General features: G+C 51.4%; 112 protein-coding genes and 1 pseudogene (2 of these 113 running past the window's edge). 48 read left to right on the top strand and 65 right to left on the bottom strand.

Going from position 1 to position 115,343, the window contains the following annotated elements; translation table 11 throughout:
• The 9 genes in view from cobT to C4885_RS01080 are tightly spaced (at most 21 nt apart) and all read left to right on the top strand, a layout consistent with a single transcriptional unit that may run on beyond the window.
• Nucleotides 1–547 carry the 3' portion of a nicotinate-nucleotide--dimethylbenzimidazole phosphoribosyltransferase gene (gene cobT, locus C4885_RS01120; RefSeq protein ID WP_113998643.1) on the top strand. Its footprint begins 518 nt before the window's first position, so only the last 547 of its 1,065 coding nucleotides appear in the window; the start codon falls outside the window, past its left edge; it ends in the stop codon at nucleotides 545–547.
• On the top strand, nucleotides 541–1,074 hold the full coding sequence (locus C4885_RS01115) for a bifunctional adenosylcobinamide kinase/adenosylcobinamide-phosphate guanylyltransferase (RefSeq protein ID WP_113998642.1): 534 nt from the start codon (nucleotides 541–543) through the stop codon (nucleotides 1,072–1,074). The genes cobT and C4885_RS01115 overlap by 7 nt, the downstream gene beginning before the upstream one ends.
• Nucleotides 1,071–1,823, top strand: coding sequence for an adenosylcobinamide-GDP ribazoletransferase (locus C4885_RS01110; RefSeq protein WP_113998641.1), 753 nt, complete (start codon nucleotides 1,071–1,073; stop codon nucleotides 1,821–1,823). The genes C4885_RS01115 and C4885_RS01110 overlap by 4 nt, the downstream gene beginning before the upstream one ends.
• 1 nt (nucleotide 1,824) lies before the next feature.
• Nucleotides 1,825–2,142 carry a bifunctional adenosylcobinamide kinase/adenosylcobinamide-phosphate guanylyltransferase gene (locus C4885_RS01105; protein ID WP_113998640.1) on the top strand — a complete coding sequence of 106 codons (318 nt, stop codon included), beginning with the start codon at nucleotides 1,825–1,827 and terminating at the stop codon, nucleotides 2,140–2,142.
• Nucleotides 2,136–2,735 carry a histidine phosphatase family protein gene (locus C4885_RS01100; protein WP_113998639.1) on the top strand — a complete coding sequence of 200 codons (600 nt, stop codon included), beginning with the start codon at nucleotides 2,136–2,138 and terminating at the stop codon, nucleotides 2,733–2,735. The genes C4885_RS01105 and C4885_RS01100 overlap by 7 nt, the downstream gene beginning before the upstream one ends.
• On the top strand, nucleotides 2,732–3,691 hold the full coding sequence (gene cbiB, locus C4885_RS01095) for an adenosylcobinamide-phosphate synthase CbiB (protein WP_113998668.1): 960 nt from the start codon (nucleotides 2,732–2,734) through the stop codon (nucleotides 3,689–3,691). Before C4885_RS01100 ends, cbiB begins: the two co-directional genes overlap by 4 nt.
• Nucleotides 3,692–3,712: 21 nt before the next feature.
• A complete protein-coding gene (cobD, locus tag C4885_RS01090; protein ID WP_113998638.1) occupies nucleotides 3,713–4,765 on the top strand; it encodes a threonine-phosphate decarboxylase CobD in 1,053 nt (350 codons plus the stop codon).
• Nucleotides 4,762–6,270: a cobyric acid synthase gene (locus C4885_RS01085; protein WP_113998637.1), complete on the top strand. Its 1,509-nt coding sequence runs from the start codon at nucleotides 4,762–4,764 to the stop codon at nucleotides 6,268–6,270. The genes cobD and C4885_RS01085 overlap by 4 nt, the downstream gene beginning before the upstream one ends.
• Nucleotides 6,267–6,938 (top strand): precorrin-8X methylmutase, encoded by a 672-nt coding sequence (locus C4885_RS01080; protein WP_113998636.1) that lies wholly within the window; start codon nucleotides 6,267–6,269, stop codon nucleotides 6,936–6,938. Before C4885_RS01085 ends, C4885_RS01080 begins: the two co-directional genes overlap by 4 nt.
• Nucleotides 6,939–7,231: 293 nt before the next feature.
• On the opposite strand, the gene C4885_RS01075 is transcribed toward C4885_RS01080, so the two are convergent.
• From C4885_RS01075 to C4885_RS01065, 3 genes are read right to left on the bottom strand one after another with little or no spacing between them, the layout of a single operon-like run.
• Nucleotides 7,232–9,514: a xanthine dehydrogenase family protein molybdopterin-binding subunit gene (locus C4885_RS01075; RefSeq protein ID WP_113998635.1), complete on the bottom strand. Its 2,283-nt coding sequence runs from the start codon at nucleotides 9,512–9,514 to the stop codon at nucleotides 7,232–7,234.
• On the bottom strand, nucleotides 9,511–9,981 hold the full coding sequence (locus tag C4885_RS01070) for a (2Fe-2S)-binding protein (protein WP_113998634.1): 471 nt from the start codon (nucleotides 9,979–9,981) through the stop codon (nucleotides 9,511–9,513). Before C4885_RS01070 ends, C4885_RS01075 begins: the two co-directional genes overlap by 4 nt.
• Entirely contained in the window at nucleotides 9,981–10,754 is a 774-nt protein-coding gene (locus C4885_RS01065; RefSeq protein WP_113998633.1) for a xanthine dehydrogenase family protein subunit M, read from the bottom strand. Before C4885_RS01065 ends, C4885_RS01070 begins: the two co-directional genes overlap by 1 nt.
• A 133-nt stretch (nucleotides 10,755–10,887) precedes the next feature.
• Between C4885_RS01065 and C4885_RS01060 the strand changes: the two genes are divergently transcribed.
• From C4885_RS01060 to C4885_RS01040, 5 genes are read left to right on the top strand one after another with little or no spacing between them, the layout of a single operon-like run.
• Entirely contained in the window at nucleotides 10,888–11,979 is a 1,092-nt protein-coding gene (locus C4885_RS01060; protein ID WP_113998632.1) for an ABC transporter substrate-binding protein, read from the top strand.
• A complete protein-coding gene (locus C4885_RS01055; protein WP_242979431.1) occupies nucleotides 11,972–12,958 on the top strand; it encodes an iron ABC transporter permease in 987 nt (328 codons plus the stop codon). The genes C4885_RS01060 and C4885_RS01055 overlap by 8 nt, the downstream gene beginning before the upstream one ends.
• Nucleotides 12,958–13,740, top strand: a complete 783-nt coding sequence (locus C4885_RS01050; RefSeq protein ID WP_113998630.1) for an ABC transporter ATP-binding protein — start codon at nucleotides 12,958–12,960, stop codon at nucleotides 13,738–13,740. Before C4885_RS01055 ends, C4885_RS01050 begins: the two co-directional genes overlap by 1 nt.
• A 10-nt stretch (nucleotides 13,741–13,750) precedes the next feature.
• Nucleotides 13,751–14,092, top strand: a complete 342-nt coding sequence (locus C4885_RS01045) for a winged helix-turn-helix domain-containing protein (protein ID WP_113998629.1) — start codon at nucleotides 13,751–13,753, stop codon at nucleotides 14,090–14,092.
• A complete protein-coding gene (locus C4885_RS01040) occupies nucleotides 14,034–15,137 on the top strand; it encodes an NTP transferase domain-containing protein (protein ID WP_158538760.1) in 1,104 nt (367 codons plus the stop codon). The genes C4885_RS01045 and C4885_RS01040 overlap by 59 nt, the downstream gene beginning before the upstream one ends.
• Before the next feature lie 53 nt (nucleotides 15,138–15,190).
• Here the strand turns inward: C4885_RS01040 and C4885_RS01035 are convergent, their stop codons facing one another.
• Nucleotides 15,191–15,763, bottom strand: coding sequence for a cysteine hydrolase family protein (locus C4885_RS01035; protein WP_113998627.1), 573 nt, complete (start codon nucleotides 15,761–15,763; stop codon nucleotides 15,191–15,193).
• 1,684 nt (nucleotides 15,764–17,447) lie between these two features.
• Between C4885_RS01035 and C4885_RS01025 the strand changes: the two genes are divergently transcribed.
• The 15 genes from C4885_RS01025 (at nucleotide 17,448) to C4885_RS00960 (ending at nucleotide 39,096) form a co-directional block, all read left to right on the top strand.
• Nucleotides 17,448–18,368, top strand: coding sequence for an ABC transporter permease (locus C4885_RS01025; protein WP_113998625.1), 921 nt, complete (start codon nucleotides 17,448–17,450; stop codon nucleotides 18,366–18,368).
• A 24-nt stretch (nucleotides 18,369–18,392) separates the two neighbouring features.
• Nucleotides 18,393–19,556 carry an ABC transporter permease gene (locus tag C4885_RS01020; RefSeq protein WP_113998624.1) on the top strand — a complete coding sequence of 388 codons (1,164 nt, stop codon included), beginning with the start codon at nucleotides 18,393–18,395 and terminating at the stop codon, nucleotides 19,554–19,556.
• Nucleotides 19,557–19,566: 10 nt separating this feature from the next.
• The gene (locus C4885_RS01015; protein WP_113998623.1) at nucleotides 19,567–20,601 is read left to right on the top strand and encodes an ABC transporter ATP-binding protein; all 1,035 of its coding nucleotides are present in this window, start codon (nucleotides 19,567–19,569) and stop codon (nucleotides 20,599–20,601) included.
• Complete coding sequence (locus C4885_RS01010; RefSeq protein ID WP_113998622.1) at nucleotides 20,601–21,557, top strand: ABC transporter ATP-binding protein; 957 nt, start codon at nucleotides 20,601–20,603, stop codon at nucleotides 21,555–21,557. Before C4885_RS01015 ends, C4885_RS01010 begins: the two co-directional genes overlap by 1 nt.
• A gap of 185 nt (nucleotides 21,558–21,742) precedes the next feature.
• The gene (locus tag C4885_RS01005; RefSeq protein ID WP_113998621.1) at nucleotides 21,743–23,428 is read left to right on the top strand and encodes an ABC transporter substrate-binding protein; all 1,686 of its coding nucleotides are present in this window, start codon (nucleotides 21,743–21,745) and stop codon (nucleotides 23,426–23,428) included.
• Nucleotides 23,428–23,913: a peptidylprolyl isomerase gene (locus C4885_RS01000; protein WP_113998620.1), complete on the top strand. Its 486-nt coding sequence runs from the start codon at nucleotides 23,428–23,430 to the stop codon at nucleotides 23,911–23,913. Before C4885_RS01005 ends, C4885_RS01000 begins: the two co-directional genes overlap by 1 nt.
• Before the next feature lie 370 nt (nucleotides 23,914–24,283).
• Entirely contained in the window at nucleotides 24,284–24,553 is a 270-nt protein-coding gene (locus C4885_RS16235) for a hypothetical protein (protein ID WP_147237723.1), read from the top strand.
• Nucleotides 24,554–24,613: 60 nt separating this feature from the next.
• Nucleotides 24,614–26,368 carry an SGNH/GDSL hydrolase family protein gene (locus C4885_RS00995; RefSeq protein WP_147237721.1) on the top strand — a complete coding sequence of 585 codons (1,755 nt, stop codon included), beginning with the start codon at nucleotides 24,614–24,616 and terminating at the stop codon, nucleotides 26,366–26,368.
• A 28-nt stretch (nucleotides 26,369–26,396) separates the two neighbouring features.
• Entirely contained in the window at nucleotides 26,397–28,553 is a 2,157-nt protein-coding gene (locus C4885_RS00990; RefSeq protein ID WP_113998618.1) for a glycoside hydrolase family 3 C-terminal domain-containing protein, read from the top strand.
• 27 nt (nucleotides 28,554–28,580) lie between these two features.
• The gene (locus tag C4885_RS00985) at nucleotides 28,581–29,534 is read left to right on the top strand and encodes a sugar ABC transporter permease (RefSeq protein ID WP_113998617.1); all 954 of its coding nucleotides are present in this window, start codon (nucleotides 28,581–28,583) and stop codon (nucleotides 29,532–29,534) included.
• Nucleotides 29,535–29,550: 16 nt separating this feature from the next.
• Nucleotides 29,551–30,444 (top strand): carbohydrate ABC transporter permease, encoded by an 894-nt coding sequence (locus tag C4885_RS00980; RefSeq protein WP_242979429.1) that lies wholly within the window; start codon nucleotides 29,551–29,553, stop codon nucleotides 30,442–30,444.
• A gap of 139 nt (nucleotides 30,445–30,583) precedes the next feature.
• A complete protein-coding gene (locus tag C4885_RS00975; protein WP_113998616.1) occupies nucleotides 30,584–32,317 on the top strand; it encodes an extracellular solute-binding protein in 1,734 nt (577 codons plus the stop codon).
• Nucleotides 32,318–32,531: 214 nt separating this feature from the next.
• Nucleotides 32,532–35,978: a glycoside hydrolase family 2 TIM barrel-domain containing protein gene (locus C4885_RS00970; protein ID WP_113998615.1), complete on the top strand. Its 3,447-nt coding sequence runs from the start codon at nucleotides 32,532–32,534 to the stop codon at nucleotides 35,976–35,978.
• 11 nt (nucleotides 35,979–35,989) lie between these two features.
• Complete coding sequence (locus tag C4885_RS00965) at nucleotides 35,990–37,108, top strand: cysteine desulfurase family protein (protein WP_113998614.1); 1,119 nt, start codon at nucleotides 35,990–35,992, stop codon at nucleotides 37,106–37,108.
• 29 nt (nucleotides 37,109–37,137) lie between these two features.
• The gene (locus C4885_RS00960; protein WP_113998613.1) at nucleotides 37,138–39,096 is read left to right on the top strand and encodes an alpha-glucuronidase; all 1,959 of its coding nucleotides are present in this window, start codon (nucleotides 37,138–37,140) and stop codon (nucleotides 39,094–39,096) included.
• Between the two features lie 46 nt (nucleotides 39,097–39,142).
• Here C4885_RS00960 and C4885_RS00955 read toward each other — a convergent pair whose 3' ends face one another.
• Complete coding sequence (locus C4885_RS00955) at nucleotides 39,143–40,048, bottom strand: AraC family transcriptional regulator (protein ID WP_113998612.1); 906 nt, start codon at nucleotides 40,046–40,048, stop codon at nucleotides 39,143–39,145.
• A gap of 318 nt (nucleotides 40,049–40,366) precedes the next feature.
• On the opposite strand from C4885_RS00955, the gene C4885_RS00945 reads away from it, so the two are divergent.
• The 4 genes from C4885_RS00945 to C4885_RS00930 are packed head-to-tail and all read left to right on the top strand — an operon-like array spanning nucleotide 40,367 to nucleotide 42,166.
• Nucleotides 40,367–40,861, top strand: a complete 495-nt coding sequence (locus C4885_RS00945; RefSeq protein WP_113998611.1) for a hypothetical protein — start codon at nucleotides 40,367–40,369, stop codon at nucleotides 40,859–40,861.
• Nucleotides 40,858–41,022: a prolipoprotein diacylglyceryl transferase family protein gene (locus tag C4885_RS00940; RefSeq protein WP_242979427.1), complete on the top strand. Its 165-nt coding sequence runs from the start codon at nucleotides 40,858–40,860 to the stop codon at nucleotides 41,020–41,022. Before C4885_RS00945 ends, C4885_RS00940 begins: the two co-directional genes overlap by 4 nt.
• Entirely contained in the window at nucleotides 41,019–41,594 is a 576-nt protein-coding gene (locus C4885_RS00935; RefSeq protein WP_113998610.1) for a chromate transporter, read from the top strand. The genes C4885_RS00940 and C4885_RS00935 overlap by 4 nt, the downstream gene beginning before the upstream one ends.
• A complete protein-coding gene (locus C4885_RS00930) occupies nucleotides 41,591–42,166 on the top strand; it encodes a chromate transporter (RefSeq protein ID WP_113998609.1) in 576 nt (191 codons plus the stop codon). Before C4885_RS00935 ends, C4885_RS00930 begins: the two co-directional genes overlap by 4 nt.
• Nucleotides 42,167–42,616: 450 nt before the next feature.
• On the opposite strand, the gene C4885_RS16230 is transcribed toward C4885_RS00930, so the two are convergent.
• The 3 genes from C4885_RS16230 to C4885_RS00920 form a co-directional block, all read right to left on the bottom strand.
• Nucleotides 42,617–42,820: a hypothetical protein gene (locus C4885_RS16230; RefSeq protein ID WP_147237719.1), complete on the bottom strand. Its 204-nt coding sequence runs from the start codon at nucleotides 42,818–42,820 to the stop codon at nucleotides 42,617–42,619.
• Nucleotides 42,821–42,950: 130 nt separating this feature from the next.
• A complete protein-coding gene (locus tag C4885_RS00925; RefSeq protein WP_113998608.1) occupies nucleotides 42,951–44,447 on the bottom strand; it encodes a glycoside hydrolase 43 family protein in 1,497 nt (498 codons plus the stop codon).
• A gap of 398 nt (nucleotides 44,448–44,845) precedes the next feature.
• The gene (locus C4885_RS00920; RefSeq protein WP_371681610.1) at nucleotides 44,846–45,025 is read right to left on the bottom strand and encodes a DUF1972 domain-containing protein; all 180 of its coding nucleotides are present in this window, start codon (nucleotides 45,023–45,025) and stop codon (nucleotides 44,846–44,848) included.
• A gap of 999 nt (nucleotides 45,026–46,024) precedes the next feature.
• Here C4885_RS00920 and C4885_RS00910 point away from each other — a divergent pair.
• From C4885_RS00910 to C4885_RS00900, 3 genes are all read left to right on the top strand, one after another.
• Complete coding sequence (locus C4885_RS00910; RefSeq protein WP_113998607.1) at nucleotides 46,025–46,222, top strand: HFLK protein; 198 nt, start codon at nucleotides 46,025–46,027, stop codon at nucleotides 46,220–46,222.
• Nucleotides 46,223–46,377: 155 nt separating this feature from the next.
• Entirely contained in the window at nucleotides 46,378–47,742 is a 1,365-nt protein-coding gene (locus C4885_RS00905) for an ATP-binding protein (RefSeq protein ID WP_113998606.1), read from the top strand.
• Between the two features lie 83 nt (nucleotides 47,743–47,825).
• On the top strand, nucleotides 47,826–48,134 hold the full coding sequence (locus C4885_RS00900) for a hypothetical protein (RefSeq protein ID WP_113998605.1): 309 nt from the start codon (nucleotides 47,826–47,828) through the stop codon (nucleotides 48,132–48,134).
• Nucleotides 48,135–48,184: 50 nt separating this feature from the next.
• Here C4885_RS00900 and tnpA read toward each other — a convergent pair whose 3' ends face one another.
• Nucleotides 48,185–48,589 carry an IS200/IS605 family transposase gene (gene tnpA, locus C4885_RS00895; protein WP_113998604.1) on the bottom strand — a complete coding sequence of 135 codons (405 nt, stop codon included), beginning with the start codon at nucleotides 48,587–48,589 and terminating at the stop codon, nucleotides 48,185–48,187.
• Nucleotides 48,590–48,667: 78 nt separating this feature from the next.
• Here tnpA and C4885_RS00890 point away from each other — a divergent pair, with 78 nt between their 5' ends.
• Both C4885_RS00890 and C4885_RS00885 read left to right on the top strand, forming a co-directional pair.
• The gene (locus C4885_RS00890) at nucleotides 48,668–49,048 is read left to right on the top strand and encodes a hypothetical protein (RefSeq protein ID WP_113998603.1); all 381 of its coding nucleotides are present in this window, start codon (nucleotides 48,668–48,670) and stop codon (nucleotides 49,046–49,048) included.
• 64 nt (nucleotides 49,049–49,112) lie between these two features.
• Nucleotides 49,113–49,610 carry a hypothetical protein gene (locus C4885_RS00885; protein WP_113998602.1) on the top strand — a complete coding sequence of 166 codons (498 nt, stop codon included), beginning with the start codon at nucleotides 49,113–49,115 and terminating at the stop codon, nucleotides 49,608–49,610.
• 761 nt (nucleotides 49,611–50,371) lie between these two features.
• Here the strand turns inward: C4885_RS00885 and C4885_RS00875 are convergent.
• The 5 genes from C4885_RS00875 to C4885_RS00855 form a co-directional block, all read right to left on the bottom strand.
• Nucleotides 50,372–50,560, bottom strand: coding sequence for a hypothetical protein (locus tag C4885_RS00875; RefSeq protein WP_113998601.1), 189 nt, complete (start codon nucleotides 50,558–50,560; stop codon nucleotides 50,372–50,374).
• A 468-nt stretch (nucleotides 50,561–51,028) separates the two neighbouring features.
• Nucleotides 51,029–52,813, bottom strand: coding sequence for an L-fucose isomerase (locus C4885_RS00870; RefSeq protein WP_113998600.1), 1,785 nt, complete (start codon nucleotides 52,811–52,813; stop codon nucleotides 51,029–51,031).
• A gap of 16 nt (nucleotides 52,814–52,829) precedes the next feature.
• Nucleotides 52,830–54,278 (bottom strand): rhamnulokinase family protein, encoded by a 1,449-nt coding sequence (locus C4885_RS00865; RefSeq protein WP_113998599.1) that lies wholly within the window; start codon nucleotides 54,276–54,278, stop codon nucleotides 52,830–52,832.
• Complete coding sequence (gene fucU / locus C4885_RS00860; protein ID WP_113998598.1) at nucleotides 54,275–54,709, bottom strand: L-fucose mutarotase; 435 nt, start codon at nucleotides 54,707–54,709, stop codon at nucleotides 54,275–54,277. Before fucU ends, C4885_RS00865 begins: the two co-directional genes overlap by 4 nt.
• A gap of 11 nt (nucleotides 54,710–54,720) precedes the next feature.
• Nucleotides 54,721–55,428 carry a class II aldolase/adducin family protein gene (locus C4885_RS00855; protein ID WP_078785168.1) on the bottom strand — a complete coding sequence of 236 codons (708 nt, stop codon included), beginning with the start codon at nucleotides 55,426–55,428 and terminating at the stop codon, nucleotides 54,721–54,723.
• A gap of 121 nt (nucleotides 55,429–55,549) precedes the next feature.
• Between C4885_RS00855 and C4885_RS00850 the strand changes: the two genes are divergently transcribed.
• On the top strand, nucleotides 55,550–56,404 hold the full coding sequence (locus C4885_RS00850) for an AraC family transcriptional regulator (protein ID WP_158538759.1): 855 nt from the start codon (nucleotides 55,550–55,552) through the stop codon (nucleotides 56,402–56,404).
• A gap of 261 nt (nucleotides 56,405–56,665) precedes the next feature.
• Here C4885_RS00850 and C4885_RS00845 read toward each other — a convergent pair whose 3' ends face one another.
• The 7 genes from C4885_RS00845 to C4885_RS00815 form a co-directional block, all read right to left on the bottom strand.
• Nucleotides 56,666–57,751, bottom strand: a complete 1,086-nt coding sequence (locus tag C4885_RS00845; RefSeq protein ID WP_305791093.1) for a phosphotransferase enzyme family protein — start codon at nucleotides 57,749–57,751, stop codon at nucleotides 56,666–56,668.
• Between the two features lie 11 nt (nucleotides 57,752–57,762).
• Nucleotides 57,763–59,175: an alpha-L-fucosidase gene (locus tag C4885_RS00840; protein ID WP_113998595.1), complete on the bottom strand. Its 1,413-nt coding sequence runs from the start codon at nucleotides 59,173–59,175 to the stop codon at nucleotides 57,763–57,765.
• Between the two features lie 4 nt (nucleotides 59,176–59,179).
• Nucleotides 59,180–61,348, bottom strand: a complete 2,169-nt coding sequence (gnpA, locus tag C4885_RS00835) for a 1,3-beta-galactosyl-N-acetylhexosamine phosphorylase (protein WP_113998594.1) — start codon at nucleotides 61,346–61,348, stop codon at nucleotides 59,180–59,182.
• Nucleotides 61,345–63,510 (bottom strand): glycoside hydrolase N-terminal domain-containing protein, encoded by a 2,166-nt coding sequence (locus C4885_RS00830; protein WP_113998593.1) that lies wholly within the window; start codon nucleotides 63,508–63,510, stop codon nucleotides 61,345–61,347. The genes gnpA and C4885_RS00830 overlap by 4 nt, the downstream gene beginning before the upstream one ends.
• A 29-nt stretch (nucleotides 63,511–63,539) precedes the next feature.
• Nucleotides 63,540–64,394, bottom strand: a complete 855-nt coding sequence (locus tag C4885_RS00825; protein ID WP_113998592.1) for a carbohydrate ABC transporter permease — start codon at nucleotides 64,392–64,394, stop codon at nucleotides 63,540–63,542.
• Between the two features lies 1 nt (nucleotide 64,395).
• Nucleotides 64,396–65,310, bottom strand: a complete 915-nt coding sequence (locus C4885_RS00820) for a carbohydrate ABC transporter permease (RefSeq protein WP_242979426.1) — start codon at nucleotides 65,308–65,310, stop codon at nucleotides 64,396–64,398.
• 97 nt (nucleotides 65,311–65,407) lie between these two features.
• The gene (locus C4885_RS00815; RefSeq protein ID WP_113998591.1) at nucleotides 65,408–66,811 is read right to left on the bottom strand and encodes a carbohydrate ABC transporter substrate-binding protein; all 1,404 of its coding nucleotides are present in this window, start codon (nucleotides 66,809–66,811) and stop codon (nucleotides 65,408–65,410) included.
• 213 nt (nucleotides 66,812–67,024) lie between these two features.
• Between C4885_RS00815 and C4885_RS00810 the strand changes: the two genes are divergently transcribed.
• A complete protein-coding gene (locus C4885_RS00810) occupies nucleotides 67,025–68,803 on the top strand; it encodes a sensor histidine kinase (RefSeq protein WP_113998590.1) in 1,779 nt (592 codons plus the stop codon).
• A 9-nt stretch (nucleotides 68,804–68,812) separates the two neighbouring features.
• Nucleotides 68,813–70,366 (top strand): response regulator, encoded by a 1,554-nt coding sequence (locus tag C4885_RS00805; RefSeq protein WP_113998589.1) that lies wholly within the window; start codon nucleotides 68,813–68,815, stop codon nucleotides 70,364–70,366.
• Nucleotides 70,367–70,416: 50 nt separating this feature from the next.
• Here C4885_RS00805 and C4885_RS00800 read toward each other — a convergent pair whose 3' ends face one another.
• The 9 genes from C4885_RS00800 to C4885_RS00760 all read right to left on the bottom strand — a co-directional run bounded on the left by C4885_RS00800 (nucleotide 70,417) and on the right by C4885_RS00760 (nucleotide 78,609).
• Nucleotides 70,417–71,205: a glycosyltransferase family 4 protein gene (locus tag C4885_RS00800; RefSeq protein WP_371681605.1), complete on the bottom strand. Its 789-nt coding sequence runs from the start codon at nucleotides 71,203–71,205 to the stop codon at nucleotides 70,417–70,419.
• 401 nt (nucleotides 71,206–71,606) lie between these two features.
• Nucleotides 71,607–71,846 (bottom strand): hypothetical protein, encoded by a 240-nt coding sequence (locus C4885_RS17240; protein WP_113998588.1) that lies wholly within the window; start codon nucleotides 71,844–71,846, stop codon nucleotides 71,607–71,609.
• A gap of 319 nt (nucleotides 71,847–72,165) precedes the next feature.
• Nucleotides 72,166–72,357, bottom strand: coding sequence for a hypothetical protein (locus tag C4885_RS16905; RefSeq protein ID WP_242979424.1), 192 nt, complete (start codon nucleotides 72,355–72,357; stop codon nucleotides 72,166–72,168).
• A gap of 169 nt (nucleotides 72,358–72,526) precedes the next feature.
• Nucleotides 72,527–73,744 carry an ATP-binding protein gene (locus tag C4885_RS00785; RefSeq protein ID WP_113998587.1) on the bottom strand — a complete coding sequence of 406 codons (1,218 nt, stop codon included), beginning with the start codon at nucleotides 73,742–73,744 and terminating at the stop codon, nucleotides 72,527–72,529.
• Between the two features lie 279 nt (nucleotides 73,745–74,023).
• Nucleotides 74,024–74,416: a VOC family protein gene (locus tag C4885_RS00780; protein ID WP_113998586.1), complete on the bottom strand. Its 393-nt coding sequence runs from the start codon at nucleotides 74,414–74,416 to the stop codon at nucleotides 74,024–74,026.
• 18 nt (nucleotides 74,417–74,434) lie between these two features.
• Entirely contained in the window at nucleotides 74,435–74,746 is a 312-nt protein-coding gene (locus C4885_RS00775) for a hypothetical protein (RefSeq protein ID WP_113998585.1), read from the bottom strand.
• Nucleotides 74,747–74,832: 86 nt separating this feature from the next.
• Nucleotides 74,833–76,434, bottom strand: a complete 1,602-nt coding sequence (locus C4885_RS00770; protein WP_113998584.1) for a recombinase family protein — start codon at nucleotides 76,432–76,434, stop codon at nucleotides 74,833–74,835.
• Complete coding sequence (locus C4885_RS00765; RefSeq protein WP_113998583.1) at nucleotides 76,431–78,119, bottom strand: recombinase family protein; 1,689 nt, start codon at nucleotides 78,117–78,119, stop codon at nucleotides 76,431–76,433. The genes C4885_RS00770 and C4885_RS00765 overlap by 4 nt, the downstream gene beginning before the upstream one ends.
• Nucleotides 78,103–78,609 carry a hypothetical protein gene (locus tag C4885_RS00760; RefSeq protein ID WP_147237715.1) on the bottom strand — a complete coding sequence of 169 codons (507 nt, stop codon included), beginning with the start codon at nucleotides 78,607–78,609 and terminating at the stop codon, nucleotides 78,103–78,105. The genes C4885_RS00765 and C4885_RS00760 overlap by 17 nt, the downstream gene beginning before the upstream one ends.
• Nucleotides 78,610–78,764: 155 nt before the next feature.
• Here C4885_RS00760 and C4885_RS00755 point away from each other — a divergent pair, with 155 nt between their 5' ends.
• Nucleotides 78,765–80,255: a relaxase/mobilization nuclease domain-containing protein gene (locus C4885_RS00755; RefSeq protein WP_242979422.1), complete on the top strand. Its 1,491-nt coding sequence runs from the start codon at nucleotides 78,765–78,767 to the stop codon at nucleotides 80,253–80,255.
• Nucleotides 80,256–80,339: 84 nt separating this feature from the next.
• On the opposite strand, the gene C4885_RS00750 is transcribed toward C4885_RS00755, so the two are convergent.
• The 11 genes from C4885_RS00750 to C4885_RS00705 form a co-directional block, all read right to left on the bottom strand.
• A complete protein-coding gene (locus C4885_RS00750; protein ID WP_113998580.1) occupies nucleotides 80,340–81,143 on the bottom strand; it encodes a hypothetical protein in 804 nt (267 codons plus the stop codon).
• Between the two features lie 18 nt (nucleotides 81,144–81,161).
• A complete protein-coding gene (locus C4885_RS00745) occupies nucleotides 81,162–81,980 on the bottom strand; it encodes an ImmA/IrrE family metallo-endopeptidase (protein ID WP_113998579.1) in 819 nt (272 codons plus the stop codon).
• Nucleotides 81,980–82,357, bottom strand: coding sequence for a helix-turn-helix domain-containing protein (locus C4885_RS00740; protein WP_113998665.1), 378 nt, complete (start codon nucleotides 82,355–82,357; stop codon nucleotides 81,980–81,982). Before C4885_RS00740 ends, C4885_RS00745 begins: the two co-directional genes overlap by 1 nt.
• Before the next feature lie 165 nt (nucleotides 82,358–82,522).
• Nucleotides 82,523–82,987, bottom strand: coding sequence for a DUF4316 domain-containing protein (locus C4885_RS00735; RefSeq protein WP_147237713.1), 465 nt, complete (start codon nucleotides 82,985–82,987; stop codon nucleotides 82,523–82,525).
• A 498-nt stretch (nucleotides 82,988–83,485) separates the two neighbouring features.
• Nucleotides 83,486–85,045: a cardiolipin synthase gene (gene cls / locus C4885_RS00730; protein WP_113998577.1), complete on the bottom strand. Its 1,560-nt coding sequence runs from the start codon at nucleotides 85,043–85,045 to the stop codon at nucleotides 83,486–83,488.
• A gap of 36 nt (nucleotides 85,046–85,081) precedes the next feature.
• Nucleotides 85,082–85,762, bottom strand: coding sequence for a GTP pyrophosphokinase family protein (locus C4885_RS00725; protein ID WP_113998576.1), 681 nt, complete (start codon nucleotides 85,760–85,762; stop codon nucleotides 85,082–85,084).
• 13 nt (nucleotides 85,763–85,775) lie between these two features.
• On the bottom strand, nucleotides 85,776–86,189 hold the full coding sequence (locus C4885_RS16900; RefSeq protein WP_242979420.1) for a DEAD/DEAH box helicase family protein: 414 nt from the start codon (nucleotides 86,187–86,189) through the stop codon (nucleotides 85,776–85,778).
• 12 nt (nucleotides 86,190–86,201) lie between these two features.
• Nucleotides 86,202–86,342, bottom strand: a complete 141-nt coding sequence (locus tag C4885_RS16895; protein ID WP_242979419.1) for a type I restriction endonuclease — start codon at nucleotides 86,340–86,342, stop codon at nucleotides 86,202–86,204.
• A 37-nt stretch (nucleotides 86,343–86,379) separates the two neighbouring features.
• Nucleotides 86,380–86,631, bottom strand: a complete 252-nt coding sequence (locus C4885_RS00715) for a helix-turn-helix transcriptional regulator (protein ID WP_113998664.1) — start codon at nucleotides 86,629–86,631, stop codon at nucleotides 86,380–86,382.
• 207 nt (nucleotides 86,632–86,838) lie between these two features.
• Nucleotides 86,839–87,093 carry a hypothetical protein gene (locus tag C4885_RS00710; RefSeq protein WP_113998575.1) on the bottom strand — a complete coding sequence of 85 codons (255 nt, stop codon included), beginning with the start codon at nucleotides 87,091–87,093 and terminating at the stop codon, nucleotides 86,839–86,841.
• Nucleotides 87,094–87,577: 484 nt separating this feature from the next.
• Nucleotides 87,578–87,784 carry a hypothetical protein gene (locus C4885_RS00705; RefSeq protein WP_113998574.1) on the bottom strand — a complete coding sequence of 69 codons (207 nt, stop codon included), beginning with the start codon at nucleotides 87,782–87,784 and terminating at the stop codon, nucleotides 87,578–87,580.
• 293 nt (nucleotides 87,785–88,077) lie between these two features.
• Here C4885_RS00705 and C4885_RS00700 point away from each other — a divergent pair, with 293 nt between their 5' ends.
• Nucleotides 88,078–88,479, top strand: coding sequence for a helix-turn-helix transcriptional regulator (locus C4885_RS00700; protein ID WP_113998573.1), 402 nt, complete (start codon nucleotides 88,078–88,080; stop codon nucleotides 88,477–88,479).
• A 45-nt stretch (nucleotides 88,480–88,524) separates the two neighbouring features.
• The gene (locus tag C4885_RS00695; RefSeq protein WP_158538757.1) at nucleotides 88,525–89,079 is read left to right on the top strand and encodes an ImmA/IrrE family metallo-endopeptidase; all 555 of its coding nucleotides are present in this window, start codon (nucleotides 88,525–88,527) and stop codon (nucleotides 89,077–89,079) included.
• A gap of 69 nt (nucleotides 89,080–89,148) precedes the next feature.
• On the opposite strand, the gene C4885_RS00690 is transcribed toward C4885_RS00695, so the two are convergent.
• The 6 genes from C4885_RS00690 to C4885_RS00660 all read right to left on the bottom strand — a co-directional run bounded on the left by C4885_RS00690 (nucleotide 89,149) and on the right by C4885_RS00660 (nucleotide 92,628).
• Entirely contained in the window at nucleotides 89,149–89,385 is a 237-nt protein-coding gene (locus C4885_RS00690) for a hypothetical protein (protein ID WP_242979413.1), read from the bottom strand.
• Between the two features lie 133 nt (nucleotides 89,386–89,518).
• Nucleotides 89,519–89,716: a hypothetical protein gene (locus C4885_RS00685; protein ID WP_113998571.1), complete on the bottom strand. Its 198-nt coding sequence runs from the start codon at nucleotides 89,714–89,716 to the stop codon at nucleotides 89,519–89,521.
• 13 nt (nucleotides 89,717–89,729) lie between these two features.
• Nucleotides 89,730–90,323, bottom strand: a complete 594-nt coding sequence (locus C4885_RS00680) for a hypothetical protein (protein ID WP_113998570.1) — start codon at nucleotides 90,321–90,323, stop codon at nucleotides 89,730–89,732.
• 209 nt (nucleotides 90,324–90,532) lie between these two features.
• The gene (locus tag C4885_RS00670; RefSeq protein ID WP_113998569.1) at nucleotides 90,533–90,961 is read right to left on the bottom strand and encodes a replication initiator protein A; all 429 of its coding nucleotides are present in this window, start codon (nucleotides 90,959–90,961) and stop codon (nucleotides 90,533–90,535) included.
• Nucleotides 90,962–91,355: 394 nt separating this feature from the next.
• Nucleotides 91,356–91,994, bottom strand: a complete 639-nt coding sequence (locus tag C4885_RS00665) for an ECF-type sigma factor (RefSeq protein ID WP_147237710.1) — start codon at nucleotides 91,992–91,994, stop codon at nucleotides 91,356–91,358.
• Nucleotides 91,995–92,421: 427 nt separating this feature from the next.
• A complete protein-coding gene (locus tag C4885_RS00660) occupies nucleotides 92,422–92,628 on the bottom strand; it encodes a hypothetical protein (RefSeq protein WP_097776605.1) in 207 nt (68 codons plus the stop codon).
• A 282-nt stretch (nucleotides 92,629–92,910) separates the two neighbouring features.
• Here C4885_RS00660 and C4885_RS00655 point away from each other — a divergent pair, with 282 nt between their 5' ends.
• Together C4885_RS00655 and C4885_RS16605 are read left to right on the top strand one after the other, a co-directional pair.
• Nucleotides 92,911–93,312 (top strand): helix-turn-helix transcriptional regulator, encoded by a 402-nt coding sequence (locus tag C4885_RS00655; protein WP_097776604.1) that lies wholly within the window; start codon nucleotides 92,911–92,913, stop codon nucleotides 93,310–93,312.
• A 45-nt stretch (nucleotides 93,313–93,357) separates the two neighbouring features.
• The gene (locus C4885_RS16605; protein WP_199488057.1) at nucleotides 93,358–93,561 is read left to right on the top strand and encodes a hypothetical protein; all 204 of its coding nucleotides are present in this window, start codon (nucleotides 93,358–93,360) and stop codon (nucleotides 93,559–93,561) included.
• Between the two features lie 62 nt (nucleotides 93,562–93,623).
• Here C4885_RS16605 and C4885_RS00650 read toward each other — a convergent pair.
• The 7 genes and pseudogenes from C4885_RS00650 to C4885_RS00620 form a co-directional block, all read right to left on the bottom strand.
• Nucleotides 93,624–94,190, bottom strand: a pseudogene (locus tag C4885_RS00650) (NAD(P)-binding protein); the annotation flags it as partial.
• 268 nt (nucleotides 94,191–94,458) lie between these two features.
• Complete coding sequence (locus C4885_RS00645) at nucleotides 94,459–94,683, bottom strand: glycosyltransferase (RefSeq protein ID WP_371681609.1); 225 nt, start codon at nucleotides 94,681–94,683, stop codon at nucleotides 94,459–94,461.
• A 119-nt stretch (nucleotides 94,684–94,802) separates the two neighbouring features.
• Nucleotides 94,803–95,834, bottom strand: coding sequence for a hypothetical protein (locus tag C4885_RS00640; protein ID WP_113998567.1), 1,032 nt, complete (start codon nucleotides 95,832–95,834; stop codon nucleotides 94,803–94,805).
• A gap of 195 nt (nucleotides 95,835–96,029) precedes the next feature.
• Nucleotides 96,030–96,425, bottom strand: a complete 396-nt coding sequence (locus tag C4885_RS00635) for a hypothetical protein (protein WP_118539017.1) — start codon at nucleotides 96,423–96,425, stop codon at nucleotides 96,030–96,032.
• A 51-nt stretch (nucleotides 96,426–96,476) separates the two neighbouring features.
• Nucleotides 96,477–97,178, bottom strand: coding sequence for a hypothetical protein (locus C4885_RS00630; RefSeq protein WP_113998565.1), 702 nt, complete (start codon nucleotides 97,176–97,178; stop codon nucleotides 96,477–96,479).
• Entirely contained in the window at nucleotides 97,175–99,013 is a 1,839-nt protein-coding gene (locus tag C4885_RS00625; protein ID WP_158538756.1) for a recombinase family protein, read from the bottom strand. The genes C4885_RS00630 and C4885_RS00625 overlap by 4 nt, the downstream gene beginning before the upstream one ends.
• Before the next feature lie 10 nt (nucleotides 99,014–99,023).
• On the bottom strand, nucleotides 99,024–100,001 hold the full coding sequence (locus C4885_RS00620; RefSeq protein ID WP_113998563.1) for an AAA family ATPase: 978 nt from the start codon (nucleotides 99,999–100,001) through the stop codon (nucleotides 99,024–99,026).
• Nucleotides 100,002–100,251: 250 nt separating this feature from the next.
• On the opposite strand from C4885_RS00620, the gene C4885_RS00615 reads away from it, so the two are divergent.
• Nucleotides 100,252–100,593, top strand: coding sequence for a helix-turn-helix domain-containing protein (locus C4885_RS00615; protein WP_113998562.1), 342 nt, complete (start codon nucleotides 100,252–100,254; stop codon nucleotides 100,591–100,593).
• A gap of 197 nt (nucleotides 100,594–100,790) precedes the next feature.
• Here C4885_RS00615 and C4885_RS00610 read toward each other — a convergent pair whose 3' ends face one another.
• The 11 genes from C4885_RS00610 to C4885_RS00555 form a co-directional block, all read right to left on the bottom strand.
• On the bottom strand, nucleotides 100,791–102,386 hold the full coding sequence (locus tag C4885_RS00610; RefSeq protein WP_158538755.1) for a recombinase family protein: 1,596 nt from the start codon (nucleotides 102,384–102,386) through the stop codon (nucleotides 100,791–100,793).
• On the bottom strand, nucleotides 102,379–104,070 hold the full coding sequence (locus C4885_RS00605; RefSeq protein WP_113998560.1) for a recombinase family protein: 1,692 nt from the start codon (nucleotides 104,068–104,070) through the stop codon (nucleotides 102,379–102,381). Before C4885_RS00605 ends, C4885_RS00610 begins: the two co-directional genes overlap by 8 nt.
• A complete protein-coding gene (locus C4885_RS00600) occupies nucleotides 104,054–105,583 on the bottom strand; it encodes a recombinase family protein (protein WP_113998559.1) in 1,530 nt (509 codons plus the stop codon). The genes C4885_RS00605 and C4885_RS00600 overlap by 17 nt, the downstream gene beginning before the upstream one ends.
• Nucleotides 105,580–107,058, bottom strand: a complete 1,479-nt coding sequence (locus C4885_RS00595) for a recombinase family protein (protein ID WP_113998558.1) — start codon at nucleotides 107,056–107,058, stop codon at nucleotides 105,580–105,582. The genes C4885_RS00600 and C4885_RS00595 overlap by 4 nt, the downstream gene beginning before the upstream one ends.
• Nucleotides 107,059–107,066: 8 nt before the next feature.
• A complete protein-coding gene (locus C4885_RS00590; protein ID WP_113998557.1) occupies nucleotides 107,067–108,677 on the bottom strand; it encodes a recombinase family protein in 1,611 nt (536 codons plus the stop codon).
• Nucleotides 108,678–110,387, bottom strand: coding sequence for a recombinase family protein (locus C4885_RS00585; RefSeq protein ID WP_113998556.1), 1,710 nt, complete (start codon nucleotides 110,385–110,387; stop codon nucleotides 108,678–108,680).
• Nucleotides 110,388–110,402: 15 nt separating this feature from the next.
• Nucleotides 110,403–112,037: a recombinase family protein gene (locus C4885_RS00580; protein ID WP_113998555.1), complete on the bottom strand. Its 1,635-nt coding sequence runs from the start codon at nucleotides 112,035–112,037 to the stop codon at nucleotides 110,403–110,405.
• A gap of 208 nt (nucleotides 112,038–112,245) precedes the next feature.
• Nucleotides 112,246–112,488: a DUF6870 family protein gene (locus tag C4885_RS00575; protein WP_044986832.1), complete on the bottom strand. Its 243-nt coding sequence runs from the start codon at nucleotides 112,486–112,488 to the stop codon at nucleotides 112,246–112,248.
• A gap of 521 nt (nucleotides 112,489–113,009) precedes the next feature.
• A complete protein-coding gene (locus C4885_RS00570; RefSeq protein WP_113998663.1) occupies nucleotides 113,010–113,495 on the bottom strand; it encodes a sigma-70 family RNA polymerase sigma factor in 486 nt (161 codons plus the stop codon).
• A 433-nt stretch (nucleotides 113,496–113,928) separates the two neighbouring features.
• Entirely contained in the window at nucleotides 113,929–114,660 is a 732-nt protein-coding gene (locus C4885_RS00560) for an ImmA/IrrE family metallo-endopeptidase (RefSeq protein WP_113998554.1), read from the bottom strand.
• Nucleotides 114,657–114,917, bottom strand: a complete 261-nt coding sequence (locus C4885_RS00555) for a hypothetical protein (RefSeq protein WP_004611994.1) — start codon at nucleotides 114,915–114,917, stop codon at nucleotides 114,657–114,659. Before C4885_RS00555 ends, C4885_RS00560 begins: the two co-directional genes overlap by 4 nt.
• 205 nt (nucleotides 114,918–115,122) lie before the next feature.
• On the opposite strand from C4885_RS00555, the gene C4885_RS00550 reads away from it, so the two are divergent.
• Nucleotides 115,123–115,343: the 5' portion of a helix-turn-helix transcriptional regulator gene (locus C4885_RS00550; RefSeq protein ID WP_113998553.1), read on the top strand. The gene runs 199 nt beyond the window's last position; the window shows 221 of its 420 coding nt (coding positions 1–221); it begins with the start codon at nucleotides 115,123–115,125; the stop codon falls past the right edge of the window.

The raw sequence follows: 115,343 nt of genomic DNA, 5'->3' as shown, positions 1-115,343 counted from the left end.
GGGGGAGATGGGCATTGGCAACACCACAACCTCCAGCGCCGTGGCAAGCGTGCTGCTGGGTGCCCCCGTGCAGAGCATGACCGGACGCGGGGCCGGGCTTTCGGATGCAGGGCTTGCCCGCAAGATTGATGCGATCCGGCGCGGCATTGCCCGCAACCAGCCTAATCCCGCTGACCCGCTGGATGTGCTGGCCAAGCTGGGCGGGTTTGATATTGCCGGGCTGTGCGGCGTGTTTTTGGGCGGCGCGCTGGAGGGTGTGCCCGTTCTGATGGATGGTTTTATCAGCAGCGTGGCGGCGCTGTGCGCGGTGCGGCTCTGCCCCGCAGCAGCCAAGGCAGTGTTTGCCAGCCATGTTTCGGCGGAGCCTGCCGCCCATATGGTGCTGGATGCTTTGGGCAAAGCGCCGCTCATCACCGCCAACCTGCATCTGGGCGAGGGCACCGGCGCGGTGGCTTCCATTCCACTGTGGGATATGGCTTTGGCCGTCTACCGCGGCTGCTATTCCTTTGCGGAGGGCGGCATTGCGCCGTATACCCCACAATGCTGACGCTGGTTATCGGCGGCGCAGCCAGCGGCAAAAGCGCCTATGCGGAGCATCTTGCCGTGCAGAGCGGCGGCCCGCGCTATTACCTTGCCACCATGCAGGTGTGGGACGCCGAGTGCGCCGCGCGGGTGGCCAAACACCGCGCCATGCGGGCGCAAAAACAGTTTGCTACCGTGGAATGTCCCCAAAACCTGCACTTGGTCCGCCTGCCGCAGCAGGGCACCGCCCTGCTGGAAGATTTGGGCAACCTGGCCGCCAATGAGCTGTACCGCCCCGACGGCAGCTGCCTGCCGCCCAAGCAGGCGGCGGAAAAAATGCTGGCGGGGATCGAGGCAATCGCCGCACAGTGCCGGCATCTCATCATCGTCAGCAACGAGGTATTCAGCGGCGGGGCGGACCATGCCGGGGAGACAGACCTTTATCTGCAGGCCCTTGCCATGGTCAACAATGCCGTTGCCGCCAAAGCCGACGCCGTCTGCCGCGTGGTGTGCGGCCTGCCGGTGTACTACAAAGGAGGGGAACGCCCATGACAGTTTTGCAGACGATCGCCGTGGCATTTGCCATGTTCTCGGCTGTGCCGGTGCCGCAGTTTGACTGGAACGAGAAAAACATGCGGTATTCGCTCTGTGCCTTCCCGCTGGTGGGGGTGCTGTGCGGCGTGCTGTGGTGCGTGTGCGCCAGCCTGCCGCTGCCCGCCATGGTGCGCGCGGCGGGCTTTTGCCTGATCCCTGTCTGGGCCACGGGCGGCATCCATCTGGATGGTTACGCCGACACCTGTGACGCCCTTTGCAGCTATGGCGATACCCAGAAAAAGCTCGATATCCTCAAGGACCCGCACTGCGGCGCGTTCGCCGTGATCCGGCTGTGCAGCTACTTTGTGGCCTACTTTGCGCTGTGCTGCTGCGTGCAGTTTACCCCGCAGGTGGGGGCTGTCTGGCTGCTGGCGCTGGTGCTGGAGCGTGCCTGCTCCGGTTACGCAGTGGCGGCCTTTCCTCTGGCCAAAAATACCGGCCTTGCGCACACATTTGCCACGGCGGCGGACCGCACCACGGTGCGCCGGGTGCTGGGATGCCTTAGCATTGTGCTGGCAGTGGCACTTTTTGCCCTGGGCGGCGGCGTGCTGGTGCTTGTGGCGGGGGTTGCCCTGTGGCGCTACCACCGTGTGGCGGTCAAGCAGTTTGGCGGTATTACCGGGGATCTGGCCGGGTGGTTTTTGCAAAAAGCGGAACTGTATATGCTGGCGGCCCTTGTGTTTTGCCAGTGGAAGGGGTTTTTGTAACATGCTGTTTATTACCGGCCCGCTGTACAGCGGCAAGCGTACCTTTGCCAAACCCTTTGGCGGGCGGCAGATTTACGAGGTGCAGACCCTTGCCGCCAATGCCGAAAGCCTGCCCGCCCTTGCGGACGAGCTTGCCCAATATGACGTAGTAACCGCCACCGAGGTTGGCGGCGGTGTGGTGCCCATTGACCCCGCCCAGCGCGCCGCGCGGGAAGCCGCCGGCCGCCTTGCCTGCCTGCTGGCTGAGCGGGCCGACTGTGTGGTGCAGATGTTCTGCGGCCTGCCCACCGTGCTGAAAGGGGAGCTGCCGCCATGCTGATCTACCTGCTGCGCCACGGCTTAACGCAGGAAAACCTGGAAAAGCGTTACCAGGGCAGGCGGGATGTACCGCTGTGCCCGCAGGGCCTTGCCCAGCTGTGCCGGGCGGATTTTGCCCCCAAAACGGTCATGATTACTTCCTTGCAGCGCACCCGGCAGACGGCGGAAGTGCTTTTCCCCGATGCGGAACTGGTTGTGGCGGATGGGCTGAAAGAAATGGACTTTGGCGTGTTTGAGGGCCGCAATTACCGGGAGATGGAGCACGACCCCCAGTACCGCGCCTGGGTGGAAACCGGCTGCGAAGGCCGCTGCCCGGGCGGGGAAAGCAAGGCGGAATTCTGCCAGCGTGTCTGCACAGCATTTGCCGCGCTGGTGGATGCCGCTTTGGCGGCGGGGGAACCGCAGCTGGTGATCGTTGCCCACGGCGGCACCCAGATGGCGGCGCTGGAACGGTTCGCCGTGCCCCATAAAAACTATTATTCCTGGTGTGCCCCCGCGGCGGGCGGCTTTGTGCTGGATGCCGCCGATTGGGTACACCAGAAAACCCTGCGCGTGGTCAAAACCGTGCAGTATACAAAGGAGTTACCATGCTGATTTGCTGGGCCGTTTTGGGTGGCTTTGTGCTGGATGCCATTTTTGGCGACCCGGCTTGGCTGCCGCACCCCGTTGTGCTGATGGGCAAAGCCATCACCGCGCTGGAAAAACGCCTGCGCGCACAATTTCCCCAAACGCCGCAGGGGGAGCTTTGCGGCGGGGCGGTGCTGGCCGCCATTTTGCCGGTGGGCACGTTCCTCATCACAGCGCTGGTGTGCAGGCTGGCGGCGGCGCTGCACCCGCTGGCGGGGCTTGCCGTGCAGATGTTCTGGTGTGCCCAGGCATTGGCCGCTAAGGGTCTTGCGCAGGAAAGCCGCAATGTGTACAAAGAGCTGCAAAAGCAGGACCTGCCCGCCGCCCGCAAAGCCGTGGCCCGCATTGTGGGGCGCGATACCCAAAACCTGACGGCGGAGGGCGTGACCAAAGCCGCTGTGGAAACCGTGGCCGAAAACGCCAGCGATGGCGTGATTGCCCCGCTATTGTACATGCTGCTGGGCGGCGCGCCGCTGGCGCTGACCTATAAGGCCATCAACACGATGGACAGCATGCTGGGCTACAAAAACCAGAAATACCTGTATTTTGGCCGTGCCGCCGCCAGGTTGGACGACGTGGCCAACTATCTGCCCAGCCGCCTGGCCGGGCTGCTGTGGGTGGCCGCTGCCGCCCTGACCGGCAGCAGTGCCCGCGGCGCATGGAAGATCTGGCGGCGGGACCGCCGCAACCATGCCAGCCCCAACAGCGCCCAGACCGAAAGCGCCTGCGCCGGTGCCCTGGGCGTGCAGCTGGCAGGCCCCGCCTACTATTTTGGCGAGTATTATGATAAACCCACCATTGGGGATGCACTGCGCCCCGTGGAACCAAAGGACATTCTGCGGGCCGACCGCATGATGTATGCCGAAAGCCTGCTGGCTTTGGTGTTGGGCATTGCCCTGCGCCTGCTGGTGCTGGCGATGTAACAACGAAAAGGGGAGAACGGAATGGAACTGGTACATGGCGGTGATTGGGCGGGCTACCGCGCCCGCTTTGGGCATGATGCGCTGGATTTTTCGGCCAATGTCAGCCCGCTGGGCCTGCCCCAGGGCGTGGCGGATGCCATCGCTGCGGCTCTGCCCACTGCGGACCGCTATCCGGACCCCCTTTGCCGGGAGCTGCGCACGGCACTCAGCCGGGCGGAACAGCTGCCGGAACCGTGGATTTTGTGCGGCAACGGGGCTGCGGATCTGATCTACCGGCTGGTGTGGGCGCTCAAGCCTCGCCGCGCCCTGCTGCCCGCCCCCACCTTTGCCGAGTATGCCGCCGCACTGGAAAGCGTTGGCTGCGAAGTAAAGCGGAAAACCCTGCATGAGGCCGATGATTTTGCCGTAACGGAAGCCTTTGTGCAGGCAGTGAACCAGAGCATTGACCTGGTGTTTTTGTGCCAGCCCAACAACCCCACCGGGCAAATTACCCCGCCGGAGCTGGTGCAGCGCCTGGTGCGCCGCTGTGCGGACTGCGGGGCCGTGCTGGTGGTGGATGAGTGCTTCCTGGACTTTTTGCAGCAGCGGGATGCCCTGACGGCCAAACCGCTTTTGCAAACCGCGCCCAACTTTGTTATTCTGAAAGCGTTCACCAAATTGTACGCCATGGCCGGGGTGCGGCTGGGGTATGCCTTGTGCGCCAACACGGCGCTGCTGGCCAAAATGCAGGCCGCAGGCCAGCCGTGGGGGGTATCCAGCCTGGCGCAGGCTGCGGGCGCTGCCGCTTTGCGGGAAACCGCCTATGCCGATGCCGTCCGCGCCCTGATTGCCGACCAGCGCCCCAAACTGGCGGCAGGACTGCGGGCACTGGGGCTGCAGGTGATCGAGGGTAGCGCCAACTACCTGTTGTTCCGCGCGCCGGAAACGCTGGGTGCGGCCTTGCAGCAGCGGGGCGTCTGCCTGCGCAGCTGCGGCAATTACCCGGGGCTGAGCGCCGGCTGGTACCGCACCGCCGTGCGCACCGCGCCGGAAAACGAACAGCTGCTGCAGACCATGCGGGAGGTACTAAAATGAGCAAAGCAACATGTATTATGGTGCAGGGCACCATGAGCGGCGCGGGCAAAAGCCTGCTGTGCGCGGCGCTCTGCCGCATTTTTGCTCAGGATGGCTGGCGGGTGGCCCCGTTCAAAAGCCAGAACATGGCGCTGAACAGCTTTGTGACCCGTGACGGGCTGGAAATGGGCCGCGCCCAGGTGGTGCAGGCCCAGGCAGCCGGGGTGGAACCGGATGTGCGGATGAACCCCATTCTGCTCAAGCCCAGCAGCGATATTGGCAGCCAGGTGATCGTCAACGGGGAAGTGCGCGGCCAGATGCCGGCGGCGGAGTATTTCCGCCGTAAAAAACAGCTCATCCCCGATATTCTGGCGGCTTACAACAGCCTGGCGGAAGATTTTGATATTATCGTCATCGAGGGCGCGGGCAGCCCGGCAGAGATCAACCTGAAAGCCGATGACATCGTGAACATGGGGCTGGCCAAGCTGGTGGATGCTCCTGTGCTGCTGGTGGGTGATATTGACCGCGGCGGCGTGTTTGCCCAGCTGTTTGGCACGGTGGAACTGCTGGAGCCGGACGAACGGGCGCGCATCAAAGGGCTTATCATCAACAAGTTCCGCGGCGATGTGGGGATTCTGCGCCCCGGCCTTGCCATGCTGGAAGAGAAAACCCATCTGCCGGTGTTTGGCGTTGTGCCGTACTTAAAGGTGGATATTGAGGACGAGGATTCGCTTTCCGACCGGCTGCAGGTCAAAAATGCCGTCAAGCCGCTGGATGCTGCCATTGTGCGGCTGCCGCATATTTCCAACTTTACGGACTTTATGCCGCTGGAGCAGCACCCGCTGCTTGGCGTGCGCTATGTGCAGACCACCCGCGAGCTTGGCACGCCGGACTGCGTGATCCTGCCCGGTACAAAAAATACCGTGGACGACCTGCTGTGGCTGCGCCAGTGCGGGCTGGAAGCAGCCATCAGCAAGCTGGCCCGGCGCGGCACGCCGGTGCTGGGGGTGTGCGGCGGCTACCAGATGCTGGGCCAGACCCTGGCCGACCCTGAAGGCACCGAAAGCGGCCGCCCGCAGACCCTGCGCGGCTTTGGCCTGCTGCCCACCCAAACCACCTTTACCGCCGAAAAGCGCCGCACCCAAAGCCAGGCGACCGTGACGGCGGAGCCCTTTGCCGGGGCGCACCTGACCGGGTACGAGATTCACACCGGGCGCACCACTGTGCAGGGCGCGCCGTTCTGCACCCTGGCGGACGGCACCCCCGAAGGCTGCGTGCAGGGCCAGGTGTTTGGCACCTACCTGCACGGCCTGTTTGACAGCGGCGAGCTGACCGAGCAGTTTGCCGCCTATCTTTGCCGCCGCAAGGGCATCGACCCTGCCGCGGCAGCACCGATCTCCATGCAGGAATACCGTACCCAGCAGCTGGATCTGTTGGCCGATGGGGTACGCCATAACCTGGATCTGGCCGCCGTGTATGCGGCTATGGGCCTTGCACAGCCCGCCGAAAGGGGAAATGACCAATGATGCCGCAGCACCACCTGCCTGCCGATATTGAACGCACCAGCATGAAAATTATTGCCGGGGAGCTGGCCCAGCGCGGGCTGGACATCCCGCCGGAAAACGCCCCTGTAGTCAAGCGGGTCATCCACACCACCGCGGATTTTGACTATGCGCAGACCCTGCACTTTACCCCCGGCGCGGTAGCCGCCGGTATTGCTGCTATGCACGCCGGGGCAACGATCATCACCGATACCAACATGGCCCTGGCAGGCATCACCAAGCCGGGCCTGGCCAAGCTGGGCGGGCAGGCGCTCTGCTTTATGGCGGACCCCGCTGTGGCTGCAGCGGCCAAACAGGCGGGCACCACCCGCGCCGTGGCCGCCATGCACAAGGCTGCGGCCGAATACCCCGGCGCCGTGCTGGCCGTGGGCAACGCCCCCACCGCCCTGCTGACGATTGCCGAGAAAATTGAAAACGGCCTGCGCCCGGCGCTGGTTATCGGTGTGCCGGTGGGCTTTGTGAACGTGGTGGAAAGCAAGGAGCGCCTGTTTGCCGTGTGCGAAAGCCACGGCGTGCCCGCCATTGTTGCCATGGGCCGCAAGGGCGGCAGCAACGTGGCGGCGGCCATCTGCAACGCGCTGATCTATTCCGCCGCCGAAATGCTGGACCCCACCGCCCGCGGATGGAAATAAGCAGGAGAATATCGCCACAGCCCGGTACCGCACTTTTTGGCGCAAAGCGGATACCGGGCTATTGTTATCTCACGGCGGCATTATAATGGCAGTATCAACGATACAATCAAAATAAATGGGAACGCTCTTCTTACCGCGTGAAAAAGGGCACCAAAAGCAACAGCCACAGCGGGCTTGCCCGTTGTGGCTGTTGTATTGCTTCTGCGTTTTGATTATGATAGGGAAAAAATGAAGCAAACCGTATGCTTATAAAGCAAACGCCATTGCATCTCCTGGCGCAAGCCCCCCGTCACTCACTTTTCCACCGCCATTGCGATCTGCTCGCGGGTGATGGGCAGCTCATAAAAGCGTTTGTGGGTGGCGTGGTAGATGGCATCGGCCACGGCGGGCAGCGGGGTGTTGATGACGACCTCACCGATGGACTTTGCGCCAAACGGGCCGGAGCCCTCGTAGCTGCTTTCAAAACTTACATCAATATGTCCAATATCAGTGCGGCAGGGGATCTTGTACTGCATCAGGGAGCTTTCGCGCGGCATGCCGCGGTCATTGTAGGTCACATTCTCGGTCAGCGCCATGCCGATGCCCTGCAAAATGCCGCCCTCGGCCTGCACACGGGCCAGGTTCGGGTTTACAGGGGTGCCGCAGTCAACCGCGGCCACATAGTTCACCACCTGGGCTTCGCCGGTTTCCAGGTCAACTTCCACTTCGGCGGCGCCAACCATAAACGGCGGGGGCGAAATCTCCGAGCTGTGGGTCACGGTGGCTTCCAGCGCCACCGTGTTGCCGCACTGGGATGCCGTTGCAATGCTGGCCAGCGGCACGCGCTGGGTGCCATCCTCGCTCGTCACGGCATCGCCGGTAAACAGCACGGCGGCTTTGTCCAACCCCAGCAGCTGTGCCCCCAGGGTGCAGATCTTATCTTTCAGTTCCAGCGCACACTTTTCCACGGCCTTGCCGGTCACATAGGTTGTGCTGGACGCATAGGAACCGGAATCATAGGGGGAAGAATCGGTATCTGCGCCCAAAACCGCAATGTTTTCCAGCGGGCATTCCAGCACTTCGGCAGCAATCTGCGCCAGGATCGTATCGCAGCCGGTGCCCATATCCGCTGCGCCGATGGAGAGGGTATAGAACCCGTCATCGTTGATTTTCAGCGTGGCACTGCCCACGTCCACATGGTCGATGCCGGAGCCCTGCATGGCCATGCCCATGCCAACAGCACGCACCTTGCCATTGCCGATCTCGCGCACGGGGTACTTATGGTCCCAATCCATCCTGTCATGCACGGTTTTCAGGCAGCGGTCCAGCGCACAGCTGGTGTTGACCTGGCCATAGTAGGCGGGCATAACATCGCCCTCATGGACAATGTTGCGCTGCCGGAGCTCGAACGGGTCCATCCCCAATTTGTCGGCCAGCTCATTCACAGCGGATTCCACCGCAAACAGACCCTGGGTTGCGCCGTACCCGCGGTACGCACCCGATGACATGTGGTTGGTGTAAACAACATCGCTGACAAAGCGGAACGCTTCGGCCTTGCCGTACAGCGGGATGGACTTGTGGCCCGAAAGCCCCACCGTTGTGGGGCCGTGCTCACCGTAAGCGCCGGTGTTGGAAAGGGTGTGCAGGTCAATGCCCTTGATGATGCCGTCCTTTGTTGCGCCCAGCCGCACGTGCATCTCCATCTCATGGCGCGGGGTTGAAGCCGTCTGGCTTTCAAAGCGGGTATAGATGATCTTGCTGGGCTTCTTCGTTTTCCAGGTAACAAAGGCAGGGTAAACCTCGCACACTGACGTCTGTTTTGCGCCGAACCCGCCGCCGATGCGCGGCTTGGCAACGCGGATCATGGATTTGGGGATGTGCAGGGCGTTTGCCAAAATGCGGCGGCAATGGAACACGATCTGCGTTGAGCTGAGCACATTCAGCCGCCCGTAAGCATCAATGCTGCAATACGTGCGGAAGGTTTCCATCATGGCCTGCTGGCAGGCGCGGGTGTGGTAGGTGTGGTCAATGACCACATCGCACCCAGCCAACACCGCCTCAATATCACCCTCGCCGGATTCATCGTGGGCGCAGAGGTTGCGGTTCTTGTCAGCTCCGATGCCGGGAACAAGGGCTTCCCAGTTATCCTCCGGGTGCACAAGAGTAGGGTTATCGAGCGCTGTGTGGAAATCCAGCACCGCGGGCAGAACTTCATATTCCACCTGAATCAGCTTCATCGCCTTATCGACGCATTTTTCGTCTTTGCCCGCAAGGATCGCAACAACATCCCCGGCAAAGCGGACATGGCGGTCGATCACAAGGCGGTCGTAAGGGCTCATTTCGGGGTAGGTCTGGCCCGCCTGGGTGTAGCGGCGGGCGTTCTGGTCCACATCTTTCCAGGTGTAAATCACCTCCATGCCGGGCACAAGCATGGCGCGGGAGGTATCAATATTTTTGACGATCGCATTGGCGTGGGGGGAGCGCAGCAGCTTGACGATGAGACAGTCTTGCGGGATAACATCATCCATGTACACAGGCTGGCCGGTTACAAGCTGCATGGCGTCCTTCTTGCGCACAGGCTGGTTCACAGTTTTCATTGGGCAGCCTCCTTTGATTTTTTCCACGCCAAAAAGTTCTGGATCCCGCGCAGCTGGCCTTCGTACCCGGAGCAGCGGCAAAGGTTGCCCGCAAGGTATTCCTTGATCTCTTCCTCATTGGGGTCGGGTTTTTCGCGGAAAAGGGCCAGCGCATTCATGATAAAGCCGGGGTTGCAGAAGCCGCACTGCTCGGCCCCCTGGTCAGCGATGAACGCGCCGAACTCAGCGGCTTCCTCCTGCAGGCCCTCCAGCGTGGTAACGCTGCGGCCATCCACCCGCGCCGCCAGTACAGAGCAGGAAAGCACCGGCTTTTCGTCCAAAAACACGGTGCACAGCCCGCAGTTGGCGGTTTCGCACCCGCGCTTGACGCTTTTGCAGCCTAAAGAGCGCACCAGATCAATCAGCAGGGTATCGGGGGCGATCTCAGCAGCTGTTTTTTTATGGTTCAACGTAAAATGAATTTGCATCAGAGCACCTCCAGGTTCCCCAGTGCCTGTACGGCACGCTTGACAAGCACCCCCACCAGATGGGTGCGGTAGGCGGCACTGCCGCGCAGGTTGCTGCCGGTGGGCACCGCAGCCTGTACGGCGGCGGGCAGCTCATCCGGGGCGGCCGTGGGGCAGACAAGCATGGCTTTCATGGGGCGTGCACCGATGGCAAAGCGGTAGGCTCCATCCGCCGTGCGTGCAGCAGCGCAGGTCAAAATCGGGAAGTCCGTCTGGGTGGCCCGCACAGACTGGTAATGCACTGCAAGCCCCGGCGTCTTTTTTATGTAAACATGGGTCAAAATATCACGGTCATAGGGCAGGGCGGCAAACTGTGCAATAGGCATCCGGCCTGCTTTGTACAGCTCCACATCGCAGTCCAGCGCCAGCAGCAGCGTTAATACGTCTGAAAAGCCAAACCGCCCGTACACGCTGCCGCCCACGGTGGCGCAGTTGCGGAACTGCACCCCCACAATATGGCGCACGGCCTCCCGCATGGCGCCGTTGGTGGCCGCGTTCAGCGCGGCGTGGGTTTCCAGGCTGCGCAGCGTTGCCATGGCGCCAATGGCAAATTCGGTATCGGTTTCTTCAATGGTATCCAACCCCAGCGCAGATAGGTCAATGGCTGTGCCAACGCTGATTTTTTCCATTTTCAGCCACAGCATCCCTCCCAGCACCCGGTTCGGGCGCTTCTGGTTTAGCTGCCATGCTTCTTCCAGTGTGGCGGGGCGGGCATATTCTCGAATCGTTATCATAGAATGCTCTCCGTTTTTGGGTAAAATCATACTTTTGTGTAGTACCACTTTCATTTTACCACAAATTCTGCTATAATTCCGTTGTTGTTTGAAAAACACAACGGAATATTGGTTTTAGAAGGAAGTAAGAAACATGAAAATGACCAAAATGACCGCCCTGCTGCTGGCCGCCGCTATGGCACTGACAGCCTGCGGCAGCACCGCTGCTGCCAGCAGTACCGCAGCCAGCGAGGCTGCTTCCGTAGAGGCTGCCGCAGCCCCGGAAGCCACTGCTGCACCGGAAGAACCTGCCGCCGAAACGGCGGTTACCTACCCGCTGACCGTTACCGATCAGCTGGGCCGCGAAGTTACCATTGAGGAAGAACCCAAAACCCTTGCCAGCGGCTACTACATTTCCACCAGCCTGCTGATTGCGCTGGGCGTGCAGAACGAGCTGGTTGGCGTGGAAGCCAAAGCCGACAAACGCAACCTCTACAGCCTGTCCGCCCCGGAGATCCAGTCCCTGCCCAGCATTGGCACCGCCAAAGAGTTTGACCTGGAAGGCTGCGCTGCGCTGGCCCCGGATCTTGTCATCGTGCCCGCCAAGCTCAAGGATTCCATCCCCCAGATGGAGGAAATGGGCCTGACCGTGCTGGCTGTTAAGCCGGAAAACCAGGCCGGCCTGTTCGGCGCGATCGAGCTGCTGGCACAGGCAACCAACACCACCGCCCGCGGCGAGGAGCTGGAAATGGCCATTGACAGCAACCTGGCCGCCCTGGCCGAAGCCGTTGCCGGCACCGATGCCCCCAGCGTTTACCTGGCAGGCAACAGCTCCGTGTTGGAAACCGCAGGCCCCGCCATGTATCAGAACACGATGATCGAAAACGCCAACGGCACAAACGCCGCCGCCAGCGTGGAAGATACCTACTGGGCCGAAGTTTCCTATGAGCAGATCCTGGATTGGAACCCCGATTACATCATTCTGGCATCCGATGCTGAATATGACGTTGATTCTGTTCTGAACGATGCCGCCCTGGCGGACTGCACCGCCGTCAAGGAGAGCCATGTTTACCAGCTGCCCCACGCTGTTGAGGCTGTGGATTCCCCCGTGCCGGCCAGCTTCCTTGGAAGTGTTTATCTTGCCAGCGTGCTGCACCCGGAGCAGGTGACCGAGGAGTATTACCACGCCGCTGCCGATGAATTCTATGGTAGCTTCTATGGCTTTACCCCCGAATCTTATGAATAATAACCGCAAACGCACGGCGCTGTGCCTTCTGGGCGCAACGCTCTGCGTTTTTATGGCCTTTGGTGCGGCACTTTATTTCGGCCGTTATCCCATAACCCTGCAGGCACTGCTGGCGGGGGACGCTATGGCAGTGCGCACCTTTACGGTACTGCGCCTGCCCCGTGCCGTGATGGCGCTGGCGGGCGGGTTCGGTCTTGGCGTGGCGGGCTTTGTGTACCAGACTGTTTTCCGCAATCCACTGGCAAGCCCGGATATCATTGGGGTATCGTCGGGGGCCAGCGTTGGCGCGGCATTTGCCATCTTGTTTGTCTCTTCGGGCACGCTGGGCACCACGGTATGCGCCTTTGCGGGCGGGCTGGCAGCGGTATTTCTCTCGCTTGGCTTGGCGGCCGCCGCGCCGGGGCGCAGCAAGATGAACCTGGTGCTGGCGGGCATTGCCGTACATGCGCTGGCGCAAACTCTTTTGATGCTGCTAAAGCTGACCGCTGACCCGGAAAAAGAGCTAGCCAGCATTGAATATTGGATCATGGGCAGCCTGGCGGGGGTAACGCAAAGCCGGGTGTGGTTCCCCGTTCCAATGGTTATTTCCTGCTGCGCCGTAATTTTTGCTTTGCACCGTCAGGCGATGCTTTTATCCGTGGAAGAGGATGAAGCGCGGCTGCTGGGGGTTCCGGTGGGGCGGATGCGTTTTCTGCTGCTGACATTGGCAACGCTGGTGGTGGCCGCGGTTGTCAGCGTGACTGGGCTGATCAGCTTTGTCGGGCTGCTGGCCCCCCACTGTGCGCGGCTGCTGGCGGGGCACAACCGCCGCTCCACCAGCCTGCTCAGCGGGCTGGTGGGCAGCACGCTGCTGCTGGCGTCGGATACCATTGCCAAAACGGTGGCGGCAACCGAACTGCCGGTCAGTATCTTCACCTCGCTGCTGGGTGTTCCGTTTTTGCTCTACCTTATTATAAAGCCGGGGAGGGAGACGCGGTAATGTTCACTGTGGAGAATCTGGCCGTCCGTCTTGGCGATAAGAACATCCTGCAAAATGTTCATTTTACGATAGATACCCCCGGCCAGCTGGTGGGAATATTGGGGGCGAACGGCAGCGGAAAAACCACCCTGCTGCGCGCAGTGGCCGGGCTTTTGCCCCATACGGGGTGCTGCCTGATGGATGGTGTGCCGCTGGAAAGCCTTTCTACCAGGTGTCTGGCACAAACGGTCAGTTACATCCCGCAGCAAAGCGGAATTTCGGTGTCCATGTCTGCACGGGAAGTTGTGCTGATGGGCTGCAACCCCCGCCTTGGCGTGCTGCAAAGCCCCACCGCTGCCATGTGTGCGGCAGCGGAAGAAGCCCTGCGCACGGTAGGCCTGGCGGATAAAGCCGAGCAGGACTACCTGACGCTGAGCGGCGGCGAACGCCAGCTCTGTATTCTGGCACGTACCTTTGTGGAGGATGCGCCTTTGCTGCTACTGGATGAACCGGACAGCGCCCTGGACCTTGCCAACCGCAGCCATATGGCGGCGCTGCTGGCAGAATTTGTGCATGCAAGCGGTAAAACAGCGCTGATCTGCCTGCATGACCCCATGCTGATGCTGGACTGGTGCGATACGCTGATCGTGCTGCAAAACGGGCAGGTCGGAGCCATGCTGTACCCCAGAACTGACCCGGTTGAAGCGCTGCAATCCGCGCTGGCAGCAGTATACGGCCCGCTGGAACTGGTGCCCGTGACCGACCGCACAGGCCGGGTGCGGCTGGCGCTGCTGCCGTTGTGAGGAAAGAAAAATGAAACCGAAGATTCATGTGATGCTCTGCGATGATATCGGCGAGCGCTTTTTTGGCGAAGGCCCCTGCCGCCTGCTGCACCGGATTGAAGAGACCGGCTCACTGCGGGCGGCGGCACAGGCCATGGGGCTTTCTTACTCCAAAGCGCTGCGCATGGTCAAGCGAGCGGAAAAAGAATTGGGCTTTGCGCTGACCCGCAAAACCATTGGCGGGCGCGGCGGCGGGGGCAGCACCCTGACGGATGAAGCCCGCAATTTTATGGAAAGGTATGAGGCTTACCGTGATGCCTGTGTACAGACTGACCGCGAGCTCTATTATAAGTTCTTTCCGGGTGAGCGGTAAGCGCCACCTGCTGTTGACCGGCGGGCGCGGTACGGGAAAAACCACCCTGCTGCGTGCGCTGGTGCCATTGCTTTGCCCCGGGGCACAGGAAATTACCACAGCAGCGTACCCTGCGGACCGTGTGGAAATTCGAGAAAATGTGGGCGGAAAAATAGCGGTGATTGGCCGCTTTGACCCGGCACTGCCCCCAGGCGAAAACCGGATGCGCCCCGTGGCGGATGGCTTTTTGCTGCTGGGTGTACCCGCCCTGCACCGCATGGCGGCAGGGGAGAGCGAATGGGCGGTGCTGGATGAACTCGGTTACCTGGAAAATAGCTGCCTCGAATTCCGGCAGGCAGTGGAAGCGCTGCTGGATGCAAAGCGCGTTCTCGCTATTGTGCGTAAGCAGGATACTCCATTTTTAACCGCACTGTGCGCCCGGCAGGATGCCTTTGTGGTGGATTTGGACGATCCCACGCCCGCTCTCGGCTGTGTGGTTATGGCGTCCGGGCTGGGGCGGCGGTTCGGCGGAAACAAGCTGATGGCGGATTTTTGCGGTGCACCGCTGATCGCCAATGCGCTGGCTCTAGCCGCCCTGCCGCTGCTGGCCTGCCACATTGTCGTGACCCGCTCGGAAGAGGTTGAGGCGCTCTGTAACGCGCAGGGCGTCCCCGTTCTGCGCCACGCGCAGCCCTACCGCAGCGATACGGTCCGGCTGGGGCTGGCGGCATTGCTGGGAAAAGAGCCCGCTTTGCGCGGCTGCCTGTTTCTGCCGGGGGACCAGCCGCTGCTCACGCAGCAAAGTGTGGAAGCACTGGCGCTGGCAGCGGCCCCCGATGCCATTGTGCGGCTGTGCGCTGCCGATGGCACCCCCGGCAGCCCAGTGCTGTTCGGCGCGGATTATTTTTCGGAGCTGCTTCACCTGCCGGATGGCCGCGGCGGCAATGCCGTTGCGCGGGCCCACCCCGGTTCCGTCCGCCTTGTGTCCGCCCGGAACGATGCCGAACTGAGGGATGTGGATACGCGGGAGGACCTGAACCAGCTGCGTCAGCTGACAAACAGATAAAAATACCGTGCAGTTCAAAAAAAGCTGCACGGTATTTTTTATTTCATCACCTATTATATGATTGTAAACTGGCAGGCCCGCATGGCATCCAGCGCGGTCTGGTGGCTCTGGGGCGTTACCCCGGCGCAGCAGTCCGACAAAACTTCGATCTCTGTTTCCGGGAAAGCTGCACGCAGTACCATGGCGTTGCTAATCACGCAGATATCGGTGCAGTAGCCATAAATAACAATTTTTTCAATATCTTCAACAGCCTTGTTGTGTGCCATCAGTTCATCCAGAATCTCACTGGGCAGCATATAACTGCCGAACGTGGGTTTGTCCACAATGTGGCACACTTCCGGCTCGGTGTCCGCCATGACGTTTTCCAGTTCGGGCGCAAAATTCCAGCCATCCTCACCCTCAATGCAGTGTTCGATCGGCAGGCTGCGGCCCTCCCGCGTGGTCAGGTAGTTGTCCTGGTGGGTATCACGGGTAAAGAACATCCAGTGCCCGGCCTGCGCGTGTGCCCGCGCGGTCTCTGCCAGGTGCGCCACATTGGCCTGCGCCTGTGTGTTGGCCAGTGCCCCGGTAATAAAATCTTTCTGCACATCAATCACAAGATCAAGGGTGATTTTTTCGTCATTCATAGCATTTGCTCCCTGTCCACAGTATTTTCTCCAAGGTGTCTTTACATCTTAGTATACAGCATTTCTTTGCCGCCGTAAAGATTTTCGTTCTTGTTAAAAATGATCCAGCAGACTTCCGAGCGTATTGTACAGTATCAAAATGAGATGAAAATCTTGATACTGTACGGTGTTATTGGTTCGATGGCGACAGTGGATTCGGCGCTTTTTAGTAGTAGTGCAATTCGTGTGATAAAGATGATAGTTCTGTCTCTCCTCCATATTTCGCTAAACCGGGCTTTAGCGAAATTACGTGCAATGAAATCGTTCTATCACACTATAAATGAATATGCCATCCATTCTGCACCGGGGAAACGGTAATTTTTCTGCAATATGCAGCCCCCCTGCGGTATAGGGAAAGCAGAACGCCCCGCAAATCTGTACTGCCGCAGCACAGGCCTGCTGTTTTCTATCTGATACGGAAATACCAAAACTCCCCCCGAACAGGTGCGGGAATCGGGGATGCAGAGCAAAAATGTTTTTGAATAGAGGACATATCGGGAAAGATTCTGCACCTTTTGACTTTGCAGCGCCTGCCGCCATCCTGACTTCCTGTGCCATGGATAGCCGATTTTTACGCTTTTATCATCGGAGGAGTCTTTACCGTTAAACTGTATATATATTCAAACTTTTGCGTTATATATACAGTTTTGGCGGGCTTGCATACGCCGTTTCCACTCCCTATACTTTGTGTATTTCATTCAAGGACAGATATTTTGTTCTGTTGTTCCTCACCTCTACTATTTTGCTGCATTTCCATTGCCTTTTTGCGTTTTGGTCTGTGGTTCGGCCATCTCGCTGTGGCCGTTATGCTTTTTCGCGCCGTGTTTCACTTGATGCGTTGGGCATCCCTTTGGGCTTATGTATGTTCTCCGTCCGCCTCCATTCGTCTCACTTTTCCTTTTTCCGCACATAAACAGTCCACCACATCCCCTTGTACGCTGCTTGTTCCCCTGCCATTCCGCAGTGATCCCACGATTTTGCGCCGGAAGCGCTTTCCCACGTTCCAGCGGCAGAGCATTGCTCTTTGTTTCAACCATCACAGCGATTCACTAGAGTGTTAAGGCAATACCGCATAATTCTAAGTGCCGATACGGCGAGCGAGGTGCGGCAGCTGCCAAGCCAAAAGCGCAGATAATACTGGATGTCTTATCGAGCATTTTGGCAACGCAGATGCCGTGCCGCAGCTGCCGGAGCGGTGCTTAAGCCGCAAGGCGGGAATTGTGCGGTGTTGCCTTAAGCCGTTAAACCACCCATACAAAGCCCGCCCCGCTGTAATTTCCAACTTTCCGGGTCGGCAATACTGCATTCATTCCCATATTTTTTCTTTTTTTGTTCTCGCCACAAGGACACATTTGCTTTGCTTATCGCTTTTTCCCTCATAATCCATGGTCTTATTCTACACATTTTCTCAGCGGCGCCGTTTGTTTTGTATGCAAATCGGATATTTTTATAAAGGTAAAAAAATATGAATAAAAATTGATGACAACCGCAAGCTGCCGCTATATAATAAGATAATTACAAGGCGGCTGGATTGTCAGTCTGTACCGCCGCCAGGAACAACGCATGTGCACACTATGGCCACAGAGCAGCCGTCGGGGCGCCATTCCCTGTGCGGCGGCCGTGCACACGAAAGAGGGAAAATGTAATGGTTAAATTTATCCTGAAGCGCATCGGAACCATGATCATTGCCATGTTCATGATCATTCTGATCACCTTCACCCTGATGCACTCTATTCCCGGTGGCCCGTTCACCAACACCAAGGGCGTGCCGGAAGAGGTTACCCAGGCCATGGAAGCCAAGTACGGGCTGGACCAGCCCATGCCGGTGCAGTTTGTCAAATATCTGGGCAACCTGCTGCATGGCGATTTCGGCCCTTCCTATAAATATACCGGCAAAACCGTCAACGATTTTATTGCCACCGGTGCGCCGGTATCCGCCAAGCTGGGCCTTGTCACCCTGGTGTTTGTGCTGCTTACCTCCATCCCCATGGGCATACTGGCCGCGCTGAAAAACGGCAAATGGCAGGATATGCTGCTGATGGCCATTGCCACCATCGGCGTTACCATTCCGTCTTTCGTGATCGCCTCCATGCTGATCTATGTATTCTCCTTTAAGCTGAACGTACTGCCTACCTTCGGCCTGGACAGCTGGAAGAGCTACATCCTGCCTGTCATCGCCATGGGCGGCTATTCCGTCAGCTACCTGGCCCGCCTGATGCGCTCCAGCCTACTGGAAGTTATGGGCCAGGATTACATCCGCACCGCCCGCGCCAAGGGCCTGACCGAGTTCGCCGTTGTTACCAAGCATGCCCTGCGCAATGCGCTGATCCCCGTCATCACGGTGCTTGGCCCCACGGTGGCTGGCCTTTTGACCGGCAGCTTTGTTGTTGAAAAGATCTTCGCCATTCCCGGCATTGGCTATTACTTTGTAAACAGCGTGACCCAGCGCGACTACACCACCATCATGGGCGTTACCATTTTCTTTGCTGCGTTCCTGATGGCAATGGTGTTTTTGGTCGATATCTTCTACTGCCTGATCGACCCCAGAATCAAGTTTGACGCGTAATGTTGAGGAAAGGTGAAAACACTTATGGCAGATTTAACCGCACAGAACAAGTGGGAACCGCTTGCTACCGATAACAGCGACCGTGAAAAAATCTGGTCCAAAAGCCGCACCTTTGCAGGTGACGTCTGGTTCCGTTTCCGCCGCAAGCCGACGGCCATCGCCGGTTTTGTGATTATTATCGCCCTGATGCTTTTTGCATTGGTCGGCCCCCTGTTTACCCCGTATGATTACTCCGTGCAGAATCTGGAAGTTGTCAACGTTCCGCCGGTCATGAAGGTTTACCAGATCCCCAACGGCGACTACCTGTACATTACCACCGCCCTGAAAGTCATCTCCGTTACCCCGGACGGCAAACTGAGCGGCCAGTTGCGCAAGGTGCGCGATGAATCCGATAAATCCATGACCATCTTTGATGCCGACGGCACCGAGGTTGCCCTGTATTACGGCGGCAGCCCCTATGTCATTGCCGATGAAGCCACCGGCAGCATCTACCCGTCCAAGACGATGTTGAACAAATCCTACATCCTTGGCACTGACGCCCTGGGCCGCGATGTGCTGACCCGCCTGATGTACGGCACCCGCATTTCCATGCTGGTTGCCTTGATGGCTGCGTTCGTCAACCTTATCATCGGCATTCTGTACGGCGGTATTTCCGGTTACCTGGGCGGCACCGTGGATATGATCATGATGCGTATTGTGGATATTATCTCCACCATTCCCCTGACGCTGTATGTTATCCTGATCATGCAGGTGCTGGGTGCCGGTATCCAGAGCATCATTGTTGCCTTGGGCAGCGTGTACTGGGTGGATATGGCCCGTGTTGTGCGCGGCCAGATCCTGAGCCTGAAGCAGCAGGAATTCGTTCTTGCCGCCAAGACCATTGGTTCCTCTGCCACAACGATTCTGTTTGACCACCTGATTCCCAACGCGCTCGGCTCCATCCTTGTTACCATTACCATGCTCATCCCCTCTGCCATCTTTATGGAGGCTTTCCTGGGTTATTTGGGCATCGGCCTGCAGCCCCCGCTGGCCAGCCTTGGCACCATGTGCAACGATGCATCTGCCAACCTGCGCACCAGCCCGCACGAGCTGTTGATCCCTGCTTTGATGATTTGTGTGATCATGTTTGCCTTTAACTTTGTCGGCGATGGTTTGCGTGATGCACTGGACCCGAAGCTGAAGAAGTAAGGAGAGCAAAATGAGCGAGACGATTTTGAAGGTAGAGGATCTGAAAACCTCCTTTATGACTTCCTCCGGCGAAGTGCAGGCTGTGCGCGGCGTCAGCTTTGAAGTGCATAAGGGCGAGATCCTTGGTATCGTTGGTGAATCCGGCAGCGGCAAAAGCGTTACTTCCATGTCCATCCTGCGCCTGCTGGCCGATACTGCCCGCATTAAAAACGGCAAAATTGAATTTGAAGGCACCGACCTGACCAAAGTCAGCGATAAGCAGATGCGCGAAATCCGCGGCCAGAAGATCGCCATGGTGTTTCAGGACCCCATGTCCAGCCTGAATCCGCTGATTCCCGTTGGCAAACAGGTTGCCGAAATGATCCATGTACACCACCCGGAGATGAAGCGCGACGAGCTGCAGGCTGCCACGCTGGAGCTGTTCCGCGAAGTACGTATTCCCGAAGCCGAAAAGCGGCTGAAATCCTACCCGCATGAATTTTCCGGCGGTATGCGCCAGCGCGTCATGATCGCCATGGCACTGGCCAACCACCCCGACCTGCTGATTGCGGACGAGCCCACCACCGCCCTGGATGTGACCATCCAGCACCAGATTTTGAAACAGATGCGCTCCCTGCAGGAGGAATACGGCACCAGCATCATCTTTATCACCCATGACCTGGGTGTTGTGGCTGAGCTGTGTGACCGCGTTGTTGTTCTGTACGGCGGCCTTGTGATGGAGGAAGCGGAGATCAACGATCTGTTTGAAAACCCGCTGCACCCCTACACCATGGGCCTGCTGGCCTCCATCCCCGGCCTGACCAAGGATAAGAGCGAGCGCTTGCAGTCCATCCCCGGCAGCCCGCCGGATATGACCAAGCCCCCCAAGGGCTGCCCGTTTGCTTCCCGCTGCCAGTTTGCGCGCAACATCTGCGCAGCCGAGTGCCCGCCGTTTGTCCAGGTTGGCAGCCGTCAGGCACGCTGCTGGCTGCTGCAGCCGGACGCCCCGGCCGAGGGAAATCCTCTGCATGAAAAACTGGCAGAAGCCGAAAGGAAGGCACACTAATGGAACAGCCCATTCTTCAGGTAGAGCACCTGACAAAATTCTTTTCTGTCGGCCCGCACGCGGAAGTTCATGCAGTAGATGACGTCAACTTTACGCTGCGCCGCGGCCGCACCTTTGGCCTGGTTGGCGAGTCTGGCTGCGGCAAAAGCAGCTGCGCACGCACCATCATCCGCATTTATGAGCCTTCGCAGGGCAAGATCATCTTCAACGGGCAGGATATCGCCCACCTCAAGCCCCGGCAGATGCAGCCGGTGCGCCGCAACATGCAGATGATCTTCCAGGATCCGTATGCTTCGCTGAACGCCCGCATGACGGTGCGCGATATCATTGCCGAGCCGCTGAAAGCCCACCATGTTTGCAAAAGCAAGCAGGAAGTTGACGAAAAAGTCTTTGCCATGCTGAACCGCGTTGGCCTGACGGCAGAACACGCCGGACGGTATGCCCACGAGTTTTCTGGCGGCCAGCGCCAGCGCGTCGGCATTGCCCGCGCCCTGGTGCTGAACCCCGCGCTGGTCATCTGTGATGAGCCCATCTCCGCACTGGACGTTTCCATTCAGGCGCAGGTCGTCAATCTGCTGCGTGACTACCAGCAGGCCGAAGGTACCTCTTACCTGTTTATCGCCCACGACCTTTCGATGGTGCGTTACGTTTCGGATGACATCGGCGTGATGTACCTGGGCCAGCTGGTGGAAAGCAGCGATTCTGAAGAGATCTACAAAAACCCGCTGCACCCCTACACCAAGGGCTTGCTGAGCTGCATTCCCATCGCGGACCCCAAGCTGGCCCGCGCCCATGCGAGCGCCGGTGTGGAGGGCGATCTGCCCAGCCCGGTCAACCCGAAACCCGGCTGCCGGTTCTGTGGCCGCTGCCCCTATGCAAAGCCCATTTGCAGCGAGCAGACCCCGGCCATGAAGGAAGCCGCACCCGGCCATTTTGTGGCCTGCCACCTGTATTAAGCCTTTTTCTTTTGGTTTCTCCGTTTCTTGTTCCGGCAGCCTGCCGCAAACGGGTACCGGCGGCCAAAGCGGGATATGCAACACGGTGGTGCTGTTCCGTTTTGGCTCCCCTGCCCGGTTTGCTGCGCCCTGCCGGTGCAAAGGAACGGCAAACATACATTATTTTCTTTTCGAGGGGGATACACATGAAAAAGAAAGTCATCAGTGCCGCTCTTGCCGGCACGCTGGCGGTCTCCTTGCTCAGCGCCTGCGGCGCTTCCAATGAGCCCCAGAACATCTCCGATGTTTCTTCTGCTGCCAGCAGCGAAGCAACTTCCACCACCGCTTCCTCCGAGTCTACCGGTGATGCCGCCCAGGAACTGACCTTTGTTCTGAGCAACATTCCCGACGGCCTGGATCCGAGCGTGACCAACAACTCCTTCGCACAGTATGTTCTGATCAACTGCTTCGAAGGCCTTGTTACCTATGACAGCACCGGCACCCTGGTTCCCGGCAACGCTGAAAGCTGGGATATCAGCGACGACGGCCTGACCTACACCTTCCACCTGCGCGACGGCCTGAAGTGGAGCGATGGCAGCGACCTGACCGCTGAAGATTACGTTTACACCATTCAGCGCGTTCTGACCCCGGCCACCGCCGCACAGTATGTCAGCATGGCTACCGATTACATCAAGAATGCTCAGGAGTATTACGACGGCACCGCCACCGCTGACGACCTGGGCGTGAAGGCTCTGGACGACAAGACCCTGGAGATCACCCTGATCCAGCCCACCTCCTATTTCATCGACATCCTGAGCATGTGGACCTTCTCCCCTGTTCAGAAAGCCACCGTTGAAGCCAACGGCGACAAGTGGTCCACCGAAGCAGATACCTATATCTGCAACGGCCCCTTCAAGATCGCCAGCATGAGCATGAACGAAAACGTCATTCTGGAAAAGAACGAGAACTACTGGGATGCTGAGAATGTCTCCCTGCAGAAGGTCACCTTCCGCTACGTTCTGGATCAGGCAACTGCTCTGACCGCTTACGAGTCCGGCGAGGTTGACGGCGTTGCCAGCATTCCTTCCTCTGACTTTGCCCGCCTGAAGGCCGAGAATGCCGGTGTGCAGACCAGCCCCAGCTACGGCACTGTTTACTATGACTTCAACTGCTCTGCCGAGCCTGTGAACAACGTTCTGGTCCGCAAGGCAATCTGCCTGGCCATCGACCGTCAGTCCATCATCGACAACGTTGTGCAGGTCGATGCACAGCCCGCTTACAGCTTCCTGGCCCCCGGCTACTCTGTTGATGGCAAGGATATCACCGAAGGCCGCGAAAGCTTTGGCCTGTCCGCTACCGCTGACGTTGAGGGCGCTCAGGCTGCCTTGGCAGAGGCTGGCTACCCCAACGGCGAAGGCTTCCCCACTCTGACCCTGAGCTACTACGACAACGACACCGTCAAGAAGGTCGTTGAAGCTATGGCTGAAATGCTGAAGAACAACCTGAACATCAATGTTGAAGTTTCCTCCAACGAGTGGAGCATCTTCTATGACGACGTTCAGAAAGGCAACTATCAGGTTGCTGCCATGGGCTGGAGCGCTGACTACGTGAACCCCATGAGCTTCCTGCCCCTGTGCAAGACCGGCGATTCTTCCAACAACCTGTTCTATTCCAACGCCGATTATGACGCTCTGGTTGAGCAGGTCAAGGCTGAGAATGATCCGGCCAAGGCTGCTGAGCTGACCCTGCAGGCTGACGCCATCGTTTCCAACGATTACGCTGTTCTGCCCCTGTACTACAAGTCCAACAACTACCTGATGCATGACAACATCAGCGGTTTCTACATGACTGCTTCCGGCAACCTGTTCTTCAAGGATGTGAAGGTCGGCTAATGCGTTGCACGATTGAAACCAGGGACTTTGGTACTATGGTTTTTACGCTGTACCCGGAATATGCCCCCCTCACCGTGGCAAACTTTGTGAAAACTGCACGCAGCGGTTTTTATGATGGTTTGTGTTGGTGCCGCATCGTTAAGGATTATGTCATTCAGGGCGGTTCGCCGGACAATGACATCATGACGGACAGTGATTGGCATATTAAGGGCGAGTTTACGGAAAATGGCGTCAACAACCCGCTCAAGCATATCCGCGGTGCCCTTTCTATGGCGCGCGATGATGACTTTGATACCGCCGGCACGCAGTTCTTTGTTGTTCACAAGGATGCTGCCAAGCTGGACGGCCGTTACGCCGCCTTTGGCGAAATGGAGAGCGGTTTTGATGTGCTGGACGCCATTGCCAACCAGCCCACTTACGGCCCTGAAACCTGGAACAAGCCCAAACAGATGCCTGTCATCACCAAAATCACGATCGAAGATTGATGGTTTTGGCTGACCGGCTGAACTGAACCACAACACCCCCTGCACCGGAAAGCATTGTGCTTTTGGTGCAGGGGGTGCTTTTGTGCTGTCTGTTGTTCGGTTGCCGTTCGCCATCATTTGTACATTTTCAATGCGTGCGTCGATCTCCGCCTGCGCATAGCCCAGCTCCGCAAAAACGTTGCGATAGTGTGTGGGCAGGGTAACTGCTGCCATAAATCGGCCCCTTTCGTTGTTCAGTTTTGGCTCAATATAGCAGGTTGCAGCGGTAAAATCAAGGGGGTACCGGGCTCGATTTTCAACAGGGCAACATAAATACAGCACCCCTGCATTCTACTTATAACGCAGTGTATCCGTGGAATTTAGCGCAAAAATGACGCATTTTGCAAGAAAAGCCCCGTCGTTTTCGGGACTTTCGGCTTTTGCAATGCTTATTTTGTGCTATTTTTCAGGCTGTGCAAATTTTGGCGATGCCGAACAAGCGCAGCAGGTAGGAAAAATTCGCGGCATATATGCACCATTTATCCATAATGATGACACGAAAGTTACAATTCGTTTCTCAAATCGCACAAAAACTGTGTTTTTCTTTCTAGCACATTGCACAAAAAACAATCAACAAGCCTGTAAAAACAGCAGATATTGATAAGATACATAGCAAAAAATGAGAAGCGTGCATTTTCGGAATGCGGTATAATAACGGCAGATGATATGTTTGGCCTGTGATGAGCTCACCAAACATAAGACACAGACAATTCAGAAAAGAGTGAAGCAAACGGTGTTGGACAAGATCGCACCCAAGGACCCAACGGCCAAACGCCCGGGATTTTATGTACTGCTGGACAAGCCGGTCGGCGGCCTGCCGAGCAATGACGGCGTAGGCCGCCACCCCGTTTATATCAATGGTGACCGCCTTGTAACTTTCGCCAAGATGGTCGGCGGCATTGACGATGAGAACATTCTGGAAATGCTCCGCACGGCCAAGGGCTTCCGCAAGCTCGTGCACAGCGTCGGCGTCAGCATCGTCGGCGACCTGCCCGACAAGGTCGTGACCTTCACCCTCGGCTTCTCCGGGGAACTGGGCAGCGGCGGCAGCCGCAACAGCATGAAGATTACCACCGATGGCACCGAGCACATCATGGTCATGGATGAGCAGCAGTGGTCCGACAGCGACGAGACGCCGCAGGAGTTTCTGTTCGAGCTCGTCAAACCGAAGGACATCGCCACGGCCACCGTCAAGCTCTACTTGAACGACGGCTACACAGTCCCCGAGGTTGACCCCGACCCGCCCGTGGCTTTCGATACGCCCGCCTACAGCGAGATGATCGCCCGCAGCTGCCTGAGCACCGGCAACAACATCCGTATCAAGCGTGTGTTGCAGCAGCTCCGCGATGGCAAGCCCACGACGATCGCCTTCCTGGGCGGCTCCATCACACAGGGCGCGGGTGCGGTTCCCTCGCAGGAAATGTGCTACGCGCGCAAGACCTATGAGGCCATCTGCGAAAGGTACACACCCGACCACGGCGCACATGTCCGCTACATCAAAGCGGGCGTCGGCGGTACGCCCTGCCAGCTCGGCATCATCCGCTATGACCGCGACATCACCCGCGACGGTGTGGTGCAGCCCGATCTGATCATCGTCGAGTTCGCCGTCAACGACGAGGCTGACGAGACGAAGGGCCTGATGCACGAGAGCCTGATCCAAAAGATCTGGTCAGCCCCCAATGAGCCCGCCGTTGTGATGCTGTTCAGCGTTTTTGCCAACGACTGGAACCTGAAGGATCGCTTGGCTCCCATCGGTTGGCGGCATGAGCTGCCGATGGTCAATGTGCTGGACGCCGTCAGCCCGCAGTTCCGCGTTGGTGTCGGCGAGCGCAGCGTCATCACCCGCCGCCAGTACTTCTACGATGTGTTCCATCCCTCCAACAGCGGGCACCGCATCATGCGGGACTGCCTCATGTATATGCTGGACCGGCTGGACAAGCAGCAGGAAGGGCCTGCCCCGAAAGAGCTCGCCCCCTACTACGGTTTCGACTTTGCCGAGACGAAGCTGCTGGACCGCAGTGTGAACCCCTTTGACGCGGTCATCGACCCCGGCTGCTTCACCGAGACGGACACCGATTTACAGAGCGTGCCCTTCGACTTCGAGGATGTCAACACCCCCGAGTTCCCCCACAACTGGAAGAAGGGCGCGGGCGACAACCCGTTCACGATGGACATCACCTGCCGCAGCATCCAGCTCGTTTTTAAGGATTCGGGCAGCAAGGAGTTCGGCGCGGCAGTCGTCACGGTAGACGGCAAAGAGGTCGCGGCCTACGACCCGCGGCAGGCCGGTTGGACCCACTGCCATGCGGCCATTATCTTAAAGGAAGAAACCGCGCAGCGGCACCACATCGAAATCAAGATGCAGGAGCCGGGCACGGACAAAGTATTCACCATTTTAGGCTTCGGCGTTCTGTAAAGGACACGGAAGAACAGGAGGAAGCATTATGAAGAGAACCAAGAATCCCGCTAAAGAGGCTGAGTACCGCAAGCGTGCGGCCGACCTCGTTGCGCAGATGACCCTGCACGAGAAGGTCAGCCAGATGCTGAGCTGGGCTCCCGCGATCGAGCGTCTGGGCATCCCCGCTTACAACTGGTGGAGCGAGGGCATCCACGGTGTCGGCCGCGCGGGCACTGCCACCGTCTTCCCCCAGGCCATCGGCATGGCCGCCGCCTTTGACGAGGACATGATGGAGCAGGTCGGCAACGCCATCGGCGTTGAGGCTCGCGGCAAGTACAATATGTGCCGCGCCCACGGTGACCGCGACATTTTCAAGGGTCTGACCGTCTGGGCCCCCAACATCAACATCTTCCGCGATCCCCGCTGGGGCCGTGGCCACGAAACTTACGGCGAGGATCCGTTCCTGACGAGCCGCCTCGGCGTCCGCTTTGTTGAGGGTATGCAGGGCGACGATCCCGATTACCTGCAGGCCGCCGCCTGCGCCAAGCATTTCGCCGTACACTCTGGCCCCGAAAGCGACCGCCACCACTTTAACGCCATCGTCTCCAAGCAGGACCTGTGGGAGACCTACCTGCCCGCATTCCGCGCACTGGTCAAGGAAGCCGGTGTCGAGGCCGTCATGGGTGCGTACAACCGCACGAATGGCGAGCCCTGCTGCGGCAGCAAGACCCTGCTAAAGGATATCCTGCGTGACAAGTGGCATTTTGACGGCCACGTTACCTCCGACTGCTGGGCCATCAAGGACTTCCATACCGGCCACATGGTCACGGACGGCCCTGTGGAGTCCGTCGCACTGGCCGTCAACAACGGCTGCGACCTGAACTGCGGCGACCTTTACGTTTACCTTGAGCAGGCCGTCGCCGAGGGCAAGCTTTCCGAAGAGAAGATCGACGAGAGCCTGACCCGCCTGTATGTGACCCGCATGCGTCTGGGTATGTTTGATGCCGAGGATCAGGTTCCTTATAATAAGGTTGGCTACGACGTTGTCGACAGCGCCGAGATGAAGGCCCTGAACCTGAAAGTCGCCGACAGCATCATGACGCTGCTGAAGAACGACGGCACGCTGCCGCTGGACAAGTCCAAGCTGCACACCGTCGGCGTCATCGGCCCCAATGCCGACAGTCGCAAGGCGCTGCTGGGCAACTATGAGGGTACTGCCTCCCGCTACACCACCGTGCTGGAGGGCATTGAAGATTACCTCGGCGACGATGTGAAAGTCCGCTACTCGCAGGGCTGCCACCTCTACGCCGACAACATCCACGGCTTGGCCGAGTCCAACGAGCTGATGAGCGAGGTCAAGGGCGTCTGCGAGGAGAGCGATGTCGTTATCGCAGTCCTCGGTCTGGATGCCGGCCTTGAGGGTGAGGAGGGCGACCAGGGCAACCAGTTCGCCAGCGGCGACAAGCCGAACCTGAAGCTCCCCGGCCATCAGGAGGAAGTCCTGAAAGCCTGTGTTGAGAGCGGCAAGCCTGTTGTTCTGGTTCTGCTGGGCGGCAGTGCATTGGCTGTCAACTATGCAGATGAGCACGCAAGCGCCATTCTCGAAGCCTGGTATCCCGGTGCCCGTGGCGGCGAGGCTGTGGCCCGCGCTCTGTTCGGTGAGACGAACCCGCAGGGCAAACTGCCCGTCACCTTCTACCACAGCGACCGCGACCTGCCGGAGTTTACCGACTACGCCATGAAGGGCCGCACCTACCGCTACATGGAGAAGGAAGCCCTTTACCCCTTCGGCTACGGCCTGTCCTACACGAAGTTCGGCTTCAAGAACGCTGCTGTCAGCGCGAATGAGGCGGGCTCCGACGGCCTCGATGTGACGGTGGACGTCACGAACGAGGGTTCCGTTGCGGGCCGTGAGAGCGTGGAGGTTTACGTCAAGGCCGAGCGCGAGAACACCCCGAACGCCCAGCTGAAGGGCCTTGCCAAGGTCGAGCTGCAGCCCGGTGAGACGAAGCAGGTCAAAATTCACCTGCCGCTGGCCGCCTTCGCCCTCTGCAATGAGGAAGGCACGCCGATCGTTGAGGCAGGCAGCTACAGCGTTTATGTCGGTGCTTCCCAGCCTGATGCCCGCAGCGTAGCGCTGATGGGTCAGGCCCCCGCAAAGCTGACTGTCACCCAGTCCGCAACGCAGGCCCTTGACCTGTGATTGATATTAGGAAGGAGAGACAGAACCATGCCCAAGACCGCACAAAAAGACGCTTCTGTGGCCACTGTCAAGAAACAGGGTGCCGTGATGAAGCACATTAAAAAGTACTGGCAATGGTACGCAATGATGTTCATTCCCATTGTGTACTACATCGTGTTCCGCTACATCCCGATGTTCGGCAACATCATTGCGTTCCGCCGCTACCGCGCCGGCAGCAGCATCTTCGGCGATGAATGGAGCGGCCTGAAGTACTTCAACCAGTTCATGAAGGATCAGAACTTCTGGCGTGCGTTCAAGAACACACTGCTGTTGAACTTCAAGTATCTGATCATCAGCTTCCCGCTGACGCTGATCTTCGCCCTGTTGCTGAACGAGGTCAAGAATGTTCACTTCAAGAAGATTGTGCAGACGATCTCCTACCTGCCCCACTTCATCTCGATGGTCATCGTTGCGGGCATGGTCCGCGAGATTCTGTCCACCAGCGGTCCCATCAACAACCTCATCACCAAGCTGGGCGGCGAGGCCGTCACCTTCATCTCCCTGCCCGAGTGGTTTACGACGATCTTTGTTACCACGGGCGTATGGCAGGGCCTCGGCTGGGGCACCATCCTTTACTTGGCTGCCATGTCCGGCATCAACACCGAACTGTACGAGGCTGCTGAGCTGGACGGCGCAAACCGCTTCCAGCAGTGCCTGCACGTTACCATCCCCGCCATCCTGCCCACCATCTCCACCCTGTTGGTTCTGAACATCGGCAGCCTGTGCGGTTCCGCCGCTTTCGAGAAGGTCTTCCTGCTGTACACCCCCACGACCTATGAGACGGCCGACATCATCGCCACCTACGTCTACCGCATGGGCCTTGGCTCCGGCAACTACAGCTACGCAACGGCCGTCGGCCTGTTCCAAGGTGTTATCAACCTGGTCCTGCTCACGGTTGCCAACAAGGTCTCCTCTTGGCTGACCGGCAGCGGTTTGTGGTAATTAGGAGGATAAAATAATGGCAAAAGCAACTACTATGGGCCCCATGAAGATCAAGGAATCCGGCAGTTACCGCGTGTTCAAGGTCTTTAACGCCATCATCCTGACGCTGATCAGCGTTGCGATGCTTTACCCGTTCCTGTACTTGATCGCCCAGTCCTTCTCCTCTACGCAGGCGATCGTTGCAGGCCAAGTCGGCCTGATCCCGAAGGACTTCAACATCTCCACATATAAATACGTCGTCACCGACGGCAAGTTCATCCCCTATTACGGCAACACCATTGTGTACTCCATCATTGGCACGGTCTGCGCTCTGCTGTTCAGCGCCCTGCTGGCCTATCCCCTTTCCAAGGCGGAGCTGTACGGCGGCAAGGCCATCAACAAGTTCATCATTTTCACGATGTACTTTAGCGGCGGCATGATCCCCAACTACATTTTGATGGTTTCTTTGGGTCTGCGCGATACCGTGGCATCCTTCATCCTGCCCGGCATGATCTCCACCTACTACGTCATCCTGATGCGTTCCTTCTTCCTCACTCTCCCCCGTGAACTGGAAGAAGCCGGCGAGATCGACGGCCTGGACTTGTGGGGCGTGTTCTGGCGCATCGCCATCCCCCTGTCCAAGCCCATCATTGCCACCATGACACTGTTCTACGTCGTCCAGTACTGGAACGACTGGTTTGATGCTTTCCTCTACTTGGATACGACCACGAAATGGCCCGTTGCCTACTATCTGCGCCAGCTCATCAGCAGCGCTTCCGGCACAAGTGCCGATGCAGGCGATGCCATGCAGATCGCTTCCAACATCAAGTCCTGCGCCATGGTGCTGACGTCCGCTCCCATCATTTGCATCTACCCCTTCATCCAGAAGTATTTCGTGCAGGGCATGATGCTGGGTGGCGTTAAGGGCTAACGTTTTCGCGTTAGTGCTCTGCGTCCCGTTTTTCCACTGTCTTAAAACCGACGCCGACTCCGGCGCCGGATGAAAGAAAACGCCTGTTTTCCCAGGGCCTTCCGGGGAGCAGGAAAAAACGTAATGGAGGTTACGAAACATGAAAAAGCTCACATCCCTCGTGCTGGCTACCGGCATGGTGCTGTCTCTGGCTGCCTGCGGCGGCTCCGGCAGCTCCACGGCTGCAAGCACCACCAACACCGGTGACAGCACTGCTACCACCGACACCGCTGCTGCGGACGAGTCGAACCTCGGCTATGAGTACGGCGAGCACTTCCACTCTGACGAGCCTGTCACCTACACGATGTTCTTCAACGACAACCCCGCCTATCCCATGAACGACAAGTGGATCAACGAGGGCGTCTTTAAGGCCATCGAGGATGCCACCAACGTCCATCTGGAACTGACCGTCGTTGACAACTCCAACTACACCGATAAGGTTTCCTTGGCCGTTTCTTCCGGCACTGCCCCCTACATCATCCCCAAGATCTACACTGAAACTGCGTATGTCACCGGCGGCGGCGTTGTCCCCGTCTCCGACTATGTCCAGTATATGCCCAACTACTCCAACTTCGTCGAGGAGTACAACATGCAGGACGACTTGGCCACCATCACGCAGGCCGACGGCAAGTACTACCGCCTGCCCGGCCTGAAGGAGACCGCTCTGCAGGATTACACCTTCCTCGTCCGCAAGGACATCTTTGACGCTGCCGGCTACGATGTCGCCGAGCTGGAAAAGGATTGGACCTGGGACAAGTTCGCCGACGTGCTGATCGGCGTCAAGAAGTACATGGTCGAGCAGGGCATGTGCGGCGAGAATGACTACATCTGGTCCGATATGTGGTGCGGCCAGACCTCCGGTTACGGTCAGGGCGGCAACCTGCTGAAGCTGCTGGGTGCCTCCTACGATATCAACACCGGCTGGGCCATCACCACCAACTACGGTCTGGTCTATGACCCCGACAGCGATTCCTTCGTTGACGGCTCTGTCTCCGACAAATACAAGCAGGCCTACACTGTCCTGCAGAAGCTCGTCCAGAACAAGGTCCTTGACCCCGAGACCTGGACCCAGGATGACGACACCGCGCTGAACAAGTTCTACCGCGGCGAGACCGTCATCATGTCCACCAACCGTGCCCAGTACGCCGTCCAGGACGCCAAGGTCAAGGAGCAGCTGGGCGAGGGCAACTACGAGCTATACCGCATCCTCACTCCCATCGGCACATCCGACTATCAGGCCGAGAACCAGCGCCTTGAGTGCGGTATCATGATCTCTTCCAACGCTCTGAAAGAGCTGGGCGAGGACGAGTTCATCAAGATGATGCGCTTTGTTGACTGGCTGTGGTACTCTGACGAGGGCCTGACCCTGACCAAGTGGGGCAAAGAGGGCGAGACCTACACCGTCACCGACGGCGCTTACAGCCTGACCCCCGGTTACTACTGCAAAGGCCTGTCCATCGGACAGACCTCCGACGATCAGATCGACCTGCGTGAAGAGCTGGGCTACGCCTGCGGCAACTTCATGTATGGCGGCAACACCGAGCTGCTGACCAGCAACTTCACCGAGGATCTGCGTGACTTCTACGACCGTCAGGGCCAGTACCGCAAGCTGCGCCCGCTGGATCCCACCGTTACCTTCGACGAGGATCAGATGGAGATGCTGAACCTGTGGGGCACCCCCATGACCGATACCGTCAACGCTTGGACCTGCAAGTTTGCCATGAATCAGGCCGACATCAACAACGATTGGGATACCTACGTTGCTGAGGTCGAAGCCCAGAACATGCAGAACATCGTTGATATGTACAACGACACCTACAACGCAAGCAAGTAATTTGTTTGGAAACTGACTGTCCCTGCGACAGTGATGCAACTGCCGGGGGCAGCCTCACGTAACAACATGGGGCTGCCCCCGGTTTGCTGTTTATGGTACGCAAGTACCGCGCCCCGGTGACGGGGCGCACCGTGTGTGCCCGACACGGCCATGTCGGACCTGCACGGCACTTCCCGTCACATCCCCTTACCCTTATGAAAAGGAGCTGTTCCTTATGAAACGCACCGATTTCAGCGTCGACTGGCTGTTTGCCGCCTGCGCGCCGGATACCGAGCTGCTGCCTTGGAACGCGCAGTTCACCCCCGTCGACCTGCCCCACGATTGGCAGATTCGCCACGCGGACGATCTGTACCGCGATGGCACACTGTTCTACCGCAAATATTTCTTCGTCACCGATGTACCCGGCACCCGCCGCATGCTTTGGTTCGGCGGGGCCTACATGGATACGACCGTTTTCGTCAACGGCACCGAAGTCGGCCAATGGAAGTACGGCTACACGTCGTTCTGGTTCGACATCACCGACGCGCTGCATGAGGGCCAGAACGAGGTTCTTGTCCGCTGCAATCTGCGCCACCCCAACTCCCGCTGGTACTCTGGTGCGGGCCTGTACCGCAATGTGGAACTGTGGGAGGCTCCCGACCTCCACTTGATGCCCGATGGACTGTATGTAGCTGCCAAAGAGGGCGACAACGGCGCTTGGACCGTGGCCGTCACTGCCGAGGCGGGTTCCGTCACCGCCGCCAGCGCGGGCCGCACGCTGACGCTGCATCTGACCGATGACAACGGCAGCCTTCTTGGCACTGCCGCCATCCCTGCCGATGCATGGGCTGCTCTCCCCTCCCCCGATGGCTGGCGCACGGGCAAGGAAACCGCGATTTACAAAGCCTCGCACACCTTCACGCTGCAAGACCCCGCATTGTGGGACTTGGACGCGCCGAGCTTCTACCACATCACGGCAGAGCTAACCGGCGCCGATGGCGTTACCGACACACTAACCACCCGCTTTGGCTGCCGCACCATCGAAGCCACACCCGACTGCGGGCTGCTGGTGAATCACAAGCGCGTTTTGATCAAGGGCGTCTGCATCCACCACGATTTCGGCTGTCTCGGTTCGGCGTTTGAGTACAGCGCCGCCAAGCGTCAGCTTGAAATCCTCAAGTCCATGGGGGTTAACAGCATCCGCACAGGTCACACACCGCCCGCGCCGCAGTTCATGGATCTGGCCGACGAGATGGGCATTTTGATGGATGTCGAGAGCTTCGACTGCTGGCGCAGAGGCAAGAACCCTTACGACTACGGCCGCTTCTTTGACGAGTGGCAGGAAAAGGATGTTGCTGCCTGGATCCGCCGCGACCGCAACCACCCAAGCCTGCTGTTCTGGTGCATCGGCAACGAGATCTACGACACCCACGCGGGTTCCGAGGGCGCGGACACAATGCGGATGCTGCTGGCCGAGGTCGCCGCGCACGACCCTGCGCGCAACGGCATCCCAACGCTCGGTTCCAACTACATGCCGTGGGAAAACACACAGCACTGTGCCGATATCATCAAGGTCGCGGGCTATAATTACGGCGAGCGTCTCTACGCCAGCCACCACGAGAAGCACCCCGACTGGGTCATCTACGGCAGTGAGACGTCGTCCATCGTGCAGAGCCGCGGCATCTACCACTTCCCGCTTTCGCAAAGCCTGCTGTCTGATGACGACCTGCAGTGCTCAAGCCTGGGCAACAGCCGCACAAGCTGGGGCGCGGAGAGCTGGGATGTCTGCCTGCAGAGCGAGCAGCGCTGGCCATTCACGCTGGGGCAGTACCTTTGGACCGGGTGGGATTACATCGGCGAGCCGACACCTTACCACACGCGCAGCAGCTATTTCGGCACGATTGACACGGCAGGCTTCCCGAAGGACGCCTACTACGTTGTGCAGGCCGCGTGGCTCGACCCCAAGACACACCCAATGGTACACCTGTTCCCCTACTGGGACTTCAACGAAGGGCAGCTGATTGACCTCTGCGCTTGCACCAACGCCCACAGCGTAGAACTGTTTGTGAACGGCGAGAGCCTTGGCCGCAAGGTGCTGGACTCCGTCAAGGGCCGTACCGCCAGCTGGCAGGCAGCCTACCACCCCGGCAGCGTCAAGGTCGTAGCCTACGATGAAAACGGCAAGGTCGTGGCAACCGACGAGCAGGATTCCTTCGATGACAGCGCTATGGTCTGCCTGCAGGCTGACCGCAAGACGATTTCCGGCGATGGCCGTGAGCTTGCGTTTATCACAATCACAACCCGCGACAAGAACGGCAACCCTGTGCGCAACGCGAACGACTGCGTGACGGTCCGCGTAAATGGCGCGGGTGTGCTGGTGGGCCTTGACAACGGCGACAGCGCCGACCCCGACGAGTACCAGACCGACAGCCGCCGCCTTTTCAGCGGCATGCTGCTGGCCGTTGTGGCGGGCAATGGCCGCACCGGCACGATTACCGTGGATGTCACGGCCCCCGGCCTGCGCCCTGCAGTGCTGACGCTGAACGCCGCCCCGTTTGAAGGCCCCGTCCGCCGCCGTCTGCCGCCGCTGACCTTTGGCGGCAGCACGCAGGAAATCCCTGTGCGCAAGCTGGCCCTGATCGCCGAGCGCACAGCGCTGGACAAGGAGCACCCCGTAACGCACATCACCGCCGCACGCCGGCCAGCGGCAGCAACCTTCACCGACATCGAGTGGCAGTTGACCGACGACAAGGGTGTACCCGCCGTGAACGCGGCCATGCAGCCGGACGGTGATGTGCTGACGGTGACCGCCCTGGGCGATGGCACACTGCGGGTTCGTGCCCTGGCGCGCAACGGCCACGATGCGCCGCAGCTGATCTCCCAATTGGAGTTGTCCATCTCTGGCGTTGGTCAGCTGCACAAGAACCCTTATGAATTTATCTCGGCCAGCCGTTTTGATGCGTCCTTCGGCGACATCGGCAACGGCAACGAGCGCGGCGTTTCCACCTCCCGCACGGGCCGCAGCTGGGTGCTGTTCGATGATATCGACTTTGGCCCCGATGGTGCAGATACGGTGGAGCTGCCAATCTTTGTGCTGGACGGAGAACCGACGACCTTCCGCTTCTGGGACGGCGAGCCCTACGCCGAGGGCAGTACAATGATCGGCGAGCGCGTCTACCACAAGCCCAAGCAGTGGAACGTCTACCAGCCCGATACCTTCAAGCTGGACAAGCTCCTGCGCGGCATCGGCAGGTTTGCCGTGGAGCTGAACGTGAAGGTCCACATCAAGGGCTTTATCTTCACCCGTCATTCTCGCGCATGGGATACCCTGGCTGCGGGCGCGTGCGATGCCGTCTATGGCGATTCCTTTACCCGTGACGGGTCGCGTGTGCTGGGCATCGGCAACAATGTCTCGCTGCTGTTTGACCGCATGGACTTTGGCGAGACCGGCTGCTGCGGCATCCGCATTACGGGCCGCAGCCCGTTGCCCGCCAACACGGTGCATCTGATGTTTGCCGCTGCAGACGGCGGTGAGACCGAGCGCCGTGTGGTCGAGTTTGGCCCACAGGCCGATTGGGGCGAGCAAACCTTCACGTTTGAGCCCGTCACAGGGGCGCGGCAGGTCACGTTCCTCTTCCTGCCCGGCACGCAGTTTGACTTTGATTCCTTTACATTTATTTGAGGCAACTACCTATGAACCACGAAATTTATGCAGACCATGCCGCCACCGCGCCCATTGAGCCGCTGGCGCTGGAGGCCATGTATACCGCTTACCAAGAGTACGCGAACCCCGCCGCACTTTACCGCAGCGCCCTGCACACCAAGCAGACCGTGGAAAAAGCACGGCTGACCGTGGCGGAAAATCTGGGCTGCACCCCCGACCATATATTTTTCACCTCCGGCGGCAGCGAGAGCAACACCTGGGCCATCCGTGGCACGGTGCCGCAGGGCGGCCATGTGGTCACAACGCCCATCGAGCACCACTCGGTTCTGAATGCCTGCGCGTCAATCCGGGACGACGGCGGCCGCATGACAACGCTGGAGGTTGACGGGTTCGGCCGCGTTGTACCTGAGAGCTTGACCCGCGCCCTGGCGGCCCACCCCAACCTGGTCAGCTTGCAGTACGCCAACAACGAGGTAGGCGTTGTACAGAACATCCCCGCGCTGGCAGCGCTCTGCCGTGAGGCGGATGTGCTGCTGCACGTTGACGCTGTGCAGGCAGCGGGACACCTGGCCATCCCGCTGGACGGCATCGATTTTCTGTCGGCGTCGGCCCACAAGTTCGGCGGGCCGAAGGGCATCGGCTTCTTGTATGTGCGCGAGCCTCGCAAACTGCGCCCGCTGATTTACGGCGGCAGTCAACAGTACGGCCTGCGCCCCGGCACTGAGCCCGCAGCGCTGATTGCGGGCTTGGCCGCAGCGTTCAAGGTCACCTGCGACGAGCGCCGCCAGCGCACTGCCAAAAAGCGTGCCCTGGCCGAGGAGTTTTGGCAGACGCTGCATGCTGCCCGGCCCGAAGCACGGCTGCACACCCCTGCGGACGGCCTGCCGGGCCTGCTAAGCGTTGGCCTACCCGGCCGCAGCGGCCAGCGGCTGACCTACCAGCTGGATGTAGCAGGGGTCAGTGTCTCCCCCGGCGCAGCGTGCGACAACCGCGGCGTGCAGGAGCCCTCCCACGTTTTGATGGCTCTGGGCGGCACTGCGGCCGAGGATGCGCTGTCGACCTTACGTTTCAGCTTCGGCAGTGCGAACCGCCCCGGCGACGGCAAAGAAGCTGCGGAACGGCTGATAAAAATTCTGGAACAACAATAATTTTATTCACATATATAGGAGGTTTTACCATGGCATTTACCAAATGCTGGCTGGCATACCCGGAGATTAGGGGCTGCCGTTGCGACGCGATTTCTCTGCATACCGAGCTGACGGGCGAAACCATCGACCGCGCCAAGGCAGAACTGGCCGAGGGCTTCAAGGGCCTGTACGGCGCAGCGCTGACCGAGGGCGACGACATCACCCTGGCGCTGGACATGGCCCTGGACCCTGAGGGTTACCGCTTGAAGGCCGCCGACGGCCATTGCACCATCGAGGGCGGCAGCGAAGTAGGCGTTTTGTACGGCGTTTTTGCACTGCTGCGCAATCTGCAGACCGCAGGCAAGGCGTGGGCGCAGTTCACCGCCGATGAGGAGAAGGCACCATCCAACCGCCTGCGCATGCTGAACCACTGGGACAACATGGACGGCAGCATTGAGCGCGGCTACTCCGGCGATTCCTTCTTTTTCAAAGATTCCGAAATTCTAATCGATGTACCGCGTTTGACGGCTTACGCCCGTATGCTCGCGTCCGTGGGCATCAACGGCATCACAATCAATAACGTCAACGTCAAGGACGCCGCCAGCTGGCTCATCACCGACCGCTACTTCGGCGCCCTGCAGGAGTATCTGAAAATCTTCACCCCCTACGGCGTCAAGCTGTATCTGAGCATCAACTTTGCCGCCCCGATGGAGCTGGGCGGCATGGACTCCGCCGACCCCTGCGACCCCGCCGTGGCCAAGTGGTGGGCGGATAAGGCCCAGGAGGTCTGGGCAAACCTGCCCGGCCTGGGTGGTTTCCTGGTAAAGGCCGACTCCGAGGGCCGCCCCGGCCCCTTCACCTACGGTCGCAACCAGGCCGACGGCGCAAACATGCTGGCCGATGCCGTGGCCCCCTGCGGTGGTCACATTGTCTGGCGTTGTTTCGTCTACAACTGCCAGCAGGATTGGCGCAATACCAAGATTGACCGTGCCCGCGCAGGCTACGACTATTTTATGCCGCTGGACGGCACCTTCCGCGACAACGTCACGCTGCAAATCAAGAACGGCCCCATGGACTTCCAGGTGCGCGAACCGGTCTCCCCGCTGATTGGCGGCCTGCAGCACACCCACATTGCCGTGGAGTTCCAAATTGCGCAGGAGTACACGGGCCAGCAGCGCCACGTCTGCTACTTGATGCCCTGGTTCCGCCAGATTTTGGACTTCGACATGCACACCCGCCCGAACGGCGACGCCCATGTGCGTGCGCTGATCCAAGGCGCGGGCAACGGAATGGTGGCCGTGACCAACACCGGCAACGATGAAAACTGGACCGGCCACGACCTGGCCGCTGCGAACCTCTACGGATTCGGCCGCTTGAGCTATGACACCACGCTGGACCCCGCCGTGATTGCCGGCGAGTGGCTGCGGCTGACCTTCGGCAACAATGAGCCTGTGGAAAAGACGCTGCACCACATTTTGATGCAGTCCTGGCCCACCTATGAGAAATACAACGCCCCCCTGGGCGTGGGCTGGATGGTCAACCCCAACTACCACTACGGCCCCAACGTTGACGGTTATGAGTACAGCCGCTGGGGCTGCTACCACCGCGCCTCCTTCGACGGCATTGGCATTGACCGCTCGCCCACGGGCAGCGATTACTGCCACCAGTACGCCCCCGAACTGGCTGAAATGTACGCCAATGTGGAGACCTGCCCCGAAGAGCTGCTGCTCTTCTTCCACCACATGCCGTACAACTATGTGCTCAAGAGCGGCAAAACGATCCTGCAGCACATCTACGACACCCACTTCGAGGGTGCCGAGGACGCCGCGCGGTTCTACGACGAGGTTGTGACGCTGAAGCCTTACCTGGATCCTGCCGTGTACGCCCGCCTGGAGGCACGCTTTGCCCACCAGAAGGAGCACGCCTGTGAGTGGCGCGACGTCATCAACACCTACTTCTACCGCAAAACGGGCATCGGCGATGCCCACGGCCGCAAAATTTACGAATAATTAAAAAGTGCGCCGCCGCGTGGAACTTTCACGCGGCGGCGCTTTTTTATCCGTGGGAGGCCATCTGGCGGTACTCGGTAGGGGTATAACCTATCTGCGCCTTGAACAGGCGGTTGAAGGTTGCGATCGAGTTGAAGCCCGACCGCATAGCGATCTCGGTGATGGGGATCGTATCGTCCACCAGCAGTGCTTTGGCATAGATGATGCGGCGCGCCACCAGGTAATTGTGGCAGGTCATGCCCGTGTTTTCCTTGAACAAGCGCGAAAAATGGTAGACACTAAACCCCGCGCGGGAGGCCAGATCCTCGACCGAGAGACGCTCGGTGCAGTGGTTGTTGATGTAGGCGCACAACTCTGCAAAGCGGCGCATGTGGTCCTGCTGCTTGGGGTAATCCAGCACCTGCTCACTGTTCTGGCGGTGCTCATACCGCCCGAAGATCGAGAAAAAGTGCAGCATCAAGGCCATGATCTCGCTCTCACGGCAGACGTTCGTGCTGAAATACTCGCCCTCTATCTGCGCCAGCACCGCAAACAGCTGGTCGGCCAGTTCGGGGTCCTCCTGCCGGGTGACAAGGCGGAAGGGGTAGAACGTGTTGAACAACTCGGCCATGTCCTGTATCTGATGAAAGTACGATACGCTGTAGTTCATGATGTATCGCTCCCCCGTTTTGGGTGCGCGAATGCTGTGCAGCTCGCCCGATGCGATAATCAGCACATCATGGGGCTGCAGCGTCACGGTCTTGCCCGCAATCGTAACCGTGTAGGTCCCCTCGATGGGGGAGATGATCTCGCCAGGGGCATGCCAGTGCAGTGGGAAATCGGCGTCCTCCATGTTGCGGTAAAAGCGGATCGCCGTTGAAAAGCGGAAATCGACAGTTTCAGTCGTGCCGTCCAGATTCTCTATTTTGCCGGGGCTCACACTGCCGTATTTTTTGAGCAGTTCTACTTCCATAGTTTGTTTTCCTCGTGGCCTGCTGCCGTAAAAAGGTCGTTTCTTTTATTGTATCGCGGTTTTCCGCCCTAGTCAACAGGTACGGGGATGGAGTTCCCCCGCTAGAGTTTTATAATAAACGCAAAGCTCCAAAAACAGAGCTTTAGCACAAAAAGTAAAAATACCGTCTATCAACATTCTTGGCATCAAGCATTCGGGAAAAACCGAAGTATCAATTACACCTGATACGGTGCTGTCCGGGGAAATAACGATTTTGGCGTTGGGCGAATACAAAGCGCTGCAAAAGTGCTTCCGAATCTGAACGGACGGTGAGGGTATGTGGAAGATGTAGTTTTGATCGCTGGGACAGCGTTAATGTTCCTGTTCGGCTGGTTTTTGATGAAGCGGCTGGATCGCTTTCTGGATGAAAATCAGAAGCGAATCGAGGAAGCGCCCGAACAACAGCAGCCTGAGCAGTGCGTGCATCTGGCCGGAAATATTTCTCCTGACGAACTTGAGGAAACGCTTTCCCGGTTTCGCAGCAGTCATGCCCATGTAGAAATCGTGATCTATGATTCAGAGCAAATTTCATTTCCGGACAACGAATCCGATTGGGCGCAGTTGAAGCCTTCACATCTTGGTGCTATAATATCGTTTAAGAGGGGTGGTGAAAATGTACAGAACAAAGGAAGCGAACTTCCAAAAGAGCATATTCTTGTGTGCCTGTCCTCGTCTCCATCCAATGAACGCATCCGATTGGCGACAGCCGCCGAAGTCTTGGGCTTGGGTTTACGCTCTGCCAAGCCATCATTCATCTGCTTCCGTTTTACATGATCGGCTATGGTGTGATACGCTGCTTTGTAGAGGGACTTCGTACGGACAGTCTCTATCTGATGCCAGGTGTCCGCGTGTCGCAGGTGTTGTCTGGCTGCCTGATTCTATTGGGCGTTTTACTCGTAGGTATTATTCGAAGAAGGCAGGATATACAGGTATGAAACTAATTTGCTCTTTATTTATCACATTCTTAAAAATCGGTGCGTTCACCTTTGGCGGCGGATACGCTATGATTGCGCTGCTTGAAAATGAGTTCGTTGAAAAGAAAAAATGGCTTGAAAAAAGCGAGTTTCTGGACATGGTTGCGGTAGCCGAATCCACGCCAGGACCAGTCGCCATCAACAGTGCGACTTACATTGGTTACAAAATTGCAGGATTTGCGGGTGCAACCATGTCCACACTTGCTGTCAGCATTCCATCTTTCTTTGTAATTTATGGTATCTCGCTGTTCTTTGATCAGTTTCTCAGTTTGCGCTGGGTTTCCTGCGCATTCCGCGGGATTCAGGTATGTGTGATCTATCTGATCCTTACCGCAGGGCTGAAAATGCTTAAAAGTATTGACAAAAATACACTAAACTTGACGATTCTCACGTTGGTCGTGGCTTCCATGCTCTGCTGCTCGATCACAGCAGTTTCGTTTTCCTCTGTGTTTTACATCCTGATCTGCGGCGCGGTCGGGCTTGTTGTTTTCTTTCTGCGAAAAATCCGGAAAGGAGATGGGAAAACGTCATGATATACCTGCGTCTCTTTCTGAACTTTTTGATGATCGGTGCCTTGTCTTTCGGCGGCGGCTATGGAATGGTTTCGCTGGTACGCGAAACGGTGCTTTCCAATGGCTGGCTGACAGAGAACGAATTCCTGAATTTTATTGCCGTATCTGAATCCACACCGGGACCCCTTGCCGTGAATATGGCAACCTTTATCGGCTCAACACTGGGCGGAATCCTCGGTTCATTTGTTGCAACGCTGGGCGTGGTATTGCCGTCATTTTTGATTATTCTCTTAATTGCATCCGCACTAAAGAATCTGATGAAATATGCACCCGTCAACGCCTTTTTATCGGGAGTTCGTCCGTGCGTTGTAGCGATGATCCTTGCGACCGCGCTCAGCATGGCGCTGTCTACGCTGTTTGGCCTCACAGATTTACAGGCCGGATTTACGCCCGATTTGCGCTCTATCGCAGTATTTGCCATGCTCGGAGCAACGCATCTGATTTGTAAAAAAATCAGAAAAACAGCTCCATCGCCAATTCTGATGATCCTGTTTTCAGCAGGCCTCGGAATCTTGTTTTGGTGCATATTCTAGCATGGCGATTGATTTTATTTCCAACTTCAATAGCAATTCCTGCTGAACCGCGCTTATTTCATTGCGTATAACTTTGAGCGACATCACCCTTCATTCATGATGCCGCTCCGCACTTCGCCATACCATTCTGCCACAAATGAGCTGACCATCGTTGTAATAGCGAGGACTTGAAAGGCCTCGCTATTAGCATAGAGCGCAACCAGAAGCCATTAACCCCTGAAAACACGCTAGCCGTAACGCACCATGACAAGCAGAAATAAGTTGAGGTGAAAAGGTCAAGCCGCGCAAACCCGCATGAAATCAGGCTTTTCTCTGGTTGTCCATATGCGGTTGTCAAGTAAGGAACAAAAATTTTTGCAAATAAATAAGCCCTACAAGGTTTTCAAATCGGTTTTGAACCAATTTGATCCTTGTAGGGCTTATCTCTTAATTTTTATGGACGAAGACCCTTTACAAGAGTCTGAAATGCAAACAATTTAACATAGATACTTCTGTTACGATTGTTTCCTGCTCTGTTGCTGCTGTACTTTCTGTCTGTGCCGGTGACAGTGACTCAGAAGAAGTCTGGTCTGCTGCAGGTGCCCCGGAGCATGCTGCCATAGACATTGCCATTACAACAGCAAGCATACCCTTCATCATACTCTTAATTCTCATAATCGTTTCTCCCCTCTGAAACATGTTTTGTTTTTCCTCTGCTTCACTATACAATACCGTTGTAAAAACCAATGTCCAAAGTAGGAAAAATTTGAGTAAATTCCGACACTTATTTTATGCAGTTCTATCTTTATGAGATTTCATCAACATCATAATACTTAAAATCCCGGAAGCAGGCACTTCCTCCTGTTTCCTCTGCCGCATAGCAGAACAGACCAAACCGGCAACCAGTAAAATGATCCAGTTTGAAGTACAGCTTATGCACGGTTCCGATGGGTAGCCAGTCTCCCTTATTTACCCGGTAATAGCAGCGTGCTTCATCCTTCATGTTACAGAAATCTGCTTCAAGACGAAAATCCATCTGGTGTGATTCAACAACAGTTCTTTCCGTCATATCCAATATACCATCTTCTTTTTTATCCAGCATAAGGACTTCATATTTTCCATGATGTTTTGTAATGCCAACTGCAGCATAACAGCTCTGCAACGCACACAAACCTGCGACATCGCCCTCTTTCAATGCAGAAGCATCAACAGTAACCTCAGCTGCGCAGGACGGATAACTCATCCTTTGCGTAAGCGTATTTACTGCCTGTGTAAGCTCTGTACAAACTTCCCGTGTTGTAATTGTATAGGTTCCCTGCAATGCATCCAGATGATAGTACCGTGGATCTGGATCATGATTAAACTGCCAGCGCGGAAGCAGCCCATTACAGAAATCATCACTTCCCACTAATGGCTGATAAATATATCCTGGTCTGGTACTGTGAACCTCTATTTCTTCCGGCACATGTCCGTTCTGTCCAAAAAACGGAAAATGATCCTTCCAGGTAACCGGAACCAGAATAGGAATCCGTCCAACTGCTCCGGAATCCTGAAACAGCATTGCATACCACTTTCCATCCGGCGTATCCACGATTCCTCCCTGTGCCACGCCCTGTCCACAATATCCACGATCATCACAAAGTACATCTCCACCCGTGAATTCTCCTTCCAGAGAATCACTGTAAAAGCATGCTTCCGTCCGCATCCAGCGGTCTCTCAGGGAATGAATCAGAAAAATATAATAATAGCCGTTTATTTTTTGAATATGAGAACCCTCATAGCCTAGCTCCGGGTTCTTATGATCACTGACTAAAAGACGATGTAATCCGTCCTTCTTTGGTGCAGTCAAATCTTCATTCAATTCTGTAATCCAGATTTCATCATTTCCATATACAATATAGTTTCTGCCATCCTCATCAAATAACAAAGAGCCGTCATGATAAAAGCCTTCTATCAGCTGCTTTTTCCATGGACCATCTATTTTTTCCGAAGTATACAAATAAGTCTTACGGGTATCATTTGCCACAAAGCAGATATAAAATCGGCCTTCATGATAGCGCAGGGAAGCTGCCCACATGCCCTGTCCGTAAATATTCTGACCGCTTTTCAGTTGCTGCGCATCTGTATGATCCAACGTCTCATAGACATAAGTCGCATGCTCCCAGTGCACCAGATCAAAAGACTGCAGAATCTCACAGCCCGGCATAAAGTGCATGGTTGTGGATACCATATAATAGGTGTCTTCTACGCGGATCACGTCCGGATCTGGATAATCCAATCTTGTTATAGGATTTACATTCATTGTTTATTCCTTTCTGTTTTATCTCCATATTCTTTCTTTGTTCTATTCTATTTTTACTATTTTATCTTTGTTTCTTATCCGTCTGCCTTTTCAACTCTTCTCTGCCCCATTTCACTATTGCTAATATCACAATCTCACAGTAAAATATAATAATCGAAAACGATCCTGCACCATGTTATTCATCAGAAATTTCCGGTTTGCACAGATTTACCGGGAATAAACAGAAGGAGACCAGCATGAAGGAAAACCGGAGAGACTATGAAGAAAAGTCTGTAAATAATAATCTTCTATGATAATGATCGAGCTGGAAGCGCTAAATTGGAGCTTCCAGCTCTTGCTATATATATACAACATGATTTCGGGCATGTCAAGAGCAGACGTCAAAAACGTCCTTCTCATCATGCATTCACGCCATTAGGGATAAAGTGCGTTTCTCTTCCATAAGTTTCCTTAAAATAGTCCTGCACTCCTTTGCTCAGAACAATGACCTCGTCCGCATATTTCGCAACATTTTTTTCGCCTTGGTGGATAAACTTAGAACCAAGTCCTGATTGCCATTTCTCGCGCTGCCAATCAATGCCAATGTAATATCATGGGCAACTTTGCCTTTTTGAAATTCAATCCATGCTGTTCAGTTTATCCACGAACTGCTGCACGGCAGATACGATCTTACGGATCCTCTGCCGAGAACCCCAGCGCACCGGCGATAGGCGCACAGTACTTGAACGTCTTGCCCATCATGGAGAATTGGTGTTCGCATTGGAAGAAACAGCGGCAGTCACCGGCAGGAACTTCTTGCCGACATTCTCCACAGAAGATCCGATGTTCTGGAGCTTTTCTCCAGCTTCATCGATCTTGGCAAGAGTCGCATTCTGGATGCCATTTGCGTAACCACCTCCTTTTGGGCATAAGAAAAGCCCTACTTTCTTTGACATAAGTAGGGCAAAATTAAACTATAAAATTCTTAACTTGAAATTTCTATGGTGATCTTGCTTGAGCAATTTCACAAAAAGTTGTTTTTCTGAAATTTCTTTCGCTTCGTATTTTCACGATAAGCTGATTTTCTGAAGTTTCTATGCTAAAATAGCCTCAGAAATTTCAATTTCCGTTTTTCGGAGGAAAGGAAGCAATCATGACAAACCGAGCTGGTACACTCGTGAGTAATCTGTCAGGCGAAATGGCTTATGAATCTTTTCGACCGGCTCCGCTTCCACCGAATCCTCCTATTGAGGTGTCTGGTGAGCTTTTCACGAAACTTATGCACTCTTCTCAGGAAGCACCTGATAGGTCACGATCACATCTGTGACATACACAGGAGTCTTGTCAGAGGCTTCGCCCCAGTGGAGTATTTTTCAAGACCTTCTCGAATTCCTCTACTGTCATTCCAGCATCTTTCGCTGCTTCTTCAATCGTCACGCGGCCCTTTCTCACCAGCTTAACCAACATCCGCATGAAGGCCGAGAAGAGGTTAAACGGCGGTGGGTTCCGTTTTTGGAGATGTTGCCGGAGTACAAGAGCATTTGTGAGGATATTCTTGCAGGGAACAAGGACAAATATAGCGAATGAGGTAGTGTATCATGGCGAACGATTACGGCTATTTTGGCAGCGGCAGTACCGGATATGCCCACTATAAACAGTCATTTGACCGCAACTTCGGCGGTTCCGGTGGCAGCGGAGGGAATCACAACGGTGGCGGCAATGGCTCCGGCTGCGGGCCTCTGTTGCTTATCATTGTTGTTGCTGTAGTCGCTGCGCTTGTGCTGTGGGCAATGTAATTCTTAACAAGCGGCGTATGCTGCCAATAAAAAAGAGGGCCATCGCTTGCGGCGCGGTGGTCCCCTTTTTTGCTTGCTTTTTGTTCGGTCTCGTGGTAAAATAATGCTGAAAGTTATTTCAGTGAAAATGTATTCAGTATTATTGGAGGTGCAATATGTTTATAGGCCGTGAGAAAGAACTGGTGCTCTTGCAGCAAGACTACATCGGCAAAGCTGTGATGGTCTACGGCAAGCGGCGGGTTGGAAAGACCACGCTCATTCAGAAAGCCCTTGATAACTGCCCTTATCAGACCGTCTATTTCGAGTGTTTGAAAGGCACAGTACAAGAAAATATTGATAGCCTCGTTGATGAGCTGGTTCGAGCCAAGATATTGCCAGTAGCTCTGAGCTTCAGTACACTACAAGATGTTTTTACCTATCTTAACACGCTGCCTCAGAAAATGGCTGTCGTCATTGACGAATACCCCTATCTGAAGGTGATGAATGAGCCCACAACAGTTGATTCCGTTTTTCAGAGCATCATTGATAACCGGCTTGGAAACATTGAGCTTATCCTCTCCGGCTCTCACATCGGAATGATGAAGGACCTCTTGCAGGAGAAAAATGCTCTGTATGGACGCTTTGCTGTCACTATCAAACTCAACGAATTGAACTATCTGGATACCGCCAAGTTCTATCCTGACAAAACTCCCTACGACAAGGTGGCGCACTATGCTGTATTCGGCGGTTCTCCTTTTGTGAATCAGGCGTTGCGTCCTACTGCCACGCTGCGAGAAAACATCGTCAGTACAATTCTAAATCCTGTGAGTGCGGTGTACCTGTATGCCAGTCAGTTGCTGTTGTCGGACTATTCCGTCAAAATCAACGCAGAGCGTATCTTTGCAGTCATTGGTAACGGCAAGAAGCGCTATTCTGAAATTGAAGACAAGCTGGATGTGAAGAAGACCGGCAATCTTGCAAAACAGATGAAACCTCTGCGTGACCTCGAAATCATCTCCCGCAATTACCCCATCAACAAGCTCAACGACAGCAAGAAATCTACCTTTGAAATCAACGACAACTTGTTACGGTTCTACTTTACCTTTATCTATAAAAACGCCAGCGCATTGCAAGTGCTAGGCGCAGAGGCTTTCTATGATGAGTATGTAGCCCCTACTCTGACAGACTTCATCTCTCGCCGATTTGAGGGCATTTGCCGTGACTATTTCAGTTTACAGGTTCGTTCTGGGAAACTGAAGGGTGTTCGCAACATCGGCAGCTATTACTATGACGACCCCGTCCACCGCAAGAACGGTGAGTTCGATGTTGCTCTGGAGCTGGCAGACGGCTATGCAATTTATGAGGCAAAGTATTATGCCCAACCTATGACCCTCGATGAAATTCACCGTGAGGCTCAGCAGGTGGCGAACATCAAGGAACTGGCCGTTAAGCAGCTCGGATTCATCGCCATCAATGGCTTTGTGGAGCAGGAAAAGCCTTATACCTATCTTGATGGCAATGACATTTTTGCGGGAATGTAGCCCGAAGCAAGCGGTTGACGCATCACCGCTGCAATTCAACCTGTTTTCGCACAAATCAAGGTCTTTCTCAAAGAGGTTCACCCATGGAAAAAGCCACATACAGTCTATCTGCTCTAAAGCAGTGCAAGGAACTCATCCGAAAAAACCGGTGGAGCACACGGTTAAAGGCCGAGCATAATTCCCGGTGTGCGGAGGTCAATGTTCTGTTCGCATCCTGCCAGAAGCTGCTCAACTATGTCATGTTCCAGCCGGACCTTTCCCCTGCCTACGACTATCAGCAGATGGTCCTTTCGAAGAGCTGCACAAAAAACAACTCGACAATCAGCTTCGTGTTTGCCACGCGTCCAGTCCGCGTCAAAGTTGTAGGCTTCCGTTTCCTTGATGACAAATGAAGAGTGCACACCCCGTCTATAGCTTCAAAGTTTAGGCGGGGTTCGCTCGCTTACTGGGAGTCAATATAGGATTTTACAGCCGATTCTGTTCTGTCCGAAACGCTACACACAAAGTAACTATCGCTCCAAAAATATGGCTTCCAATAATACGGTTTGAGTTGCTCACTAAAGTTTTTACGAATAAGTCGAGAAGTAACAGTTTTATAATTGTTAGCCAATTTGGATAGTTGTACTTGTGGTGGGGCCTCAAACAAAATGTGGATATGGTCCAAGTCGGTATTGACAGCTTTAATAGTGCAATGCCATGAATCAAAGATTGTTTTTGTTTGGTCAAGCAGGTAGACTTTTATCGCACCTTTAAGCACAGGATGACGATATTTTGTTACTACAACTAAATGGTATTCTAGTAGGTAACAGGAGTGTCTATTTGTCCTATATAGGTTATTTTTGCACATAGTATATCCTTTACAACTAAATATTTTTGTGGTATAATCATACTATAAAGCAACGCTATTGTAAAGGAGGTGAGTGCTTTGGATATTACATCCAGCTATCAAGTCAGAATCGTCAACTGCAGTGTCAACCTTATCGATACGGTACGTATATATCAGGAAGCGCTCTCCTACCTGATTGGTGTTGTCAGCGAGAACTGGGATGCCGTAAAAAGCATAACTACCGGAGCCTTGGAACAGCAGCGCTATATCGAAAAGCTGGTTCATGGCAATAAAAACCGTGAAGCCAAATATCAGGAATTCGATAAAATGTTCCATAAGTATCCTTCGTACTTGCGCCGTGCAACAATTACAGCTGCTATCGGTGCAGTGAGCAGCTACCGCAGTAATCTTGCTAATTGGGAAAACACCGACAAGCATACGCTACACCTATGTTTCATGTGGAGGCAGTCGTTTGCCTGACACGCGAGGCGTGACAGGCAAAAATATATAGCCCGAAAACCATGATGAACAGGAGGTTACCCAGATGAGTGAAATCACGTTGAACAACCTTCCCAAGACCTTGGACGAGCTGAAGGCTATGCCCCAGGCTGCGCTGACTGTGCCGGAGGAAGTGGCCGCTCTGACAGTGGCGGCGCTGGCGCTGTACCCGGAAAACCCTGCCGAGACCGAGAAAATGCTGGATTTCCTGCGCGGCCCGCGCCCCTTGAACGGCATCGACAAACAGTTTATCCGCGACCGTTTTCGCGGCAAGGAATACCTGATGCGTTCCTACCTTGTCGGTTCCACACCGGAAAACAACTACACACCTGTGCAGCCGTACCGAGTCACCGTTTCGGAAAACAATTACAGCCGGACGCAGTTTGTCGACGGGTACCTGACCTTATATGTGGCTTGCAGCGGCGCTGACAGCCCGCGCCCGCTAAAGCTGCGCAACAAACCATCCACAGGGCAGTGGTTTTTGTGGGAGCAGCAGCTTTTGACCGGCATCCGTATTCCGCAGGTGGCTGACCCCTGGGCGTAACTCCCCGCCCTGAGACCTTACAGTTTTCCTGACAGTTAAATCGCTCTCGACCCACGGACAGGTCGAGGGCGATTTTTAGTTGTGCATTGCGGCGCATAAAAAAGGAATCTCACTTGAATCAAAGCGAAAAAGACATCCCGGAAAAGGACGGAAAAATCACCACGGCATCGGCCGCTGCTTTGATGCCCGCCTTGACATGCCCAAGGCCATTGCCAAGGGCGACGATATCTGCGCTTTGCGGCACATTAAATCCGACGATAAGCAGGGTGACCAATGAAAAATGTAGACACATCCCTCGGAGAAGCCCCATCTATAGCCGAAAGGCTTAGGTGGGGAGGTTCACATGGGACCGCGCTATACTTTCTGCTAACGGTCTCGACTTTTCCAAGGCATCGATGCGGCGGTCGATGCTCTTCTTGTCGAGGTCAAAGGATGCTACTATCTCTTCGAGATTGCCGTTCCGCGCACCATCAAAACATTTTAAGCTGTGCTGGAATGCTCTCCTGCACTTTTCTCGAAATCCAGCATTGCTCCCTGCACAAACCCAGTAAAGAGAATCCGATCGTCACCCTTCGCCAGTTCTTTCAATTCCTCCATAAAGGAATCCGTATCACTAGAGCCGGCCGATGTCAAGTCTTGGACAACATTTTTCACAAATAAATTTGAAAAAAAGCAAAAAAATAAGCCCTACAAGGCTTTCAGTCGGTATCGAACCGATCTGAGCCTTGTAGGGCTTAACAGTTTACTCTATATGTTTTTTCTTAGACCGCCTGCAGAGAGGTGTTTTCCATCACTTTCTTGAATTCCTCTACTGTCATTCCAGCATCTTCCGCTGCTTCTTCAATTGTCACACGGCCTTTCCTCACCTGTTTAACCAGCATCCGCATCTCACCAATGTTGATGCCTTCGGCCTTTACGCCCTGACTAAGGTTGCACATTGGTTTTGGCATATATCATCCTCGGATATGCCATCGTTTCTTTTTATCATTTCTGTACTCCCATCATTTTTTCTTCGATGGGAATACTGGTGGTGAACGACAGCGACAAAGAATCTTGTCGAATTGAAAATTGACACACGCAAATTCTTCAGTATATGTCCACCTGTGTGGAGCATATACCGTCAGGATTCGCATATGGCAGCGGTAATTCCATTTGTTTTTTCGCGTGGAATTGCCAGAGCTATTCATTCGACAAACTCATAATGCGGTTCTCCGTATAGAGGAAAAGCCTACTAAGTTATAGGCAATGAAATATAACCGCACTTTGAGAAAAGAGACATCAAGGTACTTTTTATCTTTTGAATTTGTTGTATACCTCCAAATGAAAAAAATAAGGAGAGGCTTCCAAGGAAACCTCTCCTTAACTGGTATTAAGGGCTATGTCAGATTTTTTTCAGCAAAATATTTACGACAGGTAACTTACCGATACAGCGGTCCGTACTGCTTGCACGCAGCATAATCCGCAGCCTGCTGATCCTGTGTGCCGAAGCTGGCCCATGCGTGGGGGCGATAAACCTTCTCGGCAGGGACATTGTGCATCGTGACCGGGATGCGCAGCATGCTGGCCAGCGTAATGAGGTCAGCACCCACATGGCCGTAAACGGTCACACCATGGTTGGCACCCCAGTTTGCCATAACGCTGTACACATCGGTGAACGCTCCCTGTCCGGTCAGGCGCGGGCAGAACCATGTGGTCGGCCAGGTCGGGTCGGTGCGTTTGTCGATAGTGTTGTGGATCTCGTCGGGCAGATCAGCCGTCCAACCCTCGGCAATTTGCAGGACGGGTCCAATGCCCTCCACAATGTTGAAGCGCAGCATCGTAACAGGCATCTCTGCCTTGCAGCGGAAGTGGCTGGAATATCCGCCGCCGCGGAAGTACTCATAGTCCGCACGGCACCAATCGGTGGCGTTCAGGCATGCCTTGATGTCCGCATCGGTCATCTCCCAGAACGGTTTCATCACGTGGTTACCCTCGGCATCTACGCAGGCACCGGAACCGTCCAGGGCCGTTGCGCCGGAATTGATGAGGTGAATAAAGCCGTTGGCGGCAACGCCGTCAGGCTTCTGCCCGGTCACACGCTCGCAGGCTTCCGGGCTCCAGTAGGTGCGCACGTCATGGAAGCACGGCGCAGAGCCGGAAACAAGGCTCCCCAGCATCATGGCAATGCCGTTGCAGGTATCATTCTCGGTAGCGAACGGGGTCGGGGCCTTCGGGCCGTTCCAGTCAAAGGTGGAAGCCATGATGGCTTCGGTGAAGTCAGCGTTCGGCAGCCAGTCTGTCCACTGGCGCTGCCCCTGGAAGCCGCCGACCACAGCGTTGCGACCGAGCGCTTCTTCATGCCAGCCCATCTCGTCCAGACGCGGATTGCCGTATAGAATGTCACGGATGATCAGGGTCATCTTGACGATAAACTCCCAATCCTTGTCTGCCGGAACGATCTTCGACTTCGTGATGACAGGCGGCAGGTTCTTACCGAGGTTCTTATCAAAGCCCTCTTTGCAATTCTCACGCACCCATGCCAGCGCCTTTTCATATTCGTTGTGGTCATAGATACCGATGGAAATGCGGCGCAGGATCTCGACCTCGTCAACCCATTCGGCGCGGATGCCGAAATACTTTTGCAGAACACCTGCATCGCAGAAGCTGCCGGCAATCCCCATCGTCACAGCGCCAATATTGACGTAGGCTTTGTTCTTCATCCAGCCTGCGGCAACAGCACCACGGGCAAAGCGCAGGATTTTCTCGGCCACGTCATCGGGAATCGTATCATCGTTGGCTTCCTGCACGTCATGGCCATAAATGGAGAAAGCAGGCAGACCGCGCTGGGCGTGTGCTGCCAGAACCGCAGCCAGATACACCGCGCCGGGGCGCTCGGTGCCATTGAAGCCCCAGACTGCCTTGATGGTGTTGGGATCCATATCGAACGTTTCGGTACCGTAGCACCAGCAGGGGGTCACAGACAGCGTTGCCGTAACATTCTGGGTAGAGAACTGCTCTGCCACGCGGGCCGCCTCGGCACCACCGCCAATCGTCGTACAGCCGATCACGCACTGCACCGGCGTACCATCGGGGTACTTGAGGTTCTCCGAAATCAGCTTGGCGGCATTTTCTGCCATGCGCATCGTCTGATTTTCCAGGCTTTCACGGACGCCGCCCCAGCGTCCATCGATGACAGGGCGAATACCAATTTTAGGATACAGCATAGTTGCACCTTCCTTATTATAATAGGGGTTTGAAACGATCATAAGCGGCGTTCCATTCCGCATAGTTCTGTGTGCTTGGGGTATATGTTTTAATGACCTCTGTCTCCGCAATCAGCCGGCGTCCTTGTGTGATGGAGTCCAGCAACCCCAAGGCTTTCAACTGAATCATAATGTTGCCGAGCGCCGTAGCTTCCACCGGGCCAGCCTTTACTGTAAGGCCGCAGCAGTCTGCCGTCATCTGGCAAAGCAGACGGTCTTTTGTGCCGCCGCCCAAAACGTGCAGGGTCGTAAATGCTCGACCTGTTACAGCGGAGAGCTGCTCTATCGCATAGCGATATTTCAGAGCAAGGCTCTCATAAATGCAGCGCATTACGGCTCCCACCGTTTCCGGGACGGGCTGGCCGGTTTTGCGGCAAAATTCCTGTATTCTGCCCGGCAGGTCGCCGGGGGCAACAAATTCCGGGGCATCCGGGTCAATAAAACTGCGCAGCGGTTCGGCGGCAAGTGCCTGTTGCTCCAGCTCCGCGAAAGAATATGCCTGTCCACGGCGCTTGTACTCACGGCGGCTTTCCTGAATCAGCCAAAGACCGATGATATTTTTCAGATAATTGATTTTCCCGTTTGCACCGAGTTCATTGGACAGCCCGCTTTGGCAGCTGTCCGCCGTCAGAATCGGGGTGTCCAATTCCGTTCCCAGCAGGCTCCATGTACCACAGGAGAGAAATGCCGTATGTTCGGCATCCTCCTCGGCACACGGCATAGCGGCCGAGGCGCATTGTGTATCATGCCCTGCCACCGCAATGATTTTCGCACCGTTTGCAAGTGTACCCGTCACCGTGCCGCTGGCAACAATGGGTGCGAAGCGGTTTTCCGGCAAGCCGTAGTCGGCCAGCACTTCTCTGCTCCACTGCCCTGTGCGGGGATCCAGCATCTGGCTGGTGGACGCAATGCTGCGTTCGCAGACCGGCTCGGCCCCCAACAGAGCCGCAAACAAATCCGGCATAAAAAGGATCTGCGCAGCCCTTTGCAGCAGTTCCGGGTCCTGCTCACGCAGAGCCAGCAGCTGGAACAAAGTATTGATTGCCATGATTTGATTGCCGGTATGGGCATACAATTCTTCTGCAGGCATACGGGCAGCGGCCTGTTCCGGTTTGCCATTCGTTCGGGCATCGCGGTAATGAACAGGGTTTGCCAGCAGATGACCGTCCGTATCCAGTAAGCCGAAATCTACACCCCATGTATCAAATCCTAAGCTGTCAAATGTACCCGCCTTTTGAATGGCCGTGTGAATTTCTTTCAGCAGTGTTTCCACATCCCAGCAGAGGTGACCGTCCTTTTCGATGGGGACATTTTCAAAACGATGGATTTCCTCGTAGGTGAGGTTTTGGCCATCGTACACGGCCCGAATTGCACGTCCACTGGAAGCGCCAAAGTCGAAGGCCAGCACAGTTGCTGTGTTACTCATTGCACCACGCCCTTCTTCAAAAGTACGTTGGCATAGATTGCGCTTTCCCCGGTGGCGATAATCGCATAGGTATGATGTGCGCGCTCATAAAACGCAAAGCGCTCCACCATTTCAATTTTAGCCGGGTCATTGCCGCTCTCGTTCAACTTCTGTTTATAGCTATCCCAGATAGTCGGCTTGCACGGATCGCCATCAACCACTTTCATCAGCGCGACAGGCTTTTCCACATATTGATCCAACGGCAGAAATTGCAGGATGGCCTCCAGCAGTTCTACTGTTCCGTGCCCGTCTGCACGAACCACAATGGCATCTTTGCCGATGCTTTCAGCCGGGAAATTTCCGTCTGCGAGAATGATTTCGTCGCCATGTCCCATCTCGCAGAGGACTTTCAGAAGTTCCGGACTAAGGATAGGCGGAATGTTCTTCAGCATACGGGGTCTCCTTATTTGTCCGTCGGCTCACCTTTTTCGCGTCGCTCAAATTTGCGATAGCCGGGGTGCTTGCCGGTAATTTTGTAGTAGGAGCGGAGATTGATGAGCTTATCAATATTCTTGCGGTCAATATCGTAGCTGCCGCCGAGAATGATTGCGTTGATCGTGATTTTTGCCCACAGTTCCAGACTCTCCATGCGGTAATAGGCGGTGATGACATCGCTGCCCACCGTCAGCGCGCCGTGGTTTTCCAGCAGCATAACATCGTGGTCGTTGAGATACGGCTCGATTGCGTCCGGCACCTCCGTCGTGCTGGGAGTTCCATACGGAGTCAGTGGCACAGCGCCGATGGCTGCCACATCCTCAATCATGTTGTACATATCCATCGGGCGATGTGCCACGGCAAAGCCGGTGGCTGCCGGCGGATGGGCATGGACAACAGCATTTACATCGGCGCGCTTTTCGTAGCAGCGCAGGTGCATCTTGATTTCGCTGGACGGGCGCAGGCCCTCTGCCCCTTCCAGCACATTGCCCTTTGCATCAATACGCAGCAGCTTGTCCGGCGTGATGAAGCTCTTGCTCATGCCCGTAGGCGTTGCAAGGAAAGTTCCGTCCTCCAACCGAACTGAGACATTGCCATCATTGGCAGCGACCCAGCCAAGCTGCCACATTTTATGGCAGACATCGCAGATTTGGTCTTTGATTTCTTCGATTTGCACAGTTTGTACCTCCTAAAGTGGATTTTGTCCTTTACTTGTATTATACTGTTGCAATTCGCCCTCGTCTTTGCGTATAATGATATTATATTGGACGATATTGATATTTTAGGAGATGCCTGCCATGAAGTTTCTGGCTTCCCATGAAAGCAGTACGCGCGGCACTTTTGACTTTCCCATTGAGCTTTATTATGTAGATAAAATGCACCCACGCTATGAAATGCCGTTTCACTGGCACATGGAATTTGAACTTATGCTGGTTCTAAGCGGGGAGTTTTCTCTGCTGATTGATGGACGCTCTTACCTTTTACACAAGGGGGATGCCGCCATCATTTCAGCCGGGGCCGTTCACGGCGGAACCCCCAGCGACTGCGTTTACGAGTGCGTTGTCTTTGATATGAACCGCTTCCTCGGCAGCGGCTCCGTATGTCAGGCAAAATACAATGCGCTTTTTGAACGCGGCGCACAAATCGAGCCGTATCAACCGGCTGGCTCCGTAACCTGCCAACTGATTGACAGACTCTTTGAGGCAATGGAAAAAGAGCCGGAGGGATATGAATTTGTGACGATTGGTCTGATGTGGCAGTTGTTCGGTCAAATCCTTTTGCAGCATTCGTACACAGTATCCTCTCCCGGAAATAAACGAAATGATCGCAGCACAGCCCAAATGAAAGCGGCCTTAGAGCGCATCCGAAAGAATTACGCCAGCCGCATCACCTTGGAAGATCTCGCCTCCACAGCAGAAATGACCCCTGAACACTTTTGCAGGGTCTTTCACAGCATAACCGGGCGCTCCCCTATTGACTATTTGAATTACTACCGGGTAGAATGTGCCGCGGAGCTATTATGCTCCACCGAAGATCCCATCACGGAGATCGCATATAGCTGCGGCTTTAGTGATTCCAGCTACTTTAACCGGATGTTCCGCCGCTATAAGGCTGAAGCTCCGGGCAAATATCGAAAACTGCATAGCATATAAAATCGCGCCGACAGTGCATTGTCGGCGCGATTTTTAGTCAACAATTCGCATTTAGTATCAACCGTTCTGAGTTTCCAATATCATAAAAATCAATTGCAATGCATGGCCTTATTAGCCTCACTGCGGACATACAACTTGCTGTATTACAGAAAACTCCCGCGCTTGTTAGGCGCGGGAGTTAAGGAAGGAGAAAACACGATTTTGCATGATGCACTCTACTGCAAAACGCAAACCGCAAAATGAAAAAGCAGATTAGCGGTATCAGCAGTATTTTTCAATTACTTTTTGCATGGCATCCCAGTTCCGTTCCATATCGGCAGTCAACTTGAACTGGGTGCGGGCGCGGTTGAGGTTTTGGGTTTCGTAGTTGATGTGGAAGTAGTGGTCCCCCTCGAGATAATCAGCGAGGAAACGCATACCGCACTCCATCGTCATCAACTTGGCACCCCAAGGCAGGGTCTGTTTTTCCAGCGGGGTGAACGTTTCCCCTGCTGCCTGCAAGAAGCCCTTGGTGTAAATTTCAAACAGTTCCATACTGAAATTGACTTTCGAGAGGTCAGCTTCGTCCTCGGCGCAGTGGTTGGCACCGAAGCGGATAGAATCCCCAAAATCATTGGCAGCAAGCCCCGGCATGACCGTGTCAAGGTCGATAACGCAAAGACCCTCGCCAGTCGTTTTGTCGAACAGGATGTTGTTCAGCTTGGTGTCGTTGTGGGTGACGCGCAGCGGCAGCTTACCCGCCGCCAGCAGATCCACCATAACGTGATACTCTGCTTCGCGGGCGCGGACAAGCTCAATTTCACGCTGCACCTGTGCGGCACGACCCATGCGGTCCTCAGCCACGGCGCGCTGGAAGTCAACGAAGCGCTTGGGTGTGTCGTGGAAGTGCGGGATTGTCTCGTGCAGAGTATGGGCCGGGTAGTCGGCAAGCTGATGCTGGAAGTTGCCAAATGCAACGGCGCTCTGGTAAAAATCCTCAGCCGACTGCACCTGCTGCAAGCAGACAGTATCCTCCACAAAGTCATAGACACGCCAGCAGCTACCATCAGCAGCCTGATAATAGGGCTTTTCCTCTTTGGTAGGCACCACATGGAGCGTAGCACGCGCCGGGTCAGCCCCGCGCTGCTTAGCCTTTTCGCGCAAAAAATCTGTAATACCGCAGACGTTTTCCATCAAACCGGCCGGGTCTTTGAATGTATTGGTATTGATTTTTTGCAGAATATAGCGTTTTGCACCCTGCTCTGACGTTACCGTAATAGCATACGTCTGGTTAATATGCCCCTCTCCGTAAGGAACCGGTTCTGACACTGGGCCATCCCATTGCCACGCGGTCAAAATTTCTTTCATCACATACATCCTCACTGATAGACTGCCAGCAGCCGTAGAGTTGGTTCTGTGCGAGAAGCTGTAATCTTTATGGTAAGCGTCAGCACTTCCACAGGGGCGAAGCGGCAGATACGTTTATGTCCAACTACCGTAAATTCAGAAACCTTGCTTCCATCTGCCCAAATCTCGCCGCTTTCAATTCGCTGCCCTGTCGGAAGATGCTCGCCCAGCACAACACAGGAAACTTTCTGCGGCTTCGGAAATTTCAAAGTGATCGTATCGAATTCTTGTCCATAGGCAGCCTGCCAATAGGTGTCTGCCATACCGTCTACAGCCTGTGTGATTGGATGCTGCGCAATCGCAGAATCAGCTGTGATTTTCGCCTTTTCCGTTACGTTGCCGGCAAAAATCTGCTGGATTTTAGTACCCAGCTCCGCAAGGCTAGCGCAATCCGGAGCGGCAATACGGCCATGCGTATCGGGTGGAATGTTCAGCAGCAGGCTGGCGTTCGCACCAACGGCATCCAGATAGATGTCCAGCAATTCGTCTGCCGTGCGCACGTCAGTGTCCTCCTCCGGGTGGTAAAACCAACCCGTTCGGATGGAGGTATCCACCTCGGACGGATACCAGACAAGTTCTCTTGCATTGCGGATGACCGCTCTGCTGCCGATGTCTTCGTCCTGAGAGTCGATTTTGCGGGAAAATTCTCCGTCATCTGCCTGCTGCGATTTGGATGCCGTGCGTTCTGCATCACGCAATTCTGCGGGAACCACGCTCCACTCGGCTTTCCGGCAATGCCCGGCCTCGTTGCCGCACCAGCGCACATCGGGGCCGCAGACATTCAAAACCGCATTCGGCTGCAATTTACGCAGCACCGCATAGTAGCGTTCCCAATCGTAAATTTGCTTTTTGCCGTTTTTGCCCTCGCCACAGGCACCGTCAAACCAGAAGCAGAAAATGTCTCCGTAGTTTGTTGCAAGCTCGGTCAGCTGGGAAACGAAATAATCATCATACGGTTTCCCCTGCCCATAGCGTGCATCGTGACGATCCCACGGGGAGAGATAGACACCAAACTTGATACCGCCGCGCCGGCAGGCATCCGATACCTCGCGCACAACATCGCCCTGTCCGTTCTTCCACGGGCTGTTTTTTACGCTGTGCTCGGTGTAGGCGCTCGGCCACAGACAAAAGCCGTCATGGTGCTTACAGGTCAAAATCAGTGCCTTCATACCGGCACTTTTAACCGCAGCGACCCACTGGTCGGCATCCAGCGCGTCAGGATTGAACAGCGCCGGGTCTTCGGTGCCATCGCCCCACTCACGGTTGGTAAAGGTATTCATGCCGAAGTGGGTAAAGGCGTAAAATTCAAGCTGCTGCCATGCCAGCTGGCGTGGGCTGGGCGTGATAGAGGCCGCATAGCGGACCTGTTCTTCGGGTGTTCTCATTCTATTACCCCTCAATGCTGTACCACTTGATCTCGTTGGCATCCAGATGCAGGTCGAAGCAGCTGCCGTCACCGGTGTAAACGGTCGTGTCCTGCGGTTCGTAGGTGTTGTTGACCACGCAGTACTTGCCGTTCTTAACGTAGGCATGGACTTCCACATTGTAGTTCGTGCTGAACCACTTGTGCAGGTCGGCTTCATCGTGGGCGGCCCACAGGATGGCGCGGTACAGCACGCGGTTGTTCACAAAGCTGTACGGCAGACCGCTGATATACACACCGCGGCCCTTGCCGTACTCGTGGGCTGCCATCTGGACTTCCTTGTCACGCTGAATCAGAATTTCGGTGCCTTCCAGCGCGAAGATGCTCTTTTTACCCTCGCCAAAGTCCACGTCGTGGTCGGGGCAGTCGGCCAGAATAAAGTGGTCGCGGTGTTCATCCCAGTTGTACTTGTCGTAATTCAGGGTGAAGCCTGTTTCCTTCTCCACGCCGAGCGGCGCGGACAGCTGCAAATAGCGCCCCTGATACTGGTGACCACCCGGTTCGCCGACACCGATCAGGCCGCCGCCGCGGTGGACAAAGCCCTTGACGGCAGCGGAAATATCAGGATCCTCCCAGACCTTGCCGCCGGTGTGGGCGGTGTCGCCGTCGCCGACGTTGATAAGGACATTGATGCCGTCCAGCACCTTCGGGTCAGCCTTGATGTCGTCAAAGCTGATAAACTTCACGTCAAACGGTGCGCCGGACAGGGCTTCAATCACACCCGCATAGCTGTAGTTCTGCTTCTGGTACAGCGCATGGTGAACCATGTGGCAGCCCCAGGCGCGCTGTTGCCCCCAGCTGTTCAGCACAGCCACGGTCTTGACGCAGTAGGGGGTCGTGCCCTTGATGTTCTCGTACAGTTCGCGGAACTCGTTGCAGACGCTCTCGACATAGTCGAGGAACTCCGGGAACTCGCAGGCCAGCTTCAGGTAGCCTCCGTAGCCGATGCGGTCAATGGGCTTGCGCAGGATGGCGCGGCGAGCGGTGACCCAGTTCTCCTTGGCCTCGCGCACAGGGTCGCCGCCCTCGTGGAAGGTATCGGGGAAGAAGTAGGGCAGGAAGCGGCCCTCGGTGTACTTGACGCCGGGGATGTCGGAAATCAGGCGCAGGGTGCTGCCGTTGCCGACACTGCCGACAATGGCATCCACGCCGGACTGCTGGAACTCGGGCATGAACGGCTCGCAGCCGATCCAGTGGTCGCCCAAGAACATCATGGCTTCCTTGCCGTAGGCGTGGACGATGTCGGTCATTTCCTTCATCAGACCGGCGACCTCGCGGCGCTGGAATGCCTGGAAATCCTTGTACTCCTTGGTGGGCACACGGTACTGGTTGTTGTAGTAGCCCTGATCGATGATAAACTCGGGGCGGAACTTATAGTCGACCTCTTTCTCGAACTGGTCGAGAATGTAGGGAGAAACGGAGGCAGAGTAGCCGTACCAGTCCACATACTTCTCGCGGCGCAGCTCGTCAAACACCAGCGTGAACAGGTGGAAGAAGGTCGTAAAGCGCACGACATTGACATAGGGGTGGCTTTCGAGATACTCGCGCAGGCGGCGCATTGTGTAGGCGTGGGTCTTGGGCTGACGTACATCGAACGGAATTTGATGTTCGACATCCTTCCAGTCATTGATGACGGAGTTGTACATATGGACGGGATCCCAGATCAGGTACGCCAAAAAGCTGACCGTGTACTCGTGGTAGGCGGCGGGTGCGTCGATGACAACGCTCTCGGTTGCTGCGTCATAATGCCACGCGGCGGCATCCAACGGCTCGCCCGTCGTGCGGTCGATGACTTCCCACCAGCGGGCAATGTCGTCGTGGTCGTTGACCTTCATCAGCTCACGGCTGATGCCCGTCATCAGGGGGATGGTCAGCGCACCGTCCGCAGCGGTATAGAACGGGGTCATAATGTAGCACTGCTGCGTTTCATCGGGGTTTGCCTTAGCCCAAGCGTTGTCCTTGCGGGTGGTGTAGTAGGTGGCGTAGATCTTGGCGCCGGTGTCCTTCAGCTCCTGCGGGAACTCGGTGCCGTCGCAGTCGCGGATGGCATCCGCGCCCCAGCGCTTGAGCAGGTCAAGGGTTTCGGGTACTGCGTCCATATCGGTGGGAATCGTTACACGACCTTTGGTATTCATTTCTTGTTTTCCTCCGTCCATTGGTAAGATTGAGTTTGTCCGGCCTGCAAGGTGACCCAGCAATGCGTGTTGCAAAGATACCAGCTTCCGTCCTGTGTTGCTTTTACGGTAAGGCTGTGCTTGCCGTCTGCTGTCCGCTGATAAGAAATCAGCAGACCATTTTCTGCCCGCAAATTCTGAAATGCAACAGGTTCATTTTTCCAGCCCTGCGGGCAGGCCGGTAAAACCTCGATATGATTCTTTTCGGAACGCAACAGCATTTTCTGTACTGCGTGTGCCGCCAGAAAATCCGCTTCCAGCGTAAAGGGGCGATAGTGGAAATCACAAACGCCGCTGTTTTTGTAGTCGCCGTTCAAATGAAATCCGTTCCGGCTCAGGAAATGCTCTGCGAAGCGGTGCAGCTCATACAAAGCACCATTTCCATTGCTGCGGGCAATCTGCAAAAGTGCCATCCAACCGAAGGAAAACCCTACCCACTGCCCACTACCGAGGTGTACAAGGTGATCTACTGTTGCATCTATTACGCTGCGGTCCTGCGGATTTTCATAGCGCAGCATACACAGCGGCTCGATTGCCATAGCGTGGGAAAAATGGCGGTGCGTTTCCTGCAAGGTTTCATCAGGTGAAAGCATCAGCCCGGTTTCTGTATCTACGCTTAAAGGTGCAAGTTTTGCCTCTATTGCATGCCAATGGCTGCGTGGCTTACTTAGCTGGTACTCGATCTGTACCAGAGTGTGGAACAGATAGTGCAGCAGCGCTAGATCGTAGTTGCTGTTAGGAGTCAGCCATGAGGCTGCCTCATCATCGTGAATTTCCGGTGAGGACGAGACCGGTAAAACCAGCTTTCCGTCCGGGCCTTCTTGCAGGAGTTCTTCCAGGCAGGCTGCCGTGGCGGTAAAGTAAGGCTCCACACGGGTGCGCAGAAACTCTTTATCCCCCGTCAGGCGGTAGTATTCATAAAACATCTGGCAGAGCCAGATTTGATTGGTCGGTGACAGGGAATACATCGGCCAGCCGCCGAGCGCTCCGCCGTCAATGTCCATGACACTGGGCAGGCACACCCCTGCCGTACCGTAAAATGCACGGGCAAACTTTGCCGCCTGCGGGCGCAGCGACCAGAGATAGTCTAGAAATACCTTTCCCTGCTCCGGGTGGTTGGCAGTCAGATAGTGACAGTAGGTGAATTGGGTGTTGAGGTCGTTGTGGTAATCACCTTTCCACGGTGGGAGCTGATCGTCATCCGCGCACCATACCCCTTGCAGCGGCATCGGGGCATTGCCCGGCTCGGAACCCGCTGCCAAAAAGTAATTGGCGCGGTACCAAAGCTGTTCGAGTGTTTCATCCGGCAGCTGCAAACTGCTTTTGCCCCAGTATTGCTGCCACCAGCGTTTATGCTGTTGCAGCAGCTTCTCTGCCCCCATATCTTCCGCTGCACATAGTTCCAGCTTCGCCAGTTGGCTTGCTTTTTCTACGTTTTCTGCCTGCACGGCGGTATAATACAGCGTTGTGCCGCATTTTTTGCAGAGCAGCGTATAGGCAGTTCTATCATCGACCTTTTGGGAAAAGCCAATCATGCCATCCTCCGTTTCGGGGATAGCATCCGGCAGGGCGAGCTGCTGCAAGCTGCCGGGAGACACGCTGTTGCCCGCTTCGGCTGCCTGCGTGCCATTCCCGAAAGAGGGGCGCTCCACCGTGAGCTCTGCATCCCGGTACGCCTCCGGCAGCATCAGTACCCCAACAGGCCGCCCCATACAGAGGCAGGCGCGCAGAATGGTTCTGCCGCTTTGGGAAAAGGATGCCACCGCTGTACCCAAATCAAGGCTTGCCTGATAGCTGCCCTGCGGCAGTCCATCCAGGAACAAGTGTCCTGCGGGGATTTTTGTGGGTGTCGGACGGGCATAGGGCGTATCAAAGATACGGCGTGTTTCTGCCACATCGCCTTTCCGTGCAAGCTCTACCAGTTTTGCATAGGTAAATTCTTTATCGAGTTTTTCCTCCGGGCGGCGACGCAGCCACAGTCCGGCAATGTCCACGGAAATGCGCAGGTGCTCCATCGGCCCCCAAAAAAGAGAACCGAGTATGCCGTTCCCCAGTGGAATTGCTTCATCCCAGCGGGGTATTGGGCCGGTTAAATTGATGTTGCAATGTTTTTGGGGCAGCATATCGGTTCTCCTAACCTATTCGATTTTGTTTAGCCCTTAACGCCGCCGACGCTCAAGCCCTGCACGAGTTGCTTCTGGCCGACGATGAAGAGGATGACAGTGGGAATCAGTGCCAGCACGAGGGCTGCGAACAGCGCGCCCCAGTCGGTAGCGTAGCGCTGGATCTCATACAGGTTGGCAAGGCCGACAGGCAGCGTAGCCTTGGTCGGATCGGTAACCATAACGAGAGCCACCGGGTACTCGTTCCATGCTGCCATAGCGGAGATCATGCAGACTGTCACGATGCCGGGTTTGCACATAGGAATGATAATGCTCGTCAGAATGCGGAACGGACCGCAGCCATCAATCATGGCAGCTTCCTCGTAATCGCGCGGGATGCTGCGCAGGAAGCCGGTCAGCAGGAAGATAGCAAACGGGAACTGCATCGTTGCATACAGTACACCCAGCGCCGTCAGGCTGTTGAGCAGGTTCAGCTTGTTCATCTGCAAGAACAGCGGAATCATAATATAAGTGGCCTGAATGAAGATGGCCGCCATGTAGATGTTCAAAATCAGCTTCGCGCCGGGGAACTTATACCGCACAAGGCAGTAAGAACACGGCACAACGCAGATCACAATAATGACCAGTGTTTCCAGCACGACATAAATCGAGTTGCCGATGTTGGCAGCAAGGTTAGATTTTTCATAAGCGCGGACGTAGTTATCCCATGCAAGTCCCTGCGGCCATGCAAAGGGGTCCGTCAGAAACTCTGTACTGGTTTTGAACGAAGAAACGACGTTCCACGCCAGAGGGTACAGCATGATAACGGCAACCAAAATCAGGAACAGGCGCGTCACCCACTTGATGACCTTTGCTCTGATTTTGCTTTTTTCATTTTGTGTCATATTACTGACCTCCTTCGGAAGCATCGGTCAATTTGCGGGACAGCATGGACAGCGCCACGGAGATGGCGAGCGTAAAGACCGTGATAGCCATGGCATAGCCAAAGTTGCCGTTGACAAAGCCCTGCGTGTACATATATTGCAGCAGAACGCTGGATGCACCGTTAGGACCGCCGCCAGTCATGACCTGCGAAAGCACAAAACTCAGGTTGATGGTGCCGGAAAGTGCCAGAACAAAGGTGATGCCGATAATATCTTTCATCAGAGGCATCGTAATACTGACGAGTTTGCGCCATGCGCTGGCACCGTCCAGCGTTGCGGACTCGTAGATTTCCGGCGAAATGCCGTCCATAGCCGCGATGTGCATGACCATGTAGTAACCGGCAGCCTGCCACAGCAGCGTGAACGCGATGCACCAAAGCGCAGTCTTGCTGTCGCCCAGCCAGGAACGCTGCAAGCTCTCCAGCCCGACAGCACCGAGAATCTTATTGACGATGCCCACATTCGGGTGGAACACAAAACTCCATATAATACCTACAACGGTCAGAGAAACGATGTTCGGGAAATAGAAAATCGTGCGATACAAGACCATTTCTTTCAGCTTGCACTGGTTCAAAACGAATGCCAGCACCAGACTACAGAAAATTGTGATAACGGGAACAACCGCCATCAGCTTTGCTGTGTTTTTAAGTGCTTGAATGAAAGATTTGTCGTGGAACATATAGATATAGTTATCCAGTGCCACAAATTTGTTGTTAAGCCCCAGAGAGGTCGCATTGGTAAAAGAAAGATATAATGCCTGCACCGTAGGCCAGATCGTGAACATAAGAGTTAGGATCACGGCAGGCAGAACGCTGATGCAGATAAACAGTACGGGAAGCGGCTGCGCCTTTTTGGGGCGATTTTGGCGGTTTTTCAAACAAGTTTCCCCCTTAAAAAGAACCCTGCCAAGTTCGCATGGCGTTTACTCGGCAGGGTCAATCTTACTTTGGTCAGTGGAAATTCAGCAATTCAGCTTACTTGGAAGCAGCAATCTCCTCGAAAGCAGCCTCGATGCCGTCACGCCACTGCTCGGCAGTCATGTCACCATTCATAACGTCACTGGCAACATTGAAGACGGAATCAGCGATAACGACCTTGCTGGTGTCGGGCATTGCATCCCAACCGAAGACCATGAACGTGCCTTCCTGATAGATGTCGTTCATGTTGTAGACACCATCGGTAACGATGCCCTTGACCATCTCGTTGGCCTTCTTCAGAGCGTAGATGCCGTTGGCTTTTTCTGCGAACAGCTTAACGGAATCCTCAGTGTACAGGAAGCGCAGGAACTCTTTTGCCAGTTCGGGGTTCTTGGCGTTGGCAGGAATCTCAAACTGCTCAACGGAGCTCATAACATAGCGGGCCTCGCCGTCATCCAGAACGGGTGCGCAGGTCAGACCAAACTCAAAGCCGTCAGCACGGGGAGCATCGGCCATTTCGCCTTCCATCCAGTTGCCGTTGGGGATGAACAGAGCCTTGTTCATCATCATGTCAGTCTGGCTCTGGGTATGGTTCAGAGCAACGGTGCCATCCATCAGGTAGCCATCGGTGCCGATCTTTGCCATGTTCTGGAAGACCTTGAGGGCCTCATCAGAGCTGAGGGAGCCGGGCGTGTAGGAGGCGATTGCCTTCATGTTGTCGATGCCGGTGGCAGAAGCCAGTGCGGGCCACAGCATGCTCTCAAGGTAGCCGGGGTAGATGCCCTGATAGGTAAACAGCGCGATACCCTTTTCCTTGGCCTTGTCGCCCAGTTCAAAGAAGTCATCCCAGGTCACAGGCGTTTCCCAGCCGTTCTCTTCGAACAGAGTCTTGTTGTAAACCAGACCCATCGGGCTGGCATCAAACGGGGCAATGTAGATTTTGCCATCGCCGTAGGGAGAGCACTTGGCAGAATCCAGCAGACCATCGATAACCTGATCCTTCAGCGGGGTGTCATCATCAATGCCGCCCTCCTCAAAGACATCGGACAGATCCATCAGCGCATGCTCCTTGACCATAGAGGAAATCAGGCCGGTGGAGTCGTTGTCGTTCATCGAGATGAAGTCGGGCACATTACCTGCCACGATTTGCGGGCGGATGATGTCGCCAATCTTCGGGCTGATCTGCATATTGACAGTGACGCCGGGATAGGCATCCTCGAAGCGTTTGATGATTTCGTCCCAGTACGCGGAACCGTAGCCGCCCTCGAACACCGCGATGTTCAGTTCATTGTTCTCAAAGGTCTTCTCACCGGTAGAGGCTTCGCTGGTAGCGGCGGACGTTGCTTCGGAAGAGACGGCCTCGCTGGATGCTGCTGCGCTGGAAGATGCTGCGCTGCCGCAGCCTGCCAGACAGGTAGCTGCCATTGCAGTGGCAAGCATCATGCTGATTGCTTTTTTCATGGTTTTCCTCCTAAAAATTATTCCTTCTTTGTTTGGGATGCGGCTCATCTGTCGTTCCCTGATTGCACTTTTATTATATCGGGCAAACCGGATTTGATAAATGTATTCCCTTTACTTAAAGATGGATTTTATTGACTTTTTCTGTCGTTACCCTTATAATTCAGGTAATGTATGGATAGATTGTAGTCACTTTGCACAAACGGAGGCCTATATATGTCACTAAATGCACAAAAAACGCGTGGGTTTTCCCCCAATGTGTTGCGACGAATCAAACTTCGCACCCGTCTGTTTGTGACATTTTTGATTATTTCTCTTGTTCCCGTCATCACGATTGGTATTTTTTCTTACCGTGCATACACCCAATCCATGAACGAAAAGGTCAAACAGGCTGCCTTACAAACTATCGAACTACTCAATAATAATATGTCTACCCAGCTTGGCATTTATAGCGACTACATAGGTTCCATCTCCGTATCTGATACTGTACAGAATGGTGTCGCATCTGTCAATAATGGGCACCCCCTTACGAGTGGTATTGTAAGCGGTATTGGTGAAATGATCGTCACAATTCCTTTTCAGAGCACACACCTTAAAAACATCCGCGTCGTTTCCAATGACCGCACAGTCATCTACGATTTGGGCTATGACGATATTACACCTCAGCGTTTTAATGAATTGTTGGATAATATTGAGGCCGCCTCTCCACAGGATAGTCTGCAATACATCCACACTTACCGCGCCAACGATAAAATTGTCATTGGCCGTAAAATCTATGATATGCACCACACCAGCACGCCGCTGGGGTATATCATGCTGTACATTGACGAATCCCAGCTAAGCCGCTACATATTTACCGATGTTTCCTTTGGCGAGGGGTCCAACTTCCTGCTGATTGATGCCGCCGGCAATGTGGTATCTTCTCAGAACGCGGAACTGCTGGGAGAAGATTTGGCCGATGACCCGATTTTCCAGCAGATCACGGCGCTTCGGCAGGCGGGTGAAAACAACTTTTTATGTGAGCTGAACGGCGTAGATACACTGACAATTTTCAAATACAACACAACCTATAATGTGTATCTGGCGGCCACGATTCCGCAGGCCTACATTACCAACGGCACAAGAACCATCAATATGATGCTTATTGCGCTGGCCGCAGTGCTAGTCGTTGTCAGTGTGTTCCTGACACTGCTTGTCTACCGCAGCGTCATGCACCCCATTGATAATATGGTTGCCGCCTGCAATGCGAAAAGCGATGAGGAAATCGGGCTGAAAATCAATGATCCCAGCCCCGACGAACTCGGATTTCTGGCGCGCACCATCGACAACATGGTCAACGAAATTGGTCTGCTGGCGCAGCGCTGGAGCGATGATCAGCGCAAAATGCGCGAGTTGGAATTGCAGACTCTGCAATATCAAATCAACCCGCACTTCCTGTTCAATACCCTGAACACCTTAAAGTGGATTGCCACACTCAATCATGTTACCCCGGTCAGCCACGGCATTGATGCTCTCTCTTCCCTGCTGCAAAGCACCCTTATTAAAAAGGATGAATTGATTCCGTTTGATGATGAGCTGCGCAACCTGAAGAACTACTGCGACATCCAGCAGCTGCGTTACGCAGGGCGCTTTGAGATGGAATATCAAATTGAAGATGCTGCCGGATACTGGACTGTGCCGCGCTTTATTTTGCAGCCGCTTGTAGAGAACTCCATCCTGCACGGCACGGCGGATGAAGATGATTTTGTCACCATCACCGTCCGTGCCACCGTGAGCGAGAATCTGCTTACCATTCATATCTCCGATACCGGCTGCGGTTTTGACCCCAGTGCCATCAAGGAGAAAAATTCTGAGCGCTTCTCCGGCATCGGATTAAGCAACGTAGATGAACGTATGCGTCTACACTACGGAAATGAATACGGCCTTACGATTGAAAGTGCCCCCGGCATCGGCACACAATGTATTCTCTGTATTCCAAATGAAGCCATTCGCTGAGGTAACACAATGTATAATTTATTGCTTGTAGACGACGAGCCACTGATTAAGGTTGCTTTCCAGTCCGCCGTGGAGTGGGGCAAGAACGGATTCCTGCTGGCGGCAACAGCCAGTAATGGGCAGGAAGCGCTGCACATTGTAGAGACACAGCACATTGATGCGGTTATCACGGACTTGAAAATGCCCGGCATGGATGGGCTCGCGCTCATTCATGAATTGAAAAAGCGCAGCTTTACCGGCCCGATTCTGGTATTGAGCAACTATTCCGATTTCGATTCCGTGCGCACGGCCCTGACGGATGGCGCTTATGACTACTTCCTGAAAATCAATATGAACGGGGAAAGCATCGGTGAGCATCTGGAAAAGATGGCCGATTTGCTTCGTGTCCAGCAGCAGCGCCAGACGGAGGAGGACCACCGATCCTTTGCCATTGAAGCGCAGAAAAAGGAGAATGCCCTGATTCACTGCGCTCAATGGATAACATCCACTGCTGGGTCCTCCCCTGCTTCCAATCCGTTCTCCATGCTGCCGGAACCGCTGGTCTTTCCCGTCCGGCTGTTTACCGTCACTTTAATTCCCGCAAAAACTCATCCTATGCCCGCGCTGGATGCTGTGACCGACTTAATTACCGAGGTTTTCGATGAAATCGGCGGCAAAGTATTTCTGCACACCCATGAGGATGAAATCTGCGGGTTGATCAGCAATGAAAGCCTTGTAGCCTCCGGGCGTACTCTGGATAAGAAACTTGCCCGCTTGCAACGGCAGGTCACAACATATTTTCTGGATGCGCCGGTCATCATCTACCACGACAAGCCCATTTCACTGGCCGAACTCCGCCAAGACTACCAACTGTGCGAGAATTCCAAAGCTCTCGCCTTTTATGTAGGGCGCAGCGCTCCCATAAAGGCAACAGCACACACAGTTACTGCCCAACCCTTCCATGTCTCTCAGGCAGAACTGTCCAAGGCCACCGCGGTCGCAGCACAAAATGCCGATGAGTTGCAGATGCAGATTGCCGTTCACACCTTCTTTCAGAACTGCGCGGCGCTCTGTATGCCGCCGCAGCGCGTCCGTGAAGCCTGCCATCTGTTGCTGGAGCGTCCCGGCGAGAATATGATTCCGCAGGAGACACTGGAGCAAACCTTTAAGGAAATAGAAAAAGCCCCCACCGCGGAGGCTCTTGAACAACTGCTCTGCTTGATTTTGCAGGAACGCATGGGACTTAGCAAAATTGCCTTGAGCAAATTCAAAAAAGAGGTGCAGGCCGTCATCATCTATGTAAACGCGCATTATATGGACAAACTGACGCTGGACGGCATTGCCGACTATGTAGGGCTGAACCGGGAATATCTGAGCCGCCTGTTCTCCAAAGAGACCGGCACCGGCCTGTTCCAGTACATCAACGAGGTGCGCATGAAACGCGCCGGTGAGATGATCCGCAGTAATAAGCAGGTCTATGTCAAGGAAGTAGCTGCCGCCGTAGGTTTTGATGACCCCTACTTTTTCTCGCGAAAATTCAAAGATTTTTATGGGAAAACGCCGAGCGAATATGCTGAAGCGTAAAGGGCGCATTGTGTCTTACTATTCTTATTGGAACAGTTGACTCTAACATATTATTTTCTTGTGTATAACTTCATCGTTTCCCTTACAACTTCATCCCAGTTATATTTCTCGCAGATAAAGTCAGCTGCCTGATTCTTCATTTTCATAACCATTTCAGGATGGTCACAGGCCTCTTGCAGTTTTTCTCGCAAGTCCTCTACATCCGACTTTTTGAAAATCAATGCCTTATCTTCCACAACCTCTGCGCACTCTGGAATGTCGGAAACCAGACAGCAGTTTCCATAGCTCATTGCTTCCAGCAGACTTAATGGCATTCCTTCCAGATCAGACGGCAATGTGTAAATGTAAGCGTTGCTGTATAGTTCATCCAGCATTGCTCCCTGCACAAACCCAGTAAAGAGAATCTGATCGTCACCCTTCGCCAGGTCTTTCAATTCCTCCATAAAGGAATCCGTATCGCTGGAGCCGCCTGCGATGACCAGTTTTTTATCCGTCTTGACATTCTTGAAGGCCTCAACCAGATATCGAATACCCTTTTCTGGCACCAGACGACCGAGGAACAATATGTATGAGTCTTTTTTCAGCCCGAACTTATCTGTAATCAGACTTGCTTCCCGAATCTGCGGCCTATTCACGCCATTAGGGATAAAGTGCGTTTCTCTTCCATAAGTTTCCTTAAAATAGTCCTGCACTCCTTTGCTCAGAACAATGACCTCGTCCGCATATTTCGCAGCATTTTTTTCGCCTTGGTGGATAAACTTAGAACCAAGTCCTGATTGCCATTTCTCGCGCTGCCAATCAATGCCGGCCGATGTCAAGTCTTGGACAACATTTTTCACAAATAAATTTGAAAAAGAAGCAAAAAAATAAGCCCTACAAGGCTTTCAGTCGGTATCGAACCGATCTGAGCCTTGTAGGGCTTAACAGTTTACCCTATATGTTTTTTCTTAGACCGCCTGCAGAGAGGTGTTTTCCATCACTTTCTTGAATTTCTCTACTGTCATTCCAGCATCTTCCGCTGCTTCTTCAATTGTCACACGGCCTTCTTGCAGTTTTTCAACAAATAAAACTTTTAAAGAACAACTCAAGCCGTAAAAAAAGTCTTTAGTTATCGTAGTTTTTCTCAGTTGACCATATTATATCACACTCACCAATGTAATATCATGGGCAACTTCGCCTTTTTGAAATTCAATCCATGCTGTTCAGTTTATCCACGAACTGCTGCACGGCAGATACGATCTTACGGATCCTCTGCCGAGAACCCCAGCGCACCGGCGATAGGCGCACAGTACTTGAACGTCTTGCCCATCATGGAGACATTGGTGTTCGCATTGGAAGAAGCAGCGGCAGTCACCGTCAGGAACTTCTTGCCGACATTCTCCACAGAAGATCCGATGTTCTGGAGCTTTTCTCCAGCTTCATCGATCTTGGCAAGAGTCGCATTCTGGATGCCATTTGCGTAACCCCCTCCTTTTGGCATAAGAAAAGCCCTACTTTCTTTGACATAAGTAGGGCAAAATTAAACTATAAAATTCTTAACTTGAAATTTCTATGCTAAAATAGCCTCAGAAATTTCAATTTCCGTTTTTCGGAGGAAAGGAAACAATCATGACAAACCGAGCTGGTACACTCGTGAGTAATCTGTCAGACGAAATGACTTATGAATCTTTTCGACCGACTCTGCTTCCACCGAATCGTCCTATTGAGGTGTCTGGTGAGCTTTTCACGAAACTTATGCACTCTTCTCAGGAAGCACCTGATAGGTCACGATCACATCTGTGACATACACAGGAGTCTTGTCAGAGGCTTCGCCCCAACGGAGTGTTTTCCATCATTTTCTTAAACTGCTCCACTGTCATTTTTGCCTTTTCAGCAGCGCGCTCTATTTTTAAATCACCATCTCGGACAAGCTGCACCAGCATCCGCATCTCACCAATGTTAATGCCTTCTTCTCTGCCTTCGGCCTTTACGCCCTGACTAAGGTTGCACATAACAAGCACCTCCCTTTCCAGTTCTTTTCCAGTTCTTGGTTCATTGCAACGCCAAATTCTTCTTCAAGAATTTTCTTTTTCTCTGTGGTTGCTCTGGACGAATGGAATAACGAACCAGAGTGTTTTGGAACTCCTTGGTTGGGTGTGTACAAACCCAGATGCAGATTCCTCATCCCAAAAGCCAGTCGATGACATTCACAACTTTTATGCCATCGTAATTTCCGAGTGAAAAACGATCCAGTGTCAGAACAATCTTTTCATAATTATCCTGAATGCTCCGCAGCGGTCTCATCTCTCTCTCAAAGGTTTCTTCCGCCGTCATATCAGCGGTCACCTGATAATAGGTAAGCACACCTTCCTTCTGTGTCACAAAGTCAACTTCAGTAGAACCATATTTTCCGATATTGACTTTGCCGCCCCTTCGTGAAAGTTCAAGATACACAATGTTCTCAATGGTAAATCCAAGATCGTATCGTTTTCTTGGAAGAATGTGGTTTCTGATTCCCATATCTACCATGTAAAACTTATTGTTGACCTTTAAGAGCTGCTTTCCTACAATGTCAAATCGCTCCACAGGATAAAAAACAAAAGACTCTGTCAGGGCTTCAACATAATCGCTGACTGTGTTTTGGGATACTTTTCTGCCAGCTGAGATCAGATAATCGGTTATACTTTTCATAGACACCGGGCTGCCGATAACGCTTGCCAGATATCTGGCAATTGTCTTCAGTAACGCAATGTCTGTGATTTTTCGTTTTCCACTCTCTTTTTCTCTTCTTGTCTGCCGCTGCTCAATATCTTTTACAATGACGGTGTTGTAGATTCCTTCCAAATACTGATCTATTTTTTCATCCGTACGGTTCATTACTGCCACATACGGAATTCCGCCAGTTTTCATAAACTCTGCAAAAGCTTCCTCTTTTGCCATACCTGTCACCGCCATATACTCGCGGAAAGAAAGCGGCAGCATCTTAATCTCTGTGTACCTTCCTGACAAAAGCGTTGCAAGCTCACTTGACAGCATATATGCATTGGAGCCCGTGATATAAACATCCACATGATCTCTGATATAAAGGCTGTCAACCACTTTCTCGAATGAAGGAACTTCCTGAACCTCGTCCAAAAAGATGTATGTCATCTTATCAACACACAAACGTTCTTTGAGATAGTTGTACAGCCTCATATAATCTTTTAAGGGTTCGTAATCCAGATTTTCAAAGTTGATAGAAATAATCTGTTCTGGTGCGACTCCATTCGCCAAGAGTCTCTGCTGATACTGTTCCAGAAGTACAGATTTTCCACAGCGACGGATTCCGGTCACGACCTTGATCTGCCGCTCATCTTTCCATGCCCAAAGCTGGTCAAGATATTCTTTTCGTTCAACCATATCTGCATTCCTCCTTTTTTCTCAGTATAGCATATTGTACGCAGGATATCAAATTATTTTCCCGTTTCGGAAACTTTTATTTTATCAGACTCAATATTTTCTAATTATGGAAATTGTCAGATACGAGGCATGAAAAAGTGTTTAACTCCAACTCCACCAAAGCAGATCTATTCGCATGGGTAGAAACGCTCAATCTATAACCTTCCCATTCCTATGGAATGAAACACCCTCATAGCAGAGAAGATTTACGAATCCTCTCAACTATGAGGGCGTTGTTTTTTATTCATGCAGTTCCAATGGCAAACCATCTGGATCAAAGAAAAATGTCATCTTCTTTTGGGTGTAGCTGTCCAATCGAATCGGTTCGCATCCTATCCCCATCTGTTCCAGTTCTGCTACAGTGGCTTCCACATCCTCCACCCGGAATGCTAGATGCCGCAGTCCGCAGGCTTCCGGTCGATTCACGCGCTTAGGCGGGTTCGGCTCTGCGAAGATCTCCAGTTCAATCGCATCAGCACCCTCACCAACACGCAAATCCAGTTTCCAGTCATTCCGTTCTTTACGGAAGTTTTCTCGTACAATCGCAAATCCCAGCTTATTCACATAGAAGTCTTTCGATTTCTCATAATCTGAAACGATGATTGCCACATGATGAATCGCTGCTAATTTCATATTCTAGGTTTCACCTCCTTATATGTACCATACTTGCCGAATCGTTGCTGCCACCAGTTCCAAAAACACAGCCACGCTGCCAACCACCTGCGGAATCATAAAAATCACAAATCCTCCGATCAGCATTTGAAGTGCTTCCCTCCCCTGCGACTGCTTCATCAGGAATGAAAGCACTGCCGTTGCGAACAGCACACTGCCCAGCAGATAGAATATCCATGCTGAACAACAATAAAGGAACATCACGAACCATTTCAGCAGCCATACTACTACGAGTAGCGGCAGGGTCAACAAGGTCAATATCAGCTTTGCCAGCTTTCGGGTTATACTCATTTCGTCCTCCTTCCAGTTGGTCTGTTGCCCATATTATATCACACTCACCAATGTAATAGCATGGGCAGCTTCGCCTTTTTTGATATTTAATCTGTGTGTAATGCTCTTACGGCATCCTGTATACTCTGCTCATATTTGAACTGTACAACGATTCGCCCACCCTCATGCACATAAACATTTTCGATGAAGGCCGATACCATACTTGCCGTAAGTCTCGTGCCGTGCAGGAAATTTTCTGCCTGTTCTGCCGCTGCGCGTACCGTTCCTGGAACAACGCTCTGGGCAGCTTCTTCCGCCTTGGATTGTTCAATTTTATCCTGCACCTCCGCAATCTTCCTATCATATTCTTGTTTTTTGTTCTTATAGTTATCCAGAGAGAGCGTTCCGGCTGCGTATTCCTCATACATCCGCATCTTCTCGCCTTTCAGATTTTTCAGTTCCTGCTCCATCGATGTTTTTCGACGGCTTGCCTTTCTACTGGCTTCTTTCAAGCTCTGTTCTTCCTTTTTAATATCACCATAGAGAGAGCCTAATAAAGAAAGTTCTTTTTTCAATGCCTGAAATACTGCATTTTCAATATCATTGGCCTGAAATATCTCCGATGAACATTTGGTCTGCCCGATAAGTTCCTGTCCCTCTCTGCACCAGAATATGGGAGAAGCCTGTTTGTAGTCATATCCCATAGCCCGTCTGCAATTACCGCATCGAACTTTTCCCTTAAGTGGAAAATCCACGCTGCCCATTACTACTTTATTGCGGTTGTTTATGACAAGCTGCGCTTTTTCAAATTCTTCCCGGCTGACGATGGCTTCATGGGTTCCTTCCGTAATGTACTGCTGCCCTTTCGGAACAGTACGAGAGATAGACTTACCGGAAATCAACCTTTGGCTTTTTCCCAGAACCATCGCACCGGTATACACATACGCTGTGAGAATTTTCCAGACACGAGTGCTATCCCAAAGTATCACAGGCGCAATCGTGTAAGTTGTCTCTTTTCCATACGCCTTATGCTCCCGGTTATAAACACTTGGCACCGGAGCATTTTCATCATTCAGCGTCATCGCTATTTCTCGCGTCCTCAGTCCCAGAATCGCAAGGTCAAAAATACGACGGACAATTTTAGCCGCTGGTGGGTCAATGATATATGATCCTTTTTTATTTGGGTCAAACTGATAACCAAACGGTGCAGAAGATGCTGTAGAAATCCCCTTACGCCACTTCACTCGATTGGCTGTCCGAAGTTTCTTTCCTGCATCCCGGCAGTACATGGTGTTTACCAGATTGCTTACAACCAAATCCATCCCCAGTGTCGCACCATTATAATTGTTGCTGTCATAGTTGTCATTGACGGAGATGAGCCGGACACCCAGCAGTGGAAAAATCTGCTCCATGTATTCGCCCACACCAATGTAATCACGTCCAAAACGAGAAAGGTCCTTTACGATAATGGTATCAATCTCGCCACTGCGCACACCATCCATCATCTTCTGAAAGCCCGGTCTGTCGAAATTGCTGCCTGTGTAACCATCATCCACAAAATCCATCACCGGCAGATTTTGCAGACTTTCTTTGTGGGAAATATACCGCTGGATCAGTTCTTTCTGGTTTTCGATGCTGTTGCTCTTGTCTTTTCCATCCTTACCCAAATCACCGTCCGCCCTTGAAATGCGCTGATACGTTGCAATCATTTTCCCGCACTCTCCTTTCCAAAGTCTGCTAACACATCTTGAAATCCAAATACAATGCGAATCCGCTTATCTGCACTCACTTCGATTCTCTGCACGAGGGATTTTACCAGCTGAGCATCAAATCCAAAGTCATCCAGATGCGCTTCCAGGTTGGAAGTCATATTCAGATATTCTCTGATTTGTTGTTCTACTTCCATCTTTTTTGCTTCTACTCTCTGCAGTGCTGTCCGCAGGCTATCATACTGTCTGGAATACTCTTCCCGGATCTGTTGATATTCTTCGGAATCCACCGCGCCTGCCACATAATCCGCATAAAGCTGTTCTCTTTTCTTCGCCATCTGCCCAACCTTATCCGTCAGGCTCATTACCTCACTCTTTGCACGGTAGACAGGATTCTGCATATCTTCGATTTTTCGCAGTTCTTCCAGAATTTTGCGCTTATCACTGAGCCGAACGATGAAAAGATGCAGCTGATCCATTACCAGAGCTTTCAGAAGTTTTTCCGTAATCTGATGTCCGATGCACTTATCATCCGCCTGCCTTGCTCTGCAAATATAGTAGCAAACCTTTTTACTTTCTTCTGCTCCATGCGGAAGCCTATCAAAATCCATCGGTCTGCCACAGTCTGCACAGAATACCATTCCGGCAAGGTCATTCTGATACTCCGTGCGAATCTGTTCTGTTTCTGCTCTTACTGTTTTGAACACTTTCTGATTCTTCGTCAGAATCTCCTGCACCTTTTCAAAATCATCCCTTGCAATGATAGCTGGATGTGTATTTTTTGCCACATACCACTGTTCTTTCGATAAGTCACGTTTGTCCTGCCCCGCAAAAAACTTCTGTGTGCTTTTATTGTTGATGGTATCTCCCACATAGGTTTGATTTGCCAGCATATGCCGTACCGAGGTTTCGCCCCATTTTTTATAAGTAACAACATCCTTTCCCTCAACAATTTTCCGATGCCACTCTCGTGGGGTAGGAACCTGCAGCAAGGTCATCCGTCTGGCGATTTCATAAATCGCTACGCCCATCAGTGCCCACTGAAAAATCAACTGTACATAAAAAGCCGTTTCCGGGTCAATCTCATTTCGTTTTGTCACAGGATTCCGAATATATCCAAACGGAGCATCACTTCCGACTGCATAGCCGGCTTCTTTTTTACGCTGCAGGGAACTCCACACCTTTTTGGAAATGTCTTTCGCATACATGGTGTTGATCATATTCCGAATCGGAAGAGCCATGCTTTCCATATCCTCTTTGCGCGTACTATCAAAATTATCGTTGACAGCAATCAATCGAACACCAAGAAACGGAAATACAGTTTCAATATAGTACCCCGCTTCCAGATAGTTGCGACCAAAGCGCGAGAGGTCTTTTACAACGATACACTTGATCTTCTTCTGCCGCACATCGTTCATCAAACGGGTAAAGGCCGGGCGCTTAAAATTTGTTCCTGTAAAGCCATTGTCAAAATAAGTATCCACATAATTCAGTTCACTGCTGCGGTTAATAAAATCCTGCACCAGTGCAATCTGCGTTTCCATGCTTTCGTTATCTTCGTTATCTTCCACCGAAAGCCGTCCATAGATTGCGGTTGGTATTTTTCCTTCATCCAATTCCGGGAACTGCACTGAAATCACTGCCTGTTCCGGTTGGGGCAAATTCTTTCTACTCTTTCGTGCCATCGTCTGTACCCTCCAGTTCTATCCGTTCAAGCATCTGCTTCCATTCCTGTGTTTTCATCGTTAAACTGATTTCTGCCTGCCTATCGCCCAAAAATGTAACCACGACCTGTTCAATGTACTTTTTTACAAAATTACGATCCAGTGCCTCTGGGGTCTTATATTGTTCCATCTGCTGAATCCACGGATTTCGCAAACTCAATGCCCGTTCCCATACCGTCGTATTTTCCATGATTGCCGTAAGCTGTTCATTCAGCTTTCGATGGGCTTCTTCATAGTCCAGAACTTCAGCATGATACTGTTCTTCCGTGATTTCATCGGCCATATAGCATTCATATAACGGTACACGGCGAAACTGTTCCATATTAAGTTCAGCCAGAATGGTCTTCATCTGCATCGAACTATCAGCTCTTACTGCTTCAATTGCTTTTCTGCCAGCTCCCTGCTGAATTGCGGAGTACATCTTTTCTTCTTCTCGACGTTCTCTCTCCATAGCATCTATCACCTTTTTATATACAGATGCAGCCGGAGCTTTCAATTCCTTTCCATTCTCCTTGTGAGCACGGCAGTAGCTGCAATAGAATAGTTCTTCTCCCGTTTTCTTATGATGAATTTCATCTGGTTCCCGTCCTTGATGAAAACGGGAATATGATGCTCCGGGATGAATTTTATCTTGAGGGATTGAACTGTGATCCTGAAACATTTGACCTTGAATGCGAACTGTTGAATCATGAGTATAACAAGAACAGCACTTACGATGAAATCAAAAGCCACCACTACATTATTAGCCACGACCCGAAAGACAACACTGACCACAACCTGACTGGTGAGTGGGCGCAGACCATCGGCATGGAATATGCAAAGGCCAATTTTCCGGGGCATCAGGCTTTGGTCTGTACCCACACCGATGGTAAAAACGGCACAGGCAACATTCACACCCACATCATAATCAACAGCCTTCGCAAATCTGATGTTGACCCGCAGCCATTCACCGAGCGGCCTATCGACTGTAAGGCTGGCTACAAGCACCACCTTACCAAAGACTATTTGAAGCACTTACAGAAATCGTTGATGAACATTTGCCAGCAGGAGGGACTGCATCAAGTCGATCTGCTCTCCCCTGCTGCGGACAGAATCTCGCCGCAGGAGTATTACGCCAAACAGCGCGGTCAGCAAAATCTGGACATTGCCAACATGGAACTTATGATTGAAGGCATTACCCCCATGCGTACTACTTTTGAAACAGGCAAAGAAAAAGTCCGCAACGCCATTTCTGACATTGCTGAACGAGCCACATCCTTTGAAGAATTTCAAAGACTCTTGAAGGCAGAATACGGTATTTTAGTAAAAGACCACCGCGGACGATTCAGCTATCTGCCTGCCGACCGACAAAAGTATATCTCTGCCCGCGCCCTCGGCTCTAATTATCACCGTGATAGGCTACTACACATTTTTGCAGAAAATGCAAGGACCGCAGAGCAGAACAATCCTCATTGGGGCGCAAATGATCCTATGGTTATTCTGTTCATCAAGTCCGATCTGCGCCTTGTGGTTGACTTGCAGACCTGTGTAAAAGCCCAGCAGAGCCGCGCTTATGCGCAGAAAGTAAAAATTTCCAATCTGCAGCAGATGGCCCGGACGATTGCCTATGTGCAGGAACACGGCTATGACTCTTATGAAAAACTTTCAGAAACTGCAGAGGCCATCTATACCAAAATGGCAAAAGCGCGCGGCGATGCAAAGCTCACTGAAAGCAAGCTACAAAAAACAAACGAGCAGATTCATTACCTTGGTCAGCATCTCTCCACAAAATCCATTTACGGAGAATTTCTAAAAGCCCCGAATAAGAAGATTTTCCGTCAAGCTCGCTCGGACGAACTTGCCCAATATGAGGAAGCACTTCAAATTCTGAAGCAGCACTCGCCTGATGGGAAGTTTCCTACCATGAAAGACCTCCGGGCAGAAAAAGAGCAGCTTACGATTCAAAAGGACGCCCAATACGATACTTACCGTTATTTCAAGGATTATCACAAAGAACTCCAGACCGTGTGTGCCAATGTAGACAGCATCCTCGGCGCAGAACAAGAAGTGCAGCAGCACGAACAGCAGCGCACTCGAAAATATGAGCAATCTCTCTAACCCACTTTCAAAGTCACCCAAAAGCAAAAACAGCCAGCGTATCATGTGGTTCATTCCACACAATACGCTGGCTATTCGTTTCACTTACTGCTTGTACCGCAGCATACCATTTTTTAGTTCAATAAATTTCCCATCAAAGATTTCCTGTAACACCTGCCTGCATGGTATCCGTTGCAATCTTCTGACCTCAGACGCTTCCATTACGCGGAAAGTGGTTTGGTGATGATCCTGATAAAACGCAATGAGTGATTCAATGTACGGTTCGGCATCGGCAAGTGTCCAGTTTGATTCTTCTTTTAAACGTGAGAATACTGATACCAGACTGATGCACCGAACATCTTCAAAATTTGTGGCTCCATTCCGAGCATTTTTATCATCGGAGCAGAACACATAGATCTGCTCACCAAGCATCACCGACAAGACCTGTAATAGCACAAACGACTTGATTTCCCCAAGGTTATTTTTCTTACCAACTTCTATATCGAGTCGTTCAAGCTCTTTCAAATAGTCCTCTCTCGATATTACCGTGTAATCAGCCTCTTCCAATGCCCGATAATGTTCCGAAAAGTAATCCTTAGAAAAGGCATCGCAGGCCAATTTTAACATCTGCGTATAAGTCGCACACGCCAGCGGCCCTCGCACAAGTGACAGGCTTTCAAGGATTTCCTGATCCGTGTAGCTTTTTATCTTTTGCGCTCCAATCTTCTCGCTCAACCAGATTGGCGTATCAGCATTATACCGATTGAGTTCCGTTACAATTTGCGCATGACAAAAGAACTCATACCCCGGCAATTCCATGACCCGATCAATCAAATGATTGCCGCCATCATCTTGAACAGAGTGCGTTTTGGAAATGAAGTCAGTATTCAGCAGTGCGTATCTTTTCACTTCGATCTGACACCCCCCTCAATCCAAGCCGTACTCTTTTTTCAATTGAGCAAGATAGGCCACATCTTCTTTTTCTCTGGATTCCGTCAGATACTCATGCTGTCTGTTATACTCAACTTTCTCAAGGAGTGTGCCAAAAGATTCTGTTCCTTTGCCATCGAGCTGCCAGCGTTTTGCTTTACCTGTCAGCGATACTCTTTCCATTACGTCCGCAGAGCCTACCTCCAGCAGCTTTTCAGCCTGCTGATGAGATATGTTCCCGCTTTCAAACAAACGCAGTACAACTGCCTTATAGGGCATAGCAAACATATCCATAAGCATCAGGACAGAATCTACCGTAACCAAATCTTTATCAAGCCCATACAGCAGAATCTGCTCGTGGAGCAGTTGATCCGGCATCAGAAGGAGTCCTGCAAAGGCGTTTGCTTCCAAGTCCTCCTGCGTTCTTCCTGTTTCATCACCAGTTGCCGAATCCAGCATAGAACCATTTTTTATATAGCTCTGGTCTGCATTTTCCACATAGCAGTAGATATGATACAGTTCATGCGCCGCAGCAAAAAACTGCTTACAAAGCGGAAGTGCTGTATTTACGCACACAAAAATCGTATCCTGCTTCAAAAAAGTCAACGCCCATAATTCATCGTCATGGATCGGATAACGAAGCATTTCCAGCGCGATCTCTTTCTTTCTGGCATAGTTCTGTATGACAGCAAAGATATTGTCCTTGATAATGGAATTGCCGACATACTCTGCTGAAAACTGCCTGACGATGGATTGGATTTCATCAAATTTCCTGTTTTGGCTTACAAAGAGGCTATCTTCCAGAACATTGTTCATCACTTATCCTCCCAGGGCTGCTCCATCTTTTTGCCATTCTCGCACACCCTAGTATGGAACAGAATCATATCGGACAGTTCATCCGCAAGCTGGATTCCCTTTCTTGCTTCCTCAGTTTTAACACGCCCCATAAACGCATGGATTACATTTGTGTCCATCGGCTTTTCCGGCATCTTCATCAGAGAATCCATCGACACATGAAGGTATTCAGAAATTTTATGAAGTTCAATCGCGTTGATTGCTCTTGCACCATTCATGATTTTGCTCATTGTCTGCTTGGAGACTCCAATTCCTTCTGCCAGATCAACTTGCTTTTTGTTTTCTTTTTTCAGTTCAGCCTGAATGTTGTTTGCAATTATCATATTTACATCCAGCATATAATCGCCTCCTATTCTTGTACTTATATTATACGCTCTCTCGCCAAGAATATCAATCATTTGGAAACTATTTTTGAGTTTCATAATATTTTGTTTCCGTTTCGGTTACAAAATAAGAGTGGTGGCTCTTTTTATGGAACCACCACTCTGCACTGCATCGGATTTTTAATTTTTCCGGCTTCTTTCCTGCTGCTGTTGCTGCTGGGGCTGACTTTTCTGTTTTCGCTCTTCCAGTTTGATGTGCAGGCGGTCAAGGACTGAAATCCGATTTCCGATGATACGCGGTTTCTTCGGATTATTGTTGACACAGCCATCAATCATGTTGTAATTCTGCTCTGTGCCGGATTCTTTGGCACGTTCTGCAGTGCCATTCTCCAAAAACTTCTGATGATGCAGCAGTTCCGGCTTTTGTTCTCGAAGAAACTTTTCGATTTTCTTCATAACCGAACTGTCAAATCCGTAAATTGTCTGCGCCACCAAAACTCCGCTGTCGTGGAGAACAATGTCCGGTTTTTGCTTTTTTGTCTGTTCACAGACAAGCTGCACAAATCTTTGCTCCTGCACATTCTTTTCGTCAATGACTTTCCATGTATCTGTTTGGCCTTCTATCTGATAGCCACCCTCATTCAAAATCAGGTAGCTGCCCTCAGCTTTTGGTGCCAGAAAGCCGTTGAACTTTACCAGTGCTTCTTTGTCCACATAGTAAAATGCGGTCTTTCCTGCCGCTGTGATTGCAATAACGTCACTGACACCAAATTTTCTGATTTTGAATCATTAAATACAGATTCTTACTAATGCTATCATTTTGTTCACAAAAAATTGCTTGCTGTTTCATATAATTTTCCAAATTGCTCATTTGAATCGCTCCTTTCATTCTGTTACGAACTTACATACTATACTCAGATATTCTTGTTTCCAGAGCATTCAGCATTGTCTGTTCTTTTTCTTATTCTTATTCATTAGCAATACAATACAATGGAAAACTCAATTTAACCTCAACAAGGTTTGTTTTTTCATCCATGCAAAATCTTCTTTGTACAACAGACTGTTAGATATAGCAAAAACGGCCTTTCAAAAACAGTTAACTTCTAAATCAACTGTTTTTTGAAAGGTCGTTTCATCAGATTCTTATAGCAATCCAGCAAATAATCTCATAAATAATTGTCCCAGTCGCAAATATGCACTTCGTCCGGTTTGATATTGGTCTGTCACATCACGACATTCTGCCATCGTTCTTATCAGATCATTTTTTATTTCCACAACTGCCTGACAATCTGCCATAAAACAGCCGTTTTCAAAATGGTGATATAAACTTCGATAATCCAAATTAATTGTTCCACAAGTTGCCATACAGTCATCTGCCACACTCATTTTTGCATGACAGAAACCAGGAGTCCACTCATAAACACGAACACCATGTTTAACTAATCCATGATAAAAAGAACGAGTTACATTATAAATGAATTTTTTATCAGGGATACCAGGTGTGATAATTCTTACGTCTACCCCTCGCTTAGCAGCCAGACATAACGCATGCGTCATTTCATCTGTTATGATTAGATATGGAGTCATAAACCAACAATATTTTTCAGCTTTATTTATCATACTGATATAAACTTCTTCTCCGACCTGCTCATTATCCATAGGACTGTCTGCATAAGGCTGAACAAAACCTGTTTGCTGTGCTTTATAATCGTAATGAATAATGTATTTACTAAAATCAGTATCATTCGTAGCTTTTTCACTAACAGCATTCCACATTTCTAAAAATGTCACTGTAAGCGACTGAACAGCATCTCCTTCTAAACGAATACCTGTATCTTTCCACTGTCCATACGGGTGTGTGTAATTAAAATATTCGTTTGCTAGATTATATCCACCTGTAAATCCGACTTTTCCATCAATAACTGTTATTTTTCTATGATCACGATTGTTCAAAAACAGATTTAAACCTGGCATAAACGGATTGAATACACGGCAATGAATTCCTATTGCCTCCATTTTTTTCACAAAATCTGTGTTAATAAAGCCTATAGAACCCATATCATCGTAGAATACTCTAACTTCCACACCTGCTTTTACTCGCTCTTCCAGAACATCTTGAATCTTATGCCATGCTTCAGCGTCTTCTATCGCATGATATTCCATAAAGATAAACTTTTGTGCTTTCTCCAAATCCTTAAGCTGTGCCTCTAATCCTTTCACTGCTTCATCAAAATACACAATATCCGTATTCTGATAGATTGGATACTGCGAATTTCTTTGTATATAACTTGCAATATTTCCTGCCTTCGGAATCGTTTCGTTTATTCTGTTTAAGCACTCCTGATTATCGGAAAGCATTGGTAACAATTTGCTATCAATTTCTGCATATCGCTCACGCATTTTATGTGTGCCGCCATTCAAACCAATCAATAAATATAGGCCTACACCCATAATTGGGAAAATTAAAATTAATATAACCCAAGGCATTTTCATGGAAGATGTCTTATCTGATGCATACAATCCCAAAACTAAAATTCCACTTAAAATCCTTGTAAATAGATTTATGATTTCTGCATATTCATTTAAGCGTGTTACAATAGTAATAATAAAAACTACTTCTAGAAGAATGCAGACTATGGAAAAACACAATCGTTTTACTCCGTTTTTTGTTTTCGCTTTTCCTTCTAAAGTATCTTGTTTCATATATATTCCAACCTTTCTACTCGATCAAATTTCTGCTTAAATTTCGTGGAACATACCAATTTTGTCTTTTATTCTCTGCATTTCATTATCTGCTTCAATGATAGCTCTTGCAGAATGAAGTAATTCTTCACTTATCTCATCATAGCCAGGCATTTCTTCAATTCCTTTTTTATAGCGAAGTTGATGTTCCAACGTTGCCCAGAAATCCATACCATTGGTTCGAATCTGTAATTCTACACGCATAGGTGTTTTACCCTTAGCAAAAAATACTGGTATTTCAACAATCATATGATAGCTTCGATAACCATTCGATTTTGGATTTTTTATATAATCTTTTATTTCAATAACTTTAATATCATCCTGTTTGGTAATCAAATCTGATATCATATAAATATCGTCAATAAACGCACAAACTATTCGAACGCCTGCTACATCATTGAGATATGTCTGTATATTTTCTGTTGTAAATTCATATCCCATCTTCTGCAGTTTATTGTAAATACTATTGGGCTTCTTAATTCTTGTTTTTATAAAAGAAATAGGATTTCGATTGTTCTCAACTGAAAATTCATCATCCAAAACCTCAAGCTTAGTTTGTATCTCCCGAATAGCACAACGATACATCATCATTAAATTATAAAATTTTGTAGCATTATTTAAAAACTGTAGTGATTCCGGACTGTTCATCCTGAGTTTTGTTACTTCATCTTTTGTCATGGAACTTTCCTTTCTACCTCATCCCTGATTTCAAAACATTGCCATACTTCAGCAGACGGTAAGCAGCCGTTATCGCGGTAAAGGTCTTGCCCGCACCTGTTGCCATCTGTACCAGTGCCTTGGGGCGGTTATCCGCGAAGGACTGATCCAAGTTGTTGATGGCGTTAATCTGGCACTTACGGAAGCCGTTGGTGTCCAGCGGCGGGAAGTGCTTCATATTGTTCCGAATGGTATCGGGCTGCCTTAGCAAATCCCGCAGCGTTTCCGGGCGGTGGAACGAGAATACTGTTCTGGAACGATACTTGATGTCCTTATAATCGGTAAAACGAATGATTTTGTCCGTTGCTTCATAGGCAAACCGAATGGCATACTCGTTCTTTATCCATTTGAAGGTGCTGTTGGCATAGCGGCCCGACTGCACTTCCACGTCCGTGATATGCTATCCGGCTTCTTCGCGCTTGGCTTCGACTACGCCCACGGGCTTACCATCAACAAAAAGGGCATAATCGACCTCACCCGTACTGGTGGGGAACTCACGAACAGCCACACCAAGAGAAGCGGAGAGATTCAGCCGTTTCATGTCTTAAATCACCCAGCCGGATTGATTCAGCTTTTCATCAATCGCAAGACGCGCCTTTTCTTCCGGGGTCATGTTCTTCGTCATCCCTTTCGTCTATATACTCCATAATGTCACCGTAATCGACATTAAGTGTGCTGCATATTTTTCCAAGGACTGTAAGCGTGACTTCTTCATCTCTGCGGAGTTTAGTCATTGTGTTCGGTGCAACGCCGGAGGCTTTCCGCAAATCGGCTTTGCTCATTTTTCTATCGACTAATAGTTTCCATAAACGATTATACGAAACAGCCATGACGCCCTCCTGCGTATACTTTATTATGATTATACCATTCATTGCCGCACCTCGCAAGAGTGTGCGAAAGTTTAGCAAAGCAATCGGCAAAATAATCTTCAATTTCAGTTTCTTCCATTACTATCCCGACTTTATAACTTCTTGAATGCTATCTGAAAAAGAAAAACCGCTGTGCAGCCGACAGCGGTTCATCGTCATATTCTGTTTTCAGAACAGCCAAGCAAATAATGCTGCTGCAGTGACAATCAAGGCACTTCCTGCCAGCGATAGCAGCATCGGTGCTGCAAACAGGCATAACAGCAGCGCCACAAGCGCCGAAGCTGCCGCCTGTGCATAGCTGCCATCTAACAGTGCAAGGAAAGCCGCAAAGCCGCCCAGCCCGGCAAGAATCATACCAATACTGCCGCAGATACCATACAGAAGATTAAGTACAAATCCCGCCGCATACAGCAGCGCAATCACTGGCAACGCAAGTAGGCGTACAATCCACAGTACAACGATGTTCTACCAGTTCTTTGACCTTTTTCAATGTAAGCATTTTGTCCACCTTTCTGCCGTTCGGCTCCGGGTGAACTGAAAAAGCAGCAAAAATCGTCTCAGATTCACCCGTTTTTTAAAACGGGAATCTAAGATTCCTCTTGCTGCTTTCTACTTTTGGGAAGTCCCTATACTAATAGGAATCCGCAGGGGCATTTTGGAATACAGTTTTAAAAATTTTTTTGAAAAACAAAAAAGGCCGGAACAGGATGAACTACTTGCAGGCGCACTTCTGCGCTGCATTCGTTCATTCTGTTCCGGCCAATATCACATACTGCTACGGTATCGCTCTAAACAAACAGATATTATATTGTAGACCCAAAAGAACATCTGATGGAGCTGATCGGCTAACTAAGTGCCTCCTAAAATTCCACCTCCGCACTCTCAGTGTCCGATGAAGGATTCTGCTTCAGGCGTCTTTTCGCTGATCCTCCTCTGTGATAAACTCGATACTCTTCACGGGCAGGCCGTGAATGCGCTCCACCAGAGATTCAGCAGAAATGTAATCTTCACAGCCTCCACGCTTGATCTGAAGCATATTTTTCCCATCAACGACACTTCGATTTCCAATCCGCAATCCCTTCGGAGTGCGGATTTCATGTTCTCCATTACTCATCTTTTTCACGGCCTCCTTTTTCTGGTTTGTATTTCACCTTTTCGTTCATTCGATTTCAACTTATGGACTTTTCTGAACTTTTCTTGAATTTCATCTTTTTCACTTGCATATTTACGCATTTTCCAGTATAATAGCCATAAAAGTTGAAAGAATATAGCATATATTATATGCAAGTAGTGTTGCGGTGTCAAGAGGAAAATGTGAAATCTTATTGCACATTCTGAATTGAATATTTACAAATTCCGTTGCACATTGTTACAGTACGATAACTGCTCCATAGAAAGGTTGCAAACATGAGATTTGGAGAGAAAGTTCGTGATTTACGAAAGAAGCATTCCTTAACACAGGACGAATTGGCAAAGTGTCTGGGTGTCAGCAAACGAACAGTCATCGGATGGGAACGTGATGGTCGCTATCCTCGCAATGTTGAAATACTTGAAAAAATGGCCGATATATTCCATGTGCCTCTGACCTACATACAACCGGATCAGTCTTTATTCATTGAACGCGCTGCAGCAACCTACGGAAAAAAGGGTAAAATAGAAGCCCAGCATCTCGCATTCGAGCTTACTGAGCTTTTTGCCAGCGGAGAGTTGACCGCGCAGGATATGGACGGCATCATGTATGAAATGCACAAAGCCTATTTTAAGTACCGCGAGCAAGAACGAGAAAAGAACCGAATATTGAGCCTGTAAAATCCCGTTCCATTCACTATGCCATCCTCGAAAGGAGAGCACATTATGGATTCCATTCTTATTTACCAAGCAGCCAATGACCTCGTCCAAAATACCGGCACCCGCAACATCAAACGGATTGCGCGAAGCTGCAGCCTGGACATCCTTGAAACACCTCGCTTCAAAGATGTGCTGGGTTTTCTTTCACTCCACTTTGATAAGCCATTGATACTTATCAACAGTCATCTTGATTCGCAGACAAAGCAGATGGTCTGCGGGTACGCTCTGGGGCATTATCTGGAGCATCAGATTCTTATGGACTTGCACACGCTGAATAAATCTCTGGCGATTACAGATAAGGAGATCTGTCTTTATGAGCCGAATGCTTTTGCATCCCACCTGATGCTGGACAGTGAGGAAGTCTATCAGATGACGAAACGCAAGATGAATGCTGCTCAGATTGCCACTGCCAAACGCATTCATATCAATCTGGTCTTGGTGAAGCTTCTTGAACTGCATCATCTGGGGTACGATCTACGGCACTACCACGCCCAGCACCATGCGTTTATCAAAAATCTCAACCTTCCGGCACATTTTCAGTTTGATGTTGCCGCCGGATGACCTTATGTTCATATAATCCTAAAACCCGTAATGAACAAGCCACAATGAGCGTTCATTACGGGTTTTCTGTTATTTCAGTTTAGCGAGGATTTCATCGGCACTCATGCCTTCGGCAAGCAATTTCTTCAGAACGGATTCCGCTTCTGCTTTCTTTGCTTCTTCTGCAGCCTTAGCATCTGCCTTTGCCTTCTTTGCTTCCAGAGTGGCCACTTCTTTTTCGGCCTTCTTCAAAGCAGTCTTCTTCTCTTTCAGGTCAGCCTTTAAAGTGTCAATGTTGGCGGTGATGGATGCAATCTCAGCAGTCAAGGAAACAATAGATTCCTGCTTCTCCGCGATCTAAGATGCGTAGTCATTGGTGGTATTGGTTTTTGGACGGTTTTTGCTGCCTTTCGTTCTGGGCATCGTGATAACCTCTTTCCTTCTTCAAAATATTAAAAGATTACTCGTTATCGTTACCTTTATTTTCATTTCCATCATACGAGAACTGAAGATAATTTGTACCCCGCATGGCATCTGCATGATACTCTTCGCTATTCCTAGGACTCGATTCCGCTGTACCCCGAACCAAACGCTCATCCATTGGTCCAGTTTTTCTACATGCTTCAAGTATGCTCTTCATATCTTCTCTATCTGGCATATTACTTTTCCCCTTATAATCCCAAAAAAATACTAATAATCGCTAACGCAATCAAAGCAACAATACTCACGCAGAATGCATTAACGCACCTATTAAATGCGGTATAGCCTTTTTCTAATACTGCATTGTTCTTCGATGTATGTTGAACATAAAGCCTTCCAATAAATCTCACTGCTGTTGTGTCTTTTTCATCTGGAATTCCTTCTGTTAATAGTAATCCAGCATCCAATCTTTCAAATCTCACACTCTTCAATAAACTAACGGTCATAACAAGCATTCCAACATTACTTATAACAGCCACAACAAGTAAGATTGTATATATAATTATTCCTAACAATTCAGACCCACTTTGAGGCACATCTAATTTTCCTGCCTTTTCAATTTGCGTTGTTAATAAAGCAAACACAAATGCGCAAGCAGCTAATAAAATGTATACCTTGTTTTCTAGTTTTTCCGCTCTTGTAACACAATAATCATATTCCGCCTTTATTGCCTCAAAACAGATATCTGCACTTGATTCTGTACTTTCAGCATCGTGTATTGTTGTGTCTCTCTCTAAATCCACCTGATATATTTGGTCATTTACTTTTACATTATATCTAATCATGTTTCACATCTTATCACCATTGCATCTTCACATCTTCGCCGACCATAAGATCGTTGCCTGCTGCTCACCACGAAGAGGTGTGTGATTATTACGAGCAGCGCAGGGAGCTACCACTCCCAGTATATCACAATTTCATCCAATTTTACAGACGTTTTCTTGCCTTCATCACCGCACAATACATTATTCCACCAAGCACTCCGCCGACTGTGTTATAGAAGATATCTGATAGCTGGAATGTTCCCAAGCGAAGTTTGATTTTCATACTTCCAGTAGTTCGATTGTGAAAGTCCCGCATAGAGGTCTTTCACATAGAGCAGGTTCGGCTTTCCCAAGCCCTGCCTGCGCCGCTCAATAAGCTGGTATTCGTGTTCCAGCTCGTCCAGCAGTTTGACCGCTTTTTGTCTGGCACATCGAATCGAATCCATGATTTCATCTATCGTACAGATGATGTAGGCATTTCCATTCTCGTCCTGCCAGCCATTTTTAAGCGAGAGATTCATCCGATCCAGCAAGACTGCATAAAGCAGCTTTGCATCGCCAGACATCTTTTCAAACAGGTCTACCTTGATGAGTGCTTTCGGCACACGGTAGAAACTGTATCGGTCTGCTTCCAGACCTCTGAAATACGGGTACTTCATGTAGATTCATCACCTCCTTCCTGCTGGATTTGCACTATTATAAATAACAGTACATTCCTACGACGGAGCATCTTGCGACACTCCGCCGCATTGTATCTGCTGTTATTTGAGCTTTGCCATTCTGCCCCAGCCCGTTCCTGCCCCATATTTCAGCGGCGTTTTCTCTGACAAGACACGCAGGATGCACATTCAGTATCAGAAGTATCTCTCTGGGATGGCTTATTCAATTTTCAAGGTTCCGGTGAGAGGTTTTGTATTGTCCTCTCATCCTTAGAATCGGAGAAAGGTCATTTCGCAAGGTGTTTTTGAAAAAAACTCAAAAAAATTTTTGAGCCGCCCAATTCAGATTGTTTTCTGTGATTGGACGGCTCATCTTTTGATTATGTATAATATGTTAGCAACTGCACAGTGCCCGGAAGTGCTTTTTCTGTATCTTGTAAATTGCTGCGTTATAAATTCCGGTAAGATTCTGGCGGGTCATGCCAAGGTGTTTTGCCGCCTCTGTAAAAGAAAGACCATGGAATAGGTGGATGTGAACGACTTTTCTCTGCAAATCAGTCAAAGTAGAGAGCAGTTCTTCCACTCTTTCCTCACTTATCATTCTTTCCAGTGTACTGACTGCGTCATCGACTCCCTCCAGGATTTCTTCCTTATACTCCCTGTCCTCACGGGATGGCATCCATTTTCCCTGAATGATCTCGTAGTTCATGAAAATACGATCCTCTCCTTCCAGAACAAGCCGGATGTGCCACTCGTATTCATCAAATTCCTCTTCCTCAATGTGATGTCCCGCCCCTTCTGCTGCATCATATTTATAATGTACACAGTCGCGAAGAGAAAAAACTGTCACCCTCTTGTGCGCCCGGTAGATCACATAACCGTTCTGGTAGACATTGATGCTGCCATGATTTTCCAAGACCTTTTCGGTAACCACTGGCACACCAGATACCTCAAGTGCCTTCACGGTTGGAACACGCTGTTCCTTGTACGAAGGGAGTTCAACAAGCTTTTTCAGATCCTTGAATGTCATCATAATGTCCACCTTTCTGCCTTTTGGCTGCGGGCGGTCTGAAACAAAAAATGCAGCAAAAGTTGTCCCAGACTTACCCGTTTTTTTTGAACGGGAAGTCTAAGACTTCTCCTACTGCATCGCTATTTCATGATTCACTTTTAAGGTGTGATGTTTAGTCTCTCATATATAGAATTGCTGGAAGGGCATTTCGCAAGGTGTTTTTGAAAAAAATTAAAAAAACCGGAACAGGATGAGTTACTCACAGGCGCACTACTGCGCTGCATTCGCTCATTCTGTCCCGGCCTATATCACATATTGCTACGGTATCGCTCTAACAAACAGATATTATATTGTAGACCCAAAAGAACGTCTGATGGAGCTGGTCGGCTAACCAGGTGCCGCCTAAGATTCCACCTCTGCGCTTTCAGTGTCGATGAAGCACTCTGCTTCAGGCTTCTTTCCGTTGGTTCTCTGCTGTGAAAAATTCGATACTCTTCACGGGAAGGCCGTGAATACACTCCACCAGAGATTCAGCAGAAATATAATCTTCACAGCCACCACGCTTGATCTGAAGCATATTCTTTCCATCAACGACACTGCGATTCCCAATCCGCAGCCCCTTTGGGGTGCGGATTTCATGTTCTCCGTTGCTCATCTTCTCACGGCCTCCTTTGTGTTGGTTTAGGTTTCTTTTTTCTTCTATTCAATTTCACCTTTGAACTTCCGCTCTTTTTTCACCTTTTTCGGCTTGCATATTTACGATTTTTACGGTATAATAATCCAAAAGATGATAGAATATAGCATATATTATAAGCAAGTCGTGCCGCCGTGTCAAGAGGAAAATGTGAAAATTCGTTGCATCTTTCAGATTGAATATTTACAAATTCCTTTGTACATTGTTACAGCACGATAACTACGCCATAGAAAGGTTGCAAACATGAAATTTGGAGAGAAAGTTCGCGATCTACGAAAGAAGCATTCTTTAACACAGGACGAATTGGCACAATGTCTGGGTATCAACAAAAGAACGATCATCGGATGGGAGCGTGATGGCCGCTACCCTCGCAGTATTGAAATGCTTGAAAAGATGGCCGATATATTCCATGTACCTCTGACCTATTTACAGCCGGATCAGTCTTTATTTATCGAACGTGCCGCCGAAGCCTACGGAAAAAAGGGCAAAATAGAAGCCCAGCATCTCGCATTTGAGCTTACTGAGCTATTTGCAAGCGGAGATTTGACCCCGCAGGATATGGACGGCATCATGTATGAAATGCACAAAGCCTATTTTAAGTACCGAGAACAAAAGCGAGAAAAGGAACGAATCATGAACCTGTAAATCACTGTTCCATTCACTATGCCATCCCCGGAAGGAGATCACATTATGGATTCTGCATTTATCTACCGAGCTGCCAACGAACTTGTCCAAAATGTCGGAACTCGCAACATCAAACAGATCGCGCGCAGTTGCAGTCTGGACATCAGTGAAACATCCCGCATTAAAGATATGTTAGGGTTGCTTTGCGGTATGGATTGGATAGAACATGTAAGTAATGCAGAAAATGCGCAAGAACGGAACGCATGGTAGCCATTTATCTGTCAGCACTAGGCGTACGATTGGTTCTGCACAGAATGCCAATACATTTCATGTCCCTGATAAAGTGCATTGAAATAGTTGTTATCAAAAGTCAGACGAACTGGAAGACGCTTAATAATAAAAGACGGCAACTCTTTGCAGTCGCGTCCCCACTGCTTCTCGGTGTAGCCCTTGATGAGCTTCTCGTAAATGTCCCGACCGACGAGGGAGATGGCCTGCTCTTCCAAGTTCTGCGGCTCACCAGTAATCTCCTTGCGCTGTTCCTCAATCTTAGAGGCAGCCTCCTCCGGTGTCACAACACCCCACATTTTGTTGAATGTGTACATATTGAACGGAAGTGAGTACAGTTCTCCCTTGTAATTAGCCACAGGGCTGTTGGTAAAGCGGTTGAACTCAGCAAACTGCGTAATGTAATTCCAGACGTTTTTGTTGTTAGTGTGGAAAATATGTGCTCCGTATTTATGGACATTGATGCCCTCGACATTTTCCGTGTAAATATTACCCGCAATATTTGGACGTTTGTCTACTACTAAAACAGATTTTCCATGAGCCTTGGCCTCGTGTGCAAAAATAGCTCCATAAAGTCCAGAACCTACTACTAAATAATCAAATTTTTCCATAATATACTCCTCCGGTCCTTATCGGACCCTATCCCCCTGAAAGGTAATTTTTGTATCTATGTACATATTGCACGACAACATGCCTGTATACAGATCACCGCAGCAATCTATACGCAGGCTCGCCTTCGTACCTCCTTATTCTGTTTTCTGCTCTATCAGCTTTCGCTGTGGTGGGTTAAGTATAGAGCGCAACCAGAAGCCATTAGCACCTGAAATCACGCTTGCTGTAACGCACCATGACAGGCAGAAACAGGTTGAGGTGAAAAGGTCAAGCCGCGTAAACCCGCATGAAATCAGGCTTTTCTCTGGTTGCCCATATTATTTCACACTCCCCATGAATGGTAACGACAACACGCTTCCCAAACAATTTCGGAAGCCAACAGAAAAAAGCCGGTCCTTCGGCATGAATATGTACTACATCGTATTTTCCAAACGCACTGTAAAGAGCCGCGAAGAATGAGGCGCTTACCGCCGCAAGTCCCCCTGATGTCAAGATAGGGACAAAAAAATTCTCAAAAAAAGCAAAAAAATAAGCCCCACAAGGCTTTTCTGACAATTCTTTGAATCATCAGGGCCTTGTAGGGCTATCCGTTATCTTATGCTATTTTATTTTCACACTGCCTGTAATGGGGTGTTCTCCATTGTTTCCTTAAACTGCTCAACTGTCATCTTTGCTTTTGCCGCAGCACGCTCCAGCGGTAAATCACCCTCTCGAACAAGCTGAACCAGCATCCGAATCTCGCCAATTCCGATGCCTTCGATTCTGCCTTCCTGACGGCCTTCTTCACGGCCTTCGGCTCTTACGCCTTGACTAAGATTGCACACTTCAAGCACCTCTCTTTCCAGTTCTTCGCTCATTGCAACGCCAAACTCTTCTTCCAGAATCTTCTTTTTCTCCGAACCTGATCTTGTGGAAGATAACAGCACTTCCATAAATTTCAGGATTCCCTTATGATTCTCCGTCCCTGGCTTGCCTAAACAAATCATTACGACACTCATCAAATCGTAGTTTTCGGTTTCTTCCTGCGCTTCTCCAATCAACTGTTCGGGTTTGATGGAGTACCGGGTAAGCGTATTTTCAAAACCATCTGACGGCTGAGTACAAATCCAGATGGAGTAGACCTTACGAATCTTCCCATATTCAGATTTTGTAAAAATCGGACCGTGCTGTGCAGAAATCATTCTGCTACAATAATAGATTGCCCGTTTCGTCAATGGGTATCCCGGCTTGAATTTTGTCTGTGCTTCCACATTGATAATCAGACGAATGACTTCTTCCTGTTCTGCACTGTCCGCAGATTTCGGTGCGATTGCATCAAAGCGAACATCGTAGAACAATGTTCCCTCGGTCAGCGTAGAGTCCTCGTTGTTACTACCCTTGATTACATCTGTTGACTTTTTGGGTCTGTTCGTATCATCGACATGAACACCAACAGAGCCAACCTCCGGGGTTCCCTCGATGTATTTCTCAACAATATCATCTACGGTGCAATCGCTGTATTCATTCACACAGCCTTTCATGATCTGTGCCAGAATCTGTTTGTTTGCCAACAGCTTTTTCGCTGTTCTGTCATACCTCGAATCATACTCTGTCTGATCTATCGTGTGGGCAAGCTGATTTTCCACCGTGCCTTGTTTTTCCATCGGCATTCACTTCCTCGCAGTAGATTCAACAAGAGCGTAAACTCTCCTATCGTACTTCCATCTTACCATAATTCACCGCCCATATCAAGCAACCAACTGTAAACTTTCCTTGCACGGAGTTGTCCATATTATTGCATTCTTCGCCACTGTTATATCATAGGCAACTAATTATTTCAGAACCCACTAATGTGAGATTCACATTTCAGTCAGTACTCTCCCGTTTTCTATCTGCATCGCATCCGTTATCTTAAACGAAACAAGTCGCTGCTGTGGAAAAGCTCTTCCGATCAGCCGATAGGACATTTTCTTGTCCCACCCAGAATCCCCGTAAATCATGCGAACCAATGCCATACACTTGATTTCGCCGCTATTAGATTCGTCTGGTTTTCCCACACGATGCGCTCCTGATTCTTCTGCTCCACACGCCTGTACAGCTATCTGTTTCATTTTACGATTATACAGAAACCGATAGTGTGACGGCCATTCTAACGCTTCCAGCGTTTTTCTGAAGACCGTGATTCGTCCCTCTTCCTCGCAGAAACTCATGCCAAGTCCTGCCTGTTGCTCCGTTTTCTGTTCTGTTTTTTGCATATTGCTCACCTCCCACAAATGGACAGACCCTCCCCTTGTACAACCTGTCAATTAGTCCTTTCCAGCTTCAGGAGCAATCTTTCCTGTCAGAATCCCCATTGACACATACCCATCCATTTGCTTGACTTCAGATTCTTTCCGGTGTTCTTCCACAGGCACACCAAAAGTTCCCACAATATCATCCAGGTAAAATCCCTTTCGGCTGTTCACAGGTTTTGTTGACGCAGCATTATCCTGCGAATCGACTGCGTTCTTTTTTCTCTGTCCTTCATGAAAAATTTCTGGCACAAGCAGATCAAAAACATACAGAGTTTCACCCTCAAAGGTAATCCTGTACCCCAGCATTTTATATCGGCACTCGCTGTCCCATCCCATTTTCTGATAAACTAAAGTCGCAAATGGCTTGCAGGACATCTTCCGGCTTTTGCGCTTATCCGGTTTTGCCACGCACCAACGCAGAGCGTCCTTGTCATTTTCATCACACCCACGAACAACGATACGCTTCAAATCATTGTTGAACATGACATGAACGTAGACCACATCCTCCAGCCCTGTGATACAGGCTGTATTGAATGTGATACTATCTTTACGAATCACGATTGCCGGGTCACGCAGATGGGCAAACAATTCCTTTCGCACGACCTGGTAGCCATCATACGAAAAGGCACTTTCCAGTTCTTCCGCCCGTGCGTCTCTATCATCCTGCACAATCTGCTTCTCTGGCGGCATGATTGTTGTGTTTTCTTCATTCATCTATAATCAGTCCATCCTTCCATTATCTTCTCCGCTTCACGGAGCAACTCATTTAGACTTTCTGCCGTAAATATGTTCATTTCCTCTATCTCCGTCGCAGGACGAAATACATCCCAGTTTCCGGCATAATGCTCCTGCCGTAAGATACCCACCTGTGCTATACTTGTAATCGGCTGTCCAAATGTTCCAGCCCACTCTGGTGGAAAAATGTAAATCTTCTTTTTGACCGTTTCGCCCTCATCTTCTTCGGTGTTTTCCTTTGGAGGCAGAACGATTTCTTCCACCTTAATCATTTCAGGCTCATCAAATGCGAACAGCATCATTTTGTTATCGCCCTGCTCCAAAAACTGGCCACGGAACCGATAACGCAAATCCTCATCCCATTCCATAATGTCAAATAAAGTCTTTGCAAGTCCACGACAGCCCAAAGTGCTTGCACACCAACGTCCCTCTTTCAGTCTGCCCCAACGGATCGCGTTTGGATTATTCTTGTCACAGGGGCGAATGGCAATGCAGCGTTCAACAGAATTTAGCAGCAGCTCCACATATTCAACATTTTCAAACTTTTTCAAGCAAGCGGTGTTAAAGCGCAATCGTCCATTAGAAATCGTCATAGCCGGATTCTGCATAGTAGAAAAATACTGTACCCTGACTATTTCATAGCCCGTCAGATCAAGACGCTTTTTCACATCCGCAGTAACAGTGACATCCGGTTCTTTCATCACGCTTTCAGAGGCTTCCCTGTATTCTTCTGCCGAAAAACCTGTCCAATCCTTATCAAAAGGCACATATCCTCGCAAAATCCCATCTTCAACCACGCTCAACACGGGCAAGGGTCTGTTTTTCTTTGAATAATTGCGGGATGCCCGCAGATGATTGGCTGCATTAAAAACTTCTCTGGAAACAATGGCTTCATGGTGATTCTTCTGCCTGTACTGTGTCCGATCATTGTTGTTTTTCTTTGATTTATGCGTCAAAAAGTTCGGTGTAAAGGTCTTTCTTGCCAGTACATCACCACAATGGCGCTCATTTGCCAGAACACCTGCAAGTGTACCGGGATTCCACTCCACACGTCCCAACTTCGTCTTACGGCTATACTCCATCAAAAGAGTTGCAATCTCCGTAAGCGAATATCCATTCAGGTACAGGTAGTAAATCACCTTTACCGTCTGTGCTTCCTCCGGGTTAATTACAAGGTTGCCTTCCTCGTCTTTATCGTATCCAAGCAATGCAGGGGTCAGGAACAGGCCACGGCTGAACCGCCGATCAATCGACCAGTTCATAATGATAGATTTGGAATGCGATTCTTCCTCTGCCACAGATGCCAGAATCGTCAGAATCATGCGTCCATTGCTGTCCAGCGTATAGATATTATCTGCTTCAAATTTCACACCCACAGGCGGATTCAGATTTTTCAGAAGTTCAATCACAGAAAGGCAGTCAACGATATTTCGAGCAAAACGGGCAATGGATTTTGTAAGAACAAGGTCAATCTTGCCTGCCTTGCAGTCCTCAATCAACTGCTGCATCCCTTTTCGGTGTTCCAGAGATGTGCCGCTGATGCCCTCATCCGCATAGATTCCAACAAATACCCATCCCGGCTGTGCCTGAATATAATCCGTATAATAGTTTTTCTGAAGTTCATACGAAGAAGTCTGTTCATCATTATCCGTGGAAACACGGATATATGCTGCCACACGCCGAATCACAGAACTTGTTTCCAAATCCTCTATGATTTTGGCGGGAATGACTTCCAATTCCGATATATCTACGCCCTTATAGCGGTCTCTGATTTTTTGCTTACGGTCTACTGCTTCTACTTCACCGGTAATCATGTGCTTTTCCTCATTCTCCCGTATGGATGCTCCAATACCACTGTCGCATCTTCCGATAACTTCGGATACCGAGTTCTTTCTTCGTATTTTCTGCGGTTCTGCGGCTGATTCCTTCATCTTTCATCCGCATATAGATTTCTCTTGCTCTCATATCGCCATCAGAAAGCAACTTTTTTATCAGATATGCTGCCTTTTCTGTTTTTGACTCAAATTCCGGCACTTTCGGTTGTTCCGATGAAACGAATGTGCTCTTGCACTCCAACCATTGAAAACCCATCTCCGCTGTTATAGAAAACCGAATTTCTCCATCAGACGGAGCCAAACTGTTTTTTATCTGCCGAACAATACGAATATCTGTATCTTTCTGGTCACGCTCCACCTGCAAAACACTTCGCGCAGCAGCAACCACATCTATGCTGCCAAGGCTTCGGTACAAACCTTTCGTTCCCTCTTTCTTATTGAGATGACCAATCAGCACAATGGCACAATCATATACTGAAGCCCACATTCCGAGACGCTGCATCAGTTTTCTGGCTCTCCCTGCAATCTGGAGGTCAGAATCACTTCCTAAATACGCCTGAATCGGGTCTATAACTACAAGCCGTGGGCGAAATTCAATGATTGCCTGACGGATACGCTCATCATCCAGTGTTAGACCACTGTATGTTTCTTCATTGATAAAAGCTACTTTTCTACAATCTGCGCCACATCTTTCCAGTCTGGGTTTAATGGTATCTGATACTCCATCTTCCGAACACTGGTAGATAACCCTCTGCGGCGTCCCAATAGGCTTTCCATCCGGTGTTTTCCCACCCTTAGAAAGTTCCGCAATCAGATTCATCATCATGGTTGACTTTCCATCGCCGGGATCGCCTTGTAGCAATGTTATCTTTCCCACTGCAATGAATGGATACCACAACCAGTGAACAGAAGTTGCCTGCACATCACTATATAATGTAAGAATTCTTTTTTCTACCTTGTCCGCCATCGTCTTTCCTTCCTATTTGCAGTCTTTTCCTACCTCTATTATAAAGCATTCGTTGCGTTTTGACTGCTACCCATCAGGTAGCATGAGTTGCCTTTTGCTACCCAGTAGGTAGCAAAACAGCCTAAGACCACAGAGCAGCTAGCAGTGTGTCCCTTTGCGGTCTTAGAACCTTTGATATAGAGTTGCTCTGCCTACCATCATGCGAGATAATTGTACTGCCTTATGCGGGGAATCATAAGGAGAAAAGCACATGGCTACTGATTATAAAGCTTTGGGCAAGCGCATCTCAAATGCCCGAAAACAAGCTGGTATCACGCAAGAGGCCCTTGGAGAGCAGCTTAACATGACACGAAAACATATTAGCGTAATCGAATCCGCTATCAAACGCCCAAGTCTTGATGCACTGGTTGATATTGCCAATGCTCTTGACGTATCGACTGATGATTTGCTGGTAGATAGTTTGATGCACTCGACTTCAACCTCAAATTCCGAAATTCACCGTCTTCTCTTGGACTGCAATGAAATCGAACAGGAAATTCTCACTCGGATGGTAAGAGAGATGAAAGCCATACTGTACGGTTTGGGAATCTGATTTTGTAGCCCGCTGATCATATAACAAAAAAGCCCGCATAAGACACAGCTGCACTTCGGATTACACCGGGGTGCTGTCTGTGGCTTATGCGGTCAAAGTCATTCCTACGGAATGAAATGCCCGCCTGATCGAGAAGATTTACGAATCCTCTCAACCAGACGGGCATTCTTTTTGCTCACCTTGCTGTTTCTATGCAGTTATGCGCCATACTTTTCCAATGCTCTCCGAATCACATCCTCACAGTTAAACTCAACTTTCATCGTCTGATCGTCATACAGATAAACCATGCTGACAAAAGCATCTACACATTCCTTGGTCAGACCGCCTATGTATGTTTTTTGACTTGCCTGCTTTGTCAGGTTGCGGATTTCTTCATCCAGTTCATCGGCACACTCCTGTTCTTCCTTTTCTGTCCGTATGCTATCCTGCAATGCAGCCAGTTTTTCCGAAAGAGCCTTTTTCTTTTCTATATACGCATCTCGCAGCAGCACACCGTCCGCATACGATTCATATAGTTTGATTTGCTCTACCCGAATGGCTTCTGCTTGCTTTTCCAAGTCCTCAATGTCCACGCAGCGCACCGTGATAGACTGCTTTTTCTGCATTCCCTGATTTACCACATCCAGCGCATAGAATACTGTTTTTATCGCACGAGCCACTTTTGCGTTCACCGAATATTCTCTGTAATAGCCGCCGTAGCATTTAGAGAACTTTCCGGCTGACCGTTTATAGCCGCAATAGAAAACCATTTCCCCATATTGCCTTTCGTGGCGAAGCTGCCGATTACAGTTTCCGCAGCAGATTTTTCCTTTTAACGCAAAATCATCACCCACCTTATATTGAATTGGAGTTACGTTACGGATTGCTTTCTGTGCCTGGTAGTATTCATCTTTTGTCACGATGGCCTCATGAGCGTTTTCTGCGATGATCCACTTATCCTCCGGGAGCGTCCGAACAGAGGTAGTATTCACATCAATTTTCTTTCTTCTCCCCATAACCAACGCACCAGTGTATTCATACCGTCTAAGGATTCTCCACACGATTGCCGCGTTCCATAACATTTCACTGTCCGGGGCAATAATAGGATTGCTGCCCATCAGCAGATTCTTTCGTTTCGCATACAATCCCGGCGTAGGAAGATTTAATTCGTTCATGCCGTAGGCGATCTGCGTTGTATTGCGGCCGGACAATGCTAATTCAAATACTTTTTTCACGCAGACTGCAGCCTCCGGGTCAATCTCCCACCGCCGCCCACCTTTCTTGTTCCACACATATCCAAAAGGAACATTCGTGCAGGTGGCTTTCCCGTTCTTCCAGTTCGTTTCCAGAGCAGCCCGAATCTTTTTCGCAATATCCCGGCTATACATATTATTCACCAGATTGCTGACCGCCACTTCGATTCCCGGCGTTCCGTTGTTCAGTTTCATGCTGTCAAAGGAATTATTCACGGCAATAAACCGAACTCCCATCAACGGAAAAATCTGCTCAATGTAATCGCCAACACCGATATAGTCACGACCAAGGCGGGATAAATCCTTTACCATGATGACTTTTATATTGCCCTGCTTCAAATCCACGATCATTTTCTGAAAAGCTGGACGATTAAAATTGGTGCCAGTATAGCCATCATCTACATATTCTACAATCTCGCCAAATAAATCTTCCTGCTTTCCAATGTAATCGTGGAGCAGCATCCGTTGGTTCTCAATGCTGTTACTTTCATCCTTGCTGCCCTTTTTCAAATCTCCGTCTGCCAATGATAAGCGGAGATAGATTGCAATTTTATCATTCATTCTGAACCTCCGACATGATTGCAAGCACTTCCTGATAGGGGTCGCTGCACTTAAATTCGACCTCCACAGAATTGTCCATTCCCACATAGATTCTCTTGATAAGTTCATGCACCAGTTCTTCATCAAATTCATTTTGATTCAGAATCCCGCGCATCCGCTCCATCTGCGCATCGCAGATTCTAATTCTCTTTTCCAGTTCCAATGCGCGCTGACGCTGCTTTTGCAGTTCATGTTCCAACCGCTGCTTTTCTGCTATGTAGTGTTCCTTTAGCTGACTATATTCATCATCGTCCAGAATTTCAGCTTTATAGTCCTCATATAAGCGCAACCGCCGTTCTTCGGCTTCCTGAATCCGAAACAGGATAGAGTTTTCTTTCATCTTGATGGAACGGGCAGAATCCAGATTGCTGCCGCGCATCATGTCTTTTACCAGCTTTTCTTCTTCACACATGGTAGACACCAAATGATGAATCTGATCCATCGCCACCATCATCAGCATTTTCTCCGGCACCGCATGATAGGCGCAGGGAGTCGTGTTCTTCTTTCTTTTGCAAATGAACACTCCATAGTGCGTTTCTTTCACCGTACCATGCACTCTCCGTTCAAACGTCATGTTGCGTCTGCAACAGCCACAGTAAACCATTCCTGAGAGATGGTTATAACACTTTTCTCTGGTTGCCTTGGAACGAGCCATCGCCATTTCCCGTTTTTCCTTATTCTGTTCCCGCCGTGCCTGCACTTTTTCAAAATCCGATTTCAGAATGATTGCTTCATGCGCGTTTTCAACAATATGCCATTTCTTCTTTTCCACTGGATGGAGGCCAATCCCTTTGTATGATGCAGTTTGCGTTTTTCCAGATACCAGTTCTCCAATATAGGCACTGCTGTTTAAAATACGAAGAACCGTACTGGGGTGCCATTTATTATAGGTAGGGTCATCTCCCTCATGTAATTTGCGATTCAGCCGTTCGTTCGGCCTTGCTACTTCTAAAAATTCCAACCTGCGGGCAATTTCGTTTGTACTCACTCCTGCAAGATACCATTGATAGATCAGTTTGACCCACTTCGCATCCTCAGTCGCTTCAAGCTTATTTCCCTGTTGGTTCAACTGATAGCCATACGGTGTACACCACGATGTAGGGATTCCCTTCTCGCGGCGCATCTGGTAACTAAGGCTGATTTTCTTTGAAATGTCCTTCGCGTACAAGCTGTTTACCATGTTCTTGATGGGAACCGCAAGACTATCCACATCCGACTGCCGGATGTTGTCAAAATCATCGTTGATGGCGATAAAACGAACATGGAGCATCGGGAAAATAGTTTCCAGATAGCTTCCCGTTTCGATATAGTCACGACCAAATCGAGATAAGTCCTTCACTACGATGCACTGAATTTTGCCTGTCCGTATATCCTGCATCATACGCTCAAATTCTGGTCGGTCAAAACGTGTTCCCGTAAAACCATTGTCTGCATAGGTATCGGTCAGCGTCAGTTCCGGGTTTTCCCTGATATAATTATGAATTTGCAAAATCTGTGTGTGCAGGGAATCTTCTGTTTCATGCCCGCCGTTCTCAACCGACAGCCGCGCATACGCTGCCGTGCGCAGAAGTTCTTTTTCGTTTTGCTGTACGGCCTCCTGCACAGCAGCCTGCGGCATCATATTCTTTCTACTCTTTCTTGCCATTACAATCTTCCTCTCCGTTGTTCAGCCATTCTTCCGGGAAGAATCTCTTCCACTCACTTTCTTGTAGGATCACTTCTACCTGTTCAAAATCTACGATCCATACATGGTCAAGCCATTCTTTAAGATGTGTGCGCTCCAATTTTTCAGGAATTGAAATCGCTCGGAACTTCATCAACCAGGGATTTCCATGGCTAAATGCTTTTTCTATGTCATTAACAGCCAGCATTACTTTTTTAAAAGCCGCTTCCTGCTTCTGGACCGCCACCTGATACTGATGTTCATACTCCTCTACCTGTTCTAGTAAAATTGATCCCTGCTCGTATTGCCGATAAACTGCTGTTCGTTCATCGTCCTTGGCCATCAAGTGCGCAACGATCTCATTTGCTCTTTTTCTGTACTGCAACAGTCCAGCATCCATGCACTGCTTGACTTTCTCAGGATTCAAGTCCAGCACCCTATCAATATGCGCAGCTTGCATTTTTTCTTTTTCCAAAGCTGAAAGAATCTCTCGAAAGATTTTCTCGCTTTCGATGAAAGGGGCTTTTCCAGAGAAGCATCTATACCCCTTGTCAAACGAATAGATTTGCTGGCTTTCATCTTCTGATGTTCTGCACAGCAGACCTTTTCCACTTTCCTTGTCATAGATTTTTTTGAAGAGCAGATTTGGTTTTTTTCGAGCCTTTTTTCTCGAAGGCAACCTCGTAGATTCCAACTTTTTCTGAGCTTTCTGAAATTCCGTCTTTGAAACAATCGCCGGAACCTCCAATTCTCGCTTTGCCTTTGCCAGTGTCAGCGTACACTTTCCGATATAGAGTGGATTTTTCAAAATCGAGCGAATTGTTGAATCCTGCCACTTATTTTTTGTTCTTGATCTTTTTTTCTTTGCCATCTGGACTTGCGGTGTTTGAACGCCCTGTACATCCAATGCTCTTGCGATTTCCGGGATTTTCATATCTTCCAGATACATCTGAAAAATCAGCTTTACAACCTGTGCGCTTTCAGGATTAAGAACAAGGCTTCTGCGATCTTCCGACAGCGCATAACCATATTTAGCCTGTCGATGGGTCAATGTACCTTCTTCAAAGTGATTCTGGCGATTGGTAATAAATTCCGAACGAATCTTATCAATGGTCTTTCCATTGAAATACTCTGCAACCTCTTCGGCAGTTTTGTCTATGCTGCAAAAGTCATCTTCCACAACTGCAAATTGGATACCAAGCGGATAGAACGTCCTCTGCAGTGCTTCAATGGCAAACGGAAGGGTTCTTCCACAGCGGAAGATAGAATCCACAACAACTGCATCAAATTTCCGAGCCATCCCATCCTGTACCAATTTGTCAAAGCCCTCCGTGGCTTCTGCTGTTCTCCTGCGGTCACTGTATTTTTCGGATACGCTGCACCCGCACTTTTTTAGATACCGTGCAATGCGCTCATTCTGTTCCGCAATCGTATTGGATGGATTTTCTTCTCCGATCCTGCTGGAAATCGACCTTGTATAACTGACCCATTTCATTCCTCTGCCACCTCATTTCCATGATGTGCTTGATATTCCATAAATTTTTCTGTGATACTGTGCAGTTCATCCTCGAAGCAGAAATGAATTTCAATCTCTGTTTTGCTATGAACATCTATGTGGTCGATCAGTTCCACCACGACCCTGCGTTCGAGCGTTTTGATATGTTCGTACTGCTTAAATTCTTCCAACCAAGTAGGAAGCAGTGTGTCGTGCTTTAATGCCTCCTGCTTCTTTTCGCGGATTTCCTGAATCTTATCCTGTGCCTCTTTTATCTTCTGCGCAAAGCGAGTATTCATTTCTCCGTACTCTTCCCGACTGACAACATCATCGCATAAGTCCTGATACAGACGGATTTTTAAATTACTGTACCGTTCTAATTCAGCTTCCAGTGCAGTGATCTGGCTGTCCAGAATCTTTATGCCAATCTGTTCGCCGCTTGCCAACTCTGCATTGGAGAGTACCTTTTCCGCTTCTACAAGAAGTGTCACTTGATGCCGGATCGCAGCCAGAACACTTTCCGTCAACTTCTCACTGTTTATCATGTGCGGTGTGCAGCCGCCGCCATTCTTATAGGTAGAGCAGTGATAGTATTGATACTTCTTCCCGTTTTTCGTCACCGTGCGGCGAATCATATTCTGCCCGCAGTCTGCACAGCGCAGAAAACCTGATAATGGATAAACTGTTGTCTGCGATGGTGCGGTACGAGTGTCCAGTTCCAACAACTGTTGTACTTGCTGGAACTCGCCTTTGCTGATAATGGCATCATGCGCATCTTCCACCCGAATCCAGTTTTCACTTCCAACATCATGGCTCTTTTTTACTTTGTAATTGATTTTCCTGCGTTTACCCTGAATCAATGTTCCCGTATAGGATTCATTTTTCAAAATACGATTGACGGAAACCACTGTCCACTTCTGATTCAGCCCAGCCTGAAAACCGCAGGTATAGTTGAATCCATTGGCTCTCTTATACTCGTTTGGCGGCAGGACACCCAGTTCGTTCAAGTGACTGGCAATGCGCTGTGAACTCATTCCGTTCAATTTCTGCTTGAATATTTCCTGCACAATGCCCGCAGCGTATTCATCTATAATCAGATGATTCTTGTCTTTCGGGTCTTTCTGATACCCGTATCCTGCAAAGCTGCCAATGAACTGACCTTCTTTCCGTTTCACATCCAAGTGACTTCTGACACGCATCGAAATGTCACGGCAATAGGTATCGTTGATAAGATTGTTGAACGGAATCAGGATACGTCCCTTATCATCGTTTTCTTCCGCACTGTCATAATGATCGTTGATGGCGATGAACCGGACTCCCATAAATGGAAAGATTCTTTCCAGATAACGTCCTGTTTCAATGTAGTTTCTGCCGAATCGTGATAAGTCTTCTTGTGTCAAGTAGGAACTAAAAAATTTTTGAGATTTTACAAGCCGTTCATAGGTGGAAGACCACCCGTGAACGGCTTGTAACATTCAGCCTATTAGATTTCTGCATCCTCAAAGATGTCTTTGAACTTCCAGACGATTTCGATGCTGTCATGCCCATGAACATAGATAGCGGAGATCAGGGCATGAGCAAGCTCGTATGTAAGCCCTGCGCCTTTCTGGTATTCGCCAAGCACCGCATCAAGCCTCTCATCGGAGCAAGGATGTTCAGAGTCAAGCTCCTGCATCCGCTCATGGCCTTGACGGATTGCTTCTTCGTTTTCAGACATCTTCGTGTCTGTCTCTGCTTTCCGCTTGAGGTATTCCGCCTTTGTGATGCTGCCGGAAGTGTATTTCTCATACAGCCTGAGTTTGACTGCCTTGAGCTGTTCGGACTGTTTCTGCAAATCGCGGATTGTGTCCGCGCATTCTGTGATGGCAGATTTCCTGCGCTTGCTGATCTCGTGCTCTTTTACTGCGGTCTTTTCGACCAGAGCGAGCATTTGCCCAATCGCTTTGTAAGCGGTGTCCTCAATCCATGCCTCGCTGTATCTTTCGCCAACCGGGCACTCCGTATCACGGTCATTTGTTGAGTGAGTACACTCAAAGAAGTAACCACTTTCATTCCTGCGCTTGCGTCTGGTAAGAGCGCGTTTGCAGTTGCCGCAGCACACAAGTCCTTTGAGTGGATAATAGCGCGGGTTCCGTTTGGGCTTCTTTACGCCGCCCCGAATAACGGACTGAGCCTGTTCAAGCTCTTCTTTGCTGACAATAGCTTCGTGCATTCCCTCAACGACAATCCAGTCTTCCCGATCCTGTGGGATGCTCTTCCGTGAGCCGACACCGCCGGACTTGCGCCTGTGGCCTACCGTCGCTCCGGTATAAACATAGTTGGTCAGGATTTTATAGACCATAGATGCCGTCCAGCTTATCTTATCGCTCATGTAGCTGAACTTCTTCTTATCAGGATGCTTGCTTTTGAAATACTGTCCCGGCGTCGGGATGTTGTCGTCGTTCAAACTAATAGCAATTTGTGAGGTGTTCCGGCCTTCCAGAGCTTCATCAAAGACCCTACGAATGACTTCCGCCGCCTCCGGGTCAAGCTTGAGTTTGTTGCGGATTTCGGGATGAAGCACATAGCCGTAAGGAGCATAGCCGCCCACATACTTGCCTTGCTTCATCATCTGGATTTTTGCCGTTGTCGTTTTGACCGAGAGGTCCTTGCTGTACGCAGCATAGATGATGCTGCGCATAACAACCTCAAGGCCACCAGTTGTTCCCCTGTAATCGTCGCTGTCATAGCCGTCGTTGATGGAGATAAAGCGAACGCCCATGAACGGGAAGGTGCATTCGAGATAATTGCCCGTCTCGATGTAATCACGAGAAAAGCGGGAAAAATCTTTGACGCAGATCAGGTTGATCTCCCCGTGCCGGACTTTCTCCATCATCGCCGAGAACTGAGGACGATGAAAATTTGTCCCGGTATAGCCATCATCCGCGAACTCAAGCCCCGGATATTGGGAAAGCGTCGGATGGTTGTCAAGGTAGCGGTTGATGAGCATACGCTGGTTGCCGATGCTGTCACTCTCTGCCTTGTTTCCGCTGCCGGTATCTTCATCAGCCATAGAGAGGCGGATGTAGATGCCGATGGTGTAGTCTTTGTTCATTTACATCGCCTCCTGAACTTCCTTGATACTCTGAATGGTCAGCTCGTAGATGTCACCGTACTTCATGACCAGCTCCACAGCGCCGCCCTCATGGACTTTGACCAATTCAACAGACTCGTCTACTAAATCTTGAGAGAGCTGCGTTGCTGTGCTGACAGATTTCATCAAGGTAATCCACTTGTTATCGACCGACATAGCTTCGTCGAACTTGCTCCGGCGCTGTACTGCCTCATCCAGACGGCGGGACAGGTTAGCGTATTGTTCGTCATAGCTCTTCTTGGCAAAGGAGTATTCCGCTTCATCCAGAAGCCCCTCGGCATAATCCTCGTAGAGGCGTGCCCGCTTCTTAGAAACGCCGTTGAGCCGCAGATTCAGGCTTGTAATGAGGGCATTCTGTTGATCGCGGATGTTTTTCTCGCCCTCGCTGCCCCTGAGCTTATCCAGCAGCTTGTCATAGTCAAGCGCTGCTTCGACTTGAAGTTGGATCGCTGCAAGTACATTCGCTTCGAGCGTGTCCTGCCTTGTGTAATGGGAAGTACAGTGCTCGTAACGCCGACCTACTGAGGTACTGCATTCATAGTAGGCATACCAGCGCTTCCGCTTGTCTTTGTCGATCCGCTTGCGGTGGAAGTACATCTTCTTCCCGCAGTCAGCACATACGATTTTCCCCTCGAAGAGGTTTACGAGCGTTGCCCGGATTTCCTCGGTTTTCTGCATACTCGTCTGACGAGCCTCAGAAGCCGCTTGGAGGATGTCCTGCACCTTCTGGAAGTCTTCACGGGAAATAAGCGCTTCGTGCGTGTTCGGGAACACAATCCACTCGTCCTTATCTTTGACATTGTGGGACTTGATACCCTTGTAGATCGCCTTCATAGAGCGTCCGAGAACCGTATCGCCTACATAATGCGGATTGGTCAGGATGCCGTACAGCGTTGAGCTGTACCATCCTTTACAGGAGCAGCCATCTCCCTTGCGGGTTCCGGTCTGACGCTTCCGCAGCTCCGTATTAGGTGCTCCCAGCCGGTCAAGCTCATCAAGGATCATCGGGGTTGACCAGCCCTCAATTTTCCATTGGAACATGAGCCGCACATACTTCGCTGTCTCTTCATCAACGACCATGTTTGTGTGCTCTTCATTCCAACGGTAGCCATACGGAAGGTTACGCTTTTGGAAAGTCCCTTGCTCCATCTGCGCTTTCAGGGCGGTGGAGACCTTCCGGGAAATGTCCTTTGAGTAAAGGGCATTGATCATGTTTTGCAGCGGGATCATCAGGCTCTCATTTGAACCGTCCGTATCAAAGTTGTCGTAATGCTCCTTGATAGCGATGAACCGCAATCCAATCTGCGGAAAAATGCGTTCCAGGTAAGTGCCGGTTTCAATGTAGTCGCGGCCAAAACGGCTGAGATCGCGGACTACCAAGCATTTTATTCTGCCGCTTTTGATGTCAGTTATCAGGCGGTTGAACTCCGGCCTGTCGAAAACCGTACCGGTGCGCCCGTTATCCACATAAACATCAACGAGATCGAGATAAGGGCATCCAGAGATATAGGATTTGCAAATCTCTATCTGATTGGTGATTACATCTACCTTTTCAGACTTTCCGCTGTTCTCCACAGAGAGACGGGCATAGATGGCTGTCGGAAAGATTTGCAGCGGTGCTGCTTCGCAAACCGGTTCTGCGGTTACGATTTTTCTGCTTTTTCGTGCCATACGCTCATCCCTCCTTTATCCGGCAATGGCAAGTTCATCGGCATAACCGAGAACATATTCAAGTGTCTGCTGATATTCGTCTTTGTACTTGAAGATAATCTCTATCGCGTGATCTTCATAAATCAGGATGCGGTCAACCAGCGCCATAAGGACGCGGCGGTTCAGTTCCTCAATGTTTTCATACTGCTTGAAGAGCGTCACCCAATTCCGTTCGGTAGTGCCCGTTGTGACCGTCTGCTTCATCTCTTTTTTCACACGAAGGAGAGCTTCCTGCTTTTCCTCAATGATTTTGGTATAGCTGTTACGGAACTCGAAGTATTCTGACTTGTCAATGATCCCATCCGAGAGGTCTTCATAAAGCCGAAGTTTGAGTTTTTGATAACGCTCAATCTCTTCTTCGAGCTTCGCAATCTGCGCTTCATAATTGAACGCCTTGCGGTTCTGAGAAGGAAGACGCTCGATCATCTCAAGAGCCTTTTCCAGATTGACCACAAGCTCGATCTGGTCATGGATGGCGCGGAATACCTTTTCCTCGACCTCTTTTGCACTGATGCTGTGCGGGCTGCAGGTCCGGCTATGCTTGTTCGTCGAGCAGACATAGTAGATGTACTTCTTCGTCTTCGATGGAACAGTTTTGCGTGTCATAGACTGCTGACAATCCCCACAGAACAGGAAGCCAGAAAACAGGTGTGCCTCGTCCTGATCGGGTGAGCAGCGCATATCCCGCTTCATCATGGTCTTGACGGCCATGAAATCCTCATAGGAAACAAGCGCTTCGTGCGCCCCCTCGACCTTGACCCACTCGGTTTCGTCTTTCGGCTGCACAACGCGCACCTTGTAGTTTGGCGTACCGCGCTTGCCTTGGGCAAGGACACCGATATATACCTCATTGGTGAGGATGCGCTGGACAGCCTTGTAAGTCCACTTTGCAGTGTCGCCGGTCTTGAAGACGGTATCGAACTTCACTCCCGCCGAGTGCTTATACTCCATTGGAGAAAGCACGCCCATCTGATTCAGCCTTGCGGCAATGCGACCGATGGAGAAGCCGTCCTTGTACATGGCAAAGATCATCTGCACATACTCGCTGACAGCCCCATCGACGATGAGCTGGTTTTTGTTATCCGGCGATTTCTTGTAGCCATAGGGAGCGAACGCCCCGACGAACTCACCGTTCTTTTGCTTGACCTCCAAGCTGGATCGAATTTTCATGGAAATATCCTTGCAGTAGGAGTCGTTGATGAGGTTTTTGAACGGGATAACAAAGGAATCCGACTGCGGATCGCCGGTCAGACTATCGTAAGCGTCGTTGACCGCGATAAAGCGGATGCCGAGCTGCGGGAATATCTTTTCCAGATACCGCCCGCCGTCGATGTAGTTTCTCGAAAAGCGGCTGAGGTCTTTGACCACGATGCAGTCAATCGCGCCTTTGCGGATTGCGTCTTCGAGCTTTTTGAAGTTCGGACGATTGAAGGAAACGCCGCTATAACCATCGTCAACGAACGGCTCGCAGACGATTTCCAGATCGTCATGCCGCGCAATGTAGTCCTCGCAAATGGCTCTTTGGCTTGCAATGGAGTTGCTTTCAACTTTGTCCCCGTCTTCACGGGACAGACGGCAGTAAATCGCCGTCCGGTAAACTTTTCCGGGCATAAAAAAACCTCCGTTTTCTGTTTGGTGTGATACATCAAATCAGAAAGACGAAGGCTTCTGCTTCTTGTATGAGGAAAACACGATAAAGCCACATGACCCTCAAGGGCAGCGGCTTAGTCCATGTATTCTTTTTTGACCTGACTTCATTGTATCACAGGCTCAATCGCTTGTCCATAGAACCGGGCGAAAAGATTCAGTTTGTTCATAATCAAAGTCCTCTCAGATAATGTTCCAGACAGTCCTCCAAGGTGGTGTCTGTCTTCGAGAAGCTGATCTTCACGACGGTCTTCCCGTCCAGATAGCAATACGGGTTTCTGATCTGTCGGATAAAATCCCGCAGCCGGTCATCCTGCGCAGCCGCAGGCTCAAGCCGGATGCTGTCCCGCTGGACAAGGGTACTGCGGTCAACCGTCTTCGGGTTGACGCTTCTCATGGTTTCTACGCTCATCATATTACAAACACCTCCCTGATGATGTGAACTTGTATTCAGGACAAAAGGATATGGCGGAGCGCCGGTTAGGGACACTCCGCCACATAGTTTTCATCCTGAAAACTTGTATGCTGAATGTAGCTAATTGGTTTGTTTCGTGTTCCGGCATATTTGCAGCTCGCACCCCCGCCAGAAGAGCCTTGCGGCTCCGGGAATGCTACGGACTACCGACGGTTAATCGGTATCATGGGACTCTCACCCCTCCGAGGAACGCTCCGAGCCGCCCCCGGCAATCCGGGGACGGAAGTATCATTATACCCAACTTCTCCATCATGGCGAACAGCCGCACCACACGGCAGTTTAGCCTCTCTGTTGATCGCTCGCTTCCGTGAGGAAGGTCTTGGCGGCAGAAGGCAAGTCGCTTCGAGAAAAGAGGAAAGATCCGCAGCACTGGATATTCTGTTTTCAAGGTACTGTGAAGCCGGTCTTGATTGACCCCTTCACTTTACAACGGACATTTTTCCCGCAAAACTTGGCACCCCTCAGAAAAAAATTTTTGCTTTTTTTCGGATTGCGGCAACGAGCTTGCAGACACGGGAGATGGAAAGGCCAGAAGAAGCAGCATATTCCTGCTGGCTTCCTCCATACTGGATGCAAAAGAGAAAGACTTCTCTTTCTCTCGCCGTCAGTTGCTCCATAAATTCCGCTTCCTGTATTTTGGTAACAACCTCGTTTGTGAAGTCATGGGGGTCGGCTAACCAAGTCGGTGCGTTGACTTCATCCTCTGGGACAGCATCCAGCGACAGCACAGTGGAAGGCTGCGCATCCTCGCTGTCTTCGCAGTCAGATGCTCCCCCGGTATCGTAGGAGCGCCGGAGCTTCTTTTCCTCATTGCGGAGTGCTTTCATGACCTCACGGTCAACCTCCGTAGTCTCGCCGGTGGCCTTCACGCGCACCATGCACTTGCCGTCCTCGGTAGTCCAGAGGTCGTAGTCGAACTCAACGGGTGTTTTGGGGATTCTTTTCATTGTCTTGTCCTTTCCGCTGGCTCGGAGCAGCGGATGGACAAGACTAAAAAAGAGCCGCATGACGGTGAGCTGATCTTCCCATACCGATAAAACAGAGCTTAGAAAACTCTGTTCATGCGGCATTAGGAAGACTCACCAATCAGCGGCTCCACAGCACAGCTATAAAATATTGAATTGAATTTGTTATCTCCTTACCTTCTGTGAAGGCGGAGGTATAACCGTCTCATGTTGATCACATCAAATACGGTTTCCCGGCCACAGGCTTTGCACTTGGCCTGTATGTGACCACGGGAATCCTCGAATACAGCGATAGCGTTATGCCCACAATATGGACATTTCACCATACGCATCTTCTGGTTGACAATGGCGCATCGCGCCCTGCGGATTTTCTCCTGCATCTCCGGTGAAGGCTCTGAGACACGAATGTTTTTCTTCATGCCCACACCTCCAAAGGATCGTTGTACTCGCTGCATGGCCGTGTTTCCAAGTGGCCGAGCTGTCTTAGTCGGATGACTGCGGCTGTCTTGGAAACGCTGAACTGCTGGCAGATCATATCAAGGGCAACCTTATCCCAATAGGCATAGGTTCCATCATAGCTGACGAGTTTCCGGCCTCTGGCATAGTACGCAACGGCAAGATCGATTTCACGCTGGGGCATCAGGATGGCCGCGCCTAAGACATTGGCTTGCCATTCATTCCAGTCCTCGCGGGTCTTTAGCTCCCGGAGCGAATAGGCTGTCCGGGCGGAGTATTTCCGCCGACAAGCTTCCCGGATTTTGTCTGTCTCCATCTGGAACAGGATTTGATGGGCGCACTCATGGGCGAGTGTAAACCGCCGTTTCCCGCAGAGCTTGCGAATCTGTGAAGGCTCGATAAAGTTCCTGTCCATCAGGACTTCGTTTCGGTGCAGCGGGATTTTGCGCTGAAAGCCTCTGTCCTCCACGATGTACTCGGTATCGGTGTAAGCGGTCAGGCCGCAGATGCTTCCGTCCTCAGACAGATAAGCGAACGAAACATTCAGGCCGAGATATTCGCGGGCAAACTGGTCAATCGGCGTACCGCGAGGCAATCGCCTCCCATCCGTATCGGGTCCGAAAAAGAACTCGTTAAAATCTTTTGTGACCGCCGCAGCGATTTCTTCAATCTCTTTGTGCGATAAAATCATCTGGCTCCCTCCTTTGCTTCTACAAACCATTTTGTTCCCTCCTGAAAGAGATACGATTCCCTCCCACGGATCATCACAGTATAACGAATACCGCCGCCTCCAACTTTTTTAGAAGCTGCACGGCATTTGTACAGGATTTGGTCAATCTGAAAGATCAGGCCGTTTTCCCAACGGATAAACCGAGGATGACATACTCCTTCTTCGTCAACATCCAAGTTGACCGAGACATACGCCTTTCGGCAATGTGTGTTCGTCATAGCCTACCTCCATGTGCTCTAAAAGTTACGCAAAACCGGGCATAACTTCCGTATTCCTGTTGACATACACACTGTTCGTGTGGTATCATAATCACGAACGGGGCGTTCGCGTTGATAACAGCATAGCATGAACAGATATTTCATGTCAATGCCTTTTGCGAAATTTCTGTTCGTGTCCATAATTGTTTTTAGAAAGAGGTGCCTTATGAGTTTCAAGGATAAGCTGAAAGAGAAAAGGTTGGAAGCGAACCTTACGCAAGTGCAGCTCGCCGAAAAAGTATCTGTGACACCGAGAACCATCCAAAATTATGAGCTGGGCACTCGCAAACCTACCAAGCTTGAAATTGTGGAAAAGCTGGCGAAAGCGTTGAATACTACGCCCGAATATCTTCTCGGTCAAAACGGGCTGCTCGTCGTTGCAGCCCA

Origin of the sequence: Subdoligranulum sp. APC924/74, assembly GCF_003324125.1 — a bacterium.
In the GTDB taxonomy this organism is placed as follows: Bacteria; Bacillota; Clostridia; order Oscillospirales; family Ruminococcaceae; genus Gemmiger; species Gemmiger qucibialis.
This window is presented reverse-complemented; position numbering and strand designations above follow the sequence as displayed.

Bases quoted from the DNA above. Each gene is read 5' to 3' on its own strand.
- C4885_RS01065 (WP_113998633.1), bottom strand. From the start codon at position 10,754: ATGATAACGATTCGAGAATATGCCCGCCCCGCCACACTGGAAGAAGCA.
- C4885_RS00725 (WP_113998576.1), bottom strand. From the start codon at position 85,762: ATGACAAAAGATGAAGTAACAAAACTCAGGATGAACAGTCCGGAATCA.
- C4885_RS00765 (WP_113998583.1), bottom strand. From the start codon at position 78,119: ATGGCACGAAAGAGTAGAAAGAATTTGCCCCAACCGGAACAGGCAGTG.
- C4885_RS00635 (WP_118539017.1), bottom strand. From the start codon at position 96,425: ATGCAAAAAACAGAACAGAAAACGGAGCAACAGGCAGGACTTGGCATG.
- C4885_RS00715 (WP_113998664.1), bottom strand. From the start codon at position 86,631: ATGGCTGTTTCGTATAATCGTTTATGGAAACTATTAGTCGATAGAAAA.
- C4885_RS00625 (WP_158538756.1), bottom strand. From the start codon at position 99,013: ATGATTACCGGTGAAGTAGAAGCAGTAGACCGTAAGCAAAAAATCAGA.
- C4885_RS01015 (WP_113998623.1), top strand. From the start codon at position 19,567: ATGAGCGAGACGATTTTGAAGGTAGAGGATCTGAAAACCTCCTTTATG.
- C4885_RS00850 (WP_158538759.1), top strand. From the start codon at position 55,550: ATGAAGTTTCTGGCTTCCCATGAAAGCAGTACGCGCGGCACTTTTGAC.
- C4885_RS00670 (WP_113998569.1), bottom strand. From the start codon at position 90,961: ATGAAGTACCCGTATTTCAGAGGTCTGGAAGCAGACCGATACAGTTTC.
- C4885_RS00685 (WP_113998571.1), bottom strand. From the start codon at position 89,716: ATGCCAGATAGAGAAGATATGAAGAGCATACTTGAAGCATGTAGAAAA.
- C4885_RS00775 (WP_113998585.1), bottom strand. From the start codon at position 74,746: ATGAGTATAACCCGAAAGCTGGCAAAGCTGATATTGACCTTGTTGACC.
- C4885_RS01035 (WP_113998627.1), bottom strand. From the start codon at position 15,763: ATGAATGACGAAAAAATCACCCTTGATCTTGTGATTGATGTGCAGAAA.
- cobD (WP_113998638.1), top strand. From the start codon at position 3,713: ATGGAACTGGTACATGGCGGTGATTGGGCGGGCTACCGCGCCCGCTTT.
- C4885_RS00955 (WP_113998612.1), bottom strand. From the start codon at position 40,048: ATGGAAGTAGAACTGCTCAAAAAATACGGCAGTGTGAGCCCCGGCAAA.
- C4885_RS00840 (WP_113998595.1), bottom strand. From the start codon at position 59,175: ATGAGAACACCCGAAGAACAGGTCCGCTATGCGGCCTCTATCACGCCC.
- C4885_RS00560 (WP_113998554.1), bottom strand. From the start codon at position 114,660: ATGATTTTATCGCACAAAGAGATTGAAGAAATCGCTGCGGCGGTCACA.
- C4885_RS00665 (WP_147237710.1), bottom strand. From the start codon at position 91,994: ATGATGACATTCAAGGATCTGAAAAAGCTTGTTGAACTCCCTTCGTAC.
- C4885_RS00760 (WP_147237715.1), bottom strand. From the start codon at position 78,609: ATGGAGAGAGAACGTCGAGAAGAAGAAAAGATGTACTCCGCAATTCAG.
- C4885_RS00660 (WP_097776605.1), bottom strand. From the start codon at position 92,628: ATGAGCAACGGAGAACATGAAATCCGCACCCCAAAGGGGCTGCGGATT.
- C4885_RS00965 (WP_113998614.1), top strand. From the start codon at position 35,990: ATGAACCACGAAATTTATGCAGACCATGCCGCCACCGCGCCCATTGAG.
- C4885_RS01080 (WP_113998636.1), top strand. From the start codon at position 6,267: ATGATGCCGCAGCACCACCTGCCTGCCGATATTGAACGCACCAGCATG.
- C4885_RS01075 (WP_113998635.1), bottom strand. From the start codon at position 9,514: ATGAAAACTGTGAACCAGCCTGTGCGCAAGAAGGACGCCATGCAGCTT.
- C4885_RS17240 (WP_113998588.1), bottom strand. From the start codon at position 71,846: ATGCCAAAAGGAGGGGGTTACGCAAATGGCATCCAGAATGCGACTCTT.
- C4885_RS00845 (WP_305791093.1), bottom strand. From the start codon at position 57,751: ATGAAAGAAATTTTGACCGCGTGGCAATGGGATGGCCCAGTGTCAGAA.
- C4885_RS00700 (WP_113998573.1), top strand. From the start codon at position 88,078: ATGAGATTTGGAGAGAAAGTTCGTGATTTACGAAAGAAGCATTCCTTA.
- C4885_RS00830 (WP_113998593.1), bottom strand. From the start codon at position 63,510: ATGCTGCCCCAAAAACATTGCAACATCAATTTAACCGGCCCAATACCC.
- C4885_RS00995 (WP_147237721.1), top strand. From the start codon at position 24,614: ATGATATGTTTGGCCTGTGATGAGCTCACCAAACATAAGACACAGACA.
- C4885_RS00990 (WP_113998618.1), top strand. From the start codon at position 26,397: ATGAAGAGAACCAAGAATCCCGCTAAAGAGGCTGAGTACCGCAAGCGT.
- C4885_RS01005 (WP_113998621.1), top strand. From the start codon at position 21,743: ATGAAAAAGAAAGTCATCAGTGCCGCTCTTGCCGGCACGCTGGCGGTC.
- C4885_RS01000 (WP_113998620.1), top strand. From the start codon at position 23,428: ATGCGTTGCACGATTGAAACCAGGGACTTTGGTACTATGGTTTTTACG.
- C4885_RS00910 (WP_113998607.1), top strand. From the start codon at position 46,025: ATGGCGAACGATTACGGCTATTTTGGCAGCGGCAGTACCGGATATGCC.
- C4885_RS00630 (WP_113998565.1), bottom strand. From the start codon at position 97,178: ATGAATGAAGAAAACACAACAATCATGCCGCCAGAGAAGCAGATTGTG.
- gnpA (WP_113998594.1), bottom strand. From the start codon at position 61,348: ATGAATACCAAAGGTCGTGTAACGATTCCCACCGATATGGACGCAGTA.
- C4885_RS16230 (WP_147237719.1), bottom strand. From the start codon at position 42,820: ATGAGAATTAAGAGTATGATGAAGGGTATGCTTGCTGTTGTAATGGCA.
- C4885_RS00695 (WP_158538757.1), top strand. From the start codon at position 88,525: ATGGATTCCATTCTTATTTACCAAGCAGCCAATGACCTCGTCCAAAAT.
- C4885_RS00570 (WP_113998663.1), bottom strand. From the start codon at position 113,495: ATGAAAAGAATCCCCAAAACACCCGTTGAGTTCGACTACGACCTCTGG.
- C4885_RS01050 (WP_113998630.1), top strand. From the start codon at position 12,958: ATGTTCACTGTGGAGAATCTGGCCGTCCGTCTTGGCGATAAGAACATC.
- C4885_RS01025 (WP_113998625.1), top strand. From the start codon at position 17,448: ATGGTTAAATTTATCCTGAAGCGCATCGGAACCATGATCATTGCCATG.
- C4885_RS00930 (WP_113998609.1), top strand. From the start codon at position 41,591: ATGATATACCTGCGTCTCTTTCTGAACTTTTTGATGATCGGTGCCTTG.
- C4885_RS00575 (WP_044986832.1), bottom strand. From the start codon at position 112,488: ATGATGAGCGTAGAAACCATGAGAAGCGTCAACCCGAAGACGGTTGAC.
- C4885_RS00770 (WP_113998584.1), bottom strand. From the start codon at position 76,434: ATGATTGCAACGTATCAGCGCATTTCAAGGGCGGACGGTGATTTGGGT.
- C4885_RS01100 (WP_113998639.1), top strand. From the start codon at position 2,136: ATGCTGATCTACCTGCTGCGCCACGGCTTAACGCAGGAAAACCTGGAA.
- C4885_RS01040 (WP_158538760.1), top strand. From the start codon at position 14,034: ATGCCTGTGTACAGACTGACCGCGAGCTCTATTATAAGTTCTTTCCGG.
- C4885_RS16235 (WP_147237723.1), top strand. From the start codon at position 24,284: ATGACGCATTTTGCAAGAAAAGCCCCGTCGTTTTCGGGACTTTCGGCT.
- C4885_RS00655 (WP_097776604.1), top strand. From the start codon at position 92,911: ATGAAATTTGGAGAGAAAGTTCGCGATCTACGAAAGAAGCATTCTTTA.
- C4885_RS00875 (WP_113998601.1), bottom strand. From the start codon at position 50,560: ATGCCAAAACCAATGTGCAACCTTAGTCAGGGCGTAAAGGCCGAAGGC.
- C4885_RS00615 (WP_113998562.1), top strand. From the start codon at position 100,252: ATGGCTACTGATTATAAAGCTTTGGGCAAGCGCATCTCAAATGCCCGA.
- C4885_RS16605 (WP_199488057.1), top strand. From the start codon at position 93,358: ATGGATTCTGCATTTATCTACCGAGCTGCCAACGAACTTGTCCAAAAT.
- C4885_RS01105 (WP_113998640.1), top strand. From the start codon at position 1,825: ATGCTGTTTATTACCGGCCCGCTGTACAGCGGCAAGCGTACCTTTGCC.
- C4885_RS01055 (WP_242979431.1), top strand. From the start codon at position 11,972: ATGAATAATAACCGCAAACGCACGGCGCTGTGCCTTCTGGGCGCAACG.
- C4885_RS00785 (WP_113998587.1), bottom strand. From the start codon at position 73,744: ATGGTTGAACGAAAAGAATATCTTGACCAGCTTTGGGCATGGAAAGAT.
- C4885_RS01060 (WP_113998632.1), top strand. From the start codon at position 10,888: ATGAAAATGACCAAAATGACCGCCCTGCTGCTGGCCGCCGCTATGGCA.
- C4885_RS00940 (WP_242979427.1), top strand. From the start codon at position 40,858: ATGATCGGCTATGGTGTGATACGCTGCTTTGTAGAGGGACTTCGTACG.
- C4885_RS00810 (WP_113998590.1), top strand. From the start codon at position 67,025: ATGTCACTAAATGCACAAAAAACGCGTGGGTTTTCCCCCAATGTGTTG.
- C4885_RS00610 (WP_158538755.1), bottom strand. From the start codon at position 102,386: ATGAATGATAAAATTGCAATCTATCTCCGCTTATCATTGGCAGACGGA.
- C4885_RS16895 (WP_242979419.1), bottom strand. From the start codon at position 86,342: ATGAAACGGCTGAATCTCTCCGCTTCTCTTGGTGTGGCTGTTCGTGAG.
- C4885_RS00555 (WP_004611994.1), bottom strand. From the start codon at position 114,917: ATGACGAACACACATTGCCGAAAGGCGTATGTCTCGGTCAACTTGGAT.
- C4885_RS16905 (WP_242979424.1), bottom strand. From the start codon at position 72,357: ATGTGCAACCTTAGTCAGGGCGTAAAGGCCGAAGGCAGAGAAGAAGGC.
- C4885_RS00935 (WP_113998610.1), top strand. From the start codon at position 41,019: ATGAAACTAATTTGCTCTTTATTTATCACATTCTTAAAAATCGGTGCG.
- C4885_RS00705 (WP_113998574.1), bottom strand. From the start codon at position 87,784: ATGAGTAATGGAGAACATGAAATCCGCACTCCGAAGGGATTGCGGATT.
- C4885_RS00780 (WP_113998586.1), bottom strand. From the start codon at position 74,416: ATGAAATTAGCAGCGATTCATCATGTGGCAATCATCGTTTCAGATTAT.
- C4885_RS01070 (WP_113998634.1), bottom strand. From the start codon at position 9,981: ATGCAAATTCATTTTACGTTGAACCATAAAAAAACAGCTGCTGAGATC.
- C4885_RS00605 (WP_113998560.1), bottom strand. From the start codon at position 104,070: ATGGCAAGAAAGAGTAGAAAGAATATGATGCCGCAGGCTGCTGTGCAG.
- tnpA (WP_113998604.1), bottom strand. From the start codon at position 48,589: ATGTGCAAAAATAACCTATATAGGACAAATAGACACTCCTGTTACCTA.
- C4885_RS00815 (WP_113998591.1), bottom strand. From the start codon at position 66,811: ATGAAAAAAGCAATCAGCATGATGCTTGCCACTGCAATGGCAGCTACC.
- C4885_RS00905 (WP_113998606.1), top strand. From the start codon at position 46,378: ATGTTTATAGGCCGTGAGAAAGAACTGGTGCTCTTGCAGCAAGACTAC.
- C4885_RS00740 (WP_113998665.1), bottom strand. From the start codon at position 82,357: ATGCTGGATGTAAATATGATAATTGCAAACAACATTCAGGCTGAACTG.
- C4885_RS00870 (WP_113998600.1), bottom strand. From the start codon at position 52,813: ATGCTGTATCCTAAAATTGGTATTCGCCCTGTCATCGATGGACGCTGG.
- C4885_RS00970 (WP_113998615.1), top strand. From the start codon at position 32,532: ATGAAACGCACCGATTTCAGCGTCGACTGGCTGTTTGCCGCCTGCGCG.
- C4885_RS00925 (WP_113998608.1), bottom strand. From the start codon at position 44,447: ATGAATGTAAATCCTATAACAAGATTGGATTATCCAGATCCGGACGTG.
- C4885_RS00805 (WP_113998589.1), top strand. From the start codon at position 68,813: ATGTATAATTTATTGCTTGTAGACGACGAGCCACTGATTAAGGTTGCT.
- C4885_RS01115 (WP_113998642.1), top strand. From the start codon at position 541: ATGCTGACGCTGGTTATCGGCGGCGCAGCCAGCGGCAAAAGCGCCTAT.
- C4885_RS00980 (WP_242979429.1), top strand. From the start codon at position 29,551: ATGGCAAAAGCAACTACTATGGGCCCCATGAAGATCAAGGAATCCGGC.
- C4885_RS00580 (WP_113998555.1), bottom strand. From the start codon at position 112,037: ATGCCCGGAAAAGTTTACCGGACGGCGATTTACTGCCGTCTGTCCCGT.
- C4885_RS00885 (WP_113998602.1), top strand. From the start codon at position 49,113: ATGAGTGAAATCACGTTGAACAACCTTCCCAAGACCTTGGACGAGCTG.
- C4885_RS01010 (WP_113998622.1), top strand. From the start codon at position 20,601: ATGGAACAGCCCATTCTTCAGGTAGAGCACCTGACAAAATTCTTTTCT.
- C4885_RS00600 (WP_113998559.1), bottom strand. From the start codon at position 105,583: ATGAAATGGGTCAGTTATACAAGGTCGATTTCCAGCAGGATCGGAGAA.
- C4885_RS00590 (WP_113998557.1), bottom strand. From the start codon at position 108,677: ATGAACAAAGACTACACCATCGGCATCTACATCCGCCTCTCTATGGCT.
- C4885_RS00620 (WP_113998563.1), bottom strand. From the start codon at position 100,001: ATGGCGGACAAGGTAGAAAAAAGAATTCTTACATTATATAGTGATGTG.
- fucU (WP_113998598.1), bottom strand. From the start codon at position 54,709: ATGCTGAAGAACATTCCGCCTATCCTTAGTCCGGAACTTCTGAAAGTC.
- C4885_RS00595 (WP_113998558.1), bottom strand. From the start codon at position 107,058: ATGTTACAAGCCGTTCACGGGTGGTCTTCCACCTATGAACGGCTTGTA.
- C4885_RS00755 (WP_242979422.1), top strand. From the start codon at position 78,765: ATGATGCTCCGGGATGAATTTTATCTTGAGGGATTGAACTGTGATCCT.
- C4885_RS00985 (WP_113998617.1), top strand. From the start codon at position 28,581: ATGCCCAAGACCGCACAAAAAGACGCTTCTGTGGCCACTGTCAAGAAA.
- C4885_RS00825 (WP_113998592.1), bottom strand. From the start codon at position 64,394: ATGACACAAAATGAAAAAAGCAAAATCAGAGCAAAGGTCATCAAGTGG.
- C4885_RS01045 (WP_113998629.1), top strand. From the start codon at position 13,751: ATGAAACCGAAGATTCATGTGATGCTCTGCGATGATATCGGCGAGCGC.
- C4885_RS01085 (WP_113998637.1), top strand. From the start codon at position 4,762: ATGAGCAAAGCAACATGTATTATGGTGCAGGGCACCATGAGCGGCGCG.
- C4885_RS00640 (WP_113998567.1), bottom strand. From the start codon at position 95,834: ATGGAAAAACAAGGCACGGTGGAAAATCAGCTTGCCCACACGATAGAT.
- C4885_RS00975 (WP_113998616.1), top strand. From the start codon at position 30,584: ATGAAAAAGCTCACATCCCTCGTGCTGGCTACCGGCATGGTGCTGTCT.
- C4885_RS01020 (WP_113998624.1), top strand. From the start codon at position 18,393: ATGGCAGATTTAACCGCACAGAACAAGTGGGAACCGCTTGCTACCGAT.
- C4885_RS00865 (WP_113998599.1), bottom strand. From the start codon at position 54,278: ATGAGTAACACAGCAACTGTGCTGGCCTTCGACTTTGGCGCTTCCAGT.
- cls (WP_113998577.1), bottom strand. From the start codon at position 85,045: ATGAAACAAGATACTTTAGAAGGAAAAGCGAAAACAAAAAACGGAGTA.
- C4885_RS01110 (WP_113998641.1), top strand. From the start codon at position 1,071: ATGACAGTTTTGCAGACGATCGCCGTGGCATTTGCCATGTTCTCGGCT.
- C4885_RS00585 (WP_113998556.1), bottom strand. From the start codon at position 110,387: ATGGCACGAAAAAGCAGAAAAATCGTAACCGCAGAACCGGTTTGCGAA.
- C4885_RS00960 (WP_113998613.1), top strand. From the start codon at position 37,138: ATGGCATTTACCAAATGCTGGCTGGCATACCCGGAGATTAGGGGCTGC.
- C4885_RS00680 (WP_113998570.1), bottom strand. From the start codon at position 90,323: ATGATTAGATATAATGTAAAAGTAAATGACCAAATATATCAGGTGGAT.
- C4885_RS00900 (WP_113998605.1), top strand. From the start codon at position 47,826: ATGGAAAAAGCCACATACAGTCTATCTGCTCTAAAGCAGTGCAAGGAA.
- C4885_RS00745 (WP_113998579.1), bottom strand. From the start codon at position 81,980: ATGAACAATGTTCTGGAAGATAGCCTCTTTGTAAGCCAAAACAGGAAA.